The 113,710-nt window shown below is 72.3% G+C and carries 109 protein-coding genes, 1 other RNA gene and 1 pseudogene (2 of these 111 only partly in view); 56 read left to right on the plus strand and 55 right to left on the minus strand.

What is annotated here, in order from left to right; genetic code table 11:
* Positions 1-358: the 5' portion of a MerR family transcriptional regulator gene (locus tag ABT369_RS23590; protein ID WP_350614940.1), read on the minus strand. 281 nt of this gene lie to the left of the window's left edge; 358 of the gene's 639 nt are visible here — the first part of the coding sequence; it begins with the start codon at positions 356-358; its stop codon lies beyond the left edge, outside the window.
* A gap of 86 nt (positions 359-444) precedes the next feature.
* Between ABT369_RS23590 and ABT369_RS23595 the strand changes: the two genes are divergently transcribed.
* Together ABT369_RS23595 and ABT369_RS23600 are read left to right on the plus strand one after the other, a co-directional pair.
* On the plus strand, positions 445-1,371 hold the full coding sequence (locus ABT369_RS23595) for a hypothetical protein (protein ID WP_350614942.1): 927 nt from the start codon (positions 445-447) through the stop codon (positions 1,369-1,371).
* A complete protein-coding gene (locus ABT369_RS23600) occupies positions 1,368-1,835 on the plus strand; it encodes an ABA4-like family protein (RefSeq protein WP_350614944.1) in 468 nt (155 codons plus the stop codon). Before ABT369_RS23595 ends, ABT369_RS23600 begins: the two co-directional genes overlap by 4 nt.
* On the opposite strand, the gene ABT369_RS23605 is transcribed toward ABT369_RS23600, so the two are convergent.
* On the minus strand, positions 1,785-2,279 hold the full coding sequence (locus ABT369_RS23605) for a polyadenylate-specific 3'-exoribonuclease AS (protein WP_350614945.1): 495 nt from the start codon (positions 2,277-2,279) through the stop codon (positions 1,785-1,787). The genes ABT369_RS23600 and ABT369_RS23605 overlap by 51 nt on opposite strands.
* Before the next feature lie 33 nt (positions 2,280-2,312).
* Positions 2,313-3,197, minus strand: a complete 885-nt coding sequence (locus ABT369_RS23610) for a phosphotransferase (protein ID WP_350614947.1) — start codon at positions 3,195-3,197, stop codon at positions 2,313-2,315.
* Between the two features lie 314 nt (positions 3,198-3,511).
* Here ABT369_RS23610 and ABT369_RS23615 point away from each other — a divergent pair, with 314 nt between their 5' ends.
* Together ABT369_RS23615 and ABT369_RS23620 are read left to right on the plus strand one after the other, a co-directional pair.
* Positions 3,512-4,204 (plus strand): Crp/Fnr family transcriptional regulator, encoded by a 693-nt coding sequence (locus ABT369_RS23615; RefSeq protein WP_350614948.1) that lies wholly within the window; start codon positions 3,512-3,514, stop codon positions 4,202-4,204.
* A 115-nt stretch (positions 4,205-4,319) separates the two neighbouring features.
* Positions 4,320-7,901, plus strand: coding sequence for an ATP-binding protein (locus ABT369_RS23620; protein ID WP_350614950.1), 3,582 nt, complete (start codon positions 4,320-4,322; stop codon positions 7,899-7,901).
* Here the strand turns inward: ABT369_RS23620 and ABT369_RS23625 are convergent.
* Positions 7,855-8,559 (minus strand): lysophospholipid acyltransferase family protein, encoded by a 705-nt coding sequence (locus ABT369_RS23625; RefSeq protein ID WP_350614952.1) that lies wholly within the window; start codon positions 8,557-8,559, stop codon positions 7,855-7,857. The two genes, ABT369_RS23620 and ABT369_RS23625, sit on opposite strands and share 47 nt — an antisense overlap.
* A gap of 178 nt (positions 8,560-8,737) precedes the next feature.
* On the opposite strand from ABT369_RS23625, the gene ABT369_RS23630 reads away from it, so the two are divergent.
* Positions 8,738-9,565, plus strand: coding sequence for a DUF308 domain-containing protein (locus tag ABT369_RS23630; RefSeq protein ID WP_350614954.1), 828 nt, complete (start codon positions 8,738-8,740; stop codon positions 9,563-9,565).
* A gap of 1 nt (position 9,566) precedes the next feature.
* Here the strand turns inward: ABT369_RS23630 and ABT369_RS23635 are convergent, their stop codons facing one another.
* The 6 genes from ABT369_RS23635 to ABT369_RS23660 are packed head-to-tail and all read right to left on the minus strand — an operon-like array spanning position 9,567 to position 14,280.
* Positions 9,567-10,361 (minus strand): alpha/beta hydrolase, encoded by a 795-nt coding sequence (locus tag ABT369_RS23635; protein WP_502891811.1) that lies wholly within the window; start codon positions 10,359-10,361, stop codon positions 9,567-9,569.
* A gap of 11 nt (positions 10,362-10,372) precedes the next feature.
* A complete protein-coding gene (locus ABT369_RS23640) occupies positions 10,373-11,785 on the minus strand; it encodes a flavin-containing monooxygenase (RefSeq protein ID WP_350614957.1) in 1,413 nt (470 codons plus the stop codon).
* Between the two features lie 18 nt (positions 11,786-11,803).
* Positions 11,804-12,490: an endonuclease/exonuclease/phosphatase family protein gene (locus ABT369_RS23645; RefSeq protein WP_350614959.1), complete on the minus strand. Its 687-nt coding sequence runs from the start codon at positions 12,488-12,490 to the stop codon at positions 11,804-11,806.
* A gap of 8 nt (positions 12,491-12,498) precedes the next feature.
* On the minus strand, positions 12,499-13,443 hold the full coding sequence (locus tag ABT369_RS23650; protein WP_350614961.1) for an ROK family glucokinase: 945 nt from the start codon (positions 13,441-13,443) through the stop codon (positions 12,499-12,501).
* 31 nt (positions 13,444-13,474) lie between these two features.
* Complete coding sequence (locus ABT369_RS58010) at positions 13,475-13,840, minus strand: hypothetical protein (RefSeq protein ID WP_502891812.1); 366 nt, start codon at positions 13,838-13,840, stop codon at positions 13,475-13,477.
* Positions 13,837-14,280 (minus strand): SRPBCC family protein, encoded by a 444-nt coding sequence (locus ABT369_RS23660; protein ID WP_350614963.1) that lies wholly within the window; start codon positions 14,278-14,280, stop codon positions 13,837-13,839. The genes ABT369_RS58010 and ABT369_RS23660 overlap by 4 nt, the downstream gene beginning before the upstream one ends.
* A 155-nt stretch (positions 14,281-14,435) precedes the next feature.
* On the opposite strand from ABT369_RS23660, the gene ABT369_RS23665 reads away from it, so the two are divergent.
* The 3 genes from ABT369_RS23665 (at position 14,436) to ABT369_RS23675 (ending at position 18,647) form a co-directional block, all read left to right on the plus strand.
* A complete protein-coding gene (locus ABT369_RS23665) occupies positions 14,436-16,226 on the plus strand; it encodes an AMP-dependent synthetase/ligase (RefSeq protein ID WP_350615151.1) in 1,791 nt (596 codons plus the stop codon).
* A 126-nt stretch (positions 16,227-16,352) separates the two neighbouring features.
* Entirely contained in the window at positions 16,353-17,945 is a 1,593-nt protein-coding gene (locus tag ABT369_RS23670) for a sensor histidine kinase (protein ID WP_350615152.1), read from the plus strand.
* Between the two features lie 33 nt (positions 17,946-17,978).
* A complete protein-coding gene (locus ABT369_RS23675) occupies positions 17,979-18,647 on the plus strand; it encodes a response regulator transcription factor (RefSeq protein ID WP_344610478.1) in 669 nt (222 codons plus the stop codon).
* 218 nt (positions 18,648-18,865) lie between these two features.
* Here ABT369_RS23675 and ABT369_RS23680 read toward each other — a convergent pair whose 3' ends face one another.
* Together ABT369_RS23680 and ABT369_RS23685 are read right to left on the minus strand one after the other, a co-directional pair.
* Positions 18,866-19,993, minus strand: coding sequence for a glycosyltransferase family 4 protein (locus ABT369_RS23680; protein WP_350614965.1), 1,128 nt, complete (start codon positions 19,991-19,993; stop codon positions 18,866-18,868).
* Between the two features lie 111 nt (positions 19,994-20,104).
* On the minus strand, positions 20,105-20,683 hold the full coding sequence (locus tag ABT369_RS23685; RefSeq protein ID WP_350614967.1) for a GDSL-type esterase/lipase family protein: 579 nt from the start codon (positions 20,681-20,683) through the stop codon (positions 20,105-20,107).
* An 89-nt stretch (positions 20,684-20,772) separates the two neighbouring features.
* Between ABT369_RS23685 and ABT369_RS23690 the strand changes: the two genes are divergently transcribed.
* On the plus strand, positions 20,773-21,462 hold the full coding sequence (locus ABT369_RS23690) for a D-alanyl-D-alanine carboxypeptidase family protein (protein ID WP_350614968.1): 690 nt from the start codon (positions 20,773-20,775) through the stop codon (positions 21,460-21,462).
* An 8-nt stretch (positions 21,463-21,470) separates the two neighbouring features.
* Positions 21,471-23,519: a MacS family sensor histidine kinase gene (gene macS / locus ABT369_RS23695; RefSeq protein WP_350614970.1), complete on the plus strand. Its 2,049-nt coding sequence runs from the start codon at positions 21,471-21,473 to the stop codon at positions 23,517-23,519.
* An 819-nt stretch (positions 23,520-24,338) separates the two neighbouring features.
* Here the strand turns inward: macS and ABT369_RS23700 are convergent.
* The 3 genes from ABT369_RS23700 to ABT369_RS23710 all read right to left on the minus strand — a co-directional run bounded on the left by ABT369_RS23700 (position 24,339) and on the right by ABT369_RS23710 (position 27,646).
* Entirely contained in the window at positions 24,339-25,595 is a 1,257-nt protein-coding gene (locus ABT369_RS23700) for a M48 family metallopeptidase (protein WP_350614971.1), read from the minus strand.
* A 203-nt stretch (positions 25,596-25,798) separates the two neighbouring features.
* Positions 25,799-26,035: a hypothetical protein gene (locus ABT369_RS23705; protein WP_350614973.1), complete on the minus strand. Its 237-nt coding sequence runs from the start codon at positions 26,033-26,035 to the stop codon at positions 25,799-25,801.
* 237 nt (positions 26,036-26,272) lie between these two features.
* Positions 26,273-27,646: an NYN domain-containing protein gene (locus ABT369_RS23710; RefSeq protein ID WP_350614974.1), complete on the minus strand. Its 1,374-nt coding sequence runs from the start codon at positions 27,644-27,646 to the stop codon at positions 26,273-26,275.
* Positions 27,647-27,774: 128 nt separating this feature from the next.
* Here ABT369_RS23710 and ABT369_RS23715 point away from each other — a divergent pair, with 128 nt between their 5' ends.
* The 7 genes from ABT369_RS23715 to ABT369_RS23745 all read left to right on the plus strand — a co-directional run bounded on the left by ABT369_RS23715 (position 27,775) and on the right by ABT369_RS23745 (position 36,282).
* The gene (locus ABT369_RS23715; protein ID WP_350614976.1) at positions 27,775-28,722 is read left to right on the plus strand and encodes a sensor histidine kinase; all 948 of its coding nucleotides are present in this window, start codon (positions 27,775-27,777) and stop codon (positions 28,720-28,722) included.
* A gap of 36 nt (positions 28,723-28,758) precedes the next feature.
* On the plus strand, positions 28,759-30,492 hold the full coding sequence (locus ABT369_RS23720; RefSeq protein WP_350614978.1) for a DEDD exonuclease domain-containing protein: 1,734 nt from the start codon (positions 28,759-28,761) through the stop codon (positions 30,490-30,492).
* A gap of 1,230 nt (positions 30,493-31,722) precedes the next feature.
* The gene (locus tag ABT369_RS23725; RefSeq protein ID WP_502891815.1) at positions 31,723-33,498 is read left to right on the plus strand and encodes a RelA/SpoT family protein; all 1,776 of its coding nucleotides are present in this window, start codon (positions 31,723-31,725) and stop codon (positions 33,496-33,498) included.
* A gap of 29 nt (positions 33,499-33,527) precedes the next feature.
* A complete protein-coding gene (locus tag ABT369_RS23730) occupies positions 33,528-34,046 on the plus strand; it encodes an NUDIX hydrolase (protein ID WP_350614980.1) in 519 nt (172 codons plus the stop codon).
* Positions 34,043-34,858 carry a nucleotidyltransferase family protein gene (locus ABT369_RS23735; protein ID WP_350614982.1) on the plus strand — a complete coding sequence of 272 codons (816 nt, stop codon included), beginning with the start codon at positions 34,043-34,045 and terminating at the stop codon, positions 34,856-34,858. Before ABT369_RS23730 ends, ABT369_RS23735 begins: the two co-directional genes overlap by 4 nt.
* A gap of 37 nt (positions 34,859-34,895) precedes the next feature.
* Positions 34,896-35,183, plus strand: coding sequence for an Lrp/AsnC family transcriptional regulator (locus ABT369_RS23740; protein WP_350614983.1), 288 nt, complete (start codon positions 34,896-34,898; stop codon positions 35,181-35,183).
* Between the two features lie 82 nt (positions 35,184-35,265).
* Positions 35,266-36,282 (plus strand): aspartate-semialdehyde dehydrogenase, encoded by a 1,017-nt coding sequence (locus ABT369_RS23745; protein ID WP_350614985.1) that lies wholly within the window; start codon positions 35,266-35,268, stop codon positions 36,280-36,282.
* Between the two features lie 155 nt (positions 36,283-36,437).
* Here ABT369_RS23745 and ABT369_RS23750 read toward each other — a convergent pair whose 3' ends face one another.
* On the minus strand, positions 36,438-38,294 hold the full coding sequence (locus tag ABT369_RS23750) for a S9 family peptidase (protein WP_350614986.1): 1,857 nt from the start codon (positions 38,292-38,294) through the stop codon (positions 36,438-36,440).
* Between the two features lie 67 nt (positions 38,295-38,361).
* On the opposite strand from ABT369_RS23750, the gene ABT369_RS23755 reads away from it, so the two are divergent.
* On the plus strand, positions 38,362-39,207 hold the full coding sequence (locus ABT369_RS23755; RefSeq protein ID WP_350614987.1) for an alpha/beta hydrolase family protein: 846 nt from the start codon (positions 38,362-38,364) through the stop codon (positions 39,205-39,207).
* A 161-nt stretch (positions 39,208-39,368) separates the two neighbouring features.
* Here ABT369_RS23755 and qcrB read toward each other — a convergent pair whose 3' ends face one another.
* From qcrB to ctaE, 4 genes are all read right to left on the minus strand, one after another.
* On the minus strand, positions 39,369-41,000 hold the full coding sequence (gene qcrB / locus ABT369_RS23760; protein WP_350614988.1) for a cytochrome bc1 complex cytochrome b subunit: 1,632 nt from the start codon (positions 40,998-41,000) through the stop codon (positions 39,369-39,371).
* Complete coding sequence (gene qcrA, locus ABT369_RS23765) at positions 40,997-42,094, minus strand: cytochrome bc1 complex Rieske iron-sulfur subunit (protein WP_350614989.1); 1,098 nt, start codon at positions 42,092-42,094, stop codon at positions 40,997-40,999. The genes qcrB and qcrA overlap by 4 nt, the downstream gene beginning before the upstream one ends.
* Positions 42,091-42,957 carry a cytochrome bc1 complex diheme cytochrome c subunit gene (gene qcrC / locus ABT369_RS23770; protein WP_350614990.1) on the minus strand — a complete coding sequence of 289 codons (867 nt, stop codon included), beginning with the start codon at positions 42,955-42,957 and terminating at the stop codon, positions 42,091-42,093. Before qcrC ends, qcrA begins: the two co-directional genes overlap by 4 nt.
* 104 nt (positions 42,958-43,061) lie before the next feature.
* Positions 43,062-43,661 (minus strand): aa3-type cytochrome oxidase subunit III, encoded by a 600-nt coding sequence (gene ctaE, locus ABT369_RS23775; protein ID WP_350614992.1) that lies wholly within the window; start codon positions 43,659-43,661, stop codon positions 43,062-43,064.
* A gap of 86 nt (positions 43,662-43,747) precedes the next feature.
* On the opposite strand from ctaE, the gene ABT369_RS23780 reads away from it, so the two are divergent.
* The 6 genes from ABT369_RS23780 (at position 43,748) to ABT369_RS23805 (ending at position 47,947) form a co-directional block, all read left to right on the plus strand.
* On the plus strand, positions 43,748-44,743 hold the full coding sequence (locus tag ABT369_RS23780) for a cytochrome c oxidase assembly protein (RefSeq protein WP_350614994.1): 996 nt from the start codon (positions 43,748-43,750) through the stop codon (positions 44,741-44,743).
* On the plus strand, positions 44,740-45,135 hold the full coding sequence (locus ABT369_RS23785; RefSeq protein WP_350614995.1) for a response regulator: 396 nt from the start codon (positions 44,740-44,742) through the stop codon (positions 45,133-45,135). The genes ABT369_RS23780 and ABT369_RS23785 overlap by 4 nt, the downstream gene beginning before the upstream one ends.
* 70 nt (positions 45,136-45,205) lie before the next feature.
* Positions 45,206-46,267: an anthranilate phosphoribosyltransferase gene (gene trpD, locus ABT369_RS23790; protein WP_350614997.1), complete on the plus strand. Its 1,062-nt coding sequence runs from the start codon at positions 45,206-45,208 to the stop codon at positions 46,265-46,267.
* A 47-nt stretch (positions 46,268-46,314) separates the two neighbouring features.
* Complete coding sequence (locus ABT369_RS23795) at positions 46,315-47,070, plus strand: hypothetical protein (RefSeq protein ID WP_350614998.1); 756 nt, start codon at positions 46,315-46,317, stop codon at positions 47,068-47,070.
* Positions 47,071-47,127: 57 nt separating this feature from the next.
* Entirely contained in the window at positions 47,128-47,310 is a 183-nt protein-coding gene (locus ABT369_RS23800) for a hypothetical protein (protein WP_350615000.1), read from the plus strand.
* Between the two features lie 79 nt (positions 47,311-47,389).
* Positions 47,390-47,947: a phospholipase gene (locus ABT369_RS23805; RefSeq protein ID WP_350615001.1), complete on the plus strand. Its 558-nt coding sequence runs from the start codon at positions 47,390-47,392 to the stop codon at positions 47,945-47,947.
* A 49-nt stretch (positions 47,948-47,996) separates the two neighbouring features.
* On the opposite strand, the gene ABT369_RS23810 is transcribed toward ABT369_RS23805, so the two are convergent.
* Positions 47,997-48,440: a cytochrome c oxidase subunit 4 gene (locus tag ABT369_RS23810; RefSeq protein WP_350615003.1), complete on the minus strand. Its 444-nt coding sequence runs from the start codon at positions 48,438-48,440 to the stop codon at positions 47,997-47,999.
* A gap of 13 nt (positions 48,441-48,453) precedes the next feature.
* Positions 48,454-49,332: an aa3-type cytochrome oxidase subunit II gene (ctaC, locus tag ABT369_RS23815; protein WP_502891813.1), complete on the minus strand. Its 879-nt coding sequence runs from the start codon at positions 49,330-49,332 to the stop codon at positions 48,454-48,456.
* A gap of 146 nt (positions 49,333-49,478) precedes the next feature.
* Here ctaC and ABT369_RS23820 point away from each other — a divergent pair, with 146 nt between their 5' ends.
* Both ABT369_RS23820 and ABT369_RS23825 read left to right on the plus strand, forming a co-directional pair.
* A complete protein-coding gene (locus ABT369_RS23820) occupies positions 49,479-50,561 on the plus strand; it encodes a cysteine desulfurase family protein (RefSeq protein WP_502891814.1) in 1,083 nt (360 codons plus the stop codon).
* Positions 50,558-50,764, plus strand: coding sequence for a sulfurtransferase TusA family protein (locus tag ABT369_RS23825; protein WP_350615005.1), 207 nt, complete (start codon positions 50,558-50,560; stop codon positions 50,762-50,764). The genes ABT369_RS23820 and ABT369_RS23825 overlap by 4 nt, the downstream gene beginning before the upstream one ends.
* Positions 50,765-50,767: 3 nt before the next feature.
* On the opposite strand, the gene ABT369_RS23830 is transcribed toward ABT369_RS23825, so the two are convergent.
* From ABT369_RS23830 to ABT369_RS23855, 6 genes are all read right to left on the minus strand, one after another.
* Positions 50,768-51,220, minus strand: coding sequence for a hypothetical protein (locus ABT369_RS23830; protein ID WP_350615007.1), 453 nt, complete (start codon positions 51,218-51,220; stop codon positions 50,768-50,770).
* Positions 51,221-51,280: 60 nt separating this feature from the next.
* Positions 51,281-51,709: a DUF4395 domain-containing protein gene (locus ABT369_RS23835; protein WP_350615008.1), complete on the minus strand. Its 429-nt coding sequence runs from the start codon at positions 51,707-51,709 to the stop codon at positions 51,281-51,283.
* Positions 51,710-51,737: 28 nt separating this feature from the next.
* Positions 51,738-52,151 (minus strand): TlpA family protein disulfide reductase, encoded by a 414-nt coding sequence (locus tag ABT369_RS23840; RefSeq protein WP_350615010.1) that lies wholly within the window; start codon positions 52,149-52,151, stop codon positions 51,738-51,740.
* A gap of 48 nt (positions 52,152-52,199) precedes the next feature.
* Positions 52,200-53,180: a carbohydrate kinase family protein gene (locus ABT369_RS23845; protein WP_350615012.1), complete on the minus strand. Its 981-nt coding sequence runs from the start codon at positions 53,178-53,180 to the stop codon at positions 52,200-52,202.
* 118 nt (positions 53,181-53,298) lie between these two features.
* Positions 53,299-53,667, minus strand: a complete 369-nt coding sequence (locus ABT369_RS23850; protein ID WP_392812907.1) for a HesB/IscA family protein — start codon at positions 53,665-53,667, stop codon at positions 53,299-53,301.
* 227 nt (positions 53,668-53,894) lie between these two features.
* Positions 53,895-55,013: a glycerate kinase family protein gene (locus tag ABT369_RS23855; RefSeq protein WP_350615013.1), complete on the minus strand. Its 1,119-nt coding sequence runs from the start codon at positions 55,011-55,013 to the stop codon at positions 53,895-53,897.
* Positions 55,014-55,069: 56 nt separating this feature from the next.
* Here ABT369_RS23855 and nadA point away from each other — a divergent pair, with 56 nt between their 5' ends.
* The 4 genes from nadA (at position 55,070) to ABT369_RS23875 (ending at position 59,886) form a co-directional block, all read left to right on the plus strand.
* Complete coding sequence (gene nadA, locus ABT369_RS23860) at positions 55,070-56,233, plus strand: quinolinate synthase NadA (protein WP_350615015.1); 1,164 nt, start codon at positions 55,070-55,072, stop codon at positions 56,231-56,233.
* Between the two features lie 194 nt (positions 56,234-56,427).
* A complete protein-coding gene (gene murA / locus ABT369_RS23865; protein ID WP_350615016.1) occupies positions 56,428-57,771 on the plus strand; it encodes a UDP-N-acetylglucosamine 1-carboxyvinyltransferase in 1,344 nt (447 codons plus the stop codon).
* A gap of 191 nt (positions 57,772-57,962) precedes the next feature.
* Positions 57,963-58,583 (plus strand): DUF3043 domain-containing protein, encoded by a 621-nt coding sequence (locus ABT369_RS23870; RefSeq protein WP_350615017.1) that lies wholly within the window; start codon positions 57,963-57,965, stop codon positions 58,581-58,583.
* Between the two features lie 382 nt (positions 58,584-58,965).
* Complete coding sequence (locus ABT369_RS23875; protein WP_350615019.1) at positions 58,966-59,886, plus strand: hypothetical protein; 921 nt, start codon at positions 58,966-58,968, stop codon at positions 59,884-59,886.
* 571 nt (positions 59,887-60,457) lie between these two features.
* Here ABT369_RS23875 and ABT369_RS23880 read toward each other — a convergent pair.
* Positions 60,458-61,165, minus strand: coding sequence for a hypothetical protein (locus ABT369_RS23880; protein WP_350615020.1), 708 nt, complete (start codon positions 61,163-61,165; stop codon positions 60,458-60,460).
* Between the two features lie 274 nt (positions 61,166-61,439).
* Between ABT369_RS23880 and ABT369_RS23885 the strand changes: the two genes are divergently transcribed.
* Complete coding sequence (locus tag ABT369_RS23885; protein WP_350615021.1) at positions 61,440-62,981, plus strand: WG repeat-containing protein; 1,542 nt, start codon at positions 61,440-61,442, stop codon at positions 62,979-62,981.
* Positions 62,982-63,007: 26 nt separating this feature from the next.
* On the plus strand, positions 63,008-64,006 hold the full coding sequence (locus tag ABT369_RS23890; protein WP_350615022.1) for an aldo/keto reductase family protein: 999 nt from the start codon (positions 63,008-63,010) through the stop codon (positions 64,004-64,006).
* A gap of 3 nt (positions 64,007-64,009) precedes the next feature.
* Here the strand turns inward: ABT369_RS23890 and ABT369_RS23895 are convergent, their stop codons facing one another.
* Together ABT369_RS23895 and ABT369_RS23900 are read right to left on the minus strand one after the other, a co-directional pair.
* On the minus strand, positions 64,010-64,804 hold the full coding sequence (locus ABT369_RS23895) for a site-2 protease family protein (protein ID WP_350615024.1): 795 nt from the start codon (positions 64,802-64,804) through the stop codon (positions 64,010-64,012).
* A gap of 2 nt (positions 64,805-64,806) precedes the next feature.
* Entirely contained in the window at positions 64,807-65,007 is a 201-nt protein-coding gene (locus ABT369_RS23900) for a hypothetical protein (RefSeq protein WP_350615025.1), read from the minus strand.
* 95 nt (positions 65,008-65,102) lie between these two features.
* Here ABT369_RS23900 and ABT369_RS23905 point away from each other — a divergent pair, with 95 nt between their 5' ends.
* The gene (locus ABT369_RS23905; protein WP_350615027.1) at positions 65,103-66,899 is read left to right on the plus strand and encodes a bifunctional adenosylcobinamide kinase/adenosylcobinamide-phosphate guanylyltransferase; all 1,797 of its coding nucleotides are present in this window, start codon (positions 65,103-65,105) and stop codon (positions 66,897-66,899) included.
* On the plus strand, positions 66,887-67,615 hold the full coding sequence (locus ABT369_RS23910; RefSeq protein ID WP_350615028.1) for an adenosylcobinamide-GDP ribazoletransferase: 729 nt from the start codon (positions 66,887-66,889) through the stop codon (positions 67,613-67,615). The genes ABT369_RS23905 and ABT369_RS23910 overlap by 13 nt, the downstream gene beginning before the upstream one ends.
* A gap of 31 nt (positions 67,616-67,646) precedes the next feature.
* On the opposite strand, the gene gcvT is transcribed toward ABT369_RS23910, so the two are convergent.
* Positions 67,647-68,741 (minus strand): glycine cleavage system aminomethyltransferase GcvT, encoded by a 1,095-nt coding sequence (gene gcvT, locus ABT369_RS23915; protein ID WP_350615030.1) that lies wholly within the window; start codon positions 68,739-68,741, stop codon positions 67,647-67,649.
* 128 nt (positions 68,742-68,869) lie between these two features.
* On the opposite strand from gcvT, the gene ABT369_RS23920 reads away from it, so the two are divergent.
* Complete coding sequence (locus ABT369_RS23920; RefSeq protein ID WP_350615032.1) at positions 68,870-70,438, plus strand: leucyl aminopeptidase; 1,569 nt, start codon at positions 68,870-68,872, stop codon at positions 70,436-70,438.
* 28 nt (positions 70,439-70,466) lie between these two features.
* On the opposite strand, the gene ABT369_RS23925 is transcribed toward ABT369_RS23920, so the two are convergent.
* Entirely contained in the window at positions 70,467-70,775 is a 309-nt protein-coding gene (locus ABT369_RS23925) for a hypothetical protein (RefSeq protein WP_350615034.1), read from the minus strand.
* Between the two features lie 203 nt (positions 70,776-70,978).
* On the opposite strand from ABT369_RS23925, the gene lpdA reads away from it, so the two are divergent.
* The 3 genes from lpdA (at position 70,979) to ABT369_RS23940 (ending at position 75,200) form a co-directional block, all read left to right on the plus strand.
* Complete coding sequence (gene lpdA, locus ABT369_RS23930; RefSeq protein WP_350615036.1) at positions 70,979-72,364, plus strand: dihydrolipoyl dehydrogenase; 1,386 nt, start codon at positions 70,979-70,981, stop codon at positions 72,362-72,364.
* Positions 72,365-72,410: 46 nt separating this feature from the next.
* The gene (sucB, locus tag ABT369_RS23935; RefSeq protein WP_350615038.1) at positions 72,411-74,225 is read left to right on the plus strand and encodes a 2-oxoglutarate dehydrogenase, E2 component, dihydrolipoamide succinyltransferase; all 1,815 of its coding nucleotides are present in this window, start codon (positions 72,411-72,413) and stop codon (positions 74,223-74,225) included.
* An 81-nt stretch (positions 74,226-74,306) separates the two neighbouring features.
* Positions 74,307-75,200 carry a TIGR01777 family oxidoreductase gene (locus tag ABT369_RS23940; protein ID WP_350615041.1) on the plus strand — a complete coding sequence of 298 codons (894 nt, stop codon included), beginning with the start codon at positions 74,307-74,309 and terminating at the stop codon, positions 75,198-75,200.
* Positions 75,201-75,264: 64 nt separating this feature from the next.
* Here the strand turns inward: ABT369_RS23940 and ABT369_RS23945 are convergent, their stop codons facing one another.
* Positions 75,265-76,494 (minus strand): extracellular catalytic domain type 1 short-chain-length polyhydroxyalkanoate depolymerase, encoded by a 1,230-nt coding sequence (locus tag ABT369_RS23945; RefSeq protein WP_350615043.1) that lies wholly within the window; start codon positions 76,492-76,494, stop codon positions 75,265-75,267.
* Positions 76,495-76,624: 130 nt separating this feature from the next.
* Between ABT369_RS23945 and lipB the strand changes: the two genes are divergently transcribed.
* Positions 76,625-77,239, plus strand: coding sequence for a lipoyl(octanoyl) transferase LipB (lipB, locus tag ABT369_RS23950; RefSeq protein ID WP_350615156.1), 615 nt, complete (start codon positions 76,625-76,627; stop codon positions 77,237-77,239).
* Here the strand turns inward: lipB and ABT369_RS23955 are convergent.
* Complete coding sequence (locus tag ABT369_RS23955) at positions 77,223-77,795, minus strand: DUF6928 family protein (RefSeq protein ID WP_350615045.1); 573 nt, start codon at positions 77,793-77,795, stop codon at positions 77,223-77,225. The two genes, lipB and ABT369_RS23955, sit on opposite strands and share 17 nt — an antisense overlap.
* 28 nt (positions 77,796-77,823) lie before the next feature.
* Between ABT369_RS23955 and lipA the strand changes: the two genes are divergently transcribed.
* Both lipA and ABT369_RS23965 read left to right on the plus strand, forming a co-directional pair.
* Complete coding sequence (lipA, locus tag ABT369_RS23960; RefSeq protein WP_502891816.1) at positions 77,824-78,834, plus strand: lipoyl synthase; 1,011 nt, start codon at positions 77,824-77,826, stop codon at positions 78,832-78,834.
* 24 nt (positions 78,835-78,858) lie between these two features.
* A complete protein-coding gene (locus ABT369_RS23965) occupies positions 78,859-79,557 on the plus strand; it encodes a DUF4191 domain-containing protein (RefSeq protein ID WP_350615049.1) in 699 nt (232 codons plus the stop codon).
* A gap of 10 nt (positions 79,558-79,567) precedes the next feature.
* On the opposite strand, the gene ABT369_RS23970 is transcribed toward ABT369_RS23965, so the two are convergent.
* Positions 79,568-79,927, minus strand: a complete 360-nt coding sequence (locus ABT369_RS23970; RefSeq protein ID WP_350615051.1) for an RDD family protein — start codon at positions 79,925-79,927, stop codon at positions 79,568-79,570.
* A gap of 178 nt (positions 79,928-80,105) precedes the next feature.
* Here ABT369_RS23970 and glnA (ABT369_RS23975) point away from each other — a divergent pair, with 178 nt between their 5' ends.
* Positions 80,106-81,530 carry a type I glutamate--ammonia ligase gene (gene glnA, locus ABT369_RS23975; protein WP_350615052.1) on the plus strand — a complete coding sequence of 475 codons (1,425 nt, stop codon included), beginning with the start codon at positions 80,106-80,108 and terminating at the stop codon, positions 81,528-81,530.
* Positions 81,531-81,587: 57 nt separating this feature from the next.
* On the opposite strand, the gene ABT369_RS23980 is transcribed toward glnA (ABT369_RS23975), so the two are convergent.
* Positions 81,588-84,515 carry a bifunctional [glutamine synthetase] adenylyltransferase/[glutamine synthetase]-adenylyl-L-tyrosine phosphorylase gene (locus tag ABT369_RS23980; RefSeq protein WP_350615054.1) on the minus strand — a complete coding sequence of 976 codons (2,928 nt, stop codon included), beginning with the start codon at positions 84,513-84,515 and terminating at the stop codon, positions 81,588-81,590.
* A complete protein-coding gene (locus ABT369_RS23985; protein ID WP_350615055.1) occupies positions 84,515-85,318 on the minus strand; it encodes a type 1 glutamine amidotransferase in 804 nt (267 codons plus the stop codon). The genes ABT369_RS23980 and ABT369_RS23985 overlap by 1 nt, the downstream gene beginning before the upstream one ends.
* Positions 85,319-85,362: 44 nt before the next feature.
* On the opposite strand from ABT369_RS23985, the gene ABT369_RS23990 reads away from it, so the two are divergent.
* Positions 85,363-85,962, plus strand: a complete 600-nt coding sequence (locus ABT369_RS23990) for a sulfite oxidase-like oxidoreductase (RefSeq protein WP_350615057.1) — start codon at positions 85,363-85,365, stop codon at positions 85,960-85,962.
* Positions 85,963-86,080: 118 nt separating this feature from the next.
* The gene (locus tag ABT369_RS23995) at positions 86,081-86,812 is read left to right on the plus strand and encodes a ferredoxin reductase (RefSeq protein ID WP_350615059.1); all 732 of its coding nucleotides are present in this window, start codon (positions 86,081-86,083) and stop codon (positions 86,810-86,812) included.
* Between the two features lie 3 nt (positions 86,813-86,815).
* Here ABT369_RS23995 and glnA (ABT369_RS24000) read toward each other — a convergent pair whose 3' ends face one another.
* The gene (gene glnA, locus ABT369_RS24000; RefSeq protein WP_350615060.1) at positions 86,816-88,168 is read right to left on the minus strand and encodes a type I glutamate--ammonia ligase; all 1,353 of its coding nucleotides are present in this window, start codon (positions 88,166-88,168) and stop codon (positions 86,816-86,818) included.
* 119 nt (positions 88,169-88,287) lie between these two features.
* On the opposite strand from glnA (ABT369_RS24000), the gene ABT369_RS24005 reads away from it, so the two are divergent.
* A complete protein-coding gene (locus ABT369_RS24005) occupies positions 88,288-88,755 on the plus strand; it encodes a hypothetical protein (protein WP_350615061.1) in 468 nt (155 codons plus the stop codon).
* Between the two features lie 108 nt (positions 88,756-88,863).
* On the plus strand, positions 88,864-89,697 hold the full coding sequence (gene panB / locus ABT369_RS24010; RefSeq protein ID WP_350615063.1) for a 3-methyl-2-oxobutanoate hydroxymethyltransferase: 834 nt from the start codon (positions 88,864-88,866) through the stop codon (positions 89,695-89,697).
* A gap of 421 nt (positions 89,698-90,118) precedes the next feature.
* Here panB and ABT369_RS24015 read toward each other — a convergent pair whose 3' ends face one another.
* The 5 genes from ABT369_RS24015 to ABT369_RS24035 form a co-directional block, all read right to left on the minus strand.
* Positions 90,119-91,702 (minus strand): methyl-accepting chemotaxis protein, encoded by a 1,584-nt coding sequence (locus ABT369_RS24015; RefSeq protein ID WP_350615065.1) that lies wholly within the window; start codon positions 91,700-91,702, stop codon positions 90,119-90,121.
* Positions 91,703-91,749: 47 nt separating this feature from the next.
* The gene (locus ABT369_RS24020; protein WP_350615067.1) at positions 91,750-92,943 is read right to left on the minus strand and encodes a cytochrome P450; all 1,194 of its coding nucleotides are present in this window, start codon (positions 92,941-92,943) and stop codon (positions 91,750-91,752) included.
* A complete protein-coding gene (npdG, locus tag ABT369_RS24025) occupies positions 92,940-93,632 on the minus strand; it encodes an NADPH-dependent F420 reductase (protein WP_350615069.1) in 693 nt (230 codons plus the stop codon). The genes ABT369_RS24020 and npdG overlap by 4 nt, the downstream gene beginning before the upstream one ends.
* A gap of 58 nt (positions 93,633-93,690) precedes the next feature.
* Positions 93,691-95,097, minus strand: coding sequence for an RNB domain-containing ribonuclease (locus ABT369_RS24030; RefSeq protein WP_350615070.1), 1,407 nt, complete (start codon positions 95,095-95,097; stop codon positions 93,691-93,693).
* Positions 95,098-95,826: 729 nt separating this feature from the next.
* Positions 95,827-96,267 carry a hypothetical protein gene (locus ABT369_RS24035; RefSeq protein WP_350615071.1) on the minus strand — a complete coding sequence of 147 codons (441 nt, stop codon included), beginning with the start codon at positions 96,265-96,267 and terminating at the stop codon, positions 95,827-95,829.
* Here ABT369_RS24035 and ABT369_RS24040 point away from each other — a divergent pair.
* Together ABT369_RS24040 and aroA are read left to right on the plus strand one after the other, a co-directional pair.
* Entirely contained in the window at positions 96,236-98,188 is a 1,953-nt protein-coding gene (locus tag ABT369_RS24040) for a hypothetical protein (protein ID WP_350615072.1), read from the plus strand. The two genes, ABT369_RS24035 and ABT369_RS24040, sit on opposite strands and share 32 nt — an antisense overlap.
* A 589-nt stretch (positions 98,189-98,777) precedes the next feature.
* Positions 98,778-100,055, plus strand: coding sequence for a 3-phosphoshikimate 1-carboxyvinyltransferase (aroA, locus tag ABT369_RS24045; RefSeq protein ID WP_350615074.1), 1,278 nt, complete (start codon positions 98,778-98,780; stop codon positions 100,053-100,055).
* Positions 100,056-100,211: 156 nt separating this feature from the next.
* Here the strand turns inward: aroA and ABT369_RS24050 are convergent, their stop codons facing one another.
* Positions 100,212-100,484, minus strand: a complete 273-nt coding sequence (locus ABT369_RS24050) for an excalibur calcium-binding domain-containing protein (protein WP_350615076.1) — start codon at positions 100,482-100,484, stop codon at positions 100,212-100,214.
* 40 nt (positions 100,485-100,524) lie between these two features.
* Positions 100,525-101,178, minus strand: coding sequence for a fascin domain-containing protein (locus tag ABT369_RS24055; protein ID WP_350615078.1), 654 nt, complete (start codon positions 101,176-101,178; stop codon positions 100,525-100,527).
* A gap of 628 nt (positions 101,179-101,806) precedes the next feature.
* Here ABT369_RS24055 and ABT369_RS24060 point away from each other — a divergent pair.
* Positions 101,807-101,913, plus strand: a pseudogene (locus ABT369_RS24060) (IS5/IS1182 family transposase); the annotation flags it as partial.
* A 26-nt stretch (positions 101,914-101,939) separates the two neighbouring features.
* Here the strand turns inward: ABT369_RS24060 and ABT369_RS24065 are convergent.
* Genes ABT369_RS24065 through ABT369_RS24075 form a run of 3 tightly spaced genes read right to left on the minus strand, consistent with a single transcriptional unit; the run spans position 101,940 to position 103,562 of the window.
* Entirely contained in the window at positions 101,940-102,500 is a 561-nt protein-coding gene (locus tag ABT369_RS24065; RefSeq protein WP_350615079.1) for an HD domain-containing protein, read from the minus strand.
* A 14-nt stretch (positions 102,501-102,514) separates the two neighbouring features.
* Positions 102,515-102,877, minus strand: coding sequence for a hypothetical protein (locus ABT369_RS24070; RefSeq protein ID WP_350615081.1), 363 nt, complete (start codon positions 102,875-102,877; stop codon positions 102,515-102,517).
* A 31-nt stretch (positions 102,878-102,908) separates the two neighbouring features.
* Entirely contained in the window at positions 102,909-103,562 is a 654-nt protein-coding gene (locus ABT369_RS24075; protein ID WP_350615083.1) for a helix-turn-helix domain-containing protein, read from the minus strand.
* Between the two features lie 345 nt (positions 103,563-103,907).
* Here ABT369_RS24075 and ABT369_RS24080 point away from each other — a divergent pair, with 345 nt between their 5' ends.
* From ABT369_RS24080 to ABT369_RS24105, 6 genes are all read left to right on the plus strand, one after another.
* Positions 103,908-104,135: a hypothetical protein gene (locus ABT369_RS24080; protein WP_350615085.1), complete on the plus strand. Its 228-nt coding sequence runs from the start codon at positions 103,908-103,910 to the stop codon at positions 104,133-104,135.
* Positions 104,136-104,184: 49 nt separating this feature from the next.
* The gene (locus tag ABT369_RS24085) at positions 104,185-104,418 is read left to right on the plus strand and encodes a hypothetical protein (RefSeq protein WP_350615087.1); all 234 of its coding nucleotides are present in this window, start codon (positions 104,185-104,187) and stop codon (positions 104,416-104,418) included.
* Between the two features lie 60 nt (positions 104,419-104,478).
* On the plus strand, positions 104,479-105,291 hold the full coding sequence (locus tag ABT369_RS24090; RefSeq protein ID WP_350615088.1) for a phytanoyl-CoA dioxygenase family protein: 813 nt from the start codon (positions 104,479-104,481) through the stop codon (positions 105,289-105,291).
* Positions 105,288-106,091: a class I SAM-dependent methyltransferase gene (locus ABT369_RS24095; RefSeq protein ID WP_350615090.1), complete on the plus strand. Its 804-nt coding sequence runs from the start codon at positions 105,288-105,290 to the stop codon at positions 106,089-106,091. Before ABT369_RS24090 ends, ABT369_RS24095 begins: the two co-directional genes overlap by 4 nt.
* Positions 106,088-107,392: a UDP-glucose dehydrogenase family protein gene (locus ABT369_RS24100; RefSeq protein ID WP_350615091.1), complete on the plus strand. Its 1,305-nt coding sequence runs from the start codon at positions 106,088-106,090 to the stop codon at positions 107,390-107,392. The genes ABT369_RS24095 and ABT369_RS24100 overlap by 4 nt, the downstream gene beginning before the upstream one ends.
* A 65-nt stretch (positions 107,393-107,457) precedes the next feature.
* Positions 107,458-108,774, plus strand: coding sequence for a UDP-glucose dehydrogenase family protein (locus ABT369_RS24105; protein WP_350615094.1), 1,317 nt, complete (start codon positions 107,458-107,460; stop codon positions 108,772-108,774).
* Positions 108,775-108,839: 65 nt separating this feature from the next.
* Here ABT369_RS24105 and ABT369_RS24110 read toward each other — a convergent pair whose 3' ends face one another.
* On the minus strand, positions 108,840-109,601 hold the full coding sequence (locus tag ABT369_RS24110; RefSeq protein WP_350615096.1) for a hypothetical protein: 762 nt from the start codon (positions 109,599-109,601) through the stop codon (positions 108,840-108,842).
* A gap of 163 nt (positions 109,602-109,764) precedes the next feature.
* An RNA gene (rnpB, locus tag ABT369_RS24115) (RNase P RNA component class A) lies at positions 109,765-110,158 on the minus strand.
* A gap of 29 nt (positions 110,159-110,187) precedes the next feature.
* Between rnpB and ABT369_RS24120 the strand changes: the two genes are divergently transcribed.
* Positions 110,188-110,946, plus strand: a complete 759-nt coding sequence (locus ABT369_RS24120) for a sulfite exporter TauE/SafE family protein (RefSeq protein ID WP_350615098.1) — start codon at positions 110,188-110,190, stop codon at positions 110,944-110,946.
* Between the two features lie 8 nt (positions 110,947-110,954).
* On the opposite strand, the gene ABT369_RS24125 is transcribed toward ABT369_RS24120, so the two are convergent.
* The 4 genes in view from ABT369_RS24125 to ABT369_RS24140 are tightly spaced (at most 9 nt apart) and all read right to left on the minus strand, a layout consistent with a single transcriptional unit that may run on beyond the window.
* Positions 110,955-112,010, minus strand: coding sequence for a histidine phosphatase family protein (locus ABT369_RS24125; RefSeq protein ID WP_350615100.1), 1,056 nt, complete (start codon positions 112,008-112,010; stop codon positions 110,955-110,957).
* A gap of 4 nt (positions 112,011-112,014) precedes the next feature.
* A complete protein-coding gene (locus ABT369_RS24130; protein WP_350615101.1) occupies positions 112,015-112,755 on the minus strand; it encodes a zinc ribbon domain-containing protein in 741 nt (246 codons plus the stop codon).
* Positions 112,752-113,558, minus strand: a complete 807-nt coding sequence (locus ABT369_RS24135; protein ID WP_350615103.1) for a Nif3-like dinuclear metal center hexameric protein — start codon at positions 113,556-113,558, stop codon at positions 112,752-112,754. The genes ABT369_RS24130 and ABT369_RS24135 overlap by 4 nt, the downstream gene beginning before the upstream one ends.
* Positions 113,559-113,567: 9 nt before the next feature.
* A protein-coding gene (locus ABT369_RS24140; RefSeq protein ID WP_350615104.1) for a flavoprotein crosses the window boundary here: on the minus strand, positions 113,568-113,710 show its end. The gene runs 433 nt beyond the window's last position; 143 of the gene's 576 nt are visible here — the last part of the coding sequence; its start codon lies beyond the right edge, outside the window — the gene reads right to left on this strand; the stop codon is at positions 113,568-113,570.

Genomic DNA, 113,710 nt, shown 5'->3' on the forward strand with positions numbered 1-113,710 from the left:
CGACCAGCCAGCCCCGCTCCTCGGTGAGCCGGTCGATGCGCCTGCGGGCCGCCGCGACCGACTCGGGATCGATGGACTCCTTGCCGTTCACGGACGAGGGCAGGGCGTGGCCGAGCACGTGGTGCACGTCCGGGTCCGGCTCGTCGAGCGCCTCGAGGAGCTGACGGATCGTGGCGATCGGCAGGCGGCCGATGTCCAGCAGCACCCGGACGAGGCGCAGCCGCTGGACGTGGCGATCGTCATACCGCGCCTGGTTCGGGCTGGTCAGCTCCCCGGCCGGGAGCAGCCCCTCGCGCAGGTAGTACTTGATCGTCGGCACCGGGACACCGGTCTGACGGCTCAGTTCCGCAATGCGCACAGGACTCCTTCCGACCTTGGAATGGATAGTGTACCTTTCCGCTTATGGAGAGCACAGCTATCCACTATCCAAACAAGGGAGCGGACATGCACCGGCCCCTCATCGCCGTCGCCGGCCTGATGGCCGCTCTGGCCCTCGCCACCCTCATCGGCGTCTTCGCCGACGACCGCACCCTGCTCGGCGCGCCGATCTGGCTCAAGCCGCTCAAGTTCTCGGTGTCGATCGCGATCTACGCCACCACGATCGCGTGGCTGCTGCCGCGGCTCGAGCGGCGGCCGCGGCTGGGCTGGTGGCTCGGCACCGTCATCGCGGGCACGATGCTCATCGAGATGGTGATCATCGCCGGGCAGGCGGCCCGCGGCCACCAGAGCCACTTCAACAACCGGACGCCCCTCGACGCGACGCTGTACAGCGTCATGGGCGCCACCATCGCGATCGCCTGGGTCGCCACACTGATCATCGCCGTCCTGCTGCTCATGCAGCGGATGCCCGGCCGGGCCGACGCCCTCGCGGTGCGCCTCGGCATCATCGTCGCGCTGGCCGGCATGGGCGTCGGCTTCCTCATGACCATCCCGAGCTCCGCCCAGCTCGCGACCGGCAACCCCACGATCATCGGCGCGCACGCGGTCGGCGTCGCCGACGGCGGACCCGGCGTGCCGCTGGTCGGCTGGAGCACCACCGGCGGCGACCTGCGCGCCGGGCACTTCATCGGCATGCACGCCCTGCAGGCGCTGCCGCTGTTCGCGTTCGCCCTGGCCCTGGCCGGGCGCCGGATCGCCCGGCTGCGCGACGAGCGGGTCCGCGTCCGGCTGATCGGCGTCTTCGGGTTCCTCTACGCCGGGCTCACGGTGCTGGTCACCTGGCAGGCGCTGCGCGGGCAGCCGCTCGTGCACCCCGACGCGGTGACCCTGTCCGCCGCGGCCGGCCTGCTCGCGCTCGCGGTGGCCGGCGCGGCGTGGGCCGGGTCCGGACACTCGAAGGCGACCGCCGCGCCCGCGGAGGCACTCGCATGAACGAGACGCTGTTCGAGCTGGCGTTTCTGGCGACGGTACCGTTCTGGGCCCTCATGATCCTGGCCCCCGCCTGGCGCTGGACCCACCGGATCGTCTCCTCGCCGCTCATCGTCCTGCCCACGCTGCTCGTCTGGGCGGTGGCGATCGCGCCGGGCTTCGGGGACTTCGCGCGCGAGATGCTCGGCCCCGACCTGGCCGGGGTCAAGGCGCTGTTCGCCCGCGACGACGTGGTGGCCGCGGTGTGGGCCCAGGTCATCGCGTGGGACCTGTTCATCGGCCGCTGGATCTACCTCGACAGCCGGGTGCGCGGCCTGCACCCGCTGCTCATGGCCCCGCTGCTCGTGCTCACGATCCTGCTCTCGCCGGTCGGGCTGCCGCTGTACTTCGTGATCCGGCAGTTCAAACGGCCCGGGTCAGCCGTGCATGACGCGCCAGCGGGCGAGGTTGTGGCGCGCGTCGACTAGGGCGTCGTGGCGGCCCTCCGCGACCGGCAGCGGGGGGCGCCCGGCGTCGTCCCACAGCTGGCGGAGGTCCTTGGTGAAGCGCGGGATCTCCCGGGGCAGGGCCGGCATCGAGCCCCACAGCTGGGCCAGGGCGACGTGGTCGTAGGCGGCGTACCAGGCCCACAGCTCGATCTCGCCCGCGTCACCGGCCTTGAGCGGCTCGGTGAGGAAGTCCAGCAGCTCCTCGCGGATGCGCTCCCGCGACCGCCACGCCTTGTCGGCCGGCGACGGCAGCTTGTCCAGCACGTTGCGGCGCACCCACGAGACCGCGCGCGAGTCGTCGAACTCGGTCGAGACCGCGTAGTACTCGCGGCCGTGCTCGTCGACCACGCCGATCGACACGAGGTCGATCAGCTTGCCGTCCTCGATGAACTCGCAGTCGTAGAAGTACCGATAGGGGGCCACCGGCCCCATCCAACACCATCCGGTCCCGGGTGATCACAGGGCGTCGGACAGTTGCGAGTACAGCCCGGCGAGCCGCGCCAGCTCGGCCCGGTCCTCGCCCCGGCCGCCACCGGCGTGGACGCGCGCCGCCGCGCCGGCCGCGGCCAGGGCCGTGGCCAGGCACAACAGGGCCGGCAGGACGGCCTCGCACTCGTCGCGGGGCACGCGGGACGAGTGCAGGTAGGCGTCCACGAGCCCGTCGGCCGCGTCCGGCCCGCCCGCCGCGAGCACCGCGGCGGCCAGGTCCGCCAGCAGCGGCCCGGTGCCGGCCGCGGACCAGCCGACCAGGCCGACCGCGCCCGTCGCCGGGTCGAGGCGGAAGTGCGCGGCCCGCGGGTCGTTGTGCAGCACGCCGTAGGTGAGCTGGTCGGTCACCATGATCCGGCGCACCGCCGCGGCCGCGTCCCGGACCGCCGGCCCGAGCCAGGGGTCCACGCCGAGGTGGGGGCCCTGGGCAAGTACCGCGGCCGGATCGAACTTCGCCAGGTGCCGGTGCGTGAACCGGCGCAGGGTGTGGTGCGCGGACCCGAGGGTGTCGCCCCACCACTGCCGGTCGAGCGGGTCGGCCGCGCGCAGGGAGCGCCCCGGCACCAGGTGGAGCAGGGCCACCACGCCGTCGCCGTCGGCCACCGTCAGGGCGCCGTCGGCGGCGCGCACCGCGGTCCCGGCCCCGACGCCGGACGCGTCCACGTGCCCGGCCGCGGCGAGCCCGGCCTCGAAACCGGACCGGCCGCGCATCGACACCCATTTACCGACGAATTGGCCACCGTTGATCTCGACCCGCCATGCGCACCGGTCCAGCGGAATGCACGGACCGGGATTGCACTGCCAGCTTCGGCGCAACGTCGCGCGCACCTGCTCGGCGGCGGGGGCAGCCACGCAGCGCATTATCCGCCTCCCCGGCGGCCCGCACCCGGAAATCGGCGGAAATGCTCCGAGATCACCCCCGGGCCGGGAGTGCGCGCACCACCCCCGGCCCGCCCGGCACGGTGCCGCGCCCCCCGCCACCCGGCCGCTTGCGCGGTGGCACTAGCCTGCGTGCGGACTCATGCGCGGCGCTGTCAGTGAGCCGATGCGGGGGATGTACAGACTCCGACACGCGCGTCATGATCTGGTAGAAGTTCCGTACTGTCTTCGTGATCACCTACCGTGATCATGAGTCCGATCAACGCCGAACCGGGAGGGGTTTGACCGTGGAGGGTCGGCTGCCAGATCCCGGCGACGCACTGACCGGTGTGGAAATGTTCAGTGGTCTGGAGCCCGATGTGCGTCAGCGGGTCATCCAGGCGGCGGTCCCACGGACATACCGCAAAGGCCAGCTGCTGTTCGTCGAAAACGATCCGGGAGAGTCGCTCATCGTGCTCAAGCGCGGTGCCGTGATGGTGTTCCGGACCGCTCCGACCGGCGAACGCGCGGTCCTTTCCGTCGTGCGGCCCCCCGACACGCTGGGCGAGGTGGCGCTGCTCGACGGCGCGGCGCGCTCGGCGTCGGCCGAGGCGATCGAGGACTGCCAGGCGCTGGCCCTGTCCCGGCACGCGTTCATCGAGCTGGTCCACGCCAACCCGCGGATTCTCGACGCCGTGATGCGCTCGCTGGGCATGCTCATCCGGCGGCTCACCGAGCAGAACGCCGATCACGTCTTCCTCGACCTGCCGGGCCGGGTGGCCAAGACGCTGGTCCGGCTGGCCGGCGAGACCACCGCGCCGATGGTGACCATCGAGCTCAACCAGAGCCAGCTCGCCGAGATGGCCGGCGGCTCGCGGCAGAGCGTCAACCAGGCGATCGGATCGTTCGCCAGCCGCGGCTGGCTGCGCACCGAGGGCCGCCGGATCGTCGTCACGGACCTGACCGCGCTGCGCCGGCGTGCCGGAATGACCGACCGGTAAGTACCGTTTCGGGCCAGGATCGTAGGGCTGGACGGCCGGGGTAGCGGGTGGCATTTCGGACACCTGGTCGCCCCGGCCGCCGCCGTGTGAGGATGGGATCTCACAGGGCAAGGGAGTGTCGGCGATTTCCAGTCAGTGCGCACGCTGCGGCCGCCAGGCGGGCGAGGGCGACCGTTTCTGCGGTGGATGCGGCGCCGAGCTGAGCCCACCCTGCCCCACGTGCGGGCGCACGCTCGCCCCCGACGCCGCGTTCTGCACCGGCTGCGGCACCCCGCGGGCGGACACGACGGCGGCCCGCAACCTGATCCGCGCCGAGCGGGCGACCGGCCGGGCCCAGGTGCCCGCGATCCCGCCCGCCCGCAGCGAGGACCGGCGCCGCATCAGCGTGCTGTTCGTGGACCTGATCGACTTCACGCCCTACGTCGAGCGCGCCGACCCCGAGCTCGTGCGCGAGCTGCAGAAGAGCTTCTTCTCCACCGCCCGCGAGGTCATCGGGCAATACGGCGGGGTCGTGGAGAAGTACATCGGCGACGCGGTCATGGCGCTCTTCGGCGCGCCCGTGGCCACCGAGACCGACGCGGTGCGCTGTGTGCGGGCCGGCCTGGAGCTGCAGCGGGTGCTCGCCCGCTACGCCAGCACCGGCGAGGGCGAGCGCGAGCTGCGCTTCCGCGTCGGCGTGGCCACCGGCGAGGCGCTCGTCGACGTGGCCGCGGCCCGCGACGGCGGCCAGGCGATCGTGGCCGGCGACGTGGTCAACACCGCCTCCCGGCTGCAGTCGCTGGCCCCGCCCGGCGGGGTGCTGGTCTGCGGCACGACCTACGCGCTGACCAAGTCCTCCATCCGCTTCGAGCAGCAGCCGCCGGCCACGCTGCGCGGGCGCTCGACCCCGACCGAGGTCTGGCTGGCCCTGGCCCCGCTGCGGCGCAACCACCCCGACCGCGAGGCGGGCTCCACGCCGCTGGTCAACCGCACCCACGAGCTGAGCCTGCTGGTCAACGCCCTGCACCGGGGGCTGCGCGAGCGCACGCCGCAGCTGGTGACCGTGCTCGGGCACGCCGGGATCGGCAAGAGCCGGCTGGTGCACGAGCTGTTCCTGCACGCCGAGCGGCTCTTCGACGCGCCGGTGGCCTGGCGGACCGGGCGCTGCCCGCCCTTCGGGGAGAACGTCACCTACGCGGCGCTGGCCGACGTCGTCAAGGCGCAGGCCGGCATCCTCGACACCGACTCGGCCGAGACGACCCGGGAGCGGCTGGACGCGGCCCTGGCCGCGATCGTCGGCCCGGCGGTCTCCTCCTCGGAGGCCGAGCGGCTCGCCGACGCGCTCAGCCCGCTGGTGGGCCTGCCCGGGCCGAAGCTCGCGCCGGACGAGACCGAGTCGGCCTGGCGGCGCTTCGTCGTCGCGCTGGCCGCGCACCGCCCGACCGTCCTGGTCTTCGAGGACCTGCACTGGGCCGACGAGTCGATGGTCCGGTTCGTCGAGCGGCTCGGCGCCTCGGTGCGCGACGTGCCGCTGCTGCTGCTGTGCACGGCGCGCCCGGAGCTGCTGGAGCGCAACCCGAGCTGGGCCGGGGCCGTCGCCGGGGCGGTGACGATCACGCTGCCGCCGCTGCGCGATGCCGAGATCGCCACGATGTACGCGCACCTGCTCGGGGCGGCCACGTTCCCGTCGCAGTCGCTGAGCTCCCTGGTGGAGCTGGCCGACGGGAATCCGCTGTACGCGCTGGAGTACACCCGCATGCTCGCCGAGCAGGGCAGCGTGCGGGCGACCGACGCGCTCGGCCGCACGCTGCCGATGCCCGACAGCGTGCACGCGGTCATCGCCAACCGGGTCGACCTGCTCGACGCCGCCGACCGCGCGGTGCTGCAGGCCGCGGCCGTGGTCGGGATGAACTTCTGGCCGGGCGCCGTGGGCGCGGCGATGAGCCGGCCCGCCGACGGGATCGAGCGCTCGCTGCGCCGGCTGGAGCAGCGCGACCTCATCCACGAGCAGGCCGCCTCGACGATGGAGGGGCAGACGGAGTACCGCTTCGGCCACGTCCTCGTCCGGGACGTCTGCTACCAGCGCCTGCCCCGCACCGAGCGGGTGGCCCGGCACGAGCTGACCGCCGAGTGGCTCGACGGCCTGGCCGCGGGCCGGGACACCGATCTCGCCGAGGTCGTGGCGAACCACCGCTTCACGGCCTTCGAGATCGCCCGCTCGCTGGGCCTGGACGCCTCGCGCTACAGCGTGCCGGCCCGCGACGCGATGCACCGGGCGGCCCAGCGGGCCTACGCCCTGCACGCGCTGGAGGCCGCGGCCGCGCACGCCAACAAGGCGCTCGCGCTGTGCGACGCCGGCACCGACCCGCTCGAGCGGCTGCGCATCGAGCAGCTCAGCACCGAGATCCTGTTCTACGGCAACCCGGAGGCGTTCCTGAGCGGCGGCGGCGCCGACCGGCTGGTCGGGCTGGCCGAGCGGCTCTACGCGGCCGGCGACCAGGCCGGCGCGGCGCGCGCGTGGACCGTGCGGGGCCAGGCCGCGTGGCTGCGCGCCGACCGCCTCGACGCGCTGTCCTGCCTGGACCGCGCGGTCGAGCTCTTCGACGAGCTGCCCGACGGGCCGCCGAAGGCGGATGCGTACGCCGAGCTGGGCCGCCTGCACATGCTGAACTTCGAGGTCGACCCGGCGGTCGCGGCGGCCAGCGCGGCCGCGGAGATCGCCGACCGGCTGGGCCTGGTCGAGGTCGCCACCGGCGCCCGGATCACCATCGGCACCGCGCTGTTCCAGGCCGGCGACCGCAGCGGGCTGGTCGAGCTGCAGACGGCGCTGGACGTCAGCCGCGAGCGGCGGCTGCCCTCGGAGCACCGGGCGCTGCGTAACGTGTCCTGGGCGCTGCTGGAGGACGGCGACTGGACCGCGGCCTCGGCCCTGCTCGGCGACAGCCGCAACGCGGTGCCGGGCAGCCACACCCTCGCCACCGGCTACTCCGACGTGGCCCAGTCGGCGTACTTCACCGGCGACTGGCCCGCCTACGTGGCCGCGGCCGAGGCGATGGCCGAGACCGGCGCCGAGTGGGACCTGCAGGTGCGCGGGGTGCGCGCCTGGATCCGCACGCTGCGGGGCGACGACGGCGACGACGACGTCGAGGAGCTGGTCGCGGCCGGCCGCCGCTCCGGCTTCTACCGCCTGCAGTGGGTCGTGCTCGGCCACGGCGCCCTGTGCCGTGCGCTGCAGGGCCGCGACCGCGAGGCCGAGGCGCTGATCGTGGAGCTGGCCAAGACGTGGCGCGAGGTGCGGGCGATCGCCAGCGGCGAGTGGATCGACGCGACCGCGCACGCGGCGGTGCTGTCGGGCCGGGTGGCGATGATGGCGATCCGGGACATGCTCGCCGACGTGCCGCACCGCACCCCGTGGGTGGAGGCGGCGCTGCGCACGATCACCGGGGCGATCGCGTCCGTCGACGGCGATCACGCCCGGGCCGCGGACATGCACCTCGCGGCCGCGGAGATCTACGGCGAGATCCCGAACAACTCCGCGCGCATCCTGTCGGTGACCTGGGCGGTGCGGGCGCTCGGGCTGGCCGGGGACGAGCGCATCGAGCCGTGGCGGGCCGAGCTGGTCGCCTTCGCGGAGCAGGCGGGCACCCCCCACCTGCTCACGCTGGCGGGCCTCAGGCCGCCACCGGCTCTTGCGGGGTCGGCTGAGCCGCGTTCTTGACCTTCTGGGCGTACATGTCGATGTACTCCCGGCCGCTCAGGGTCATGAGCTCGTACATGATCTCGTCCGTGACCGCGCGCTCGATGAACCGGTCCCCCGACATTCCGGCATATCGGGAGAAGTCGAGCGCGGGGCCGAACTTGATGTGCACGCGCCGGAGGTTCGGCAGCTTCTGCCCGATCGGCTGTACTTTGTCCATGTTCATCATGGCCACGGGCACCACCGGGGCGCCGGACTCGAGGGCCAGGCGGGCGACGCCGGTCTTGCCGCGGTACAGCCGCCCGTCCGGCGACCGCGTGCCCTCGGGGTAGATGCCGAAGATCCCGCCCGCGCGCAGGATGCTGAGCCCGACCTCGAGCGCGGCCCGGGCCGCCTTGCCGCCGGAGCGGTCGATGGGGACCTGGCCGGTGCCCGCGAAGAACAGCTTCGTGAGCCAGCCCTTGATCCCCTTACCGGTGAAGTACTCCGCTTTCGCCGGGAACGTGACCCGGCGCCGGACGCTCAGCGGCATGAAGATCGAGTCGGCGAAGGAGAGATGATTGCTGGCGATGATCACCGGGCCGGTGGCGGGCACGTGCTCAAGCCCCTCCACCTTGGGTCGGAAGACCAGCTTCAGCCAAGGTCCGAGGACGATGTACTTGAGGAGCCAGTAGAGCACGGCCGACCTTTCGGGATCGCGCGACAATCGGTGATGACCGTCGCAAAGAGCCTACGAACCAGTACGGCACACCACAACGCACTCCCGGAACGACGGCCGGGCATGTCAGGATTTCGGTCAGCGGTTTTTTCGCGGCGCACCCGGTCGTCGCGACGTCGGCCGCGGGGAGGGGCGAGCTGTGCCAGGGGGTGGGGCGCGGCGCGGCCGGCGGGACAACGGCCTGGTGGCGCAGGAATACGCGGTGGTGGGCGACGTCGACCCGCGGGTCGGCGAGCATCTGCTGGAGATGCTGGCGGAGGGCGGGATCGCCGCCTATCTCCAGCCGGCCTCCGACCTGCATCCGCTGACCCGCACCACGACGCTGCCCGCGCGGCCGACCGACCGGCTCTACGCCGATCGGGAGCACCTGTCCACCGCGCAGGACTATCTCGCCCAGCTCACGTCGGCCGTGCCCGAGCAGAAGACCCCGGCCGGGGAGTCGGCGGCGCCGGTGCCGCTGGAGGGCACGGCCCCGCCGACCCAGTCCGACGAGGACGCGTTCGCGGCGATCGTGGCCGGCTTCCACACCACCGTCGACCCGACGGTCGCGGTGCCCTGGCCGGCCGCCGAGGACCTGGACTCCTCAAGCACCGCCGCGCCGGACATGGACACCGAGCCGGCCCCGCGCACGTCGCTGCGCCGGCCCTCCGACGCCGTGGACCGCTCGCTGCTGGACAGCCTCGACACCTTCGGCACCAACCTGCCGGACGACGAGGAGGAGGACGAGGGCTACACGCCGCCGCCCCCTCCCCCGCTGCCCCGGGTCGCGCCGGTCACGATCGTGGCCGTGCTCGCCCTGGCCGCCGGGCTCGTCCTGCTGTTCTGGCCCGACCTGCTGCCGCTGGGCTCGCAGACCACGCTCTTCCTGGGCTTCGCGGGCGTGCTGGCCGGCTTCGTGACCCTCGTGCTGCGGCTGCGCCCCGGCGACGAGGAGGACGACGACCCGGACAACGGCGCCCGGGTCTGAGCTACCCGCCGGCCTTGCCTAGCCAGTCCGCGATCGCATCGATCGGCTCCTGCCAGCGCGCGTCGAGCATGAGGTCGTGGCCCATGCCGGGGAAGAGCAGCGGGGAGCCGCCGTAGCGCCGGGCCACCCACTCCAGGGCGGAGCCGGCGACCACGCGGTCGTCGGGGCTGCCCACGACCAGCACCGGCGGGGCGCCGACCGGGGCCTCGGGCTGGTGGCGGGTGATGAGCTGGCGCTGGGCGGCGCCGGGGACCCGCTGGAGGCGCTGGGCGTAGGCCTGGCCCGCGTTGGCCGGCAGCGCCCGGCTGAACAGCTGCTCGCGGCCGAGCGTGACCCGGCCGCCGAAGATCCCCGGCAGGGTGCCGACCGGGTTGCGCCCGAGCAGGCCGAACGCGGTGCCGAGGCCGCCGAAGACCGGGGCGACCAGCACGCCGGCCCGCACCGGGTAGCGCGCCATCGCCATGGCCACCACCAGCGCGCCGGCGCCGTGGCCGACCAGGACCGCCTGGCGCGGCAGCCCGGCCGCGACCTGGGTCACGTCGTGCACGTAGTCGCGCAGGCGGGCCTGGGGCGCCGGGCCCGAGCCGCCGTGGCCGCGCAGGCTCATGGCGTACGCCGGGAAACCCCGCTGCGCCGTGTGCTCCAGCCAGTGCTCGGCGAAGGCCCAGGCGCCGTGGCCGTAGCCCGGCACGAACAGCACCGGGGTCGCGGCGGGGTCGGCCGGGCCCGGGGGCTGCGCGTCGAGGACCTCGCGGCGCACCGGCTTGGGCGGGTCCGCCCACTCGTCCGACCTCATGACGCGCGTGGTCATCGGACCGCCTCCAGCTCATGGAGCGACTTCTCGAGCTCCTTGAGGTACACGAAATGGCTCACCTCGAACCAGTGGCGCGTCGAGTCCGTGACCTTGGCCTGGGTGTACCGCCGATCGCCCTCGACCCGCAGGCGCGCCCAGACGGCCTGCGCGCGGTCGGGCGCGGCGTCGAGGACCCGCAGCCACTGCGCGATGAACACGGCCTGCCAGTGCGAGAGCGTGAACAGCGCCGAGTCCGGCTGCAGCAGCCCGGCGACGGCGAGCGTGGGGTGGGTGCGGGAGAGCATCTGCAGGGCCAGGCGGGGCCGGCCGGACGCGTCGGACGAGAGCAGCTCCGGGGCCAGGAACTCGAACTTCGGCACGTAGCCGGTGGCCATGACGACCAGGTCGGGGTCGATCGAGCGGCCGTCGGCGAGCACCACCTCGTAGCCGTCGAAGTGCTTCACGTCGGGGACCGCGAGCACGTCGCCGTGGCCGAGGTAGTACGGCAGCTGGCTGTTGACCAGCGGGTGCATCTCGAGGATGCCGTGCTCGGGCTTCGGCAGGCCGAAGCGGGTCAGGTCGCCGACGGTCATGTTGATGGTGCGGTGCAGCAGCCACTGGCGCACCCGGGCGGGCAGCCGCATCGCCAGGATCCGGTCGTTGACCTGGTCCGCGGGGCGGCCGAGGGCGAACTTGGGGGCGTACCAGTAGCCGCGCCGCGTCGAGTGCCAGCACTTGGCCGCCTGCTGGGCCGCCTCGACGGCGATGTCGCAGCCGGAGTTGCCGGCCCCGATCACGAGCACCTTGCGGCCGCGCAGCTGGGCGGCGTCCTTGTACTGGCTGGCGTGGATGACCTTGCCGCGGAACTCGGCGAGCCCCTCGTAGTCGGGCATCTTCGGCGCCCAGTTGTGCCCGTTGGCGGCGACGACGGCGGCGTACCGCATGGTGCGCGGCGCCCCGCCCCGGGAGCCCTTCACGGTCACGTCCCAGCGCGGGGGCCCGCCGCCGGGGTCGTCGACGGGCTCGGCCCGGGCGACCTCGGTGCCGAACCAGATGTGCTCGCGCAGGCCGAAGTGGTCGGCGTAGCGCTCGAAGTACTGCAGCATCTGCGAGTGATGCGGGTAGTCCGGCCAGTCGTCCGGCATCGGGAAGTCGGGGAACTGCGTGAACGGCTTCGACGAGATCAGGTGCGTGCTGGCGTAGACCGGGCTGCGGTCGTGCCGCCAGTTCCAGCCCCCGCCGACGCCGGTCTCGCGCTCGTAGCAGTCCACCCCGAACCCGGCCTCGCGGAGGTTCTTGATCGCGGTGAGGCCGGTGCCGCCGGCGCCGATGACGCAGACGGTGTCGCCGCGGTCGTAGACGGGCTCGCCGTCACGCCAGTGGGTCGCGTTCCCGGCGAGATCATCGAACCGACCGTCAGCGCTCACCGCGGCATCATCCCGGATTTATGCGTCAATTTCCAGGTCGGCGATCACCGGGAAATGGTCGCTGGCGGCGCGGGACTGCGGCGTGTCGATCACGTCGTACTGCAGGACCGTGATCCGCGGATCGGCGAAGATCACGTCGAGGCGCTCGCGGGCCGCCGTGGCCGGGAAGGTCGGCCGTTCGTCGAACCCGTCCGCCGTCGCGGCCGCGTCGGTGAGCCCGTCGCCGATCATGCGCCAGGCCGCCCCGCCGGAGTTCTCGTTGAGGTCGCCGGCGAACACCAGCGGCTCGGCGACCTCCGCCATCTGCGCCTTGAGCAGCTCGGCCTGGGCCGGGCGCTCGGCCGAGTCGGTCGACAGGTGCGAGCCGGCCGCGACGAACGTGGACCGGCCGACGCGGCACCGCACGAAGGCGGCGCCGCGCATGTGCCGGCCGGGCGTCAGCGGGTAGCGCAGGTTCCACGACTCCACGGCGCGCACCCGCAGGTTGGTGAGGATCAGGTTGCCCAGCGCCGGCAGCCCGCCGCCGCCGATGACGAGCTCCAGCTCGCGGCTCAGGGCCGCGCACTTCTGCCGCCAGCGGAAGCGCCGCGGCGCCTCCTGGAGGATCGCGATGTCCGGCGCGGCCTCGCGCACCACCGACGCGAGCGCGCGCCGGTCGTCCTTGAGGCCGTGCAGGTTGTACGACAGCACCCTGATCTTCGTCACCGATCCACCTACATACGTGCCAGATCCGCTGCGCCGACCACGCCGGCCAGGTTGCCCATCAGTGCCGGGCGGACGTCCGCGACCGGGAGCCGGCCGCGCTGGGCCAGTTGCTCCTCGTAGCTGGCCCGGGCCGGCTTGAGCAGCAGGTCACCGGCGTCGATCACGCCGCCGCCGACCACGATGACCTGCGGGTCCAGCGTCTGCACCAGGTCCGCGAAGGCGACCCCGAGCCAGCGCCCGACCTGCTCGAACGCGCCGATGGCGACCGGGTCGCCGAGCCGCGCGGCGGCGGTGACCGCCGGGCCCTGGATCGCGTCCGGGTCGCCGCCGGCCTCGCGCAGCAGCGCCGCGGCCGCCTCGGGGCGGGCCTTGGCGTCCGCGCGGGCGAAGCGGACCAGGGCGTTGCCGCTGGCGTACTGCTCCAGGCAGCCCCTGCGCCCGCAGCCGCACGGGTGGCCGTCCGGGACCATCGTGGTGTGCCCGACCTCGCCGGCGACGCCGTTCGCGCCGCGGATGAGCCGGCCCCCGAGCACGATGCCGCTGCCGATGCCGGTTCCCACCGTGTACAGCACCATCGAGTCGTCGGCGTCGTGCGCGGCGCCGAAGCGGAACTCGGCCCAGGCCGCCACGTTGCCGTCGTTCTCCACGACGGTGGGCAGGCCGACCGCCTGCTGGATCTTGTCGCGCAGCGGCTCGTCGCGCCAGGCGAGGTTCGGCGCGAACTGCACGATCGAGCGGGTCGCGTCGACCCACCCGGCCGCGCCGATGCCGACGGCGTCCACCCGGTGCGCGGCCGAGAGCTCCTTGATCACGTCGATGATGCGCTCGGCGGTCTCGCCCGGGTCCTGCGCGGGCGTGTCGCGCCGCGTCTGGACGAGCACGTCGCCCGCGGTGTCGACGACACCGCCGAGCACCTTGGTTCCGCCGATGTCGACGCCGATGGTCAGACCCACTGCGGCTGGCTCCTCTCGTTGCTGCTGGGGGTCAATCCGGTTCGACGTCACTGTCGGTGGTTGACGTTTCGTGCGTAGCCCTGTGCCAGGCGTCAGTGTCGGCGCCGGTGTCGGCGCCGCCCCGCTCCGGCTGCTCCGGCTGCTTCGGCGCCGCCGGGGGCGGGGTGAACTGCCGCAGGAACGACGCCACGCCGGCGGCCACGTCGCCGGCTCCCGTCGCCAGGCGCTCGGCGAAGTCCGGATCCGGGTCGCGGGCGGCCGCGATGGCCTTGCACAGCGGGCACACGCAGCACTCGGCGGAGCCGGTGGCGAAGCCGGTCGTGCTGTTGGCGGCCATGGACACGGCCGCGAGCGCGGCGGCGACCAGGCGCTCGGCCTCCTCGCGGGGATCCCTCATGAGCCCTCGACCCGCCGCTTGAGCTCCTTGAGCGCGGTGTCCATGATCATCTTCTCGGCCTTGCGCTTGAACATCCCGAGCATCCCGATCGCCAGCTCCACCGACAAGGAGTAGGTCACCGTGGAGGTGCCGTCCGCGTTGGCGCCGATGTCGTAGGAGCCGTTCTGCTGCTTCTGCACCTTCGACGGGGCGGTGAGGCTCCACTCGATGCGGCTCAGATCCTCGGCGTAGGCATACTGCAAGGTGTACTCATCGGACACCGGGCCCGAGTCGAGCACGAAGTGGACCTGGCTGGCGTAGCCGTCCTCGTACTCCTCGACCACCTCGGCCGACTTCACCGCCGCCACCCAGTCCGGATAGCGGGCGAAATCGGCGATGACCGCGGCGACCCGCTCCGGGGGCGCGTCAATGACGATCGACTGAGTCGAAGTGTCGGCCATGCGTGGCAGGCTACCTCTGCCGCGGCACGCACGGGGCGTCGGCTCGCCTGCTGGCAGGCACCTCCGTGTAATTGGGGTGTGGGCGCCCTGTGCGTGGTGTTACGCGGAACGGTAGGTTCCCGATACAGAAGTACAGCGTCGAAATGGAGCCGGACGTGCGCGAGTTCTCCGTCCCCGCCGCGGTCACCGTCGCCGAGACGGCCACACTGACCGACCCGGTCTGGGACAACGCCGCCGTGGCCCCCGCCACGGTGCAGTTCCAGCGCCTGGTGGACGGCACCTGGCAGGACGTGACCTGTGCGGATTTCCTCGACCAGGTCGTGGCGCTGGCCCGGGGCCTGCTGGCGGCCGGCATCGAGCCGGGCGAGCGCGTCGCGCTCATGAGCAAGACCCGCTACGAGTGGACCCTCATCGACTACGCGATCTGGACCTGCGGCGCGGTCACTGTCCCGATCTACGAGACCTCCAGCCCCGAGCAGGTGGCCTGGATCCTCGAGGACTCCGGCGCGGTCGCCTGCTTCGTGGAGACCGACGCGCACCGCGACGCCGTGGCCCAGGTGCGCGAGCGGGCGACCACGCTGGCCCACGTGTGGCAGATCGACGGCTCGCCGGGCGCGGTCGAGCAGCTCGTCGGCGACGGGGCGGCCGTGGCCCGCGAGGACGTCGACCGGCGGCGCACCGCGACCAAGGCCGGCGACCTGGCGACGATCATCTACACCAGCGGCACGACCGGCCGCCCCAAGGGCTGCATGATCACGCACCGCAACATGCTCTCCGACATCGTCAACGCGATCCCCGAGCTGCGCTCGCTGTTCAACGAGGGCGCCCGCACGCTGCTGTTCCTGCCCCTCGCCCACTCGTTCGCCCGGCTCATCCAGATCGGCGTGGTCCAGGCCCGGGCCACCATGGGGCACACGGCCGACACGAAGAACCTGGCCGACGCGCTGAAGAGCTTCCGGCCCACATTCGTACTGTCCGTGCCGCGCGTGTTCGAGAAGGTCTACAACACCGCGAAGCAGCGGGCCCAGGCCGACGGCAAGGGCGCGATCTTCGACCGGGCCGAGCGGGTGGCGATCGACTACAGCGCGTCGCCGTCGCCGGGGCTGCTGCTCAAGGCCCAGCACGCGCTGTTCGACCGGCTCGTCTACGGCAAGCTGCGGGCCGCGCTCGGCGGCCAGTGCACCCGGGCCATCTCCGGCGGCGCCCCGCTCGGCGAGCGGCTCGCGCACTTCTACCGCGGCATCGGGGTGACGATCTACGAGGGCTACGGGCTCACCGAGACCTCGCCCGCGACCAACGCCAACCGCGACAACGGCGTGAAGATCGGCACCGTCGGGCGCCCGCTGCCGGGCGTGACGATCCGCATCGACGACGACGGCGAGATCCTCGTGCAGGGCGACATCGTGTTCAAGGGCTACTGGAACAAGCCCGAGGCCACCGCCGAGGTGATCGACGAGGACGGCTGGTTCCACACCGGCGACCTCGGCGAGCTCGACGACGACGGGTTCCTGCGCATCACCGGGCGCAAGAAGGAAATCATCGTCACCGCCGGCGGCAAGAACGTCGCGCCGGCCGTGCTCGAGGACCGGGTCCGGGCCCACGCGCTGGTCAGCCAGTGCATGGTCGTCGGTGACCGGCAGCCGTTCATCGCCGCGCTGGTGACCATCGACCCCGATGCGCTGCCGGCCTGGAAGCGCGACAACGGCAAGCCCGAGGACTCCTCGATGGAGAGCCTGGCCGGCGACGAGCAGCTGCGCGCGGAGATCCAGAAGGCGATCGACGAGGCCAACCAGGCGGTGTCGAAGGCGGAGGCCATCAAGGTCTTCCGGATCCTGCCCCGCGACTTCACCGAGGCGACCGGGGAGCTCACTCCGTCGTTGAAGGTGAAGCGCAACGTCGTGATGCAGGAGTACGCCGGCGAGATCGCCGCCATCTACGAGCGCTGAGCACCACCCGACCGCAGTGTTGACAACCCCGGCCGCCTGGAGGGAACGCAGTTGACGGACCTGTCCGCTACCCGCACGGCCGCGCCGGCTCGCAGCACGCCGGCCGGTGAGCGCGCCGGGGCGACCGTGGCGCAGGCGCGCTCGGCGATCGTCGTCGTGCGGGTGCTGCTGCTGGCCCTCGTCGCCGTGCTGCTGCTCTCCGACGACGTGCGCGGATCCGAGCTGCTCTGGCTGGCGCTGCTGCTCGCCGCCGCGGTCGTCGCGACCGTCGCGCCCGACTCGCACGAGGTCGGCCGGCTCGGCCGGACCGCCGAGGTCCTCATCACCGCCTTCGCCGCGTCCACGCTCATCCACGACGCCGAGGCGCTGCTGCTCTACCTGCCGGTGCCGATCGTCGCGGCCGCGCTGTCCGAGGGGCGCCGCCTCGCCGGGGCCTACCTGGCCGCGGCGGCCGCGCTGCTCGTCATCGGCGGCGCGGTCGAGGGGCGGCTCAACGAGCGGGACTATCTCACCGCGGGCGGCACCTGGCTGGTCGTCGCCGGGGTCGCCGCGTTCCAGGCCACGATGCTGCAGCGGGTGCTGCTGGCCCGCCGGCCCGAGGCCACGCCGCAGCCCTACGCCGAGGCCACGCGCCTGCTGACCCAGCTGCGCAGCGTCGCCCGGCAGCTGCCCGGGGCCACGCTCGACCCGGGCGGGCTGGCCGAGCACCTGCTCGACGAGGTCCGCGCGCTGGTGCCCTCCACTCGCGGGGCCGTGCTGTCCGGCAGCGGCGGCGGGCGGCTGGTCGTGCTGGCCCAGGCCGGCGTCGAGCGGCTCGACTGGGAGACGGCGCTGGACACCGAGAGCGCCGTCGCCGACGCGTGGGCCACCCAGCAGCCGGTCGTCTCCGGGCGCTCGCAGGCCCGCTCGGTCGCCCGCGGGCAGAGCATCTCCTCGATGGCCGTGCCGCTCATCGCCGGGGTGCGCACCGTCGGGCTGATCGTGCTGGAGTCCGACTCCCCCGGCTCCTACCCGGCCGCGCTGGTCAGCAAGGTCCAGTCGGTGACCGGGGCGGCGGCGCTGCGGCTCGAGGCGGCCCTGCTCTTCGACGAGGTCCGCTCCCTGGCGACGACCGAGGAGCGGCAGCGGCTCGCCCGCGAGATCCACGACGGGGTGGCGCAGGAGCTGGTCATGGTCGGTTACGGCATCGACAACGCGGTCGCCGCGCTGCCCGACGCCGAGGCGGCCGAGGAGGAGCTGCGAATCCTGCGGGCCGAGGTCACGCGGGTCATCACGGAGCTGCGGCTGTCGCTGTTCGAGCTGCGCAGCGAGGTGGACCGCTACGGCGGGCTCACCGCGGCGATCTCCGACTACGCACGGACCGTCGGCGCGTCGGCCGGCCTGCGGGTGCATCTCTCGCTCGACGAGACCACCGCCCGGCTGCCGGCCGCCGTCGAGGCAGAACTGCTGCGCATTGCCCAGGAAGCCATCACCAACGCGCGGAAACACGCCGGCGCGGAGAATCTTTGGGTAACGTGCGCGGTCGATCCACCGTTCGCACAGGTAGAAATATCCGACGATGGCAGCGGCATCGGCGAGAACCGCCCGGACGGCCACTATGGTCTTGCGATCATGGCCGAGAGGGCGGAACGTATCCGGGGCCGGTTGGAGATCACGCCACGCGTGCCGAATGGGACCACAGTGGCGGTTGTGCTCGGAACCGCACCGCGTGCGCGGTAGCGTGAAGGCACCCAGAGGGAGAGAGCACCGGGAATGTCTACTACCGCGACGCCGACGACTCGCACCAAAGTTCTGCTCGTCGACGACCACGATCTGATTCGCCGAGGGCTGCGGCACGCGTTCGAGCGCGACCGCCAGTTCGAGGTGGTGGGCGAGGCCGCGACCGCCGCCGAGGCGATCCGCCAGGCCGGCGCGCTGCAGCCCGACGTCGTGATCATGGACCTCCGGCTGCCCGACGGCAGCGGGCTGGAGGCCACCCGCGCCCTGCGCAAGACCAGCAACAGCATGGGCATCGTGGTGCTGACCATGTATGCGGGCGACGACCAGCTCTTCGGCGCGCTCGAGGCCGGCGCCTCCGCGTTCGTGCCCAAGACCGCCCCGGCCGACGAGGTCGTGGCCGCGGCCCGGCACGCCGCCTCGGCGCCCAGCGCGTTCACCGCGGCCGACCTGGCCGAGGCGATGAAGCGCCGGCTGGCCCCGAGCGGCCCGCAGCTGTCGCCCCGCGAGGGCCAGGTGCTGCGCCTGCTCGCGGACGGCATGAGCGTGGCCGGCATCGCCAAGCAGCTGTTCGTCTCCGAGTCCACCGCGAAGACGCACATCTCGAAGCTCTACGAGAAGCTGGGCGCGGCCAACCGGGCCCAGGCCCTCATGACGGCATTGCGCCTCGGTCTGCTCGAAGCCCCCGACGCCCCCAGTTTCTGACGCGTTCTCCCCGACCCCCGCCAATCGCGCTGACGGCCGGCTCCCGATACCCCCGGGCAGCCGGCCGCGCCATTCCCGGAATGCGCCGGCGCGGATACGCCTGCCGTTTCCGGCCGCGTTTCCCGTCGCTTTCGATTCCGGCACGCGGCGCGTTTCCCCGTCACCGATTTCCGCGCCGCTGCCGTCCGGCGCCGTTTCCGAGCGACTTCGCCCCGGCCCTATCGCGGGGCGAGGAGGGACTGAAGGCGGGCGGCCTGCGTTTCCCAGCGCCATTCGGACTCGACCCAGGCGCGGCCGGCCGCGCCCATGCGCTTGGCCAGGTCGCGGTCCTGGAGCAGGGTGATGAGCCGGTCGGCCACCGCCCGCACGTCGCGGCCGGGGACCACGAAGCCCGTCTCGCCCTCCCGGACCGCGTTGGGGGCGCCGCCCGAGTCGCCCGCGAGGACGGGCAGGCCGGTGGCGGAGGCCTCGAGGTACACGATCCCGAGCCCTTCGACGTCGAGACCGCGGCGCCTCGTGCGGCAGGGCATCGCGAACACGTCCCCGGCCGCGTAGTGCGCGGGCAGCTCGGCCCACTCGACGGGGCCGGTGAAGACCACGTCGCCGCTCACGCCCTGCTCGCGGGCGAGGCGTTCGAGGGTCGCGCGGTACGGGCCGCCGCTCACCACCAGCAGCGCCGCGTCCGGCACCGCCCGGCGGATCCGCGGGAGGGCCCGGATGAGCACGTCCTGGCCCTTGCGCGGCACCAGCCGGGAGACGCACACGATGACCGGGCGGCCGCCCAGCCCGTGACGCTCCCGCACCCCCGAGCCGTCGACCCGCGGCGAGTAGGCGTCCACGTCCACGCCCGGCGCGAGCTGCTGCAGGTCCGTCAGGCCGCCGATGGCGCGGGCGAGGCGCACCCGGAAGTACTCCCCCAGGTACGTGACCACGTCCGTCCCCCGCGCGATGCGCCGCAGCAGGCTCCGCGCGCCCGGCAGCGCCGCCCAGCCGGCCTCGTGGCCGTGCGTGATCGCCACCGCGCGCTCGATCCCGGCGCGGCGGCGCAGGCCCTCGGCGAGCAGCCCGAGCGGGGCCGCGGCGCCGAACCAGACCCTGTCGCAGCCGTGGGCCCGGGCGATCTCGGCGGCCCGCCGGGCCACGCGCGGGGTCGGCAGCAGCATGCCGGTGCTCTCGCGGACGACCTCGAACGGCTGCTCGGCGTCGAACTGCTCGGCGCCCGCGAAGGTCGACGCGTAGACGACGACCTCGTCGCGGGGCTGGCGGACGGCGAGGTTGTGCACGAACTGCTGAATCCCGCCCGGCCGGGGCGGGAAGTCGTTGGTGATCAGCAGTGAGGTCGCCACCGGGAGACTGTACCGGCGCGGTCCGCCGGGCCCGGCCACGAGGCGCCGCGGGCCAGGCTCAGGGGCTCAGGGGCTCAGGGGGTCAGGGGCTCAGGGGGTCAGGTCAGGGGCTCAGGCGTCGAGCCACCTGGTCCAGGCCGGGGCGACCAGGCGGGTCAGGGCCTCGTAGCCGGCCGCGCCCGGGTGGGCACCGTCGCCGTCGCGGACCTCGCGCATCCAGACCGGGTCGCGCACCAGGTCGGGCAGCGTGCTCACGTACGGCACCCGCAGCTCCCGGCAGGCCTCCGCGAAGGTCTCGTCGAGGGCGGCGAGCGCGCGGTTGACCGGCTCGTCGTCGACCGGTGGCGGCCCGACCACGAGCCGCGGCCACGCGGCGGCGCCGGTCAGCAGGGTGCGCAGACGGCCGGCGGACTCGGCCGCGGGCAGGCCCTGCACGGTGTCGTTGACCCCGAAGGAGAGCACGATCCGCGCGTCGCAGCCGTCCGGCAGGCGCGGGGTGCACTCGGCGCGCCAGCGGGCCAGCACGTCGGCCGACGTGTCGCGGCGGATGCCCAGGTTGTAGGCGGTCAGCGGGGTGCCGCGGCGATGGGCCAGCGCGGCGAGCCGGCCCGCCCAGCCGAGGCACTGGGGATCGCCGACGCCGGCGACGAAGGAGTCCCCGAGGAAGCAGACGCGCACATCCGACGACATGGGTCCATTGCATCTGAGTGGCGGTACCCAGCGCGAATTGGGTACCCCGACTCAGGCCCGCGCCCCGGCCCGACCGGCAGATTCTTGGCATGCCGTACACGCTCGCTGACGGGGGCGCCGCGACCGCGCGGCGACGGGACGTGGTGTACCGGCGGGTCACGCGCGCGCTGGCGGTCGCGCTCGTGCCCGTCGCCTGGCTCGCGGCACCGCACCGGTGCGCGGGGACCGCCCGGGAACGGGCACCGCTCGGCTCGCGCGCGCAGACGCTCGGCTCGCGCGCCCGGACGCTCGGGCCCGCGCGGCACCGGGCCTGCCAGTGGGCGCTCGCGGCGCGGTTCCCGGCCGAGGAGCTGGCCGGGCTGACGGGGGCGACGCGGGCCGCGTTCGAGGCGGCCCGCGCCGAGGCCCTGTGGCGCCACGGCGAGCTGATCGGCCTCACGTCCGGCTATCGCGACCCGCGGGAGCAGGCCCGGCTCTTCGCCGCGGCGGTCGCCCGCGACGGGTCGGTCGCCGCGGCCTGGCGCCGGGTGCTGCCGCCGCACGCGTCGCGGCACGTCGCCGGGACCGCGCTGGACGTGCGGCCGACCGAGGGCGCCCGCTGGCTCGAGCGCCACGGCGACCGGCACGGGCTCTACCGGACCTACGACAACGAGTGGTGGCACTTCGAGTACCGGCCGGACGGGCGGCCGGTGCGCCTGCCGCACCCCGGGGTCCCCGAGCCGTGCCCGCCGCGGCGCCCCGATTCACGCACGTGCATGAGCGCGGCGAGTCGGCGATGATCGCTGCGATGTCCACGCCGATCCCGCCCACCCCGATCCCACCCACCCCGATCCCGTCGACCCGGATCCCGCCCGTCGCCACGCCGCGGCAGCGGACCGCGGCCCTCGCCGGTGCGCTCAGCGGCGCGCTGCTGCTCGTGGCCACGTCCTCGGCGCACTCGCCCGACGGCGGGCCGGGCAACCCGGTCCTCAACCTCGCGCTGCAGGCCAGCCCGCGCGGCGCGTTCGACGCCGCGTACGAGCTGGGGCCGATCGTCGTCATCGTGGCCGCGCTCGTGCTGCTGCGCCGGTGGCCGGTGCTGATGGCGGGGGCGGGGCTGCTGGCGGTACCGATGCTGCTGCCGATGGAACTGGCACGGCACCTGCCGCTGTCGGTGTCGCTGCTGACCCGCTGCGCCCAGCCGCTCGCGCTCGTCGCCGTGCTCGCGGCCGCCCAGGCGATGCTCCGGCGCGGCGAGACCGGCCGGGGCACGCTGGTCGCGGGGCTCGGCGTCGGGACCCCCCTGCTCGGCATGGCCATCGCGGACGCCTGGTGGCAGCGGCCGTACAGCGCCGTCTACGACTGGCAGCGCACGCTCGTCGTGCTCGGGATCGCCGGCGCGGCCACGGCGGCGTGGCTGCTGCGCGGGCACGACCCCGCGGCCCGCCCGGACGGCCCCGAGCACCAGGGCTGGCCCCGGCTGCGGCTGGTCCTGGCCGGCGGCCTCGCACTGGCGCTCGCCTTCCCGCTCGGCCTGCTCACGCCGGACCGCCTCGCGCTGCTGCTCGGGGTCTCGCAGAGCGCGATGTACCGGCACGCGTACGTGGCCGGGGCCGTCATCGGCACCATCACGCTCATCGTGGTCGCCGCGCTCGCGGCGATGGCCGGCCCCTGGTCCCTCGGCGGGGCCCTCACCGCCGCGACGGCCCAGGTCGGCATGGTCGCGCCGCTCATCCTGGCGATGGGGGCGCTGCGGTACACCACCCTGCCCTTCTTCTCCGTGCTCGGCGGGCTGGCCGTCGGCGCGGGCCTGGCCTGGACCCGGCTGCGGGTGCCGCTCACCGCCGGCGTGACCGTGGCCGCCGCGACCGCGCTGTTCATCGCGTACGCGGCCACGACCGGCCACCCGGAGAAGCTCGCCAACCAGGGCAGCGTCGTGCCGGGCGTCCTCATCGCGGTGCTCGTCACCGCGGCGGCCACGGCGATCGTCGGCACCATCGCGCCGACCCTCGCCCCGTCGGGCGCCGCACCCGCGACCCTCGGCCCGCTCGCGGTCGTGCTCGCCCTCGGCGGGCGGCAGGCGATCGAGGCCACGTACCTGCAGGACGGCCTGCCCGCCTCCTCGTACTTCAACCCGGTCTTCCACCTCACCACGTCGGCCGTCCTGCTCCTCGTCGCCGCGGCGGGCGTCGGCGGGCTCGGCTTCGCCCAGCAGTGGGCGTCGCGCCGCGCGGACCGCCTGCGCGCGGAGCAGATCCGCCGCGAGGCCGCCGAGGCCGAACGCAACCGGCTCGCCCGCCCCATCCACGACGGGGTCCTGCAGGTGCTCGCCCTCATGCAACGCCACGGCAACGAGCTCGGCGGGGCCGGCCCCCAACTCGCCACCCTCGCCGGCGAGCAGGAGCAGGCGCTGCGCAACCTGCTCTCCGGCGGCCCCATCACGCCCGCGGCCAACCGCCTCGACGTGCGCGCCACCCTCACGGCCCTCGCCTCCCCGACGGTCGAGGTCGCGGCGCCCGCGGATCCGGTACTCCTGCCGGCCGCCGCATCCACCGAGCTCACCTCCGCCGTCCAGGCCGCCCTCGACAACGTCCGCCGCCACGCGGGCCCGACGGCGCGCGCGTGGGTCCTCGTGGAGGACGAGGGCGATGCCGTACGCGTGACCGTCCGCGACGACGGCGTGGGCTTCGCACCGGAGCGCCTCGCGCAGGCCGCGGACGCCGGGCGGTTGGGCGTGGCCCAGTCGATGCGGGGGCGCATCGCGGACCTGGGCGGGACGACGGAGATCTACAGCCGCCCCGGCAAGGGCACCGAGGTGGAGTTCTACGTCCCCCGCCGCCGCGACTCCCCCACCTGACGCGGCCGCCCCCTTTGCGCGACGGCAGCACCGCCGGCCAGGAAGGGCTCGTGCTCATGCTCCTGCTCGGCGCGGCGGACGTGCGGGCTGGCGCAATGGCCCCCGGGCGCGCGAAGCCGGGACGGTCGCGGCTGGTCAGGGCGGATGCGGGCTCGTTCCCGTGTCGGCGTGTGGGCGGCGAGACGGTTCGCGGGATTGCGGAATCCCGGACCGCTCCGCCCGGTCGAGGGCACGGACGTGGCCGGACTCGGCCGGGGCAACGTGCGCCCGGCGTGACGGATCGCGGGTCTGCCGAGCTGCAGACGGTCGCGGCTGGTCAGAACGGGCGCGGGCTCGCTCGCACGGGACGGGAGGTGGACGGCGAGACGGTTCGCAGGATTGCGGAATCCCGGACCGCTCCGCCCGGTCGAGGGCACGGACGTGGCCAGACTCGGCCGAGCGGCGTGCGCCTGGCGAGACGGATCGCGGGTCTGCCGAGTTGCAGACGGCCGCAGCGGATCGGGCGGACACACGCGGGCTCGGCTGGGGCGCGGAGTTGCGGACGGTCGCGGCTGGCCGGGGCGGGCGGGCGGGCGCGGGCTCGGCTGGGGCGCGGAGTTGCGGACGGTCGCGGCTGGCCGGGGCGGGCGGGCGCGGGCTCGGCTGGGGCGGCGGGCGCCGGCTCGGCTGGGGCGTGGAGTTGCGGACGGTCGGGCGGCACGCGCGGGCTCGGTTGGGCTGTGCGGGCGGCGAGACGGGTTGCGGGTCGGCGGGATTGCGGGTCCGGCGGGATTGCGGGCGGTTGCGGCAGGGCGGGCGTGCGGGCTGGCCGGGTGCGGGCTAGGGGTGGGCGCGGGCCCAGGCTCGGGAGGCGGCCATCCGTTCGACCGCTGTCGGGTGGCTGCCGAAGAGGAACTGCTCCAGGGGGTTGGGGTCCGGGTCGCCCAGGTTGACCAGGGCCAAGCGGCCCTGCATGGCCTCGAACTCCTTCGGGTTCGAGGTCAGCCGCAGGGCATGTTCGTCGGCTCGGGCCTCGACTCGGCGGGAGACAAAAGCCTGGGCCGGGCCGGCGAACAGGCTCGCGATCGTGGCCAACGCCAGGAGCAGGGCCAGGGCTCGGGGTTCGGCGATCGAGTCGACGCGGGCGAGGCGGAGCAGGGCCGACCAGGAGCCGATCAGGTAGAGGGCACAGACCGCCGCCGCGGCGCCCAACGCGCCCAGCAGGGTGCCCGTCAGGACGTCGCCGTCCTTGGCGTGGCCGAGCTCGTGGGCCACCACGGACTCGACCTCGGCCGGTGGGGCCTTCTCCAGCAGGGTGTCGTAGACGACGATGCGGCGGGTCGGGCCCAGGCCGGAGACGTAGGCGTTCACGGCCCGGGTGCGCCGCGACGCGTCGGCGACGAGCACGTCGCGGACCGGGACGCCGTCACGGGCGGCCAGGGTCATGAGGTTCGTGCGCAGCTCGCCGTCGGGCATCGGGGTGAACTTGTTGAAGACCGGCTCGACGAGGACGGGCAGGATGAACGAGAACAGGATCGTGAGCACCGCGGCGCCGGCCGCGCCCCAGGCCCACCACCAGCGCGGGGCGAAGTGGGTGACCGTGTAGAAGCCGACGAGCACGATCGCGCCGATGACGGCGCCGACGGCGTAGCTCTTGAGCAGGTCGACGGTCCAGCCGCCCCAGCCCTGGGTGGACAGGCCGTAGCGGCGCAGGATCGACTGGCGCCACACGGACAGGGGCAGCGCGACGACCTCGCCGACGAGGGTGACGAGGAAGCCGCCGAGCAGGGCGCGGGCCAGCCAGTGGCCGCCGAACGGGCGACCGGCCTGCTCCACGAGCCAGGCGCCGGCCGGGGTGAGGCCGAGCACGAGGGCGACGAGGAGGCCGAGGACGATCGAGAGGTACATCCCCGGGCGCAACGCCGCGTGGAAGGCGCGCCCCTGGGCGACCGCGTCGTGCGGCAGGGTGTCGAGCGCGGCGAGCTGATCGGCGCGCGGCGCGGGCGGCGCCGACCACGGCACCCGCAGCAGCGCGACGACGGCCGCGGCGACGAGCAGCACGACGAGCGTGATCGTGGCCCAGAGACGGGGAGTCATCGTGTCAGCCTATGCGGCTCGCCGCCGGCCGCGCCCGGCACGAGGAGCGTGATCGCGGGACGGAAGCGGGTGGTCATCGCGCCGCCGGCCGGGCCCGCACGCCGAGCCTGATCGCGGGATCGAGGGTGGGTCATCGCGCCGCCGGCCGGGCCCGGCACGACGAGCGTGACCGCGGGACGGAAGCGGGTGGTCATCGCGGCGGCCTATGCGGCGCGCCCGCGGCGACGGCGGGGTGAGGGCACGGGGGTCACGGGGATGGCCTCGAAGTGGGTGGGCTCCAGGACGGTGACGTCGAACCCGGCTAGCTCGAACACCTCGATGGCGCGCACCTCCTCGGCGCCGAGCTGGTGGAACGCGGGCGGGGTGTCGAGCAGCAGGGTCACCACGCAACTCCTGCAGGCGTTGCCCCGCACCGAACAGCTTTCGCAGTCGACGAGCATCGCTCCTCCAATACCGACGATCCGCCGGAGCCGGGATCCGCCCGGCATATGGCGTATCGGTGAACCCGATAGCACGAACGGTAGCGAGGGGGTACGACAAAAAATGCAAACGCCCAGTTCAGGGCACTGATCACGGAGCGTGCAGAGGCGTCGGACCCGCCGCGTGCGGCAGTGGCGGGGAACAAAGGCGGCGGACGAGCCCGCGCAGGAAGCGGCGTCGCGCAAGCAGGGCAGTAGTCAGGAGCGGGACAGGCGGCGCAGGAGGGTGTCGGAGGAGAGGGGGTAGGCGCCGTGGCGGCGTACGCCGTCGATGACCTCCTTGTCGGAGGAGATCACCACGATCGGGCGCCCCGCGGGTTCGGCTCGGACCAGGCGCCGGATCAGCTCGTCGGCCGTCTCGCCCTTGCGGGAGAACAGCACGCGCACGCCCCGCGGCGCCGGTGGCAGGCCGTGCACCCGCTCGGCGCCGTCGAACACGACGGTGACCTCGGCGCGGGTCTGCGCCGCGAGGCCGCCGACCCCGGCGATGAGGCGGTTGCGCTGCTGCTCGAGGGAGATCTCCGCGTACCCCTTCTTCGTGACGTTGTAGCCGTCGACGATCATGTGCGCCTTGGGCAGGCTCAGCAGCTGGTCGAGGCGGGCCGGGTCGTCGGCGTCGAGGGCGCGCGCGGCGGCGGTGACGCCCTCGGGGCGCTCGGCGGCGACGTCGGCGACGAAGTCGGCCGGGAGCTTGTCGGTCGGGTCGAGGGCGAGCTCGCGGCGCAGGCCGACGGCGGCCTGGCCGATGGTCTCGAGCAACAGCCAGAGGCGGGCGTCGTCGACGGCGCGGGCGTCCTTGGCGCTCTGCCGCTGGGCGCCCGCGGCGGTCTCGGCCTCGGCCAGGCGGGCCCGCAGGCGGCGCAGCTCGGCGTCGTGGTCGGCGTTGACCTTGGCGGCGCGGCCCTTCTCGGCCGCGAGCATGTCGGTGGCCTTGCGCTCCTTGGCCTGCGACTCGCGCAGCGACTTGCCGAGCGCACGGGCCTCCTCGCGCAGGCCGGCCGTCTCGTCGCGGAGCCGGGCGAGCTCGTCGCGCAGCTTCTCGGCCTCGACGCGGGCGACGGCGCGGTCGTGCTCGGCGCGCGCGAGGCGCTGCTCGACGTCGCGGAGGCGCTCGGAGGCGACGGCCCCCTCGGCCTCGGCGCGAACAGTCTCGGTCGCGTCGGTGACGAGCCGGCGCCAGCCGTCGGGGCGGGCGAGGTACGCCAGCGCCGCCACCTCGACCGGGTCCGCCGCCGCCGGGGCGACCCCCTCGATCACGGCCGCGCCCAGGTCACCGGCGTCGTTGACCACCCGGGTGGCCAGGCGCTGACGCAGCAACGGGTCGCCGGAGAGCTGCATGGCGATGACGGGGCCGCCGAGGCGGGCGCGGCGGTTCGGGGCGAACTTGGCCACCCGGCGCAGCGGCATGGGCAGCTCTTCCAGCGGGAGCCCGGTCATGGCGCCCGCGGCGAGGGCGATCACTCGCTGCCGAACGACCTCGGGAAGCACCGGCTCGAGTTCGTCTTCTGTGGCCTGCGCAGCCTCCACCGCGGCCTCGACCTCGAGGTCGTCGGGAGCGTCGTGCGCAGACATCACTCCAGTGTCGCATTGTCGACCACATTCGCCCGGGATGGTGTCCAGGACGGCCGCCTTACCTCCGACGGCTAAAAGCTGACATATCCTTGTTTCACCCGATTAGGTGTACGGCTTGGGAGGCGGGGATGGCGGTACCAGTACCCAGCAACGAGGCGGACCGCGTCTCCGAGCTGCATGCGATGGCTGTCCTGGACACGCCGCCGGAGACCGATTTCGACGACATCGTCCGAATCGCCAGCGAGGTCTGCGGCGCGCCGATCTCGCTCGTCACGCTCGTGGACACCGAGCGGCAGTGGTTCAAGGCCAAGGTCGGCGACATGGATCTGGAGGAGACGCCCCGCGAGGTGGCGTTCTGCGCCCACGCGATCATGGGCCGCGACCTCATGGTGGTGCCCGACGCCACCGCGGACGTGCGCTTCGCCGACAACCCGTACGTCACCCAGGACGACGGCATCCGCTTCTACGCCGGCGCCCCGCTGCTCACGGCCGGGGGCGCGGCCCTGGGCACCCTGTGCGTCGTCGACCACAGCCCGCACCGGCTCAACCTCGACCAGATGAGGGCGCTGCGGGCCCTCGCCAGGCAGGTCACCGAGCTGCTCGAGCTGCGCCGGCTGGTGGTGTCCGACGACCTGCGGGCCCGGCCCGAGCCCCGGGCGGTGGACCTCGCCTACCTGACCGAGGCCCGCATCCTGGAGCTGCGCGGGATCGCGGACGCCCGCAACATCGCCATCACGCTCGGGCTGACCGACCCGGCAACCATCCACGCGGACCCGGCGCGGCTGTCCCGCGCGCTCGACTACGTCATCTTCGGCGCCCTCAAGCTGGCCCCGGCCGGCGGCCGGGTCGCGGTGCGGGTGCTGGGCACCCCGGTGCCGACGATCGAGATCGGCCACGCCGGCGGCAGCATCCGGCCCGAGTGGCAGGCCGACCTCGCCGGCCTGCGACCCGCCGACGAGCCCGTGCCCCGGGCCGTCGCCGACATCCTGCGCGCCCACGGGGCCACCGTCATGGACACCTCGGCCATGATCGGCTCCCCCGACGTGCGCATCGAGCTGCGGTTCCCGCCGCACTAGGAATTTTTTGTCACACCCTGGTCGTAGTGTGCGCCCGTGCCCCACTACCACCAGGAATCGCTCGACGCCCTGTTCGACGACCCGCGCGCCGCCACCCTGTTCTCCACCACGTTCGTCGTGGTCGACCTGGAGACCACCGGCGGCGCGCCGGACGGCGGCGGCATCACGGAGATCGGCGCGGTGAAGGTCCGCGGCGGCGAGATCCTGGGCGAGTTCGGCACCCTGGTCAACCCGGAGGAGCGGGTGCCGGCGTTCATCACGGTGCTCACCGGCATCACCGAGATGATGCTGCTGGAGGCGCCGCGGCTGGAGACGGTGCTGCCGAGCTTCCTCGAGTTCGCCCAGGGCGCGGTGTGGGTCGCGCACAACGCGCCCTACGACACCGGGTTCCTCAAGGCGGCCTGCGCCAAGCACGGCTACGCGTGGCCGAAGCCGATCGTGCTCGACACCGCCGCGATCGCCCGGCGCGCGATGGTCGCCGACGAGGTGCCCAACCATCGCCTGTCGACCCTCGCGCGGCACTTCCGGGCCTCGACCCAGCCCGTCCACCGGGCGCTGGACGACGCCCGGGCCACCGTGGACGTGCTGCACGGGCTCTTCTCCCGGCTCGGCAGCCTCAAGGTGCACACCGTCGGCGACGTGATCGAGTTCGTCAAGGCGGTCAGCCCGGCCCAGCGGCGCAAGAAGCACCTGGCCGAGGGGCTGCCCGACGCCCCCGGGGTCTACATCTTCCGGGGGCACAAGGACCGGCCGCTCTACATCGGCACCAGCTCCTCCATCGCGACCCGGGTGCGCAGCTACTTCACGGCGGCGGAGAAGCGCGCGCGGATCAGCGAGATGATCAACGCGGCCGAGCGCGTCGAGGCCATCCCGTGCGCGCACTCGCTGGAGGCCGAGGTGCGCGAGCTGCGCCTGATCGCGGCGCACAAACCGCCGTACAACCGCCGCTCGAAGTTCCCGGAGCGCGTGGTCTGGCTCAAGCTCACCGCGGAGGCCTACCCGCGGCTGTCGATCGTGCGGGAGGTGCAGGGCGACGGCGCGGCCTACCTCGGGCCGTTCGGCTCGCGGCGCTTCGCCGACCTCGCGGCGGCCGGGCTCTACGACGCGCTGCCGATCCGCCAGTGCACCCACAAGCTGTCGCTGCGCACCCAGACCCCGGCGTGCGCGCTCGCCGAGCTGGGCCGCTGCCCGGCCCCGTGCGAGCACCGGATCTCGGCCGAGGACTACGAGACGGCGGCCGCGGCGCCGTTCCGGGCGGCGACGGTCGGCGACCCCGGGCCGGTCGTGCGGGGGCTCATGGCGCGGATCGAGGCCCTGGCCGAGGCCGAGCGCTACGAGGACGCGGCGACGATCCGTGGCCGGCTCGTCGCGTTCCTGCGCACCGCGATCCGCCAGCAGCGGCTCGCCGGGCTGAGCGGGCTGCCCGAGGTGGTGGCCGCGCGTCCCTCGGCCTCCGGGGGCTGGGAGATCGCGGTGGTGCGGCACGGGCGACTCGCCGCCGCAGGCGTTTCACCCCCGAGGGTGCATCCACAGCCGACGCTGGATGTGGTGTTGGCCACAGCGGAAACCGTCCAGCCCGGGCCGGGACCGACGCCGCGGGCCTCCCCGGAGGAGACCGAGCGCATTCTGGCGTGGCTCGAGCGGCCCGAGACGCGGCTGGTCAAGACCGATATCGGCTGGTCGTCGCCGGTGGACGGGGCCGCGCGGTGGCGGCCGTTCCTCGTGCGGGCCGAGGCGGCCGCCTCGGTTCAGACCGACTTGGACGGGTAGGTACATCGGACGAACGACCATACTCAAATGACCGATCGGATGCCCGGTGGGAAACTAGGCTGGAACCTACCCAAACCCAGGCCCGTGCAGGCCCGTCGGTGAGGAGGTGCCGCTATGGAGCCCGGAATGCAACCCGGCGCGTCTTTTGGTGCGGGCTCCTCCCCGGCACCGGGCGCCCTTCCAAGTTCGGCACTGCCGAGTGTTGAGTCCCACGAGCCGGGGGCTTCAAACATCTCGGGTGTAGCGGATGTCGCGGGCCCCAATGCGACGCACAGCGAGTACATGGTGGACCCAGCGGCGTCGGACGGCAACCCCATGGAGTTTCCGAATTTCCGCGGCGCCGGGACGAATCCGCTCGCAGGCCCGATGACCAGCCAGGACGCGCACCGGCTCGTCGACGAGGCGGTCGCGACAATGGACGACTCCGGCGTGTCGCCGCCGGGCCGCCTCTCCCCCGACGACGGAGCGGGCGGAGCCCTCGGGCCGGTCGGGGCGCGGACGATACGCGTCGAGAACCTCGGGTCCGGCGGATTCCTGACCCCGGGCGAGCGGGCCCGGCCGGCGGAGATGTTCCTCGGGCCCAAAGGACTCCCCACCGCGACCATCGCGACGCCCGAGCGGCGGCGGGTCGCGCCGCCAGGCGAGCGGGCCGGGACCGAGCGGTCGCCGAACGACCGGGGCGGCGACGGCACCGAGCACCCACACGAACAGCAGCACGCGGACCGAGTGCCCGCGGATCGGATGAGCCTGGATCGAGCCCGACGGCCCGACCACGCGCCGGCCGACCGCGGGCATCAGCATGACCGGGCAGTGAACGACCGCGCCCCCTCCGCCGAGCGGCCCACGAACGAGCACGGCGGGCGGGCCGAGCGCGGGGGCAACGAGCACGAGTCACGAGCCGGTGGACCCGACTGGCCCGCCAACGACCGGACGATCGAGAACCGGCCGCGACGCGCAGAGGCAGAGACCGAGGCTGAGAACGCCCCGGCCGACGAGCCGGAGACCCCCGGCGAGGCGGCCGAGACCGCCGAGGGTGGGAAACCGCGCAACACGCACGAGCCGGACGAGAGCCGCGCGGGCCGCAAGAATGCGTTGCCCCGGCCGAGCCGGCGGGAGCCGATGCTCGACGACCGGTACGCGGCGCCCCGCAAGAAGCTGATCGCGCCGGCGGCCGACGACTCGCCCGAGGTACCGCCGCCGCCGAGCTATCAGGCGCTCGCCGGGGGTGCGGTGCCGGGCGATCCGACCGCCACGTACACGGCGATCATCGGGGCCCGGCTGCGGGCGATGCTGCCGTGGCAGTCGGGCGACGATCCGATGGCGGGCATTCTTCGGGTACATCGGCAGATCCATCCGTCCGCGGACATCGCGCTGCTGCGCCGGGCGTATGCGACCGCCGAGCAGATGCACCGCGGGCAGATGCGCAAGAGCGGCGAGGCCTTCATCTCGCACCCGCTGGAGGTCACCGAGATCCTCGCGGACCTCGGGATGGACACGACGACGCTGGTCGCGGCCCTGCTGCACGACACCGTCGAGGACACCGACTACACCCTCGGGGCGCTGGAGCGAGACTTCGGCGGCGAGGTCGCGCTGCTCGTCGACGGCGTCACGAAGTTCGACAAGATGTTCTACGGCGCCGACGCCGAGGCCGAGACGATCCGCAAGATGATCGTCGCCGCCGGGCGGGACGTGCGGGTGCTCGTCATCAAGCTCGCCGACCGGCTGCACAACATGCGCACCATCGACGCGCGGTCGGTCAAGAGCCGGGTCCGCATCGCCACCGCGACGCGGGAGGTGCTGATCCCGCTGTGCGAGCGGCTCGGCATCCAGGCGCTGAAACGGGAGCTCGAGGACTGGGTGCTGCGGGCGGTGTCGCCCAGCGGCTACGCGGTCGTCGCCGACTACGTGGAGCAGCGGGTCGGCTGGGACGGCTACCTCGAGAAGATCATCTCCGCCGTGAACAGCGACCTCAAGCGCTTCGGCCTCGACGCCACCGTCTCCCCCCGGCCGCGGCACCTGCACTCCATCTGGAAGGACACCGTCGACGGCAACCACGCCGAACCGCACGACCTGCCCCGGGTCGTGATCGTGGTCGACGGGCCCGACACCGACTGCTACGCGGCGCTGGGCGCCGTCCACGGCAAGTGGCGGCCGGTCCCCGGGCGGTTCAAGGACTTCATCGCGACGCCGAAGAACAACAACTACAAGTCGCTGCACACCACGGTGCTCGGGCCCGAGGGCCGCTCGGTCGAGGTGCTGATCCGCACCGTCGAGATGCACCAGGCGGCGGAGTACGGCATCGTCGCGAACTTCCGCTACCCGAGCACCGCCGCGCGCTTCGGCCCCGCGTCCAAGGCCGAGCAGCTCAACTGGCTGCGCCGGCTGCTCGACTGGGAGGCGTCCGCCTCCGACCCGTCGCAGTTCATCGCCTCGCTGCGCTGCGACCTCGCCGAGGACCAGATCCTCGTGCTCACGGCGGGCGGCGGGCGCCCGGTGCTGCTGCCCGCGGACGCGACGCCGGTCGACCTCGCGTACATCCTCGGCGCCGACGTCGGCAACCGATGTATCGGCGCCCGGGTCAACGGCCGCCTCACCGCGGTCTCCTCCCCCCTCGCCGACGGCGACACGGTCGAGATCATCACCCGCGCCGGCCAGCGCGACGAGTTCGACTTCGACGCGGACGCCCCGGCGCGCGGACCGTCTCCGGAATGGCTGGACTTCGTGCGTACCCCGCACGCCCGCCTCCACATCAGCCGCTGGTTCGAGGCCCACGAGGCCCCGGCGATCACCGTCGCCAACAAGGTCCGCCTGGGCCGGCTCGCCATCGGGCTCGCGCTGCGCCAGCAGGGCCGCGGCCTCGCCAGTGACCTGCCGCTCGTGCGCCTCGCGCCCCGCCTCGGCTTCCCCGACCTCGAGACCCTCCTCGTCGCCGTCGCCGACCACGCCCGCACCGCCGACGAGGTCGTGGCCGAGCTGATCGCTCTGGTCGACCACTCGCCGCATTAGCCCCGCGCGCGATTCACTAGCCTTACCGGATGACCGACATGCGTGGGCGCGTGCGCGCGCTGGCGTACCGCACGTTCTACCGGCTCCCCGGACGCTGGAAGCGGCGAATCGTGCGCACGTTCCAGCCGACGTACACCATCGGCGCCGTCGCGATCGTCCGCGACCCCGCGCTCACGCAGATCCTGCTGCTGCGCCAGCCGCCCGGCGCCGGCTGGTCGCTGCCGGCCGGGCTGATGGACCGCGGCGAGACCCCGGCCCAGACCGCCGCCCGCGAGCTGCACGAGGAGACCGGCGTCAAGCTCCCGCCGGAGCGGATGCGCCCGGCCGCCCCCAACGCGATCGTGCACACCCGCGGCCAGTGGGTCGACATGGTCTTCGAGGCCGAGATCGAGCCCGGCGACGAGCTCGTCGTCGACCACGCCGAGATCCTCGAGGCGGCCTGGCACCGGGTCGACAACCTGCCGCCGCTGACCGTGTCCACGTCCCGGCTGCTCGCGCACTACGGCATCGGGCCGTACAAGGACTACCCGGAGGTCCTGGAGGCATGAGCGCCGACGTCTGCGCCGTGGTCCTCGCGGCCGGTGAGGGCCGGCGGCTGCGGCCGCTGACCGAGCACCTGCCCAAGGCGCTGTGCCCGGTGGGCAACGTCGCGCTGCTGGACCGGGCGCTGGAGCGGGTGCAGCACCTCGGGCTGGACCCCGCCGTCAACGCCTGCTACCTCGGGCACCTCGTCGCCGAGCACGTCGGTTCGCGCGCCCACCTGTCCGTCGAGCCCGGCGACCCGCTCGGCACCGCCGGCGGGATCGGGCTGCTGCGGGACTGGATCGGTGGGCGGGGGGTGCTGGTGGGCAACGCCGACGCGTACCTGGCCTCGGAGCTGGCCCCCGGCGCGGACATCGCCGCGCTGCTGGACGGGTGGGACGGGGACACGGTGCGGCTGCTCGGGGTGCCGGGCCCGCCGTACGAGTTCGGCTCCCACCGCTTCGCCGGGTTCTCGCTGCTGCCGTGGGACCTGGTGAAGGGCCTCGAGCCGGAGCCGTCGGACCTCGTCCGGCTCGCGTGGCGGCCCGCGGAACGCCAGGGGCGGCTGGAGGTCGTCGAATACCCGGGCACCTACCTGGACACCGGCACTCCCGCGGATTATCTGGCGGCGAACCTGCATGCGGTACACGGGGAAAATCTCGTGGCCGCGGACGCCGTCGTGACCGGAACACTCGACGGGGCCGTCGTCGGCAGCGGGGCCCACGTCGCCGGACGGGTCAGCGGCGGGGTGGTGTGGCCGGGCGGGGTCGTCGCGGCGGGCGAGACCCTGCGGCAGGCGATCCGGGTCGGCCGGTCGCTCACCGTCCCCGCCAACTAGCATGGCTCTTGTCCACAGGCCGGAAGGAGCTCCGCAGGTGATCACCGCGATCGTCCTCATCGACTGCGCCACCGACTCGATCCCGGAGGTGGCCGAGAACATCGCCAACCTCGAGGGCGTCAGCGAGGTGTACTCCGTCGCCGGCAACGTGGACCTCATCGCCATGGTGCGGGTGCAGCAGTTCGACGAGATCGCCGAGGTCATCGCGAACCGCATCTCCAAGGTTCCCGGGGTTGTGGAGACGGACACCCACATCGCATTTCGTGCGTATTCTCGCCACGATCTTGAAGAAGCTTTCGCGATCGGGCTCCCCGACGCCGACTAATTCCTGTTTGCCCTGCTGAGGCCCCTTTGCAGTGGTTCAAATCGCATCGAATGCGGGCTCCGGAGGCGGTACCCTCGCCGCCATGAGGATCGGCATCGTAGGAGCCACCGGGCAGGTCGGCAGCGTCATGCGCCACATCCTGGCCGAGCGGCAGTTCCCGGTAGACGAGTTGCGCCTGTTCGCCTCCGCCCGCTCGGCGGGGCGGACCATCGACTGGCAGGACAAGCAGATCACGGTGGAGGACGCGGAGACCGCGGACTATGCCGGGCTGGACGTCGTGCTGTTCTCCGCGGGCAAGGGCACGTCGAAGGAGCTCGCCCCGAAGGTGGCCGCCGCGGGCGCCGTCGTGATCGACAACTCCTCCGCGTGGCGGATGGACCCCGAGGTGCCGCTCGTCGTCGCCGAGGTCAACCCGCACGCCGCCGCCGACCGGCCCAAGGGGATCATCGCCAACCCGAACTGCACCACGATGGCCGCGATGCCCGTGCTGCGCCCCCTGCACGACGAGGCCGGGCTGGTGGCCCTGGTCGCCTCGACGTACCAGGCCGTCTCCGGCGCGGGGCTGGCCGGCGTCGCCGAGCTCGACGAGCAGGTCCGCAAGGTCGCCGACGGCGCCGCGGCGCTCGCCTTCGACGGCTCCGCCGTGGCGTTCCCGGCCCCGGCGAAGTTCGCGCGGCCGATCGCCTTCAACGTGCTCCCCCTCGCCGGCGGCCTCGTCGACGACGGCTCCTTCGAGACCGACGAGGAGCAGAAGCTGCGCAACGAGAGCCGGAAGATCCTCGAGATCCCGGACCTGCGCGTCTCCGGCACGTGCGTCCGCGTGCCCGTCTACACCGGGCACTCCCTGCAGATCAACGCCCGCTTCGCCCGGCCCATCTCGGTCGCGCGCGCGACGGAGCTGCTGGCGTCGGCGCCGGGCGTGGCGCTGAGCGACATCCCGACGCCGCTGCAGGCCGCCGGCGCCGACCCGTCGTTCGTCGGCCGCATCCGCGTGGACGAGACCGTGGACAACGGCATCGCCCTGTTCATCTCGAACGACAACCTGCGCAAGGGTGCGGCGCTGAACGCGGTGCAGGTGGCGGAGCTGCTCATCGCGTAGTGTTTCGGTTACACCGCGCCTACCTTCAATGTGATCAACTTGAATGGCCGTGCTAGGCTAGGTGTATATCGGAATGCGGCACCTCGAGGGTCTCTGCATTGTCTGAACTCCCCCGGGTCGGACGTGTGCGATGGTTTCGCGTCCGGCCCGGGCCCTCAGAGGTGGCGGCCGAACCAGTCGAGGATCGCGTCGAAGCGCTGGATGCGGTGCGACGGCCGGCCCGTCCTCGACAGCTCGTGCCCCTCCCCCGGGAAGAGCAGCAGCTCGGCCGGGGCGCCGTTGCGCTTGAGCGCCACGAAGAGGCGGTAGGCCTGCTCGACGGGGCAGCGCCAGTCCTGCTCGGAGTGGATGATGAGCATCGGCAGCGAGATGCGGTCCGCGTAGGACAGCGGGCTCTGGCGGGCGACCTCCCCGCCGTACAAGGCGTCGGCGAAGAACCAGCCGATGTCGGACGAGCCCGTGAAGCTGTCGATCGCGTTGACGGCCCGCTCGGAGACGGCCGCGCGGAAGCGGTCGCCGTGGTGGGCGGCGAGCCAGGTGGTCATGAAGCCGCCGTGGGAGCCGCCGAGCACGCCGACGCGGGACGCGTCCAGGCCGGGGTCCCGCAGGGCCTCGTCGAGCAGCGCCAGCAGGTCGGTCGCGCTCACCTCGCCCACGTTGCCGCGGATGGGCTCGCCGTGGGCCTCGCCGTAGCCGGACGAGCCGCGCGGGTTGCCGTAGACGACCGCGTAGCCGGCGTCCGCGTAGACCTGGGGCTCGTCGAAGAGGCGCCAGCCGTACTGGCTGTAGGGGCCGCCGTGGATCATGAGGAGCGCCGGGTGGGGGCCCTCGCCGGCGGGGCGGACGATCCAGCCGTGGACCGGGTAGCCGTCCGGGGCCGTGGCCGTCAGCTCGACCTGCTCCAGCGCCTCGAAGCCCTCGTTGAACGCCGTCAGCCGGCGGCCACCGGCGTAGAGCTCGCCCCAGTTCGACGGATTCGCCTCATTTGTCACGAGAACACCGTTTTGACAGGCGAACGCGGCCACCTGGCGGGCGCCGGTCACGAGGGGCGTCGGCTCCTCGCCGGTGTGGGGGACGAGCAGGAGCTCCACCGCGCCCCGGTTCTCGGTCGTGAACAGGGCGCCCTCCGGCGTCACGTCCATGTCACCGCCCGGCATGGCCAGATGGTGGCGCGCCGGGTCCAGCAGCGGGGCCGCCTCGCCCCCGTCCAGCGGAATTGACCAGAGGGACTCGTTTCGCAGTACCGCCGCCGCCGGAGACGCCGTGAAGAGGACCGCGCGGCCGTCCGGGCGGAAGCGGGGCCGCGCGGCCGCGAACGTGCCGCTGGTCAGGACCCGCTGGTCCGAGCCGTCCGCGCGGCAGACGCACACGTCCGCGGCCCAGTCGTCGCCGGGCGGGGCGAGGTAGGTCAGCCACTCGCCGTCCGGGGAGAAGCGCGGGTCGCCCTGGCCCTCGGTCAGCCGGGTGAGCTCGCCGGCCGGGGTCACCGTGAAGATGTGGGACGGGCGGTCGCGGAAGAAGCCCAGGCCGTCCAGGCGGTTGAAGACCTGGGTGAGCCGCCTCGGGGGTTCGCCGTCGGGGCCGATCCGCTCGCCGTCGTCCGTGTTGGCGGTGCCGTAGCGGGACTCCTGCGGTACCCGGGCGGAGAATGCCAGCCGGGCACCGTCGGGCGACCAGTCGGGCACGCCCGCGCCCAGGGGGCAGTCGGTCAGCGGCCACGCGTCGCCGCCGGTCAGCGGCAGGAGCCACAGCTGGGGCTTGGCGGCCTTGTCGGCGCGGCGCAGGAAGGCGAGGTGCCGGCCGTCGGGCGAGAAGCGCGGGGCGCTGTCGTGCCAGCCGCGGGTGAGCTGCTCCGCGGGGCGCGAGCCGTCGGCCGGCACGAGCCAGAGCTGCGAGGTGTACGAGTCGGTGGCGAGATCGGCGCGCGCGACGGCGACGACGGCGATGCGGCCGTCGGGGCTGAGGGCCGGCGTCCCGGGTGTGCGGATTTGCGGCAGATCGGCGGGTTTCACGAGCAGCACAGTAACCGCGAGGGGGCCGCATTACTTGCGGGTAACCTCCTACCCCTACCCTACGAGCATGGAGCCGACGCTGGAGACCGTGGTTCGCGGGTCCGACTCGATCGCCCTGCACGTGTATCCGGCGCCCGATGACGCGCCCACGCTCGCGGTGCTCTGGCCGGCCATGGGCGTGCCCGCCCGGTACTACCGCAAGTTCGCGGGCGAGCTGGCCGCGGCCGGCGTCGCCGTGGTGGTCGCGGATCTGCGCGGGACGGGGGCGAGCTCGCCGCGGCCCGGGCGGGGGTCGCGGTACGGGCTGGGCGATCTCACGGCCGATGTCGACGCGGTGCTGACGCATCTCAAGCCCCGGCGGGCGGGGCGGCGGACGATCCTGGTGGGGCACTCGCTGGGCGGGCAGGCGTGCGCGCTGCACCTGGCCTTCGAGGCGGCGGGCGCGTACGGGGCCGCGAGCGATGTAGCCGGGCTGGCGCTGATCGCGGTCGGGCTGCCGTACTGGCGCAGCTACCCCGGCGGGCAGCGGCTGCCGATCCTGCTGCAGACCCAGGCGCTCGGGGTGGCCTCGGCGGCGCTGCGGGTCTGGCCCGGCTGGGGGTTCGGCGGGCGGCAGGCCCGCGGGGTCATCCGGGACTGGGCGTACACGGCTCGCGCGGGGCGGTATCCGCGCCTCGGCGGCGTCGATGTCGAGGCCGCGTTCGCGAACGTCAGGACGCCCGTGCTCGCGGTCGACGTGGCCGGGGACCGGTACACGCCGCCCGGGACCGTGTCCCGGCTGCTCGACAAGCTCTCGGGGGCGCCGGTCACGCGTGAGCGCTATGCGCCCGAGGCGGCCGTCGACCACTTCCGCTGGGCCAAGCACGGCGAGGAGCTGGCCGGTCGGGTCGCCGCGTGGGCACAGGGCCTGTAGATCGGGGTGCCGGGGGTGCCGTTCCTCTTGTAGCACCATAACATGCCGAGACAATTTCACATTTTTTCCGTCACCGCGTGGTCACCCAACGCGATGCCAGAGAACGAATCGGCCCCCGGGTTCATAGGAACCCGGGGGCCGCCTCGTGTTGGATCAGGGGCTCAGTGGCCCGAGGTGATCTCCTCGCGGTTGGCGTCCTCCACCTTGCGCTGCGACGGCTTCGCCGGAGGGGCGGCCTTCTCGATCGGGTAGAAGAAGCCCTTCACCGTCGGGGCGAGCGCGCCGAGGCGGTTCATCTTCTTCGGCACGACCCAGCCACCGTATTCGAGGCCGTGGTGGCCATCGCCGTCCGCGTGGCCGTTCGCCGTCGGCAGCGGCTGGTGCACCTCGATGAAGCGGCCGTCCGGCAGGCGCCGGATGATGCCCGTCTCCACGCCGTGCGACAGGACCTCGCGGTCGTGCTGCTGCAGGCCCAGGGCCAGGCGGTACGCCACGTAGTAGGCCAGTGGCGGCAGGACCAGGATGCCGATGCGGCCGGCCCAGGTCATCGCGTTGAGGCTGATGTGGAACTTGTCGGCCAGCACGTCGTTGCCGCCGGAGATGAGCAGCACGACGTAGAACGCGATCGCCATGGCGCCGAGGGCCGTGCGGAGCGGGTTGTCCCGCGGGCGCTCGAGCAGGTTGTGCACGGACTTGTCCTTGCTGAACCGCGCCTCGATGAACGGATAGAAGATCGGCAGCATGGTCAGGATGCCGGGCAGCACCACCGTGGGCCAGAAGATCGGCGGCAGGGTGTAGCCGTCACCCCATCCGAACAGGTCGAAGCGGATCTCCCACGCGGGGAACAGACGCGTCGAGCCGTCCAGGAACATGACGTACCAGTCGGGCTGGCTCGCCGCCGAGACCACCGCGGCCTTGTAGGGGCCGAACAGCCAGATCGGGTTGATCTGGAAGAGACCCGCGAGCGCGGCGATCATGGCGAACACGATCATGAAGAAGCCGCCGGCCTTGGCCGCGAAGCCGGGGAACATCCGCACGCCGACCACGTTCTCGTTGGTCCGGCCGGGGCCGGGCCACTGGGTGTGCTTCTGCTTCACCAGCAGGCCCATGTGGACGCTGATGAGCGCGAGCAGCGCACCCGGGATGAGCAGCACGTGGACGATGTACAGGCGGTCGAGGATGACCTCGCCCGGGAACTCCCCGCCGAAGAGCGAGGTGCTGATCCAGGTGCCGATGATCGGGATGGACAGGATGATCGCGGAGGCGATGCGCAGGCCGGTGCCGGACAGCGCGTCGTCCGGCAGCGAGTAGCCGCCGAAGCCCTCCAGGAAGCCCATCCAGAACAGCAGCACGCCGACGATCCAGTTGGCCTCGCGCGGCTTGCGGAACGCGCCGGTGAAGAAGACCCGGAACATGTGCACCACGATCGCGGCCATGAACAGCAGCGCGCCCCAGTGGTGCATCTGGCGCATGAACAGGCCGCCGCGCACGTCGAACGACAGGTGCAGGGCGGTGTTGTACGCCTGCGACATCTCCACGCCCCGCAGCGGGGTGTAGCTGCCGTTGTAGACGGTCTCGGCCATCGACGGGTCGAAGAACAGCGCCAGGAAGATGCCGCTGAGCAGCAGCACCACGAACGAGTAGAGCGCGATCTCACCCAGCAGGAACGACCAGTGGTCGGGGAAGACCTTGTTCAGCAGGCGGCGCAGCGGGGTGGCCGCTTGGAACCGCTCGTCGAGCGCCCCCGCCGACTTGGCCGGCAGGGCGCGGAGGTCGATCTTGCGCCGTTTCATGGCCGCTCCCAGAAGGCGGGTCCGATGGCAATCTTGTAGTCGGACGTCGCGACGAAGTATCCCTCATCGTCCACCGTGATCGGCAGCTGCGGCAGCGCCCGGCTGGCGGGGCCGAAGACCGGCCGCGCGTTGTCGGTGATCTGGAACTGCGACTGGTGGCACGGGCACAACAGACGGTTGGTCTGCTGCTCGTAGAGGCTGGCGGGGCAGCCCGCGTGCGTGCAGATCTTCGAGTAGGCCACGAAGTTCTGCCACTGCGAGCCCTTGTTGATTTCCTTGGCGTTCTTCAGCGTCTCCAGGGCGTCCCCCTCACGCAGGTGCATGAGCAGGGTCGGCGAGTCCGCGTACTTGTTGCTCGCGCCGCCGGGGATGCCCGGGAAGACGGTGATCTGGCCGCCGACGCTGACATCGGCCGGGCGGATCGGGGTGCCGTCCTCGTGGGTGAGGCGCACCGGCTTGCCGCCGTTCTTCTTCGGGTCCCAGCCGGTGGTGAAGAAGACGTTCTCGCCGTTCTGCGTCGGCGCCTTGATCATCGAGCCGACGAGCAGTGCGCCGGCGACCGCGCCGAGCGGGGCCGCGCCGGCCGCGAACGCCAGGCCGACGAACTTGCGGCGCTTGAGGCCGAGCTCGTCGCCCATGTTCAGGATCGTGGCCGCGGTGAGCTTCTGCTCGGTGCTGTCCGACGCCCCGTCGTGGCGCTCCTGGATCGAGACCTCCTCGGGAAGGAGCTTCTTCGACCAGGTGATGATGCCCAGGCCCAGGGTCAGCAGGGCCAGGCCGAGCGTCGCGCCGAGGATCGGCGTGTAGTACGGGTACAGCTTCTGGTAGGTCTCGTCGCCGTGCCCGTAGTGCCAGGGCCACGCGATGAAGGCGACCACGAACACGGTCCCCATGAGCCCGGTGAGCAGGAACAGGAAGGCCAGCACGCGCTCGACGCGCTTCTCGGCCTTGGTGCCCGGCACCGGGAAGCGCGGCGCGTAGTGCACGATCTCGACGCCGTCGCGGCGCGCGCCCTCCTTGACGAGGTCGAACCGGGTGAGGCTCGGGTCGCTCGCGTCGAACTGCTCCTCCGTGGGAGCGGTGTGGGTGGTCATGACTTCCCTGCAATCCACAGCGTGGCGAACACGAGCGCCGCGATACCGACGAGGAAGATGACAAGCCCCTCGGGGACCGGGCCGTAGCGGCCGATGTTCCAGCCACCGGGGTCCGTCGACGACGACTTGTTCAGGGTCTGGATGTAGGCGATGATCGCGGCCTTGTCGTCCGGGCTCAGCTGGTTGTTGCCGAACACGGGCATGTTCTGCGGGCCGGTCAGCATGGCGCCGTAGATGTCACGGTTGGTGGAGTGCTCCAGCGTCGGGGCGAACTTGCCCGAGGACAGCGCGCCGCCGCCGGTGCTGAACGCGTGGCAGGACGAGCAGTTGACGCGGTAGAGCTCGCCGCCGTGCGCGACGGTCTTCGGGTCGGCCTGCGCCTTCTTGACGTCCTCATCCAGGCTCTGCGCGCTGGGCAGCTGCGGCCCGCCGCCGAGTTCCTGGATGTAGGCGCCGATGTCGGCGGCGTCCTTCTCGCTGTACATCGGCGCCTTGCGCTGGGCCTGCGCCTCCTGGCGGGCCAGCGGCATGCGGCCGGTGTTGACCTGGAACTCGACCGCCGCGGAGCCCACGCCGATCAGGCTCGGGCCGCGGTCCTGCACGCCCTGCCCGTTCGTGCCGTGGCAGGTGATGCAGCTGGTCTCGTACAGTTCCTTGCCGTGCTTGGCGGCGTCCGAGAGGGCCGGCACGTCCTCGGCGCGGCCGACGCCCGGGGCGTATGCGCTGTAAAGGCCGCCGACAATCGTGAGCGCGGCGATCAGGCGCACGGCCGCCTCCAGCCGACGGCGCAGCTTGCCCCGCGCCGCGCGCGCGCCTCCCGGCACCAGCCGGGCAAGCGGCCGCTTGCTCTGTTCGGAAGTCATGGCCTCACCTTTGTCGTCATCACCTATGTCGTCTCGGTGGTTGTTCGGTGGTGGTGGTCCCTGCGGGGGTGGTCCAGAGCGTGACGGGGCCCGGATGCGACGACCTACTGCAGGAAGTAGATCATCGCGAACAGCGCGATCCAGACCACGTCGACGAAGTGCCAGTAGTACGACACGACGATCGCCGCCGTCGCCTGGGCCGGCGTGAAGCGCCCCATCGTCGTGCGGATGAGGTAGATGACGAATGCGATGAGGCCGCCCGTGACATGGAGGCCGTGGAAGCCGGTCGTCAGGTAGAACATCGAGCCGTACCCGTCGCCGTTGATCTTCACACCCTCGCCCACGAGGTTGCGGTACTCGTTCACCTGGCCGAGCACGAAGATCAGACCCATGATGAACGTCAGCGCGAACCACCGGCGCAGGCCGTGCACGTCACCGCGCTCGGCGCGGAACACGCCGATCTGGCAGGTGATGGACGACAGCACGAGGATGACGGTGAACGTCAGGGCGTAGGGAATGTTCAGCGCCTCGGTGTGCTTCTCCCAGAGCTCCGGCACAGCCGCGCGGATCGAGAAGTACATCGCGAAGAGCGCCGCGAAGAACATCAGTTCGCTGGAGAGCCACACGATCGTCCCGACACTGACCATGTTGGGCCTGGTCAGTGAGTGGATCTGGCTCTTGGCAATCGCTGGGGCCGCAGTCACAGCGCCATTATTGCCCCCGATCATCACCGAGTTTGCGCGGGGTCCACCAGACACGGACGATTCGTGCGGCGGCATAGTGTGGACACGTGCTCCAAGCTGCCGAATCAGGCCCTCCGACCGCCACGTCGATCCTCGGGTCGTTCCACGTCTCGTGGCTGACGCTGGCGCTGCTCGCCGCCGCCGGGCTCTATCTGGCGGGGGTCGTGAAGCTGCGCCGGCGCGGCGATCGCTGGCCGCTCGCGCGGACCCTGTTGTTCCTGTTCCCGGGTCTCGGCGCCATCGCGTCTGTCACGATGAGCGGAGTCGAGGAGTACGACACGACGCTGCTCAGCGTCCACATGGTGCAGCACATGGTGCTGTCCATGATCGCGCCGATCTTCCTGGCGCTGGGCGCTCCGGTGACGCTGGCACTGCGCACGCTGCCCGGTGGCGGGCGCCGGACCCTGCTCGCGGTCGTGCACTCGCGAGCGGCGCGCATCCTGGCGTTTCCGTTGGTGGCGTTCGGCTTCTTCGTCGTGACGCCGTTCGTGCTCTATTTCACGAATCTGTACGAGCTCACGATGCGCCACGAGTGGTTCCACGAGCTCACGCACGCGCATTTCATCGCGGTGGGCTGCCTGTTCTTCTGGCCGCTGATCGGGCTGGACCCGCTGCCGGGGCGGTGGCCCTATCCCGCCCGCGCGCTGCTGATGTTCCTGTCCACGCCGTTCCACACGGTGCTCGGGCTCACGATCATGCAGAGCAAGACGCTGCTGGGCGGGGACTGGTATCCGTCGCTGCACCTGAGCTGGGCCGATCCCGTCGCCGACCAGGTCCTCGCGGGCGGGATCCTGTGGGCGGGCGGCGAGTTCGTCTCGGTGACGATGCTCGCGGTGCTGGTCGTGCAGTGGATGCGCCAGTCGGACCGGGAGGCCAAGCGCATCGACCGGCGCCTCGACCGGGAGGAGCGGCTGTCGCAGGAAGAGGCGGAGTGGTCCGCCCGCACGGGAATTTCCATAGCCCATGACGGGGCACCGACCGCGAAACTCGAGGACGGTACGATCCCGGAGGCAGACGCCACACGAGGAGCAGCGCGCACATGAGCGAGCACATTGTCCTGCTGTACAGCGACGACGCCGAGGTCCGCGACCGCATGCGGCTGGCCATCGGCACCCGCCCCGCGGCCGACCTGACGGTGAAGTTCGTCGACGCGTCGACGTACGCCGAGGTCGTCAAGCTGGTCGACGACACCGACGTCGACCTGCTGGTGCTCGACGGCGAGGCCACGCCCGGCGGCGGCCTGGGCATCGCCCGGCAGCTCAAGGACGAGGTCAACGACGCGCCGCCGGTGGTGCTGGCCATCGCCCGCGCCGCCGATCGCTGGCTGGCGTCCTACGCGAAGGTCGAGGGCACGATCATGTACCCGCTCGACCCCGTGACCACCGGGGAGACCGTCTCCGGCCTGCTCCGCCAATACCCCGCCATCCGCCGGTAGAGCGCTGCGGCGCACCGGCAGGGCCGCCGGTGCAGCACGCGGGCGCCCAGTTCCCCCTCTGGAGGCCGCCATGGGCGACCGCACCTGGCCGACGCTGCTCACCGCCCTGCTCCGCGGGGAGGACCTGTCCACCGAGGACACCCGGTGGGCGATGGGCGAGATCTTCTCCGGCTCCGCCACGCAAGTGCAGACCGCGGCCTTCGTGATCGCGCTGCGGGCCAAGGGCGAGACCCCGGCCGAGGTGGCCGGGTGCGCGGAGATGATGCTGGAGTTCGGTGCGAAGGTGCCGGTCTCCGACGCGCTGCGCAACGCGGCCGTGGACATCGTCGGCACCGGCGGCGACCGGGCGAACACCGTGAACATCTCGACGATGGCCGCGGTCGTGACCGCCGCCGCCGGGGTGCCCGTGGTGAAGCACGGCAACCGGGCCGCGTCGTCGTCGACCGGCGCCGCGGACCTGCTCGAGCGGCTCGGGGTGACCATCGACATGGGCCCGCAGGACGTGGCGCGCTGCGTGGACGAGGTCGGCATCGGCTTCTGCTTCGCCGCCCGGTTCCACCCGGGGATGCGTCACGCGGGTGTACCGCGCCGCGAGATGGGCGTGCCGACGGTGTTCAACTTCCTCGGCCCGCTCACGAACCCGGCCCAGCCGACGGCGGCCACGATCGGCTGCTTCGACCTGCGCATGGCCCCGGTGATGGCCGACGTGCTGGCCGGGCGCGGATACTCGGTGCTGGTCGTGCGCGGCGAGGACGGCCTGGACGAGTTCACGACCGCGGCCCCGACCCGCGTGTGGGTGGTCGGCGGCGGCACGGTCACCGAGACCCTGTTCGACAGCACCGGCCTCGGCCTGGCCCGCTCCGCCCCCGGCGACCTGCGCGGCGGTGACTCGGAGCACAACGCGGACGTGGCCCGGCGGATGTTCGCCGGCGAGCCGGGCCCGGTGCGCGACGCGGTGCTGCTCAACGCGGCCGCGGCGATCGCGGCGCGGGCCGGCGGGCTGACCGTGGCGGACCTGGGCGCGCAGCTCAAGGCGGGTCTGGACCGGGCGGCCGCGGCGGTGGACTCGGGCGCGGCGACGGCCCTGGTGCAGCGCTGGACGGCGTTCCAGGCGAATCCGTCCGAGGGGTAGTACGAACTCGGACATAACCAGCGGTGTATCTCCACCGTTGTTGAGGCATGGCCGAACTGCCGCGTAACAATCCCAAGAAGGCGATGCTCTCCGCGGTCGTGGCGGGCGCGCTGACCATCGGCTTCGCCGGCATGATGGCGAAGTCGTGCGGCGCGCCGGTCAAGCAGCAGGCGGAGGCCGCCAACCAGGCGCTGGAGATGGTCGACTCGCTGGCCTCGCGGCTGGTGCTGGGCCTGGACACGGACGCGACGCTGCAGTACGCGACGCCCTCCGGCGCCATCGTGACCGTCTCGCAGTCCTCGCCCCGGCGGGCGTACCGCAGCGGCGGCGTGACCTACATCTCCAGCCCCGACGGCACGTACCTGTGCACGACCGGGGTCGCCCCGTCGCCCGCCAAGGGCAAGAAGCCGCTCAGCCCGCCCGTGACGTGCCAGGAGGGGCCGGGGGCGGACACCATGTCCCCCACCGAGGCCAAGGCCATCAGCGCGGCGTTCGGGGGCGATTTCCTGGCCCCCGAGGCGGCCCTGGGGCGCCTGGCCACCATCGCGCAGGGGCAGGCGGCCCGCGCCGGGGCCTCCAAGCGCGGCGACGCGCAGTGCGTGTCGGTCACCGCGACCGGCATCCGCACGGAGACGGCCTGCGTGAATCCGGGTGGGCTGCTGGCGTACTTCCAGGGCACGTCCGACGCCGGGAAGACGACCGAGCTCGTGTTGCAGTACACCACCCCCAGCGTGAGCGAAGAGGCCTTCCTGCCGCCGAAGACGACCGCGGCCCCCAAGGCGTCGGCTGCGGCCAAAAAGTGACCTGACACGCGGGCGGGCATCCACGGCGCGAGGCGGCCGCGGTGGGACGGTGGCGGCATGGAGCTGCACTGCGACACCTGCGGCCGGGTGCGGATGTTCGAGAAGCCGGCCTGCGCCGACCACCCGCGCTCGTCCTGCCCGGACTGGGCCTGCACGGCCTGCGACGGCGCGATCGTGATCGCCCCGGTGATCCTGCTGATGGATCGCCGGCCGCGCGTGTTGCTCCGCAAGGCCGCCTGAACTCCCGTTCAGCTCTCGGCAAGGACCGCTTGGCGCAGGAAGCCGCCGCGCGTCACATCGACGCGGAACAATCCCGGCCATGAAGCTCCGCCGCCTCACGGCGCGCCTGGGCACCCTGTCCCTCGCCGCGCTGCTCCTCGCGGTGGGTGTCGCCACCGATGCCCACGCCGCCGTTCCCGCCGACAAACCGGCCGTCATGGCCTCCTGGTCCCAGCCGAACGCCGGCAGCTACGGCGCCTGGAACACGGCCCGTCAGCACCAGTCCCAGTGGGCCGCCTACGGCTTCGACTGGACCACCGACTACTGCTCGTCGAGCCCGGACCAGCCGCTGGGCTTCGACTTCCGGCTGCCGTGCCAGCGCCACGACTTCGGCTACCGCAACTACAAGGCCATCGGGGCGTTCCCGGCCAACAAGGGCCGCATCGACGACGCGTTCTACTTCGACCTCAAGGCCAAGTGCGCCACCTACAACGCGTTCGTGCGCCCGGCCTGCACCAGCCTCGCGTGGACGTACTACCAGGCCGTCTCCGCCTTCGGCAGCGTGCGGCTGTCCGACGCGGCCCTGGACAAGGCCTCCGACCTGCTCGCCAAGGGCCAGCGCGCCCAGGCTCAGGCCGAGGCCGCGGCCCGCGCGTGAACGACGAAGGCCCCCGGGGTGACCGGGGGCCTTCGTCTCGTGCTTGTGCTTAGTGCTCGGCGCCGCGGCGGGTGCCGGTGTAGTACTCGAACATCAGCCCGCACGTCGCGACCAGCACCGAGATCAGCCCGACGGCCACGAGCCACCACTGGTCGAACGCCAGGCCGAGGCACGCGATCATCGCCGAGAGGGCCAGACCGAAGGGCCAGTAGCTGCCCGGGCTGAAGAAGCCCAGGTCACCGGCGCCCTCGGCGATCTCCGCCTCCGGACGGTCCTCCGGGCGCGGGGCGATACGCCGCGAGATGATCCACAGTGCGCCGCCGATCATGGTCAGCAGCAGGCCCGACAGGATCAGCGCGACGACGCCGATCCACTCGACACCGTGGTGCCCGGACTGCTCCTGCGGGGCCGCGCTGGTCCACCAGCCGTAGAGGCCGGCCATCGCGAACACGAACAGGGCCAGCACGAAGAAGAGACGATTCTCCGCCTTCATCGCCGTTCGCCTCTCAGCTCGAGGACCGCTTGGTGCGGTCGGTGTCGAACGGGTGGGTCGTCGTCGCGTAGCCGTGGTTCGGGAAGCCCAGCGAGTCCAGCGCCTCGGGGGTGCTCTTGCCACCGGTCCGCAGCGCGAGGTACTGCGAGTACTGATCCGGGCTCACGACGCGCAGCTCGAAGTTCATCATCGAGTGGTACGTGCCGCAGAGCTCGGCGCAGCGGCCGACGTAGGCGCCCTGGGAGTTGTCCTTGAGGTTGATCTCGAAGCGGTTCTCCACGCCCGGGATGACGTCGCGCTTGAACAGCACGTCCGGCACCCAGAACGAGTGGATGACGTCCTTCGAGGTCTCCTTGAACTGGACGCTCTTGCCCGCCGGCAGCACCAGGACCGGGATGTAGTCGTCCGAGCCGACCGTCGTGATCGGCTTGCCGTCCGGGCCCTTGGAGTCCGTGTAGACGAACTGCCAGTTCCACTTCGAGGCGATGACCTCGACGTTGACGTCCGGGTTCTTGGAGAGCCGGTCGACGTCGGTCTGGATGACCGCGGTGTAGAAGAACAACACGGCGATGACCACGAAGGGCGCCACCGAGTAGAGAATCTCGAACGGCATGTTGTAGCGCGTCTGCGGGGGCAGCTCGTCGCCCCGCTTGCGGTACCGCACCACGCACCAGAAGATCAGGCCCCAGACGAACACGCCGACGGCGAGCGCCGCGACGACCGACCCGATCCACAGGTCGTACATCCGGTCACCCTGCTCGGTGATGCCCTTGGGCCACCCGAAGCCGTGGAACGTGTCCTCGACGGAGCAACCGGCGAGCAGTGTCGTCGCCCCGATGGCCGAGACGGCGAGCCCGATGGCGCGCGCGGGGCTCAAACCTCTTGAGACCACCTGCTCCTGCCTCCTTAGCAGCGCCGGGAAAGTCCTCTTCAGGAGCTTCGCACGGCAAGCCTCACCAACGCTGGCGAGAGTACTCGACCATGTGCGGTCCGCCCGGCTTGGGGTGGCCGTGTCCGGGTCGGGATACCGTTGCGCGGGTGGGCGTCTACTTGGACTCGGCGACCGCCGCTCCCCCGAATCCCGTTGCGCGGCAAGCATTTCTGGCCGCGATCGAGGACGGCTGGGCCGATCCCGGCCGGCTCTACACACCGGCGCGGCGGGCCCGCCGGCTGCTCGACGCCGCCCGGGAGACCGCGGCCGGGGTCCTGGGCGTGCGCCCCGACGAGCTGCGGTTCACGGCGGGCGGCACGGACGCGATCCGCCGCGCGGTGGCGGGCGTGCGCCGCTCCCGGGGCCGGCGGCTGGTGGTGCACAGCGCGGTCGAGCACTCCGCGGTCATCAAGGCGGCCGGCGACGACGCGGTCCCGGTGCCCGTCTCCCGCACCGGCGTGGTCGACCTCGAATCGCTGCGAGCTGCGGTTTTTTCCCCGGAAGTGGCCCTGGCGGCCGTCCAGAGCGCGAATCATGAGGTGGGGACGGTGCAGCCGGTCGCCGCGGCGGCGCAATTGTGCGCCGAGGCCGGGGTCCCGCTGCTGGTCGACGCCGCGCAGTCGATCGGCCGGACTCCCCTGCCCACGGGCTGGTCGCTGCTGACGGGCAGCGCCCGCAAGTGGGGCGGGCCGGCCGGGGTCGGCCTGCTCGCGGTGCGCAAGGGCACCCGGTGGGAGTCGCCCTGGGACGACGCGGAGGCGGACGTGCCCGCGGTGGTCGCGGCCGCGGCCTCGCTGCGGGCCGTCGCCGAGGCGGCCCAGGAGGAGTCGGTACGGCAACGAGCCCTCGTCGAGGAGATCCGCCGCACGGTCGCGGCGAGCGTGCCCGACGTGGAGGTCGTCGGCGAGCCGGACGAGCGGCTGCCGCACATCGTCACGTTCTCCTGCCTGTACGTCGACGGCGAGGTGCTGCTCACGGCGCTGGACCGGGCCGGGTTCGCGGTCTCGTCGGGCTCCGCGTGCACGTCGGACACCCTGCTGCCCTCGCACGTGCTGGCCGCGATGGGGGTGCTCACCCACGGCAACGTGCGCGTCTCGCTCCATAGTGGAGTGTCCGCCGAGGACGTCCGCGCGTTCCTGGCGGTGCTCCCAGGCGTGGTCGCCGAGGCCCGAGCGGAGGCCGGGCTGTGAAGTTGGTCATCGACGCGTTGGGTAAGCGGTGCCCGCTCCCGGTGATCATGCTCGCGAAGCTGGCCGCGGGACAGGAGCCGGGGACCGAGATCGCGGTGCTGGCCGACGACCCGGCCGCGGCGGTCGACATCCCCGCCTGGTGCCGGATGAAGGGCCACACGTTCGTGTCCACCGAGGGCGACCGGCACACGGTGCGCCTCTAGGGCCTAGAGGCTGACCGCCACCCGGTCCCCCGCGACGACCAGCCACTCGTAGGCCGCGACCCGGTCCACGTCGCGCAGCACGACCCGGCCGCCGGAGACGACCGGGAACTGCCGCGGGCGCCGGGCACCGGCCGCGGCCGCCAGGATGCCCGCGAAGAGCACCACGGGCGCGGTGAACAGCACGACGGGCAGGACGCCGAGGCCGAGGCCGGGCAGGAAGAACAGGTTGGCGAGGGCGAGCGCGGCGGCGGCGGCGACCGGGAAGCCCCAGTGGCGGGCCTGCTCGTAGCGGCGGAAGTGGGCCGCCTGCTCCGCGGTGAGCGGGAGCGGCACGGCCCGGCGGCGCCAGGGGGCGCCGGCGTCGACCGTCGCGGCGGCGGCCCCGGGGCGCCCGTTGACGATGGAGCGGCCGGGCAGGGGCAGATCGGTGGCGCGAACATCCCACGACACGTTCACGCGGACATCATGCGGCACAACGGCCCCGTCCGCTACCCCGTGTCACGGGGTGATCACGGGCTACGCGGCGGGGGTGCCCGCGCGCAGGCGGCGGATGAACAGGTAGGCCTCGCAGCCCAGGCACAGCCCGAAGAAGCCGTTGAGGAACGCGGCGACCAGGGCGAACGCGGCGAAGACGATGCCGAGGACGGTCACGCCGCCCAGGTAGCCGGCGACGGCGACCACGGTGAAGACCAGCCCGACGGCCTGGGCGAAGCGGACCGGGGCCGGGTCCTCGCGCTCGGCCGGCGGGCCCAGCCGCGGGGCGACGAGGTGGCGGTAGAGCAGCGCGTACGGGGTCCGCCGCGGGTCGTAGGCGCCGATGGCGAAGACCACGGCCTGGGCGAGCGCCAGCCAGCCGGAGCCGGTGAGCAGGACGGCCACGAAGACGACCGTGGTGATCACGGCGGCGAAGCGCGGGCCGCGGGGGTCGAGTCCGGCATTGCTCATGCCGTCACCTCCGCAAACTCCGGACCACTCATGCGGCCAGCACCTCCGTGACGGTCCGGCGCAGGTCGGCGCGGTCGGGCACGCCGACGGTGCGGCGGGCGACGCGGCCGTGGCGGTCCACGACGAGCAGGGTCGGCAGCCGCCAGATGTCCAGGGACTTCACGGCGTCGAGGTGGGCGTCGGCGTCGACCTCGACGTGCCGTACCGCGGCCAGGTCCTGCGCAAGATCGGCGCAGACGGCCCGGACCTGCCGGCAGGGGGCGCAGGTGGCCGAGGTGAAGTGCAGCAGGGTGACACCGGGCGGGCCGCCGGCCGGATCGGTGTCGGGCAGCAGGCCGGCCGGCAACTCGCCGCCGGAGACGCGGAGGCGACCGTAGCGGGCCCGGTAGACCAGGCCGGCCACGGTCGCCGCGGCGAGCACCGCCAGGACCACGTACGTCACGGCGGCAACGATACTCCGATCCCTACCTAGCCGATAGGGATAGCAAGGTCACGCGGGAAGGAAGGGGCGGATCTCGTCGGCGGCGGGGTCGCCGTAGGTGTCCGCGATGCGCTTGGTGAACTCGTCGCGCTGGATCGTGTACTCCTGCGGGCCGACGGTCTCGAGGACCAGGGCCGCGACCATCGAGCCGACCTGGGCGGCGCGCTCGAGGCTCAGCCCCCACGACAGGGCGGCGAAGAAGCCGGAGCGCCAGCCGTCGCCGACGCCGGTCGGGTCGACGGTCTGCACGCCGCGGATCGCCGGCACCCGGACCTCCTCGTCCAGCGTGCGGCTGCGGATCACGGCGCCGTCCTTGCCGAGCGTGGTGATCAGGAAGCCGACCTTGTCCAGGAGCACGTCCGTGGTCAGGCCGGTCTTGCTCTCCAGGAGCTCCTTCTCGTACTCGTTCGTGAGCAGGTAGGCCGCCCCGTCGACGAGCTTGCGGATCTCCTCCCCCGGCATGATCGCCAGCTGCTGGGAGATGTCCGCGGCGAAGGCGATGCCCTGCTCACGGCACTCCTCGGTGTGCCGGATCATGCCCATCGGGTCGTTCGCGCCGATGATCACCAGGTCGAGGCCGCCGGAGCGGTCCGCGACCGGCCCGAGCTCGATGTTGCGCGCCTCGGACATCGCGCCCGCGTAGAAGGAGGCGATCTGGTTCATGTCGTCGTCGGTGGTGCACACGAAGCGCGCGGTGTGCGCGACCTCACTGACCAGGATCGAGTCGCAGTCGACCCCGTGGCGGGTCAGCCAGCTGCGGTAGTCGGCGAAGTCGGCGCCGACCGCGCCCACCAGGAGCGGGCGCAGGCCGAGCAGGCCCATGCCGAAGGCAATGTTGGCGGCGATCCCGCCACGCCGCACCGTCAGGTCGTCGACGAGGAACGACAGCGACACCTTGTGCAACTGGTCGGCCAGGAGCTGCTCCGCGAAGCGGCCCGGGAAGTGCATCAGATGGTCGGTCGCGATCGAGCCGGTGACGGCGATCTTCATAGGAGATCCTCGATGGGTCGGGCGGGTGAGAGCCACGACAGCCTACCCCGCAGACACCGAACGGCCGCCCGGGCGCTGCCCGCGGCGGCCGTTCGAGGAAGTCGGATGGAGCGTCGGATCAGTGGAAAGAGTCGCCGCAGGCGCACGAGCCCTGGGCGTTGGGGTTGTCGATGGTGAAGCCCTGGGCGTCGATGCGGTCGGCGAAGTCGATCGTCGCGCCGGTCAGGTAGGGCACGCTCATCCGGTCGACGACGACCTCGAAGCCGTCGTAGGTGCTGACCTTGTCCCCGTCGAGCGAGCGCTCGTCGAAGAAGAGCTGGTAGCGCAGGCCGGAACAGCCACCGGGCTGCACCGCGACCCGCAGCCGCAGGTCGTCGCGGCCTTCCTGCTCGAGCAGGCCCTTCACCTTGAGAGCGGCATCCGCGGTGAGGCCGATGCCGGCCGGGTTGTCCGTCTGAACGGGCTCGGCAAGCTGCGAAGCGGTCACGATCAAAGCTCCCTGCGGTGATGTCTACAGTTCCTCAGAGGTCAACGCCGCGGCCTCCGGGGGCATTCCCCTCTCATACTGACACGGTTTCTGCTAACGGCTCCACTGGCCGACCTCGCATTCTGCGGGTTCATCCTGGTCGCCGCAGCGCAGCACAGGGCTGACAGCCCCACTGGCCGACCTCGCATTCTGCGGGTTCATCCTGGTCGCCGCAGCGCGGCACAGGGCTAACGGCTCCACTGCCGAGCAAGACGTTGTCCGAGTTCACGCAGGCCGTCCCCCGGTCGCTCGAGGGCCGTCGCCACGCTGCCGAAGTGCTCGACCAGCGAATGCGCCTCGGTGACCCCGATGGACGCGGCCTCCCGGCGGCCGGCGTCGACCCGCCCGGCGAGCACCACACAGGGCACGCCCAGATCACGTGCCCCGTTGGCCACACCCGCCACGACCTTCCCGCGCAGCGACTGCTCGTCGAAGGAGCCCTCACCCGTCACGACCAGGGAGACGTTCTCCAGCTCGTCGTCGAGGCGGGTGAGCCGCCGCACGAGCCCGATGCCCGACTCGACCCGCCCGCCCAGGGCCAGGATCGCCGCGCCGAGGCCGCCCGCCGCACCGGCGCCGGGAAGGTCCGCCAGGCCTTCGGGACAGGTCGGGAGCGTCTGCAGTACGGCGCTGAAGCGCGTCAGCGCCCCGTCCAGCACGAACACGTCTTCCCTGCTCGCGCCCTTCTGCGGGCCGTAGACCGCGCTCGCGCCGTGCAGCCCGAGCAGCGGGCTGTCGACGTCGGTGGCGGCCACGAGCCGCGCCTCGCGCAGCCGGGGCGTGTCGCTCAGCGCGGTGCACGCCGCCAGGGCCGCGCCGCCGTACGGCAGCGCATAGCCGGCCGCGTCGAGCGGGGCGGCCCCGAGGGCGGCGAGCAGGCCGGCCCCGGCGTCGTTGGTCGCGCTGCCGCCGAGGCCGATCACGACCTCGCGGGCGCCCGCCTCGACCGCGGCGAGCACGAGCGGGCCGAGCCCGAAGCTCGTGGTGTGGGCGGGATCACGCTCGTCGCCGGCGAGCAGGTGCAGGCCGCAGGCCTCGGCACTCTCGACGTACGCCACCTCGCCGTCGAGCAGCACGTGCCCCTCGACGGCCCGGCCGAGCGGGTCGGTGGTCGGCACCGCGAGCCGCTTGGCCCCGGGCAGCGCCGCGGCGAGGACCGCGGTGAAGCCCGGCCCGCCGTCCGACAGCGGCAGCAGGACCAGCTCGTCGCCGGGCTTCTCGGCGCGCCAACCGGCGGCGAAGGCTTCGGCGGCGTCGGGGGCCGAGATCGTGCCGGCGAACTTGTCCGGGCACACGAGCACGCGCATCCGGTCATTGTGCACGTCACAGTTGCCGGGGTGACACAGCGTGGGACGATCGGGGGGTGACCTGGGCTGAACCATCGTCAACCGCCACCGCACTGCTGCTGCTGGGCCGCGGCACCGACCCCGACACCGAGAAGGGTGTCGAGTGCCCCGGCGATCTGCCCGCACCGAGCGACCCCGGCCTGGTCGAGCGCGCCCGCGCCGCCAAGGCCGCCCTCGGCGACCGCGTCTTCGTGCTCGGCCACCACTACCAGCGCGACGAGGTGATCCAGTTCGCCGACGTGACCGGCGACTCCTTCAAGCTCGCGCGCGAGGCCGCCGCCCGGCCCGACGCGGAGTACATCGTGTTCTGCGGCGTGCACTTCATGGCCGAGAGCGCCGACATCCTGACCTCGGACGCGCAGAAGGTCGTGCTGCCGGACCTCGCCGCGGGCTGCTCGATGGCCGACATGGCCGTCCTCTCGCAGGTCGAGCAGGCCTGGGACCGCTTCGTGGACCTCGGCATCGCCGGTGACGTGGTGCCCGTCACGTACATGAACTCCTCGGCCGACATCAAGGGCTTCGTCGGGCGCAACGACGGCGTGGTCTGCACCTCCTCGAACGCCGAGACCGCCCTGCGCTGGTCGTTCGAGCAGGGCAGCAAGGTGTTCTTCCTGCCCGACCAGCACCTCGGGCGCAACACCGCGGTGCTGAAGATGGGCTTCGAGCTGGCCGACTGCGTGCTCTACGACCCGCACAAGCCGGGCGGCGGGCTGAGCGACGAGCAGCTGCGCGGGGCGAAGATGATCCTCTGGCGCGGGCACTGCTCGGTGCACGGGCGCTTCTCGCTCGACGCCGTGGAGGACGTGCGGGCCCGGGTGCCCGGCGTCAACGTGCTCGTGCACCCCGAGTGCCGGCACGAAGTGGTGAACGCGGCGGATTTCGTGGGCTCGACCGAGTACATCATCCGGATGATCGACGAGGCTCCGGCCGGGTCGTCGTGGGCGGTCGGCACCGAGCTGAACCTGGTCCGGCGCCTGGCGCTGGCGCACCCGGACAAGAAGATCATGTTCCTGGAGCGCAACGTCTGCTACTGCTCGACGATGAACCGCATCGACCTGCCGCACCTGGTGTGGGCGCTCGAGGAGCTCGTCGCCGGCCGCGTGCCGAACCAGATCACCGTCGATCCCTCCACCGCGCACTTCGCGCGGGTGGCCCTCGATCGGATGCTGGCGCTGCCGTAGTGCTCATCCCTTGATCACTCTCTGTGGTGATCCGTGTCGGAGTCCCGTCTTCGTGCCACGCCTGACGTGCGGCCGACTTTTGCATGCAGTAGATGTGGATATGCTGCGCGGGCGACGCGGTGCGCGTTCCCGCGCTTCCGTCACGCTGCGTGTCAGCGCCAAGCATCTTCGTTCCTGCCTGCAGGAGGGGTTCCGTGACCAACTACGACGCCGGTGACGTCCTCACCGTGCACGGCGGCACGCCGCTCAACGGCGAGCTCCGTGTGCGCGGCGCCAAGAACCTCGTCTCCAAGGCGATGGTCGCCGCACTGCTCGGTGAGACCCCGAGCCGGCTGTACGACGTCCCCGCGATCCGCGACGTCGAGGTGGTCACGGGCCTGCTCGAGCTGCACGGCGTGAAGGTCACGCGGGGCGCGCTCGACGGCGAGTTCGTCTTCGACACCTCCGACGTCGAGTCGGCCAACGTCGACGAGATCAACGTGCACGCCGGCTCGAGCCGCATCCCGATCCTGTTCTGCGGCCCGCTGCTGCACCGCCTCGGCCACGCCTTCATCCCCGACCTCGGCGGCTGCAACATCGGCGGCCGTCCCATCGACTTCCACATCCAGGCGCTGCGCGAGTTCGGCGCGGTCGTCGACAAGTCCGAGAAGGGCATGGACATCACCGCCCCCGACGGGCTGCACGGGGCGAAGCTGCACCTGCCCTACCCGTCGGTCGGCGCCACCGAGCAGATCCTGCTCACCGCGGTGCGCGCCGAGGGCGTCACCGAGCTGCGCAACGCGGCCGTCGAGCCGGAGATCATCGACCTCATCTGCGTGCTGCAGAAGATGGGCGCGATCATCAAGGTGCACACCGACCGGGTCATCGAGATCCAGGGCGTGCCGCGCCTGACCGGCTACAGCCACCGGCCGATCCCCGACCGCATCGAGGCCGCCAGCTGGGGCGCGGCCGCGCTGGCCACCCGCGGCGACGTGTTCGTCAAGGGCGCCCGGCAGTCCGACATGATGACCTTCCTGAATCTGTACACCTCCGTCGGCGGCGCGTTCGAGATCGACGACACTCCCGGCGAGGGCGGCATCCGCTTCTGGCACCCGGGCGGCGAGCTCAAGGCCGTGGCCATGGAGACCGACGTCCACCCCGGGTTCATGACGGACTGGCAGCAGCCGATGGTCGTGGCGCTGACCCAGGCCCGCGGGCTGTCGATCGTGCACGAGACCGTGTACGAGCGGCGCCTCGGCTACACCGCCGCCCTCAACCAGATGGGGGCGACGATCCAGACGTACCGCGAGTGCCTGGGCGGCACCCCGTGCCGCTTCGGCCGGCGCAACTTCATGCACTCGGCGGTCATCGCCGGGCCGTCCAAGCTGCACGCGGCCGACCTGGTGATTCCCGACCTGCGCGCCGGGTTCAGCCACTTGATCGCGGCGCTGGCGGCCGAGGGGACCTCCCGCGTGTACGGCGTGAAGCTCATCCAGCGCGGCTACGAGGACTTCGAGGGCAAGCTGAACGCTCTCGGGGCGCACGTCGAGCTCGGCTGAGCTCCTGTCCTGCTGTTTTCTCTCCGTCTTCCGTTTCTTCTCTCCGCCGCCGTCCGGGCCTGGCCCGGACGGCGGCGTTGTGTCGTCGTGCCACCTCGCGAACCTCGCGTTGCTGAAGGATTTCGGCCGAGATTTCGCTGAGAGGAAGCCGACGGTGCTGATCTCCGGCGGCTTCGGCTACCCTTCGTGTCGTGCCGTCGCTGTTTCGCCGCAAGCCAGAAGAGCCCGCCGCTTCCGTCGTCGTGTCGGAGCCCGAGTCGGAGGTGGGTCCCAAGGGCCACACCCCGAGCAAGCGCGACCTCGGCCAGAAGACGCCCAAGCGCGTGATCGCGGGGCGCCGGCTGCCCGAGCCGCCCGCCGCCGACCGCAAGGAGGCGGCCAAGCGGCTGCGCGAGAAGCAGCGGCAGGAGCGCCTCGAGGCACGCGAGGGCATGGCCAACGGCGACGATCGCTACCTGCTCAAGCGCGACAAGGGCCCCGTGCGCAAGCTCGTGCGCGACATCGTCGACTCGCGGCGCACGATCGGCACCTTCTTCTTCGGCACCACGTTCCTGGTCATGCTCGTCGGCTTCAACCGCAACCTGAACCAGAGCATCTACCTCGCGGCCAACGCGCTGTTCTTCGTGATGCTGCTGGCCACCGCGGTCGACGGCTTCATGATCTCGCGCACCGTGAAGAAGCTCGTCAAGCAGCGTTTCCCGGACACCGACGAGCGCCTCGGATCGCTCTACCTCTACGCGATCATGCGCTCGATCTCGTTCCGCTTCATCCGCAACCCGAAGCCGCAGGTCAAGATCGGCCAGGCCATCTGACCCACCGCAGCTCGCGGACACGTTTCGGCGGCGACGGTGGCGGTGGGAGGGTGCGAGGCCGTACCCTCCCTTCGCGACCGGCCCACGATTTTCACCGGGTAGCGCGCGGCGGACGCCGACGCGTGCGGTGTGCCGGAGTGTGGCGAGGAGAGCGAAGCTGTGAGCGACGAGTACCCGGGGGAAGAGCCGGGAACCGCCGCGCCCACTTGGGCGGCCGTGCCGACGATGCCGTGGGGCCGGGTGCCGGAACAGCGCCGCGACGAGCCTGGCTCTCGCCGTCGCGGGCCTCGCGAGCAGGGCTCTGACCAGCCCGGATACGGCCAGCAGGCTTCCGATCAGCGCAGCTATGACGACCGGCATAGCCAGGACCCGCGCAACGGCCATGACGACCGGCATGGCTCGGATGCGCGCAACGGCTATGACGACCGGCCGACCCGCGACGGCGGTTATGACGATCGGCATAGCCGCGATGCCCGCGGCCGCGATGCCACCAGCGAGCCCGGCCGCGGACCCGGTCGCAATCCCAGCCGCGAGCCTGGGCGCGAGCAGGCTCACGAGCGCGGCTATGACGACCGTCATGGCCAGGAGGATCGTGACCGTGCGTATGGCGGCCACGGGTACGACGAGCGCCGGGACCGGGACGACTACCGCCGGCGCGAGGACGCCCGGGGCCAGGACGCCCGGAGCCAGGACGCCCGGAGCCGCGACGTCCGGGGCTATGACGACCGGGGCCAGGACACCCGGAGCCAGGACGCCCGGGGCCACGACGACCGCGGCTATGACGACCGGGATAGCCGCCGACGCGAGTATGACGACCGGCAGAATCCCCGTGACCGCGACCCGCGCGACCGCAACGCTCAGGAACGTGATCCGCGCGACCACGATGCCCGGGACGCCGATCCGCGTGACCGTGACGTCCGCGACGCCAGGGATCGCGATGCGCGCGACCGCGACATCCGCGACCGGGGTGACCACGGCGGCCGAGATCGTGATGGGCGGGATCGCGAGCCGCGGGGTTATGACGAGCGTGCTAGCCGGGGGTACGACGACCGGGAGCAGCGCGAATTCGACCGCGGGCGGCGTGATTCCCGCGACTATGACGACCGCGAACGGCGTGATCCGCGAGACTTTGACGATCGGGGCCGCCGTCAGGTGCGGGGCCGTGATGACCGGGGATACGACGGCCGGGGCTTTGACGACCGTGGTTCTGACGACCGTGGGCCTGACGGCCGTGGTTCCGACGGCCGTGGTTCTGACGGCCGCGGCTTCGACGGCCGGGGGTATGACGACTCGGGCTATGTAGACCGGGGCTATGACGACCGGCGGGACCCCCGTGGCTTTGAGCGCGGGGGCCGGGAGTTTGACCGTGATGCCCGTGATCGGGATCCGCGCGGTTATGACGATCGGCATAGGCGCGCCGAGCAAGGTGGTTACCGGGAGTCGCGGGACCCTCGGGAGTTGGGGCGGGCTCCAGGGACGGCGTACGGGCGGCCTCGTAGCCGGGCGCTCGATGAGCCGACCGATGAGGTTCCGCGCGTGCGGCGGGACGCTCCTGGGCATCCTCGGAATCCGCAGGGTGGGCCGGTGGCTCCAGGGCGCTCGTCCGGGCGGGCCAGTGTCGGGGGCGAGCGCGGCGGGATGTACGGGGCGCCGGCGGCCGAGCGTGGGCAAGGTGTCTACGGGGCGCCTCGCAACGCGCCGATCAGCGGAGCGCCGATCAGTGGGGCGCCCGTCAGTGGGATGCCCCTCAGCAATGAGCCGTTGAGCAACGCGCCGGTCAGCAGTGCACCGATGCACGGTGCGAGACCGAGTGACGCGCCGGTCAGTGGTGGTGCGCCGATGCATGGTGCGCCGGCCAGTGGCGGGCCGCCCCGTCACGCGCCGGTCAGCAGTGCGCCGATGCACGGTGCGAGGACTAGTGACGCGCCGGTCAGTGGTGCGCCCATGCATGGTGCGCCCACCAGTGGCGGGCCGCCCCGGCATGCACCGGTCAGCGGCGCACCGGCCCGCGCGCCGATGCATGGTGCCCCGGCCGGTGGCGGGCCGCGCCATGCGCCGGTCGGCGGCGATTCGGACCGTAATGCGCCGGTCAGTGGTGGGCCGTTGAGCAATGCGCCGGTCAGTAGTGGGCCGCTCTCCAACGCGCCTGTGCGCAGCGTGCCGATGCATGGCGCTCCGATGAGTGACGCGCCCGTGAGTGGTGGGCCGCTCTCCAACGCGCCGGTCAGCAGTGGGCCGCTCTCGAACGCGCCCGTCAGCAGTGGGCCGCTCTCGAACGCGCCCGTCAGTAGTGGACCGCTCAGCAATGCTCCCGTCAGCAGCGGGCCGATCGGCGGTGGACCGATCGACCTTGGACCGGCCGCATCCGGGCATTCCGTAGATCTGCCGCTGACGAACTCGTTCTTCGGGCCTCCAGCGGTACGGGACGAAGCGGCCGGGCCGGCGATGCGGAACGCGCCGGTCAGTGCCGCGCCCGTGAGCGGGGGGCCGTTGAGCAACGCGCCCGTCAGCAGTGCGCCGATGCACGGTGCCAGGACGAGTGACGCGCCGGTCAGCGGTGGACCGGTGTACGGCGCACCCATGGGCAACGCCCCCGTGAGCGGTGGACCAGCGCATGGCACGCCCGTGAGCAACACGCCCGTGAGTGGTGGGCCGCTGAACAACGCGCCCGTCAGTAGTGGGCCGCTGAACAACGCGCCCGTGAGTGGTGGGCCGCTCTCCGACGCGCCCGTCAGCGGTGCGCCGATGCAGGGTGGGCGCTCGAGTGACGCGCCCGTGGACAGTGGGCGGCCGGGGTACCAGGACGGGCCCGGCAGTGGGGACTTGGGTGGTTCGGTGGGCTCGTCTGGTATTCGGGTGGAGTTCGTGGAAGTGGGCGACGCTCCCCCGCCCGCGGTTGCCTCCGGCACGTCCATGGGGACCTATCAGTCCGGCCGGGTCACCGGGGCCGGCGTCGACGGGCTGCAGGCCACCGGGTATCTGCCGATCGTGCGGCCCGGGGCCGAAGGGTTTCCGCCCGAGCTCGCGGCCATCGCGCCCACCTCGCCGCCCGGGCCTCGGGCCGAGGCCGCCGACGAGCGGGGGCCCGATCCCGAGCAGGTGCTCGCGACCTTCGTGTGGAGGTTCGACCCCGACACGCTGCGGGAGCAGATCGAGGGCGATGAGGTGACGCAGCTCACCGACATTCGCGATCAGCTCACGGCCAAGCTCAACCGGGTCGAGGACAACCCGACGCGGGCGCGGCTGCTCAGCCTTCGTGCCGTTGTGTCGCGGATTCTCGGGGATCTGCCCAAGGCGTTCGCCGACGGCAAGCTCGCGCTCGCGCACGCCGAGGCGACCGGGGAGTTGCGGCGCATCGCGATCGCGCAGGCCCGGCTCGCGCACGTGCTGCAGTGGCGGGAGGAGTTCGAGGAGGCCGACCGGCTGTTCACGCTGGCGAACTCCTCGGAGCTGCCCGACCGGCTGCGGGCCACGATGCACCAGCACTCGGGTCGGTGCGCGTACGACCAGGGGCGGTACATGGAGGCCTGCAACCACTTCGAGCGGGCCCTCGACCTGCGCAAGGAGGAGGACCCGGAGCTCATCGCGCAGACCGAGCTCGCGCTCGACGCGGTGTTCCGGCGGGTCGCGGAGAAGGGCTGGGGGCCGTACCCGCGCAGCCGCGAGGAGATCCTGCAGATCCGCCGCGCCCCCTCCCCCGCGTTCGACGAGCAGACCCAGCGGTGGGGATACATCGAGCCCGACGGCAACTTCGTGATCGGCCCCGGATACCTCGACGTGCAGCCGTTCCGCGACGGGGTGGCCTGGGTCCAGCGGCAGGGCGCGCAGACCTGGGAGCTCATCGACGACTCGGGCCGGGTGCTGATCGAGCCGACGGCCGGGTACATCGGGGTCGGCAGCTTCTCCGACGGGGTCGCCTGGGTGTCCAGTGACGGTACGACCGGCTGGATCGCGATCGACAAGAACAACACGGTGCTCATCTCCACCGGCTTCGACGACGTGCGGCCGTTCCGGCGGGGCGTGGCCGCGGTGCGCCGCGGGCCCTACTGGGGGGCCGTGGACTCCGTCGGGCGGGTCGTGGTGCAGTTCCAGTACGACGGCTTCGCCACGGCGCTGCTCGACGGGCGCTACATCGACGGCTTCAGCGACGAGGGCCTCGCCGTCGTGTCGCTGGACGGGCGCAAGGGCGTCGTCGACCGCTCGGGCCGGGTGCTGGTGCCGCCCGTGCACCACACCATCATGATCCACCCGGTGGCGTTCCTGATCCTCGACGACTCGCAGCGCTGGGGCGCGCTCGACCGGCGCGGGCGGATCATCATCCAGGCCACGTTCGCGAGCCGGACCGGGGTCACCGACGAGATCGACCGGCTGCTCGCCGACACCCGCCCCGTCATGTAGCGACACCCGGGGCATAGGGTCGGAGCATGGAGTTTCGACACCTCGGCCGTTCCGGGCTGCTCGTCAGCGAGATCTCATACGGCAACTGGATCACCCACGGCTCGCAGGTCGAGGCCGAGCAGGCCACGGCCTGCGTGCACGCCGCCCTCGACCTCGGGATCACGACCTTCGACACCGCCGACGTCTACGCCGGCACCCGCGCCGAGGTGGTGCTGGGCGACGCGCTCAAGGGCCAGGACCGCGACGGGCTGGAGATCTTCACCAAGGTCTTCTGGCGCACCGGGCAGGGGCGCAACGACAGCGGCCTGTCGCGCAAGCACATCATGAAGTCGATCGACGGGTCGCTGCGCCGGCTGCAGACCGACCACGTGGACCTGTACCAGGCGCACCGGTACGACTACCACACCCCGCTCGAGGAGACCATGGAGGCGTTCGCCGACGTGGTGCACTCGGGCAAGGCGCTCTACATCGGGGTGTCGGAGTGGCGGGCCGAGCAGATCCGCGCGGCGGCCGCGCTCGCCAAGGAGCTGCGCATCCAGCTGGTGTCCAACCAGCCGCAGTACTCGGCCGTCTACCGGGTCATCGAGGCCGAGGTCGTCCCGGCCTGTGAGGAGCTCGGGATCGGCCAGGTCGTCTTCTCGCCGCTGGCGCAGGGCGTGCTCACCGGCAAGTACAAGCCGGGTCAGCCGCCGCCGGCGGGCTCGCGGGCGACGGACGAGAAGTCGGGGGCCGCGTTCATCTCGCGCCTCATGCACGACGACGTGCTGTCCGCGGTCCAGCAGCTGCGCCCGCTGGCCGAGCAGGCCGGGCTGTCGATGGCCCAGCTCGGGCTGGCCTGGGTGCTGCAGAACCCCAACGTGTCGTCGGCGATCGTCGGCGCGACCCGGCCCGAGCAGCTCGAGGACAACGTCAAGGCGTCCGGCGTGAAGCTCGACGCCGAGCTGCTCAAGCGCATCGACGAGGCGCTGGAGCCGATCGTGCAGCGGGACCCCGCGATGACGCAGAGCCCCGCCGAGCGACCGTAGCCGTCAGTAGCGGTTCCAGAAGCGGAACAGCTGGGCACCCTGGGAGGCCTGGTAGGACGGGAGTCCTATCAGGTCGCCCAGCCAGTACACGAACTCGAAGAAGTAATGGTTGATCTGCGGCGACCACAGCAGCGCGATCAGGATGAGCATGCCCCAGGGCGCCACGTGGTTGAAGCCGCGCTGCCATTGCGGGGACAGCCACGGGTAGATCAGGTTGCCGCCGTCGACGCCCGGCATCGGCACGAAGTTGAGCACGCAGGCGGTCAGCTGCAGCAGGGCCAGGAACGCCAGCCCCGCGAAGAACACCGGGTGCTCGCCGGTGTCCAGGCCGAAGCTGAACGGCAGCACCAGCAGGATCGCCAGCACGAGGTTCATCGCCGGGCCGGCGAAGCTGATCAGGCTGTCGACGAACCGGCTGCGGATGGCGCCGTGGTTGACCCAGACCGCGCCGCCGGGCAGGCCGATGCCGCCGAGGATCACGAACACCAGCGGCAGCACGATCGACAGCAGCGGGTGGGAGTACTTCAGCGGGTTGAGCGTCAGGTAGCCGCGGTGCGCGATGTCGTCGTCGCCGCCCTTGAACGCGACCAGGGCGTGCGAATACTCGTGCAGGCAGAGCGAGACCGCCCAGCCCGCCGCGACGAAGAGGAACACGTTGAACTGTGCGTCGCCGAAGTCGGCCCAGGCCATCCAGCCGCTCACGGCCAGCAGGGCGATGAGGCCCAGGAAGATCGCACTGGGCCGGAACGCCTCCCGCGGCAGCCGGCCGACCCGGCTGCCGTAGTGCCCGTACGACACCGTCAACCCCCAGCCGGCAGCAGGCTCATCCGATACTCCGTGCGGTCGTCCTCGGTGAGGATCGCCGTCGCCGCGCCCTTGGCCACCAGGTCACGCCAGGCCTGCCCGAGCCACGACTCCGCGTCGGACTGGCTGGAAAACGCCTCGTTGGGGCCATCGACGGGCCCTCGCTCCGCGTCTTCGAACTGCCATGTCCACGCCATGGTCACACTCCTGTCCCAGGTAGAAGACTTCGAGCGTATCGGCCGCGTGGCCCTGAGCCGAGTCCGGCCACCGGTGTCCCTCTAAAGTACGGGGCATGCGGTTGCTGGTGCTCGGAGGAATCCGGTCCGGGAAGTCGGAAGTGGCGGAGGCGCTCGTCGCCGGGGCCGGTGCGGTGCGCTATGTCGCGACCGCGCAAGAGCGCACGTCGGACGGCGGTTGGGCGGCTCGTATCGCCGCGCACCGGCAGCGACGCCCGGAGTCCTGGGTCACCGAGGAGGTCGGCGACTCCCCCGACCGCCTGGCCGAGCTGCTGACCGGGGCGAAGAGCGAGGAGACGATCCTCGTCGACGATCTCGGCAACTGGCTCTCCGTGGTGTACGACACCGCCGGCGACTGGTCGGACCCGGCGGCCGCCGAAGAGCCGATCGCGGCGCTGGCCGGCGCGGTGCGCTCGTGCGGCGCGGGGCTGCTGGTGCTCGTGGGGCCCGAGGTCGGGCTCGGCGTGCTGCCGGCGACCGACGCCGGGCGGACCTTCGCCGACGCGAGCGGCCTGCTCAACCAGCGCGTGGCGGCCGCGTGCGACGGCGTCGCCCTGGTGGTGGCGGGCGAGGTCTCGTGGCTGCGCGGCGGCGAGCTGGTGCAGCACGCCGGGGCGCGCGAGACCCCGAAGCCGCAGGAGCCGGCGGCGGCCCCCGTTGAGCCCTTCGTCTTCTCCTCGACCGGGGCCGGCTCGGTGCTGTCCACCGCCGACGGCGGCGACACGCTCTCGTTCTCCCCCGGCATGGAACTTCCGCTGCCCGACGAGTCGACCGCCCACGAGGCGGCCGAGCGGCTGCTCACGCTGCGGCTCAACGGCGCCGGCCTGGGCGGGCTCGTGCCCGTCGTGCGCTTCGCCGGCGGCGTGCAGGGCCGGCCCGACCCTCGCCCGTTCCAGCAGCCCCGGGTGCTCGTCCTGCGCGGCGACCGCACGGGCGGCTTCGCGGCCGGGGACTCCGCCGAGGCCGCCGACCGGCGCCTGAACGAGGTCGTGGAGGGCAACGGCACCCTGGCCATGCTCGCCGCCGGCGCGGGCGCGAGCGTCCAGGCCATCGACTGCCCGTCCGCGGGCCCGGCCGAGCTGCACGACGCGCTGGACGACACCGGCGTCGACGCGGCGCTGACCCTGGGCTGGCGGCTGGCCGACGCGGCCGCCAACGAGGGCGTGGACCTGCTGGTCCTGGGCGCCTGCGGGGCCGGGTCGGACGCCGCCGCGGCCGCGATCGTGGCGGTGCTCACCGGCGCCGAGCCGGCCGCCCTGCTGGGCCGGGTCGTGGACTCCTCCGGCTTCGTCGACGACGCCGCCTGGATCCGCAAGGTCGGCGCCATTCGCGACGCCCGTCATCGCATTCGTACGCGCAGCCGCGAACCGCACGTGATGCTCTCGATGCTGGGCGGCGGCGACATCGCGGTCGCCACCGGCGTCGTGCTCGGGGCCGCCTCCCGCCGGCTGCCGCTGCTGGTCGACGGGCCCGTCGCGATCGCGGCCGCGCTGGTGGCCCGCGACTACGGCGCCCAGACGCGGCACTGGATGATGATGCCCGACCACGGCGACAACCCGACCGTGAAGCTGGCCGCGGACGTGCTCGGCGCGGCGCCGTTCCTCGCGCTGCGGCTCGGCCTCGGCGAGGGCGCCACCGCGCTCGCGGCGCTGCCGCTGATCAACACGGCCCTGACGATCGCGGCCGCGACGCCCCTGCGCTCGGCCGGAAACGAGGCCGGGGCCGACGCCGGGGACGGGGACGGGGCCGACGGGCTCAGCGAGCAGGAGCACATCGAGGCGGAGATCCAGCGGGTGGTGGCGGACTCGCCGACGGCGGAGATGCCGTACGTGAAGCCGTCGTGGGAGGACTGAGGCTCGCCCTGAGCCTGTTCACGGTCGCGCCGGTGCGCGCGGACCGGGTCGACCGGCCGACCGCGCGGGTCGCGATGCTCCTGGCCCCGCTGGCCGGGGCGCTGCTCGGGCTGGTGCTGGCGCTGCTCGCGGGCGGGCTGGTGCGGCTCGGGGCGGCGCCGCTGCTCGGCGGGGCCGTGCTCGTCGCGCTGGGGCTGCTGCTCACCCGCGGGCTGCACATCGACGGGCTGGCCGACACGGCCGACGGGCTCGGCTCCTACGCCGGGCCCGAGCGGGCCCTGGAGATCATGAAGAAGTCCGACATCGGGCCGTTCGGGGTCGCCGCCATCGCCGCCGTCCTGCTCGTGGACGCCGCGGCCGCCACCTCGCTGCTGGACCGGATGCCGATCGCCGTCGTGCTCGCGTTCGCGGCGGGGCGCCTGGGCGCGACCGTGGCCTGCCGCCGGGGCCTGCCGGCCGCCCGGCCCGGGGGGCTCGGGGCGCTGGTCGCGCAGACGGTGCCGGGGTGGCTGCTGGGGCTGGTGATCCTCGTCACGGGCGGGCTCGGCGTGCTGGTCGACCCCTGGCGCGGGCCCGGGGCCGTGCTGGCCGCGGTGCTCGTCGCGGGGGCGCTCACGGCCCACGCCCGGCGGCGGCTGGGCGGCATCACCGGGGACGTGATCGGGGCGGCCATCGAGCTGTCGACGGCCGCCGCGCTCGTCGTGCTGGCTACCTGACCGAGCTTCCGGACTGCGCCACCGGACGGAGCTACCTGACCGAGGACTTCACGAACGGGGGCTTCACGACCCGGACCGCGCAGCGGCGGCCACGCACGTCCAGCGCCACCTCGTCGCCCTCGCGCACGCCCGACGCGGTGTCGATCAGCGCCAGGGCGATGCCGACCTTGCGGGTGGGCGAGAACGTGCCGCTGGTCACCTCGCCGACCTGGGTGCCGTCCGCGGCCAGCACCGCCATGTGCGCGCGCGGGATGCCGCGGTCGAGCGCCTCCAGGCCCCAGAGCACCCGGCGCGGGCCCGCGGCCTTCTCGGCCAGCAGCGCCTCGCGGCCCCAGAACGCCGGCTTGTTCCAGCCCACGGCCCAGCCCGAGCGCGCCTGCACCGGGGTGATGTCGAGGGAGAGGTCCTGGCCGTGCAGCGGGTAGCCCATCTCCGTGCGCAGCGTGTCGCGCGCCGCGAGGCCGCAGGGGCGGGCGCCGGCCGCGACGATCGCGTCCCACAGGGTGTGCGCGTCGTGGGACGGCACGACGAGCTCGTAGCCGTGCTCGCCGGTGTAGCCGGTGCGGCAGACCACGACGTCGGTGCCCTCGTAGGACGCGACCGTGAAGCTCATGTACTCGTGGTCCGTGGGCAGGCCGAGGCCGGCCAGCACCTCGGCCGAGCGCGGGCCCTGCACGGCGAGCACGGCGAAGATCTCGTGCTGCTCGACCACGCCGATGCCGGCCGGCGCCTCGGCGGTCAGGCGGCGGACCACCTCGGCGGTGTTGGCCGCGTTCGGGATGAGGAAGACGTCGTCGTCGCCGAACCGGTACGCGATGAGGTCGTCCACCACGCCCCCGGTCTCGTCCAGGCAGAGGGTGTACTGCGCCTGGCCCGCGCTGACGCGGTCGAGGTCGTTGCTGAGGCAGGCGTTGACGAACGCGGCCGCGCCGCGACCCCGCACCCGGGCCTTACCCAGGTGGGACACGTCGAACACGCCCACGTTCTCGCGGACGGCCGTGTGCTCCTTGAGCACGCCGCCGTCGGCGTATTCGAGGGGCATCTCCCAGCCGCCGAACGCCGCGAACTTGGCACCGAGCGCCGCATGGCGGTGATACAACGCGGGGTGCCGCAAGGGTTGGGTCATGCCCGCAACCTATCGCGTTGGTTATCGTGTCCTGCACCCGATTCGGCGGCATGCTGAAGTTGCGGCGACCCCGCAGTGAACGGTCCGGCCGCCGAAGCGCAGCGAACCATCAGTGATGTGGAGCACCAGTGACCTCCCTGACCCTGGTCGACACCGACCCAGCGACCCTTGCCGCCGACGCCGTCGTCATCGGTGTGTACGCCGATGACAGCCCCGACGCGAAGCTCGTGCTCGCGCCGGGCGCGCAGAGCGTCGCGGCGGCGTTCAGCGACCGGCCGGGCGGCGGGCTCGCCGAGACCCTGCGGGTGCTCGGTGCGACCGGCGCGCTCGGCGAGGTGACCAAGCTCGCCGCGTTCGGCGCGGTGAGCGCCCCGCTCGTGGTGGCGGTCGGCCTCGGCGCCCCCACCGGCGGCGACGCGAGCCGGGCGCCCTCGGCCGAGTCGCTGCGCCGCGCGGCCGGGGCCGCGGCCCGGGCCCTGGCCGGATCGGCCTCGGCGGCCCTGGTGCTGCCGCTGGCCGACGACGGCGAGACGGGCCCCGCGGCGCTGAGCGCCGGGCTGCGGGCCGTGTCCGAGGGCGCGCTGCTGGGCGCGTACCGGTTCGCCGGCTACAAGTCCAAGCCCGCCGCCGGTCGCCGGGACCCGCTGCGCAAGGTGCTCGTGCACGTGCCGGACGCGGGCGCCCGGGCGGCCAAGGCCGCGCTCAAGCGCTCCGGGGTGCTCGGCGCCGCGGTGGCCCGCACCCGGGACTGGATCAACACGGCGCCGAACGAGCTGCGGCCCCCCGCGTTCGCCGAGCAGGTCGCGGCGGCGGCGCGTGAGGTGTCGCTGGAGGTGTCCGTACTGGACGAGAAGGCCCTGGCCAAGCAGGGCTACGGCGGCATCCTGGCGGTCGGCCTCGGCTCGGCGGCCGCGCCGCGCCTGGTGCGCCTGGCCTACGAGCCGGCCGGTGCCACCCGGCGGGTCGCGCTCGTCGGCAAGGGCATCACGTTCGACACCGGCGGCGTGTCGATCAAGCCGAGCGCGGGCATGTGGGAGATGAAGTCGGACATGTCCGGCGCCGCCGCGGTGGTCGCCACCATGCTCGCGATCGCCCAGCTCAAGCCGAAGGTGGCGGTCGTGGCGTACGCGCCGATGGCCGAGAACATGGTCTCCGGCAGCGCGTACCGGCCGGGCGACGTCGTGCGGATGTACAGCGGCGCCCAGGTCGAGGTGCTCAACACCGACGCCGAGGGCCGCATGATCCTCGGCGACGCGATCGCCCGGGCCTGCGAGGACGACCCCGACTACCTGTTCGAGGTGTCGACCCTCACCGGCGGGCAGGTGATCGCGCTCGGCAAGCGCATCGCGGGCGTCATGGGCACGCCGGAGCTGTGCGAGCGGGTCCGGGACGCGGGCGAGCGGACCGGCGAGCCGGCCTGGCCGATGCCGCTGCCGGAGGACGTGCGCAAGGGCATGGACTCCGACGTGGCGGACATCTCACAGGTCAACGCCGGGATGGACCGCGCCGGGCACATGCTGCAGGGCGGCGTGTTCCTGTCCGAGTTCGTGACCGAGGGCGTGCAGTGGGCCCACATCGACATCGCGGGCCCCAGCTACCACACCGGCGAGCCCTTCGGCTACTGGACCAAGGGCGGCACCGGCGTCCCGGTCCGCACCCTGGTCGAGCTGGTGGAAGAGATCGCGTCCGAGCAGTAAGCCGGTGTCGTCAGCCCAGCCGGTGTAGTCAGGCGTTCTTGTTGCGGGCGTTGTAGTCCCGCCAGCGCTGGGGGTATCCCACCAGCGCAATGTCGTAGACGGGCATGCTCAGGCGGTGCGCGAACTGGCGCGCCGCCTGCGGGCTCTCCATCCGCCGGCGGGTCCACTCGCCGTCGTGGGCGATGAGCAGCAGTGTCGTCTCCGTCACGGTCGTGCGCGGCTCGATGAAGCCCTCCACGCCCCGCCGGGATCGGACGAACTCCTCCAGATAAGCCAGGTCCTCGCGGCTGGCGGCACGCCCTCCCGCTGCCGGCTTGCGTCGGCGGAACCAAGCCACGATCGCTCCTCTTCGTCGAGTCGGTGCACAGCTCGTGCACAGGGTACGACGTCACGACCGGTCCCCGGGACCCTACGAAGCCGCCCCTTTGTCGCAGGCGAGCAGGGCAAGTGACAAGATGGCCAAGGATCGTCATGCGAAGGGCGAACCCCCGATTCGCACCGTCACGAGCCGATGGGCCCGTGCATCACCTGGGAGAATTCGTGAGCGACCCACACGCCAACTCCTTCGACGTTCTCGTCCTGGGCGGCGGCAGCGGCGGTTACGCGACCGCGTTCCGCGCGACCCAGCTCGGCCTGTCCGTCGCGCTGGTGGAGAAGGACAAGCTCGGCGGCACGTGTCTGCACCGCGGCTGCATCCCGACCAAGGCGCTGCTGCACGCGGGCGAGGTCGCCGACGCCGCCCGCGAGGCGGACCAGTTCGGCATCCAGGCCGTGTTCAACGGCGTCGACATGAAGGCCGTGAACGCCTACAAGGACGGCGTGGTCACCAAGCTGTACAAGGGGCTGCAGGGCCTGGCCAAGGCGCGCAAGGTGACGCTCATCGAGGGCGAGGGGCGCCTGGTCGCGCCGGACGCCGTCGAGGTCGCGGGCACGCGGTACACGGCGAAGAACATCGTGCTGGCCACCGGCTCCTACTCCAAGACCCTGCCCGGCCTCGTCGTGGACGGCGAGCGGGTCATCACCAGCGAGCACGCGCTCGGGCTGGACCACGTGCCGGCCTCCGCGATCATCCTCGGCGGCGGCGTCATCGGCTGCGAGTTCGCCAGCGCCTGGAAGTCCTTCGGCGTCGACGTCACGATCGTCGAGGCGCTCCCCCGGCTGCTCGCGGTCGAGGACGAGGCGAGCTCGAAGGCGCTCGAGCGGGCGTTCCGCAAGCGGGGCATCAAGTTCAAGGTGGGCAAGCCCTTCGAGGGCGTCGAGCGCACCGACGGCGGCGTGAAGGTGTCGATCCAGGGCGGCGACACGATCGAGGCCGAGCTGCTGCTCGTGGCCGTCGGTCGCGGGCCGACCACCGCCAACCTCGGCTACGAGGAGCAGGGCGTGAAGATGGAGCGCGGGTTCGTCATCACCGACGAGCGGCTGCGCACCTCCGTGCCGGGCATCTACGCCGTCGGCGACATCGTGCCGGGCGTCCAGCTCGCGCACCGCGGCTTCCAGCAGGGCATCTTCGTGGCCGAGGAGATCGCGGGCCAGCAGCCGCAGGTCTTCGACGAGTCGGGCATCCCACGCGTGACGTACTCCGAGCCCGAGGTCGCCTCCGTCGGGCTCAACGAGGGCAAGGCCCGCGAGCTGCACGGCGACGACAAGATCGAGACGGTCCAGTACGACCTGACCGGCAACGGCAAGAGCCAGATCCTGCGGACCGCGGGCTTCGTGAAGCTGATCCGGGTCAAGGACGGCCCCGTCGTCGGGGTCCACATGGTGGGCGCGCGGGTGAGCGAACTCATCGGCGAGGCTCAACTGATCTACAACTGGGAGGCGTTCCCCGGGGACGTCGCCCCGCTGGTGCACATGCACCCCACGCAGAACGAGGCTCTCGGCGAGGCGCACCTGGCGCTGGCCGGCAAGCCGCTGCACGTCCACTGATCAGGCATCCGACCGCCACCAAGCACAGTACGAGGAGTCGTTTCACATGCCGGTATCGGTCACCATGCCCCGGCTGGGCGAGAGCGTCACCGAGGGCACCGTCACCCGCTGGTTGAAGCAGGAGGGCGACCACGTCGAGGCCGACGAGCCGCTGCTCGAGGTCTCGACCGACAAGGTCGACACGGAGATCCCCTCCCCGGCGGCCGGGGTGCTGACCCGGATCGTCGTGCAGGAGGACGAGACCGCCGAGGTCGGCGCCGAGCTCGCCGTCATCGGCGGCGACGCCGCGGAGGCCTCCGGGGGCGCCGAGCCCGCGCAGGAGCCGGCGGAGGAGCAGGAAGAGCCCGCCGCGCAGGAGGAGCCCGCCGCGCAGGAGCCGCAGGAGGAGCCGGCCCCGGCCGCCGCGACCTCGTCCGGCGGTGGCGAGGGCACGTCGGTGAAGATGCCCGCGCTCGGCGAGAGCGTCACCGAGGGCACCGTCACCCGCTGGCTCAAGCAGGTCGGCGACAGCGTCGAGGCCGACGAGCCGCTGCTCGAGGTCTCCACCGACAAGGTCGACACCGAGATCCCGTCGCCGGTCGCCGGCACGCTGCTGGAGATCAAGGTTCCCGAGGACGAGACGGTCGAGGTCGGCGCGGAGCTGGCCGTGATCGGCGCCGCCGGGGCCGCGCCCGCGAAGGCCGAGCCCGCCCCGCAGCCCAAGGCGGAGGCCAAGCCCGAGCCGAAGCCCGAGCCGAAGCCGAAGCCGGAGCCCAAGGCCGAGCCGAAGCCCGAGCCCAAGCCGCAGCCGAAGGCCGCCGCGCCCGAGCCGCAGCCGGCCGCGAGCGCGCCGGTGCAGGCCGGGCCGGCCACCAACGTCACCGCGGCCGGCGCCGCGCCGGCGAGCGGCAACGGCAAGGTCTCGGCCGAGGAGGCCGGCTACGTCACGCCGCTGGTCCGCAAGCTCGCCGCCGAGCACGGGGTGAACCTCGCCCAGCTCTCCGGCACCGGCGTCGGCGGGCGCATCCGCAAGCAGGACGTGCTCGACGCGGCCGCCAAGGCGAAGGAGGCCGCCGCCCAGCCGGCGCCCGCCGCCGCCCCGGCCGCCGCGAGCACCGGCGGCTCGACCGCCGCGGCGGCGAAGGCGGCCCCGAGCCCGCTGCGCGGCCAGACGCAGAAGCTCAGCCGGATGCGGGCGCTCATCGCGCGGCGGATGGTCGAGTCGCTGCAGGTCTCGGCCCAGCTCACCACCGTCGTCGAGGTCGACGTGACGAAGGTGGCGAAGCTGCGCGACAAGGCCAAGGCGCAGTTCCAGGCCACGCACGGCGTGAAGCTGTCGTTCCTGCCGTTCTTCGCCCTGGCGGCGGTCGAGGCGCTGCGGGTGCACCCCGGCGTGAACTCCTCGATCGACCTCGAGGCGGGCACGGTCACCTACCACGACGCCGAGCACCTCGGCATGGCGGTCGACAGCGAGAAGGGCCTGATCGTCCCGGTCATCAAGAACGCGGGCGACCTCAACCTGGCCGGGCTGGCCAAGCGCATCGCCGACGTGGCCGAGCGGACCCGCGGCAACAAGCTCAGCCCGGACGACATCGCGGGCGGCACGTTCACGCTGACCAACACCGGCAGCCGGGGCGCGCTGTTCGACACGCCGATCATCAACCAGCCGCAGGTGGCGATCCTGGGCACCGGCGCCGTGGTCAAGCGGGCCGTCGTGGTGAGCGACCCGGAGCTCGGCGAGATCATCGCGCCGCGCTCGATGGTCTACCTGGCCCTGTCCTACGACCACCGGATCGTCGACGGCGCCGACGCCGCGCGCTTCCTGGGCACGATCAAGGAGCGCCTGGAGGCCGGGCACTTCGAGGCCGACCTGGGCCTGTAGCACCTGACGATCAAGGGGCGTCCCGGCGGGCCGGGGCGCCCCTTGATGTTCTCCGGGGACGGATCCGGGCAAGATGACCTCATGCAGATCCTGATCGCGGGGGCGTCCGGCTTTCTCGGCCAGCGGCTCATCCCGCACCTGCGCGAAGCCGGGCACCAGGTCACGCCGCTCGTTCGGCGCCCGCCCCGGCCCGGCGAGGTGCGCTGGGACCCGACCGCCGGGGTGCTGGACGGCACGGTCGTGGCGGCCGCGGACGCGGTGATCAACCTGGCCGGCGCGGGCGTCGGGGACAAGCGCTGGACGGCGCAGTACAAGAAGACGATCGTGGACAGCCGCGTGGACACCACGCGCACCCTCGCGCGGGCGATCGCCGCGGCCCCGAAGCGGCCGAAGGTGCTGCTCAACTCCTCCGCCGTCGGGTTCTACGGGGACACCGGCGACCGGGTCGTCGACGAGTCCTCCCCCGCGGGCGAGGGCTTCCTGGCCGACGTGTGCAAGGTGTGGGAGGCGGCGACCCGGCCGGCCGAGGACGCCGGGACGCGGGTGGCGCTGCTGCGCACCGGGTTTCCGCTGGACCCGGCGGGCGGCCTGCTCAAGCCGCTCTACCTGCAGTTCAAGCTCTTCGCGGGCGGGCGGATGGGCGATGGCCGGCAGTACCTGCCCTGGATCTCCGTCCCCGACTGGCTCGCCGCGGTCGTGTTCGTGCTCGAGCGCGAGCTGTCCGGGCCGGTGAACCTCACCGGGCCCGAGCCGGTCACCAACGCCGAGTTCTCCGAGACCCTCGCGCGGGTCATGCACCGGCCCAACCTGCTGCCGGTGCCGGGCTTCGCGCTGAAGGTGGCCGTCGGCGAGTTCGGCGGCGAGGCCCTGGCCAGCCAGCGGGTGCTCCCCGCGGTGCTGATGCGGGAGGGCTTCCCCTTCGCGCACCGCACCGTCGAGGAGGCCCTTCAGCAGGCCGTGTCGTCGGCCGGATAGCCGCCGGCGAAGGGCGAGGGCGGCGGCGCGCAAGGCTCGCGCGCCGCGCCGTCGAGGAGGCCCTTCAGCAGGCCGTGTCGTCGATCACGTAATAGTTGGCGGCGGTCTGACGCAGGCCGTGGGTGGTGAACACGTTGTAGAGGCCCATCGCCTGGTTCGACCCGTTTGCGTAGGTGTAGCCGCCGGTCTGGTGCGCCCGCCCGGCGGTCACGTGCGCGTAGTTCGACGCGCGCACGCACGGGCCGGAGCCCTGCGTCGGGGTCGGGCTCGGCGTCGGCGAGGACGTCGGTGAGGACGTCGGTGAGGCGGTCGTCGGGCCGGTGGTCGGGCCGCCGGTCGACAGGCCCCAGTCGAGCGCCTGGTAGTACGACGAGCAGATGGTGTCCTTGTAGTACGTGCCCGCGGTGCCGCACTGCTCCGTCGCCGAGCCGGGGTCGACCGGCGTCGCGTGGGTCATGCCCGACACGAGGTACACCTTGACCTTGTCCCCGTAGTTCGACAGCGACGTGCCGCCGGGCAGCGAGGCCGTCGACGTCGGGGTCTGGCCGACGCCGAGCACGTTCGTCCACTGGTCGCGCAGCTCCGTCGCGTTGGCCGGGGCCACGGTGGTGTCGGCGGTGCCGTGCCAGATCGCGACCCGGGGCCGCGCGCCGGAGTAGCCGGAGTACGCGCCCCGCACCAGGTCGCCCCAGGCCGCCGGGGTCTTGTCGACGCCGGGGTTCATGCAGCTGTACGCGGCCGTCATCGACGTGGCGCAGCGGTACGGCAGGCCGGCCATGATCGCGCCACCGGCGAACACGTCCGGGTAGGTGGCCAGCATCACGGCCGTCATCGCGCCGCCGGCCGAGAGCCCGGTGACGTACACCTTCGCCGGGTTCGTGCCGTAGTTCGCCACCGCGTAGTCGACCATCTGCTTGATCGACAGCGGCTCGCCCGAGCCCCGGGCGGTGTCGCCGGTCTCGAACCAGTTGAAGCAGCTCGTGCTGTTGTTGGCGGACTTCTGCTCCGGCAGGACCAGGGCGAACTTCCACAGGTCGGCGTACTTGCGCCAGCCGGAGTTGGTGAAGTAGTCGGTCGCGTTCTGGGTGCAGCCGTGCATCGCGACGACGACGGGCGCTCCCGAGCGGAGGCCGTCGGGGCGGTACGAGTACATCGTGAGGTTGCCGGGATTCGACCCGAAGCTGCCGACCGTCGTGAGCGTGGCGGCGTAGGCGGGCGTCGAGACGGTGGTGAGCGCGATCGCGGCGACCAGCGCGGCGGCCGCGGGCAGGATCCAGCGCAATGGCCTGGGCATGGCGGTGCCCTTTCTGCTGTGGGGAGCACCACGCTATGTGTGACCTTCGACGCACCACTATGTCCGCTTCCCACACAAAGCTCCGCGGTGGAGTGCGGCGTACGCTGGGCCCGTGACCAGCGTGGTGGGTATGCGAATCGTCCGGGCCGGGCTCGTGGACTACGAGGCGGCACTCGCCGAGCAGCGGCGGGTCCACGCGGAGGTCGCCGACGGCGCGGCGCCCGACACGGTGCTGCTGCTGGAGCACCCGAGCGTCTACACGGCCGGCAAGCGCACCGAGCCCGCCGACCGGCCCTTCGACGGCACGCCGGTGATCGACGTCGACCGCGGCGGGAAGATCACCTGGCACGGGCCGGGGCAGCTGGTGGGCTACCCGATCGTGAAGCTGCCCGATCCCGTCGACGTGGTGGCGTACGTGCGGCGCATGGAGCAGCTGCTCATGGACGTCTGCGCGGAGCTCGGCGTCGCCACGGTCCGGGTCGAGGGCCGCAGCGGGGTCTGGGTGCCGGCCGACGAGCGGGGCCCCGATCGCAAGGTCGCGGCGATCGGCATCCGGGTCGCCCGCGGGGTCACGCTGCACGGGTTCGCGCTCAACGCGGACTGCGACCTCTCGCGGTACGACATCTTCGTGCCCTGTGGCATTCGCGACGCGGGCGTGACGTCGCTCTCGGCCGAGCTGGGCCGGGACGTGACCGTCGACGAGCTGCTGCCGATCGTCGAGCGGCACCTCACGACGCTGTTCTGATCCGGTAGGCGACGACCGGGATCAGCTCGGGGTCGACGTCGTCGAGGCGTTCGTGGTCGTCGCAGGCGAAGCCGAACAGGCCCTGCATCGACGAGCAGCTCAGCTCGCGGGGGTCGGTGTCCGGCCGCTCGAAGCCGAGCCGCTCCCCCTCGTCCTCGACGACGGCGGGGTCGGCGCACACGCTCAGCGCGCGCACGCGGGAGCCGTCGCGCCAGACGCCGTAGCTGCACCAGCCGGCGTCGCTGTGGGCGGCGTGCAGGTAGACGTTGCGGCGCTCGCTCGCGGCCAGCACCACGGGGTCGAGCTCGGACGGGCGGCGCGGGGTCAGGCCCCAGCTGCACACCAGGTCGAGGCCGCTGAAGCAGCCGACGCAGACCACGTCGGCCGGCGGGTTGAGGGCGTCGACGAGCAGCTCGTCGCCGATCTCCTCGACCGCGGCCCCGGGGAAGAGGCGTTCGACGAGTGCACGGGTGGCCGGTTTGTCCAGCACGGGGTAGGACCGCAGGACATCGATAGGGTTTCCGTCGGCGAAGGCCACCAGCGTGTCGTTGAGCACCACTGTTCGCCTATTGCCGGACCGGGTGATTTGGAAACGTGGAAGACGTGACGTCAATCGCGTTCCCGGTTCTTGGGCAGTCGCCGGGCGTAGTCTTCGAGCTGTGACCGCCGTTGTTCCCGAAGGCCGTCGTCTGCTGCGCATCGAAGCGCGTAACGCGGAGACGCCGATTGAGCGCAAACCGTCGTGGATCAAGGTCTCGGCCAAGATGGGCCCCGAGTACACGCATCTGCGGGGGCTCGTCCAGCGCGAGGGCCTGCACACGGTCTGCCAGGAAGCCGGCTGCCCCAACATCTACGAGTGCTGGGAAGATCGCGAGGCGACCTTCCTCATCGGCGGCGACCAATGCACCCGCCGCTGCGACTTCTGTCAGATCGACACCGGCAAGCCGGCCGAGTTCGACGCGGACGAGCCGCGCCGGGTCGCCGAGTCGACGGCGACGATGGGGCTGAAGTACGCGACCGTCACCGGTGTGGCCCGCGACGACCTTCCCGACGGCGGCGCCTGGCTCTACGCCGAGACCGTCCGGCAGATCCACGCCCTGGTTGAGGGGTGCGGCGTCGAGCTGCTCATCCCCGACTTCAACGGCGAGCCGGAGCTGCTCAAGGAGGTCTTCGAGGCCCGGCCCGAGGTGCTCGCGCACAACGTCGAGACCGTGCCGCGGATCTTCAAGCGCATCCGGCCCGCGTTCCGCTACGAGCGGTCGCTGGGCGTGCTGACCAAGGCGCGCGAGGCCGGCCTGGTCACCAAGTCGAACCTGATCCTCGGCATGGGCGAGGAGCGGGCCGAGGTGACGCAGGCGCTCAAGGACCTCTACGAGGCCGGGTGCGAGCTGGTGACGATCACGCAGTACCTGCGGCCGACCCCGCGCCACCACCCCGTCGAGCGGTGGGTCAAGCCCGAGGAGTTCGTCGAGCTGCGCGAGGAGGCCGAGCAGATCGGCTTCGCGGGGGTCCTCTCCGGGCCGCTGGTGCGCTCCTCGTACCGCGCCGGACGCCTCTACCGGCAGGCGCTGGAGAACCGGGCTCTCAACTCCTGAGCGTGTCCCTCTAGACTCGGAGGCATGGCAAAGGCCCAGGAGCCGGAGAAGGTCTCCTTCTTCACTCGGCTCAAGCAGATCGGCATGGTCTTCTCGTTCACCGCGAAGCGCGACAAGGCGTTCGTGCCCCTCGTGGTGACGGTCGTCCTCGTGCCGCTGATCGCGGTCGGCGTCGCCATCGCGCTGGGCGTGTCCTGGATCTGGGCCCCGCTCGGCGTGCTGCTGGCGCTGCTCGGCACCGTCATCGTGCTCAACCTGCGCTCGCAGAAGGCGATGATGAAGGAGGCCGAGGGGCAGCCGGGCGCGGCGGCCTCGATCATCGAGAACATGCGTGGCGACTGGCGGGTCAGCCCGGCCATCGCCTCCACGACCCAGTTCGACATGGTGCACCTGGTCATCGGGCGCCCCGGCGTGATCCTGATCGGCGAGGGCAACCCGGGCCGGGTCAAGGGCCTCATCAGCCAGGAGCGCCGCCGGCTGGTCAAGGTCATCGGCAACGCGGAGCTGCGCGACTACATGGTCGGCAACGAGGAGGGCCAGATCCCCCTCCCGAAGCTGCGCAACATGCTGATCCGGCTGCCGCGCACGATCACGGCCAAGGACGTGAACTCCCTCGACAAGCGGCTCAAGGCGCTCTCGGCCCGGCCGCAGATGCCGCGGGGGGCTCTGCCCAAGAACATGAAGCCCCCGAAGGGGCAGTTCAAGGCGATGCGCGGGCGCTGAGCCCGCTCAGCTAGACGGCCTGCACGACCGAGCCCGCGGCCCGGTCGTGCAGGCCTCGCTGGTTCTGGTCCATGATCAGCGCCGTGACCAGCGGAAGCATCACGATCGCCCGCAGGAGCGCCCGCGGTACACCGAGCGGCCCCCCTGTGTTCATGGACACACAGCGGATGCGAAAGAGCCGCATGCCAAGTGTCTGGCCGAAGAACCCGAGAAACAGCGCGTAGACGACCACGAAGACCCCCGGCGCGAGCCAGGGCTCATCGACGGGCTTCGCGAACGCACCCGCGATGAGCAGGCACGATATCCAGTCGATCAACAGCGCGCCGAAACGGCGGGCCAGGGTTGCCGGCGCGGGCCGCACATTCTCCACGACGCGTCAGCCTATCGAACGACGCTCGCCGCTGATCGGCCGAGCCACGGGCGGCGAAACACAGCGGAAACAGTCGAGACATGCCGGGGCAATCGCACAGTTCTACGGTCGCGACCAACCAGACACCTTCACACTGAAGTGATCACCAGACTGGTCTTGCCTGCGACCTGGAGGACGAGTGTTCGCCAATTCTGAAGAGCTGTTGCGATACCTGAAGGATGAGGGCGTCCGCTTCGTCGACGTTCGCTTCTGCGACCTGCCGGGCGTGATGCAGCACTTCAACGTTCCGGTCGAGTCCTTCGACGAGAAGGTGTTCGACGAGGGCCTCGCCTTCGACGGTTCGTCCATCCGTGGGTTCCAGGCGATCCACGAGTCGGACATGCTGCTGCTGCCGGACGCGACCTCGGCGTTCATCGACCCGTTCCGCGTCGAGAAGACCCTCGCGCTCAACTTCTTCATCCACGACCCGTTCACGCGGGAGGCCTACTCGCGCGACCCGCGCAACGTGGCGAAGAAGGCGGAGGCGTACCTCAAGTCGAGCGGGATCGCCGACACGGCGTACTTCGGCCCCGAGGCGGAGTTCTACATCTTCGACTCGATCCGGCACGAGACGTCGGCGAACCAGGCGTACTACTACATCGACTCGATCGAGGGTTGGTGGAACTCCGGCAAGGACGAGCCGGGCGGCAACCGGGGCTACAAGACCGCCTACAAGGGCGGCTACTTCCCCGTCCCGCCGGTCGACCACTACGCCGACCTGCGTGACCAGATCGTGCAGCGGCTGCTGGCCGCCGGCTTCGTCGTCGAGCGCTCGCACCACGAGGTGGGCACCGCCGGCCAGGCCGAGATCAACTACAAGTTCGGCACGCTGCTGCAGGCGGGCGACCAGCTCCAGCTGTTCAAGTACATCGTGAAGAACACGGCGTGGGCCGCGGGCAAGACCGCGACCTTCATGCCGAAGCCGCTCTTCGGGGACAACGGCTCGGGCATGCACACCCACCAGTCGCTGTGGCTGGGCGGCGAGCCGCTGTTCTACGACGAGGCCGGGTACGGCGGCCTGTCGGACACCGCGCGCTGGTACATCGGCGGCCTGCTGCACCACGCGCCGTCGCTGCTGGCGTTCACGAACCCGACGGTCAACTCGTACCGCCGCCTGGTGCCGGGCTACGAGGCGCCGGTCAACCTGGTGTACTCGCAGCGCAACCGCTCGGCCTGCACGCGTATCCCGGTGACGGGCACGAACGCGAAGGCCAAGCGCGTCGAGTTCCGCGTGCCGGACCCGTCGGCGAACGTGTACCTCGCGTTCGCGGCGATGCTGATGGCCGGCCTCGACGGCATCAAGAACAAGATCGAGCCGCCGGCGCCGATCGACAAGGACCTGTACGACCTTCCGCCGGAGGAGGTCGCGAACGTCAAGCAGGTGCCCGGCTCCCTGGACGAGGTGCTCACCACGCTCGAGGGCGACCACGGCTTCCTGCTCGAGGGCGGCGTGTTCACGCAGGACCTGGTGGACACCTGGATCTCCTACAAGCGGGCCAACGAGGTCGACCCGGTGCGTCTGCGCCCGACCCCGCACGAGTTCGCCATGTACTACGACGTGTGATCTCGGCTTCGGCCAGGAAGTGGCCCGTCCCCGGCTGGGGGCGGGCCACTTCCGCGTTCAGGCGCCGTCGAAGATGCGCTCCACCGCCGCCCGCGCGCGGCGGGCCACGCGCAGGTACTCGTCCAGGAACTCCTGCGGCTCCGCCCCCGGGTCCAGGGCCGAGGCGGCCGCGGCCAGGTCGGGGCCCTGGCGCGGGAGCTGGTCCGTCGCGCGGCCGCGGACCAGGGTCAGCAGGTTGCGCACGCGGGAGGCCTGGCGCCAGGCGGCCTCGAGCTCGGCGGCGTCGGTCTTGGACAGCAGGCCGGCCTCGGTGGCGGCGGTCAGCGCCTCCAGCGTTCGCGGGGTGCGCAGGGCCGGGACGGCGTGGCCGTGCTGCAGCTGCAGCAGCTGGACGGTCCACTCGACGTCCGCGAGGCCGCCGCGGCCAAGTTTCGTGTGGGTCGCGGGGTCGGCGCCGCGCGGGAGGCGCTCGCTGTCCACGCGGGCCTTCAGGCGGCGGATCTCGTGGATCTGCTCGCGGGTCAGGCCGCCGTCGGGGTAGCGCTTGGTGTCGGCCAGCTCCAGGAACCGGGCGCCCAGCGACGCCGAGCCGGCCACCAGTCGCGCGCGCAGGAGGGCCTGGGCCTCCCAGACCTTCGACCAGCGGGTGTAGTACTGCTGAAACGCCCCGAGACTGCGCACTAGGGGGCCCTGGCGGCCCTCCGGGCGCAGGTCGGCGTCCACGCCCAGCGGCGGGTCGTGGGCCGGGCGGGCGAGCAGGCGGCGCAGCTCCTCGGCGATCGTGAGGGCGGCCTTGGCCGCGGCGTCGTCGGCCCGGCCGGGTGGGGCCTCGTAGACGAACAGCACGTCGGCGTCGGACGGGTAGCTCGTCTCGGCGCCGCCCAGCCGGCCCATGCCGATGATCGCGAACGGCAGGTCCGGGGCGGACGCGGCCGTGACGCCCAGGGTCGCGCGCAGGGTCGCGTCGATCACGGCGGACAGGGCGTCGCCGACGGCGGTCACGTCGAGCAGGCCGAGCAGGTCGGCGCAGGCGATGCGGAACAGCTCGCGGCGGCGCAGGGCGCGCACGGCGTTGATGGCCGCCTCCGGGTCGCCGTGGCGGGCCGCGGCGGCCGCGAAGCCCTCGGTGAGCACCTCGGCGCTGCGCGGCACCAGCTCGGCGTCGTCGGCCAGCAGGCGCAGCGCCTCCGGGTCGTGGACGAGCAGGTCGGTCACGTACCGCGACAGCGCCAGCAGCCGCGCCAGCCGCAGCGCGACCGGGCCCTCGTCGCGCAGCAGGCGCAGATACCAGGGCGTGTTGCCGATCTTCTCCGAGATCTGGCGGTAGGCCAGCAGGCCGCGGTCGGGCTCGGGGGCGTCCGCGAACTCGTTCAGCAGCGCCGGGAGCAGCTGGCGCTGGATGGCCGCGGTGCGGGACACGCCGCCGGTGAGGGCCTCGATGTGCCGCAGGGCGCCGGCCGGGTCGGCGAAGCCGAGCAGGTCGAGCCGGGCCCGGGCGGCGTCGGGGGTGAGCCGCAGCTGCTCGGACGGGACCCGGGCGACCGCCTCCAGCAGCGGGCGGTAGAAGAGCTTGGCGTGCAGGCGGCGCACCTCGCCGGCGTGGCGGACCCACTCGGTGCGGAAGGACTCCACGGCGTCGCGGGCCGCGTTGGGGCGGTAGCCGAGCGCGTGGGCGAGCCAGCGCAGCCCGTCCGCGTCGTCCGGGACCGTGTGCGTGCGGCGCAGGCGCTGCAGCTGGAGGCGGTGCTCGACGACCCGCAGGAAGCGGTACGCCCGCAGCAGCGCCTCGCCGTCGGCCAGCCCGACGTAGCCGCCCTCGATGAGCGCCCGCAGGCCGGCCAGGGTCGTCGGGGTGCGCAGGGACTCGTCGGCCCGGCCGTGCACGAGCTGCAGCAGCTGGACCGCGAACTCGATGTCGCGCAGCCCGCCCGGGCCGCGCTTGATCTCCCGGTCGACCTCGGCCCGCGGGATCGCCTCGATGATCCGCCGGCGCATCGCGCGCACCTCGTCGACGGCCTCCGGGCGCTCGGCGGCGGACCAGATGAGCGGCTGGAGCTCGGCCAGCCACCGCTCGCCGAGCGCGTGGTCCCCGGCGGCCGGGCGGGCCTTGAGCAGCGCCTGGAACTCCCAGGTCTTGGCCCACTTCTTGTAGTACGCCAGGTGCGAGGCGACGGTCCGCACGAGCGCGCCGCGGCTGCCCTCGGGGCGCAGGGCGGCGTCGACCGGCCAGGCGACGAAGCCGCAGATCTCCATCATCCGGGCCGCCAGCGCGCTACCCGCGCGCATCGCCGTCTCGGTGTCGGTGTCGCCCGCGGGCTCGGCCACGAAGACCACGTCGACGTCGCTGACGTAGTTGAGCTCGCGGCCGCCGCACTTGCCCATCGCGATGACGGCGAGCCGGACCTCGTCCGCGCCGGGCTCCTTGGCCCGGCGCTCGGCGACCGCGATGGCCAGGGCCGCCTCCAGGGTCGCGTCGGCGAGCTCGGTCAGGCGCCGCATCGTGACCTCGACGTCGGCGGCCGCGGTGAGGTCGGCGGCCACGATGCGCAGCAGCTCGCGGCGGTACCCACCGCGCAGCAACGGCACCGTGGACACGTCCCGGGTCTCGTAGCCGGCCGCGCGCTTGTTCTGCTCCCCGACGAGCTCGCGCCACTCGTCGGGGTTGGCCACGAGCAGGTCGCCGAGGGTCGCGGAGACGCCGAGCACGCCGATGAGCCGCCGCCGCAGCGCCCTGTCGGCCAGGACGGCGTCGCGCACCTCCTCCCCCGCGGCCTCGACGAGCCGCTGGAGCTGGAAGAGGGCGAGGTCGGGGTCGGCGGCGAAGTACAGCTGCTCGAGCACCGCCGCGGTGTCGTCGTCGGCGGCGCGGCGCGCGACCGGGTCCCACAGCCGCAGCCCGTCGGGGCCGGCCATCACCTCGGTGCGTTCGTTGTCGGTGAACCCGAACCGGGCCAGGTGGGCGGGGCTGACCTTGATCGGGTCCATCAGCGCGGCCCGAGCAGCGGCAGGGAGCGCAGCCCGCCCTCGCCGGCGTGGGGCGTGCGGCCCAGCGCCACGGCCGCGAACCGCTCCGCGAACGGCTTCCAGACCTCCTCGACGTCGGGCAGGGCCGCCTCGACCTGCTCGAGCATCTCGACCGGGTCGATGCCCAGCTCGATGAGGGTGTTCACGCCCTCCATGGCCCAGGTGGCGAACATCGGCAGGTCGCACTCGATGTGGAACTGCAGGCCCCAGGCCGCGGTGCCGAGCCGGTACGCCTGGATCGGGTAGTGCGTCGAGGCGGCCAGCAGGGTCGCGTGCATCGGCAGCTCGACGATCTCGTCCCGGTGCCAATGGAACACGTCCGGGGCGAACGGGACCGCGGCGAAGATCGGGTCGTTGTCGGCGACGTCGCGGCGCGCGACCAGCTTGACGCCGATCTCGGGCCCGGCCGAGCTGCGCTCCACGGTGCCGCCGTGGGCGTGGGCGAGCAGCTGGGCGCCGAGGCAGACGGCCAGGGTCGGGACCTTGTGCCGGACCGCCTTGCGCAGCAGCCCGTCGAGCTGGTCGAACCAGGGGGCGTCGCGCTCGCCCTCGGCGTCGGCGAACGCGTCCTGCTCGCCGCCGAGCACGACGAGCGCGGCGAAGCCGTCGAGGGTCTCGGGCAGCTCGTCGCCGGCGTGCGGCCGGACGACCTGGAGCTGCAGGCCGCCGGCGATCAGCCAGTCGGCGAGACGGCCGGGGCCGTCGGAGGGGTCGTTCTCGACCACGAGGGCCAGGGTTCCCCGGGGGGCGCCGTCGATCGTCACGTACTGACAATATCCACCGCCACGAGAGGGGGGAGGATGGGCGCATGAGCATCATCACGCCGGGCTTCCACGGGCTGCGCCGCGGGGGCGGGCCGGCCCTGCCGCCCGGGCAGTACCTGGCCCACGACTTCCCGGTGCTGTCCGCCGGGCCGACGCCGAAGATCCGCACGGAGCGGTGGGAGTTCGTGATCACCACCGAGACGGGCGAGGAGCGCAGCTGGAACTGGGCCGAGTTCACCGCGCTGCCGCACGAGGACGTCACGGTCGACATCCACTGCGTCACGAAGTGGTCGAAGCTGGGCACCGGCTGGCGGGGCGTGGCGGTCGACACCCTGCTCGCGGACGTCGAGACCGCGGCCGACTTCGTCATGGCACACTCCTACGACGGGTACACCACCAACCTGCCGCTCGAGGATCTGGTCGACGGGCAGGCGTGGGTGGCGTACCGGTACGAGGGCCGGGCGCTCAGCCCCGAGCACGGCGGGCCGGCGCGGCTGCTGGTGCCGCACCTGTACCTCTGGAAGTCCGCGAAGTGGGTGCACGGGCTGCGGATGATGCCGGCGGACGAGCCGGGCTTCTGGGAGGGGGCCGGGTATCACAACTACGGAGATCCATGGCGCGAGCAGCGGTACCAGGGCGACTGAGCGGTCCGGAGCGAAGCGGAGGGGCCGCTCAGTATGAAGCACAGCTCTGAGGTCGGTCGGCCGGAGCGAAGCGGAGGGCGACTGAGCGGTCCGGAGCGAAGCGGAGGGGCCGCTCAGCATGAAGCACAGCTCTGAGGTCGGTCGGCCGGAGCGAAGCGGAGGCCGACTGACCTGGCGTCGGGCCGAGTTGGCGGCGATTCGGCAGGAGACGGCCACCGCCCGGACATTGATCTTCGACGTTCCCGATTGGCCGGGGCACCTGCCGGGGCAGCATGTCGATGTGCGGCTCACCGCCGCCGATGGCTACCAGGCGCAGCGCAGCTACTCGATCGCGTCGGCGGCGGGGCTGGAGATCACGGTGCAGCGCCTCGACGGTGGTGAGGTTTCGCCGTACCTGACCGATATGTACGACATTTCGTGGCCGGTGGAGGTTCGGGGGCCCGTCGGCGGGTGGTTCGTCTGGCGGCAGTCGGACCCGGCGCCCGTGCAGCTCATCGCGGGCGGGTCGGGGATCGTGCCGCTGATGGCGATGATCCGGGCGCGGGCCGCCTCGGGCTCCAGGACGCCGTTCAGGCTGCTCTATTCGGTCAGAACGCCCGAAGATGCGATTTATGCCGACGAACTGCGGCGGCGGGTGCGGGACGACGGGGGGCTGGACGTGCAGTACATCCACACGCGCGTGCGCGGCAAACGGATCGGCCTCGTGGACGTCAACACCCACGCGTGGCCGAAGGACTTCGCGCCGAACGTCTTCGTGTGCGGCCCGACCGGGTTCGTGGAGACGGTCGCCGACATCCTCGTCGCGCTCGGCCACGAACCCTCGCGGGTCCGGACCGAGCGCTTCGGATGAGCGTCACATCATGCCGAGGTACCGCTCCCGCTCGAACGGCGTGACGACCCGGCGGTACTCCTCCCACTCCGTCCGCTTGTTCTTGAGGAAGAAGTCGAAGACGTGCTCGCCGAGCACCTCGGCGACGAGCTCGGAGCCGGCCATGACGTCGATCGCCTCGGAGAGGTTCTCCGGCAGCGCCTCGTAGCCGGCCGCGCGACGCTCGCCGTCGGTGAGGGCCCACACGTCGTCCTCGGCGCCGGGCGGCAGCTCGTAGCCCTGCTCGATGCCGCGCAGGCCCGCGCCGAGCATCACCGCGTACGCGAGATACGGGTTGCAGGCCGCGTCGAGCGAGCGGACCTCGACGCGGGCCGAGTTCGGCTTGCCGTAGGCCGGGACCCGCACGAGCGCCGAGCGGTTCTTGTGGCCCCAGCAGACGTAGGCGGGCGACTCGGTGATCCGGTTCGGCAGCGTCTGCGGGAACAGCCGCTTGTAGGAGTTCACCCACTGGTTCGTGATGGCCGTGTACTCCCGGGCGTGCACGAGCAGCCCGGCGATGAACGCCTGCCCGACCTTCGACAGCTTCATCGGGTCGCTGGCGTCGTGGAACGCGTTGCGCTCGCCCTCGAACAGCGACAGGTGGGTGTGCATGCCGCTGCCCGGCTGCTCGGTGAACGGCTTGGGCATGAAGGTCGCGTGCACGCCGTGCGACAGCGCGACCTCCTTGATCACGTGCCGGAACGTCATGATGTTGTCGGCCGTGGTGAGCGCGTCGGCGTAGCGCAGGTCGATCTCCTGCTGCCCGGGCGCGACCTCGTGGTGGCTGAACTCGACCGAGATGCCGATCCGCTCCAGCGCGAGCACGGCCTGGCGGCGGAAGTCGCGGGCGACGGAGTGGGTGGTGTGGTCGAAGTAGCCGCCGGTGTCGACCGGCCGCGGCACCGAGCCGTTCTCGCCGAGGTTCTCCAGCAGGAAGAACTCGATCTCGGGGTGGGTGTAGAAGGTGAAGCCCTTCTCGGCCGCCTTCGACAGGGCCCGGCGCAGCACGTGGCGCGGGTCGGCCCAGGAGGGCGAGCCGTCGGGGAGCGTGATGTCGCAGAACATGCGCGCGCTCTCGCCGGACATGCCGCCCTCGAACGGGAACACCTGGAAGGTCGTCGGGTCGGGCATGGCGACCATGTCCGACTCGTAGACCCGGGCGAAGCCCTCGATCGCGGACCCGTCGAAGCCGATGCCCTCCTCGAAGGCGGACTCGAGCTCCGCCGGGGCGACCGAGACGCTCTTCAGCGTGCCCAGCACGTCGGTGAACCACAGCCGGACGAACCGGATGTCCCGCTCTTCGAGCGTGCGGAGCACGAACTCCTGCTGACGGTCCACGTGATGCCCCCACGAGCTGTCTACGGCCAATTCGGGCAAGTCTCGCCCGACGGTATTACACACAAGTTACCGGACCACGGTATGTGACCAGGCACGGGCGTGAACGGGCCGGAGTGGGTATGAGACCGGGCATGATCTGCGACCTGTGGCCCTCGCTCGTGGACCGGTTCCGTGACCGTGCGCGGTCGCGCCCGGTCGCCCTGGAGCTCTCCGGCGACCTCGGCTCGTCCGTCGCGGCGGTCGTGGCCTGCGACGCGCTCGGCCCGTCCCAGGTCACGGGGCTCGCGCTGTGCGACACCGTCCCGCCGCAGGTGCGTGAGCTGGTGCTGCGCACCGGCCTGGACTTCCGGCTCGAGCCGGTGCAGCCGATCCTCGACGCGTTCCTGGCCGAGCTCACGCTGGATGCGCCGGTCGCGGCGAACCTGCAGGCCAGGGTGCGACGGGTGGTGCTCCTGGCGCTGGCCGAGCAGGAGGGCCGGGTCGTCCTCAATCCCCTCCAGGACGTGCCGGCCGACGTACTGCCCGAGCTCGCCCGGTGGCGCAACGCACAGGACGACGAAGTGCTCATTCCGGTTTCGGCGATGTGAAAAACCGCATCGTCCCGGTAACAATCGCCGCCGCCGGTGCGACCATCGGGGTGTTGAGCCCGGGGACCCCGGATTGGGGCCTCGAGGAGTGAAACGAGGAGGACGCTGATGTCCGAGATCCCGTCCTTGTACGGCGGCGCCGTCAATCGCCGGGTCCGCACCCGTGACCTGATCGCCGCCAAGGAGCGCGGCGAGCGATGGCCGATGCTCACGTCGTACGACCAGTACACCGCCGGCATCTTCGACGAGGCCGGCATCCCGGTCCTGCTCGTCGGGGACTCGGCGGCCAACAATGTCTACGGGTACGAGTCCACGGTCTCCGTATCCGAGGACGAGCTGCTGCCGCTCGTGCGCGCGGTGGTCCGCTCGACCCGGCGCGCGCTCGTCGTCGGGGACCTGCCGTTCGGCTCCTACGAGGAGGGCCCGGCGCAGGCGCTGCGCACGGGGGTCCGCTTCATGAAGGAGGGCGGCTGCCACGCGGTGAAGCTCGAGGGCGGCCGGCGGGTCGCGCCGCAGATCGCCGCGCTGGTGAGCGCGGGCATCCCGGTCATGGCGCACATCGGGTTCACGCCGCAGAGCGAGCACGCGCTCGGCGGGTTCCGCGTGCAGGGCCGCGGGGACGCCGCCGAGGACGTGGTCGAGGACGCGCACGCGGTCGCCGAGGCGGGCGCGTTCGCCGTGGTCCTCGAGATGGTGCCGGGCGAGGTCGCCAAGCGCATCACGCACGAGCTGCACATTCCGACGGTCGGCATCGGGGCCGGCGCGGACACGGACGCGCAGGTGCTCGTGTGGCAGGACATGGCGGGGCTGCGCACGGGGCGGACGCCGCGGTTCGTGAAGCGCTACGCCGACCTCGCGGGGGCGTTGTCGGACGCGACCCGGACCTTCGCCGACGAGGTGCGCACGGGCGTGTTCCCCGCGCAGGAGCACACCTTCGACTGACGGCTCTCTCTCGGCGGCGGCCGGGTCCGTGATGTCCCCGGGCTCGGGCGCCGCCGCGGTGTCGGCTGGGAGTCGCTTGCTTTCGACTGACGGCTCTCTCTCGGCGGCGGCCGGGCCCGTGATGCCCCGGGCTCGTTCCCCGCTGTGGTGTCGGCTGGGAGTCGCCCGCTGAGCTCGATATGTCGGGCGCTTCGCGCCGCGACATATCGGATTTATACCCCGCCGCCGTATACGTCCGATATTTGCGATTGGGGCGGCCGCCGGTCGGGGTTCGTTGGACTGACAGTCGGTTGGGGTGACCAGCCGCGGGCCTGGCAGCGACGGCGCGCCAGCGCCGAGCGGTGTCTGGCGGGAGCGACGGTCCGCACCACCGCGGACCCGAGTCATGGCCTTGACGGAACGTCGCGGGTTCGGTCCTCGGTCAGAACTTGAAGTACGAGACGAGCTGGCGCAGGTCCTGGGACATCCGGGCCAGCTCGCCGGCCGCGCCCTTCGCCGCGCCGACGCCCTGGGTCGTGGCGGCGGTCGCGTCGGCCACGCCGGCGATGTTCGCCGCGATCTTCTCCGCGCCGGTGGCCGCCTCGGCGACCGAGCGGCTCATCTCCGCGGTCGTGGCCGACTGCTCCTCGACCGCCGAGGCGATCGTCGCCTGGTACTGGTTGATCTCCTCCACGACCTCCCCCATGCGCCGGATCGCCTCGGCCGCGGCGCCGGTGTCGGACTGGATCGCGGTCACGCGCAGGCGGATGTCCTCGGTCGCCTTCGCCGTCTCCTGCGCGAGGTCCTTGACCTCGTTGGCGACGACCGCGAAGCCCTTGCCGGCCTCCCCCGCGCGGGCGGCCTCGATGGTCGCGTTCAGCGCGAGCAGGTTCGTCTGCTCGGCGATGGAGGTGATGAGCTTGAGCACGTTGCCGATCTCCGTCGAGGACACCGCGAGCCGCTCGACCTTCTCGTTGGCCGCGCCCGCCTCGCGCACCGCGCCCGAGGCCACGCCGGCCGCGTCGGCGGCGTTGCGCGCGATCTCGTGGATCGACGCGCCCATCTCCTCGGCGCCGGTCGCGACCGTGCTGACGTGCCGGGAGACCTCGTGCGAGGACATCGAGGCGTCCGACATCTGCTGGTTCGTCGAGCCGGCGGCCCCGGCGATCTCCTCGCTGACCCGGGACAGCTGGCGGGAGGCGTCGGCGAGGCTGTCCGAGCTGGTACTGACGGCCGAGATCGAGCTGCGGATGCTCCCCATCGCCGCGTCCAGGCTCGCGGCCATCTGGCCGATCTCGTCCCGCCCGGTCATGCCGGCCCGCTGGGTGAGGTCGCCGCGGGCGAGCGCCTCGAGCACCCCGCGGACCTTGCGCACGGGCCGGATGATGGCGCGCGCCACCGGGATCGCGATCGCCAGGAACACCAGCACGCCGATGAGCAGCGCGGCCGCCGTCGCCCAGTTCGCCCGGCTCTGGGTGTCGGTCATCTCGCCGCGCTCCTGCGCGATGCGCGCGTCGAGCTTGTCCTCGAGCGCGCCGATCTTGTCGTCGACCGCGTGGTTGCGCTCGGCGATGTCGCCCTCGCGCGCCCGCACGGACGCCTGATCGGCCTGGGCTCCCCTGATGAAGGTGCCGATGAAATCGTTGAACGCCAGCGCGTCGGTCTTGATGGCGGCCAGGTCCGCGTCGACGTCGGCGGGCAGCTCCAGCGCGTCGATCTTGTCGAGGGTCTCGGTGACGGAGCTCTGGTCGTCGGGCAGGTCGCCGAGGATCGCCGCGATGTCGGCCTCGGCGATGGCGCGGTACGCGTCGACCTTCAGCTCCGACTCGCGCGTGTCGAGGTGGTGCAGCAGGCTGCTGGCGATGTCGAGGGTGTGGACGGTGTCGGCCTGCCGGCTCAGTTCACGCTGGGACAGCAGGCCGACCGTGCCCGCGGCCGCCGAGACCAGGACACCGGCGGCGCAGAGGATGCCGATCTTCGGAACAATGCCCAAATTGGCGAAGACCGCCATCAAGACCCCAATCACGCGGTTTCCGGAGCTGTACCGGTGATATCGGCCATCGGCCGGCACTCCTACATGGAAACCTCGAGACTTTCCAGGCCCCGGATGACGTAGCCGGGCTTGTAGACCGGGTCCCGCACCAGCTCCATCGCCGGCGCCTTCGTCAGCAGCGCCCCGAACGAGGCGGTCAGCTCGATGCGCGCCAAGGGCGCCCCGAGGCAGTAGTGGATGCCCGCCCCGAACGAGATGTGCGGGTTGTCGCGCCGGGTCACGTCGAGCGCCTCGGGCTCGGCGAACGCGGCCGGGTCGTGGTTGGCCGAGCCGAACAGCAGCGCGACCTCGCTCCCGCGCGGGATCGTCACCCCATGCACCTCGATGTCCTCGAACACCCAGCGCTCGAACATCTGCAGCGGGGTGTCGAAGCGCATCAGCTCCTCGATCGCCGGGCCGAGCAGCTCCGGGTCCGCCCTGACCTTCGCCAGCTGCTCCGGGTGCTGCAGCAGCGCCCGCCAGCCGTTGCCGGTCACGTTGACGGTGGCCTCGTGCCCGGCGTTGAGCAGCAGCACGCACGTGCCGATCAGCTCGTCCTCGCTGAGCCCCTCGACCGCGGCCAGCGCGCTGACCAGGTCGTCGCGCGGGTCCTCCTTGCGCCGGCGGGCGAGCGCGCGCAGGTACTCCGTGAACTCCTCCGACGCCCGCACCGCCGCCTCGGCCGTCTCCCGGGCGGGATTCAGCTCGTACATCCCGCAGATCGCCGCCGACCAGGGCCGCAGCAGATGCCGGTCGGCCTCGGGCACGCCGAGCAGCTCCGCGATCACGGTCACCGGCAGCGGCTCGGCGACCTGCGCGATGAGGTCGCCGCCGCCCTGCGCCACGAACGCGTCGACCAGCTCGTCGGCCAGGCGCTGCACGTACGGCCGCAAAGCCTCGACCCGCCGCGGCGTGAACGCCTGCGAGACCAGCCGCCGCAGCCGCGTGTGGTCGGGCGGCTCGCGGTCGAGCATGCCGTTGTTGTTGAGGGTCCAGAACGGCTCCTGGTAGTCCGGCGGCGCCGTGCGGCCCATCTCCTCGTGCGTGGCGACGTGCAGGTAGCTGCGGCCGAGGCGCCGGTCGCGCAGCAGCGCGTTGACGTCCTCGTGGCGGCTGATGAGGTATTGCCGGCTGGGCTCGAACCACAGCACCGGCGACTCCTCGCGCAGCCGCGCGTAAGCCGGATACGGCCGCGCGACGAACTCCGCGGACCACGGGTCGAATGCGACGGTCACAGATCCGTCACCCGAATCCCCGCGTGCGCCTTGTACCGCTTGTTGATGGCGATGAGGTTCGCGGTGAGCGCCTCGACCTGCCCCGCATTGCGCAGCCGCCCCGCGAACACGCCCCGCATGCCGTTGATCCGCCCCGCGAGCGCCTGCACCTGCAGCGCGGCCTCCCGGTCGTCGCCGAGCACGAGCACGTCGAGGTCCACGGCGTCCACCTCGGGATCCGCCAGCAGTACCGCACTCACGTGGTGGAACGCCGCGCACACCCGGGCCTCAGGCAGCAGCGCCGCGGCCTGCTCGGCCGCGCTGCCCTCCTCGACGCGCAGCGGATACGGCCCCTGCTTGTCGAACCCGAGCGGGTTCACGCAGTCGACCACGATCCGCCCGCCGCTCAGCAGCGGCGCCAGCTCGGCGACGGTGGCCCCGTGCCCCTCCCACGGCACCGCGATGACGACGACGTCGGCCCCCGCGGCGAACGCGTTGTCCCCGCCCTCGACCACGCCGTGCACGCCCGGCATCTCGCGCAGTTCCTGGGCCGCGTGCTCGCCGCGCTCGGTGGAGCGCGAGCCGACGAGGACCCGCTGGCCGGCGCGGGCAAAACGGTACGCGAGGCCGCGCCCCTGAGGTCCCGTCCCGCCGATGATGCCGACGGACAGGCCCGAGACGTCGGGCAGCTCGATCTGGTCGTAGCTCATGCCTTCTGTTGTACCTCCCACCGATCGTTTCCCCCGACGAAGCCCACACGCACCTTTGTCACACCTCGTGGAACGTCACCTTGCGCTTGGCCGGGTCCGCCTCCGTGAGCCGCACCGAGATCCGCTCCCCCAGCGGCAGCGAGTCGCCCTCACAGCGCGCCCGCACCGGCGGCTCGTCGATCGCGATGTCGGCCCGGTGCTTGGCCCGGTCCACGTCGAGCACCGCGGCCTCGAACGTCTCCCCGACCCGCCCCTGCAGCAGCGTCGCCTCCACCAGGTCGACCGCCCCGCGCTCGGCCGAGCCCGCGACCCGGTCGGTGCGGGTCATGACCTCAGGCAGCTTCGGCAGAGCCTCCCGCGCCCACGAGGGGACCGCTGCACCTGCGTGGAGCGCGAGGCACACCTCGGTGACGTACCGGTCGGCCAGACGCCGCAGCGGGGCTGTCACGTGGGCGTACGGCGCGGCCACCGCGGCGTGCAGCGGCTGCTCCGGCGGCGCCCCGTCGAACGGCGTGTAGCCGGCCCCGCGCATCATTTCCGCGGCCTGGTCGAGCAGCGCCGCCGCCCTCGGCTGAGCGGGGTCCAGGGCCGCGATCATCTGCCCCGGAGTCGCGTCATCCGGCCACGGTACGTCCAGTGCCTTCGCCGCCAGCCGAAGCGCCTCGACGGTCTCCTGCGCCGCCGGTGGCATGGTCCGCAGCAGCCCGACGCCGCCGTCGAGCATGATCCGCGCCGCCGACATCCCGGTGAGCAGCGAGATCTGCGCGTTGTACTCCTCGACCGCGACCGGCGCCCGCAGCGTCAGCCGCCACCCGTCTCCGTCGGGCTCGATCTCCTGCTCGGGCATCGGCAGGTTCACGGCCCCGCGCTCCAGCCCGCGGGCCACGAGCAGCTTGCCGATCTCGGGCAGCAGCGCGATCGACGGGTGCAGCCGGCCCGCGTCCGCGTCCCGCTGCACCGACTCGTAGTCGAGCTTGGCCCGGCTGCGCACCCGCGCCCGCCGCACGTCGATCCCGACGGCGTTGCCCTCGCCGTCCACGTCGATCGACCAGAGCACCGCCGGGCGCACCTGGTCCGGCAAGAGGCTCGCCGCGGCCTCACTGAGCACCGGGGGGTGCAGCGGCACCTTGCCGTCGGGCAGGTACGCGGTCTGCCCCCGCTGCCACGTGTCGTGCTCCAGGGCGCCGCCGGGCTCGACGAACGCCGCGACGTCGGCGATCGCGTAGTGCACGCGGTAGCCGTCGTCGCGCCGCTCGATGAGCAGCGCCTGGTCGAGGTCCTTGGACGTGGGCGGGTCGATGGTGACGAACTCGAGCTCGGTCCGGTCGGGCCGGTCCTCGAACGTCTTGTGCGCGGCGGCCTCGGCCTCCTGCTGCGCGGGCGCGGTGAACGCGTCGGGCAGCTCGAGCTCGTGGCGCAGCGCACTGAAGTCGATGCGGGGTGCGAAGGTTCGGCGGACGGTCACGAGGTCAGTCTTACCAGCAACGGTCACCCCGGAAATCACGCGAACGGCCGGTCCCGTTCTCGGTCCACGGACCGAGGCGCTCGTCGGTCCGGGGACCGGTGAGGCGCTCATGCTTTTGGCCGATCCGTCCGGCGTCGCCGGGCGCGAGACTGGTCCCAGATTCCCCGGCCGTCAGGCGCAAGTCGGTGGGGGTGCGACCGGGGCGGTTGCGCGGCTTCGGCAGCGGCGCCGATGGCGCTTGTACGGACCGAAGGCTGGGAGCGGCCTGTGCCTCAGCTCGCCGCGCGCTGGCCGGGCTTGTCGAGGCTGTGGCACGGCGGGAAGTGGGCAGCGCGGCCGGGCTCGTCGGGGGTGTGGCGCCGGCGGGCGCGGGAGGTTAGCGGGGCGGCCGGGCTTGTCGGGGATGCGGCGCGGCCGGCGCGGAGGCGGCGGCACGGCGGGCGCGGGAGGCGGGCGGCGCGGCCGGGCTCGTCGGGGGTGCGGCGCGGTGGGCGCGGGAGGTTAACGGGGTGGCCGGGCTCGTCGGGGATGTGGCGCGGCCGGCGCGGAGGTGGGAGGGGCGGCCGGGCTTGTCGGGGGGTTCGATGCGGCTGGGGCGGAGGCGAGCGCGGGGCCGGGCTTGTCGGGGATGCAGCACGGCCGGCGTGCTGGTGGGCGCGCCGGCCGGGTTTGCTCGGTATGCGAACGGCCGGTCCCCGCCGAGGCGTTGGACCGGCCGTTCCTCGGCACTTACGGGCGGGCCAGGGTGGCCCAGTCCTCCGCGGTCATGCTCGCGGCCTCTTCCGGGTTGTTGCCGTTCTCGCGGCCCGGGATCGACTCCGACGCGGCGGTCTCCTCGGCCGGGGCCGACTCTGCCGCCAGGCCGCCCTCGGCGACCGCGGCCGGCTGGGTCGCCGGGTCGGCCGGGGTCGTCGCGGCGGCCGTCGTCTCCGGGGCCGTGGTCGCGGCGGCCTTCTTGGCCGGGGCCTTGCGCGGGGCGGCCGTCTTCTTCGCGGCCGTCGACTTCGCGGCGGTCGCCTTGGTCGCGGTCGTCTTCGCGGCCGTGGCCTTGGTGCCCGTCGTCTTCGTCGCGGCGGTCTTGGCCGGGGTCGCCTTCGCGGTGGCCGTCGTCGCCGTCGCCTTCGTGGCGGCGGCCTTCGTGGCCTTCGCCGTCGTCGACTTGGCCGCCACCGACTTCGCCGGGGCCGCCTTCGCCGCGGACTTGGCCGGGGTGGCCTTCGCCGCGGTGGACTTGGCCGCGGTGGACTTGGCCGCCGTGGACTTGGCGGGCGTGGACTTGGCGGCCGTGGTCTTCGTCGCGGTCGCCTTCGCCGGGGCCGCCTTCGACGCCGTCGTCTTCTTGGCCGCCGTCGACTTCGCGGCGGTCGACTTGGCGGCGGTCGTGGACTTGGCCGCGGCCTTGGTCGCCGTCGACTTGGCGGCCGTCGACTTGGTGGCGGCCTTCGCCGGGGCCGCCTTCGCCGTGGCCGTCTTCTTGGCGGCGGTCGCGGACTTGGCGGCGGTGGCCTTCGTCGCGGTGGCCTTCGTCGCGGTCGCCTTCGCGGCCTTTGCCGGGGCCGCCTTCGGCGCGGCGGTCTTCTTGGCCGCCGTCGACTTGGCCGCGGTGGCCTTCGTCGCGGTCGCCTTCGCCGGGGCCGCCTTCGACGCCGTCGTCTTCTTGGCCGCCGTGGACTTCGCGGCGGTCGTGGACTTGGCGGCGGCCTTCGTCGCGGTGGCCTTGGTCGCGGTGGCCTTCGCCGCCGTCGACTTCGCGGCCTTCGCCGGGGCTGCCTTCGACGCCGCGGTCTTCTTCGCCGCCGTCGTCTTGGCCGGGGCCGCCTTCGACGCCGCCGTCTTCGCGGCGGTCGTCTTGGTGGCGGCCTTCGCCGGGGTCGCCTTGGCCGTGGTCGTCTTCTTCGCCGCCGTCGACTTGGCAGCCGTCGACTTGGCCGCGGTGGCCTTCGTCGCGGTCGCCTTCGCCGGGGCCGCCTTCGACGCCGTCGTCTTCTTGGCCGCCGTGGACTTCGCGGCGGTGGACTTGGCGGCGGTGGACTTGGCGGTGGTGGACTTCGCGGCCGCCTTGGCCGGGGTCGCCTTCGCCGTGGTCGTCTTCTTGGCCGCCGTCGACTTGGTCGCCGCGGTGGTCTTCTTCGCCGCCGTGGTCGCCTTCGCCGCCGGGGCCGCCGCCTTCGACGCCGCCGTCTTGCGGGCGGCCGGGGTCGCCGACTTCGCGGCCGTGGTCGCCTTCGCCGCCGGGGCTGCCGCCTTCGACGCCGCGGTCTTGCGGGCCGCGGGGGTCGCCGGCTTCGCCGCCGTCGACTTCGCGGCCGCGGTGGACTTCGCCGCCGGGGTCGCCGACTTCGCCGCCGTGGTCTTGCGGGCGGCCGGGGTCGCCGTGCTCGACGCGGCCGCCTTGCGGGCCGCGGGAGTCGTGGTCGCCGACTTCGCCGCGGTCGTCTTGCGGGCCGCGGGGGTCGCCGACTTCGCCGCCGTGGTCTTCGCGGCGGCGGGCGTGGTGCTCGTCTTGCTCGCCGTGGATCGGGTCGCACGCGGCTTGGCGGCGGTCGCCGCCGTTGCGTCAGCGGCGGACGGCGTCACGGCCGCGGTCGTGGCACGGCGGGGGGAGCCGGCCGCGACCGTCTTGCGGGCCCTGGCGGGAGCCTGCTCGGTCGTCGCGGGGGCCGAGGCCGCCGCGGTCGTCGCGGCCGCGCGCGCTGCGGCCGATCTCGTGGTGGCCTTCTTAGCTGCGGCCATCGTGGTCCTCCTGGAGGAGTTCTCCCGCATCCTGCGGGATGTTCGCGGTTGGGTTGTGCGGGTGGTCGGGTGGTCGGGTGTTTCGGGGAGCCGGCTGTCCGGGCGGTTCGCGGTCGCCACGGGCTCCGGCGCTTTGCTAGTGCTTGCCTTCCCACCGTTCGTCTTCGGCGTCCCACGCCTCGTTGCGTTCATGGACTGTAGCGAGGGCCTGTTCCGCTGCCGCCGCCGAGTCGTACGGTCCGAGGCGATCCCTTCCGGGGCACATGTTGTCCTCGGACTCGACCCGTTGGTGAGAAAGGCACCAGTAGTACCGCTCAGCACCGCTGCTGCTCATGACATCACTGTGCACCGCAAATGAAACATGCGCCACCGAAACCGGCAAATAGCTTGTTGAGATTCCACAGTAGACGCAACCGCCTGACAAGGGTCCGGGTCACGCTCGTGTGGCCGGGCGGAGTCGCGGGGTGGATCCGAATGCGGACGGAATGCGTTGCCGCGCAAGGAATCCGCGATCATGGCGGCCTTGTGAAATCCCGGAAGATTGTGGGAGTTGCACCGTCTTCGTGTGGCAACTCTCACCCGCGGGTGAGCCGAACGGAGGAAACACATTCGAGTCGGAAGGTCGACCCGGCGATCCTCGTTTGGAGACGAACGAGGGTGGTGCCGGAGGCCGCCGCGGGGATCGTCCACCGTGGACGGGTGCCGCTGCGAGGCGGGTCGGGGCGGGCATGCCGCGGCGGGCCGATGGGCGTTGCCGGGACCCGGGAAGCAGCACCGTGGACGCGAAAGACGCGGCGATGCGAAACGACGCGGTGGGTGCGAAAAGGCGGCGCCGGCCAAGACGCGGTGGGTGCGAAAAAGGGGTGCCGGCGAGACGCGGTGGGTGCGGTGGTGCCCGGGGCGGGGTGCCGGGTCGGACTCCGAGCCCGTTGCGGGACAATCGAAGGGTGAGCCTCCATGCCGATGACCTGCCGGACGTCCTCGCCGTCACGCCGCTGACCGCGCCGCCCGACGTCGCCCTGCGCCCGCCCGGCTCGAAGAGCATCACCAACCGCGCGCTCATCTGTGCCGCCCTCGCGCCCGGGCGCAGCACGCTGACGGGGATGCTCTTCGCGAACGACACCTACGCGATGCTCGGCGCCGTGGGGGCGCTGGGCGCGACCATCGCCGTCGACGAGGCCGCGAAGACGGTGCTCGTCGACGGCATCGACCCGCGCTCCGCGACCGGCGAGGTTCGCATCGACGCGCGCCAGTCCGGCACCACCGGGCGCTTCATCCTGCCCGCCGCGGCGCTGCGCCCGGCGCGCGGCGTCGTCGACGGCGACCCGCAGCTGCGGGCGCGCCCGTTCGGCCCGCTCGTGGACGCGCTGCGCGAGCTCGGCGCGAGCATCGAGGACCTCGGGCGGCCCGGATACCTGCCCGTCGCCGCGACCGGACCGGTGGCCGGCGGGAAGGTGGCGGTGCCGGGGCACATCTCCAGCCAGTACCTCTCCGGGCTGCTGATGGCCGGGCCCCTGATGGCCGACGGGCTCACCGTCGAGCTCACCTCGCCGTTGGTCTCCGTGCCCTACGTCGAGTCGACCACCGCCGTCATGGCCGCGTTCGGCGTTCCGGTGGAGGGTCTCACGGTGCGGCCGGGGGCGTACCGGCCCGCCGACTACGCCATCGAGCCCGACGCCAGCGCCGCCTCCTACCTGCTCGCCGCGGCCGCGATCACCGGCGGCCGGGTGAGCGTCGAGGGCCTCGGCACCGGCAGCCTGCAGGGCGACGTGCGCTTCGCGGACCTGCTGGAGCGGATGGGCGCGCGGGTCGAGCGGACGGCCGACCGCATCACGGTCACGGGCACCGGCGAGCTGCACGGCATCGAGGTCGACATGGCCGACATCTCCGACACCGCGCAGACCCTCGCGGCCGTGGCGGCGTTCGCGGACTCCCCCACCGTCGTCACCGGCATCGACTTCATCCGGCGCAAGGAGACCGACCGGATCGCGGCCATCGTGACCGAGCTGCGCCGCGCGGGCCTGGACGCGACCGAGGACGCCGACGGGTTCACGGTGCGGCCGGGGGCGATCGCGCCGACGGATTTCGAGACGTACGACGACCACCGCATGGCGATGAGCCTGGCGCTGCTCGGGCTGCGGGTGCCCGGCATCCGCATCAAGCACCCGCGGTGCGTTTCCAAGACCTACCCGACGTACTTCGAGGACCTCGCCCGCCTCGGATGAAGCCGCGGCGCACGCCGGGTCGTCGACGAGCGGTTCTCGACGGCCCGGCTCGGGTTCGACCGACCGCGGACCTGGCAGAGAGGCCCGCCAGGGCCGAACGGTGTCTGGCGGGAGCGACGGTCCGCACCACCGCGGACCCGAGTCATGGCTCTGCTCTCAGCGTCTTTCGCAGGCGATCCCGTCCGCGTCGGCGTCGAGGCGCTTGTTGGCGTTGTAGGCGGCCGGGTTCACCGTGAAGTTCGTGACGGGCTTGGCTTTGCCCTTCACCTTGTCCGTCGCGCCGGCGCGGGCGACGCCGTGCGCGAAGTCGTGCTGGAGAGCGGCGCAGCTGACGTACCGCTTCGGCGCCGCCGCGTACGCCTGCGACGACGGCAGCGCCGCCGCGACCCCCAGCAGCAGGACCATCAGCACCCTCGGGCTCGTCCTCATGCGGGTGTCGTCGGCGGCGCGGGGCCGGACCTGAGGGGTTCTACAGCGGGTCGAACCAGAGCGCCTCCCAGCTGCCCGGCGCGGCGCCCGTCGCCTTCATCTCCTCGTAGTACTGGCCCGTGTAGTCGAGGCGGCAGGTGAAGTACGTGCCGCGCTGGGCGTTGCGCAGGTAGTACTTGCCCGCGTCCGTCCACACGTCGAAGGTCTCCCAGACGTCGGTCCATTCACCGCGGCCGCGCAGCATGCCGAAGTTCTTGCCGGTGTACCCGTACTCCGCCGTCACCAGGTACCCGGACGGCGCCTGCAGGAACACCGTGTGCCCGCCGTCGTCGGAGCAGATCTTGAAGATCTCCCAGCTGCCGGTCGAGCCGGGCGCGGTGCGCGCGCGGAGCATGTTGTGGCTAGCGCCGCCGAATCCCTGCTCCTCCGCGATGTACCGGTTCGCGGCCAGGTTCAGAATTTTGTACTCCCGGCAGCTCGCGAGCCCCGGCACGCTCACGCCCTCGAAGCCCAGCTGCTGCTCGCCGTCGCGGGTCAGCGGGGTCGCGCCCGTCATGTCGATGCGCCCGGGCGCGAGCCCGGGCGGCGGCGCGGCGCTGCCGCGGGCGCTCGGGTGCCCGGCGTCGCCGTCGCCTTCGCCGGCCCGGGCGAGCGCGAGCGGGGTCACGACCAGAGCCGCGACCGCGGTGGCCACCAACACGACAATGCTTTTGCGCCGCACCGGGCACTCCGTTCACGCCGACGGCCGCTTCGTCCGGCCGTACCGCGCAAATGCTCGGCCACCCCATCGAAAGGGGTCAAGGAGCCAAAGCCGATCTTAAAGTTCCTTTCAGCGCCCTTTCTCCGTCCTCACGCTGCGCATCCGGAAGCGGTGTTCTGCGCCATGAAAGACGATGAAAACGGGCTGAAACATTCAGCGGCCCCGGCACGGAAGGCGACGGACGAGTCGACCTGTACGCGGGGGTACTAACGATAGGTGACCGGACCACCACGATTAGTTGGTCTTGCTTTGTGGGCGCAACCGTGAACACGGGGGGCACAGATGCGTCCCTGGTAGCCGATGCCGACCAGTCCGTCATCCGGGTACGATCCGGCGGAAGGGTCTGCATCCCGCCAGCATCGATCCCGGTGGCGCCGCCCCAACCCAGACCGGCAGGCGCTGCCCACCCTGACGATACGTGCAGGCAGCGACCGCCCTGCTCGCCACGGCTACCGGCGACCTGGCCGCCGCGATGCTGAGCAGCGCCGGCGGGACCCTGCACACACCGTTCAAGCGTCACCGTCGCAAAGACCCGCGCCTGCGGCGAACGCACGATCGCCAGCCCAAGACCTGGAAGATCCCGACGAAGCTCCGCTGCTGCCCACGCCAAGCCACGTGCAAGTCGTCCTCGCCCTACACCGCGTCGCGACCAGCCGCTACACACGATGAACATGGCTCAGTGAGGCGAGATGACCTCACCGATCCCGCCAAGACAGCGGCGAGATGCCGATCGCCGCCTCGGCAATCCGCCGGCCAGTCTCGGTCTTCAGGTCTTGGCGGGCCGAGGCGATCCACCCGTCGACCCGGTGGACCCCCGTGTCGCGGTACTCGACGGCTTGCAGCAGCATTTCGAGCTTGTCGGCGTCCTTGGCACACAACGCCTCAAGAGACTGCCGCGACTCGTACTCATCCACAGCCTCCCGGATGAGGTCACGGCTCCGCTCGGGCAGCTGTTCGGTCTGATCGGCAGTGATCCGGCGCGGCGCAGGTTTGCCCACGTAGACGGTGGCCGTATGGGGTAGGTCGCCGGTCCGCGTCTCCTGGCTGTCGTGCCACAAACCCAGGAACGATGCCCGGACAGGGTCCGCCTCCTCCTCGGCGGCGATCAGCGCGGCCAACTGCGCGACCCTCATGGTGTGCTCGGCGACCGACTCGGGGTCACGCACCCCGGCGTGCCACCAGCCAGATCTCCGGATGCGCTTCAACAACCCCAGCTCAAATCCGAATGCGGCGAGCGCGTCCGCGTCATCCGGCACGTGATGTCCCTTTCCTAGCAATCGGCGATGCGTACCGCGTACTGGAGTCCTGCGAGCCGATCACGTTCAGCGCGGCTCCGGCCATCGGTTGAGGCGAGCTTACTGAGCACCTCGGCGAGCGACGCACGGACGGCGGGGCGACCGCTGAGGAGCGATGGGCGGGAAGCGACGAGCGAGTGGAGAGTAGCGACATTGAGCGGCAGGTGGGCTGAGTCAGGGTCGAGGCGACCCATGAGGTGCTGCAACAGGCGTACACCCGTCCACGAGCGCGTGTCGGCATCCAGCATGAAAGCGTCGCTTGTCTGCTCCTCGCTTATCTCACCGATCCAGTACGCCCAATAGTTCAGATTTGCGACCTCCCTCGCCCCGTCAGTCATGTGATCAACGAAGTCATGAACATAATCGCTGTCACCAGCTGCGGCAAGAGCAACCGACGCAGAGCGTGTCCAATAGGCCGGTAATGTCCTCATGTTTCCATCTATTGCGGCCAGCTCTATTCCATTCGGCGCGAAGCCATTCGACTGTTGCCGGCCTGCCGTCGAAACCGAGTAGATAGACCGCCTGCCTGCGCAGGAGAGCCTCATCGCCACCTCCTGCTCGCGTCGCCACGGTGAACAGATGATCAAAGAACCGCACCCGCTCCTCGCCGCCGAGCATCGGCCGAAGAGGCGTTGGCCCACGCCGTGGAGTTTGAAGCACGAAATCGCGGAGGTGCTGCGGCATTTTCCCAAGGATCGGCCAGAGAATCAGATTCGTAACCGTCCATCTATGGACGCTTACGGCAAGCGGGTGGCTGTCGGGTTCGACCCAGGCGCCGGCCGCCACGATGCCGGTAGACAAGACTTGATCAGCCTCGATCGCCTCGCGAAGGTTACGTCCCGTTGACGCCGGGGCGCCAAGCCGCGAGAGCCGGCCGCATAGGCGGAGGAATTCACCCGCGCTGACCGCAGCGAGCGGCCGGCGGCCGGACTCCCACCCCTGAAGGGTGGTGACGTCGACCCCGACGGCCTCAGCAAGCCTTTCCTGCGTGAGCGCCGCAGACTGCCGGGCCAGCTTCAGCACGAATCCCGACACGACGCCGTTTACTCGCGAACCCTGACCACCAGTCAGACTTACCGGTCCGCGCACCACGATTTCTTTCCCCCTCGTCTTGTCGCCATCGTTCTACCTGCACTCGCAGTCAGTTCCGGGTGCCGCCATTCGATCGTAGCCTCATTCATCGACGGGCGAGAACGCGTCACGCAGGCAGAACGACTCTTTTGTCACGTCGACACGAACGGCGGACTGCGTTGGCATCTCATCGTCGACTGCGCTAAGCGCCACTGCGTGAGCAATCTTCCGAGCGCGTTGTGGAGCTGCACGTCCAGCCCCCGAGGATTGGAGGAATACATGAACAGGTACCAGGGCGTGGGCTCGATCGACCATGCACAGGCCGATCTTGACCGTCACGTGGTGTCACGCGCCGACGGGCTGTGCGTGGCCTGCGGCGTTCCGGGGCCGTGTGAGGTGAACGAGCGGGCGGCACGGCTGTTCCGGTCTTCGTTGAAGCTGCCGCAACGGCGGGCCGATGTGTCACGGCCCGAGCTGTTCGGTGCTCGGCGGGTCGGCGCGACCGGCCTGCTGCTGGCGAGCTGAGGCGCCTGCTGTGGCGGGCCGGACTGGTGCCGGTCGGACGGAAACCGGGATGCCACCGGGAGACATGGTGCACGTCGGCCCGGTGGCGAGTCCGCGGTTCGGCGCGGGCAACGGGTTCGGCTTCCGCGTGATCCGGGCTCATGACTGGCGAACGTCGTGGGACGGCCGGGCGTGGCTGGACGGCTACCAGCTCAACGCCGCCGGCGACGCGATCGAGCGGCGGTCGATCTACGTGGACTTGGCGGGTCTGCACCCGTCTGAGGCAACGTCGCGACGGCGGTAGAGCTCGCTGTTCAGCGCTCGACCGGCGCGTATCAGGGATGCGACGAAGTGGAGGAGAACGATGAAACGGAAGGCATTCGGCGAGCCGCTGGCAGCTGGTGCTGCCTACACACAGGCCGGCTGGTACGCAATGCCGCAGCGCCTGCCCGAGCCGGTGATCGATCGGCTGCGCGAGAGCGTAGCCCGGATCAGCGTGCAGGACCGGCCCGAGGTCGTGTTCGAGGACGGCACCCAGGTAGTGCGAGCGCTGCACGGCTGCCATCGTTTCGATGAGGCGTGTGCGGCGTTGACGCGGCTGCCGGTGTTCGTGGCATTGGCCGAGTCGCTCGTCGGCGGGCCAGCGTACGTCTACCAGTTCAAGGTGAACCTCAAGCAGCCGTTCCAGGGCCGAGCCTGGCCGTGGCATCAGGACTTCGCGTTCTGGCTGCGTGAGGACGGGATGCCGACGCCGAACGCGGTCAACATCGCGGTGTTTCTCGACGACGTACACGCGGGAAACGGCCCGCTGACGGTGATCCCTGGCAGCCATCGGCTGGGTCTGCTCGACATCGACACCGCACACCGGTCGGCCAACTCCCAGGACTGGCGGCGGCATGTGTCGGCCGATCTGGAGTACACGATCGACGAGAACCGGGTGGCGGAGCTCGCCGCGGACCTGGGCCGTCACGTGGCGGTCGGTGAACGCGGCTCGTGCTTCGCGTTCCACCCGTGCATCGTGCACACATCGTCGAACAACGAGTCTCCGGATCGGCGGGCCATGCTGCTGATCACCTACAACGCGACCAACAACGCCCCGCCGTCGCCGTCGCGTCCGGAGTTCCTCGTAGACCGGATTACCACGCCGCTCGTCGCAGATGACGGCTTTCCGTGGTGAGCCGTTACCCGAATCCGGCGGCACTGTTCGCCGGCACAGAACAGCAGTACCTGCGATTCCGCCCAGCCCATCCCGGCCTGCTCGTGGATCTCATCGCCGACCAAGATCCGGCCGGAACGCTCCTGGACCTGGGCTGCGGGCCGGGCAGCATCGCGCTCGCCCTGGCCGACCGGGGTCGTGACGTGATCGCCGTCGACGTCAACCCACGGATGATCGATGCCGCCCGTGACGCTGCGGCGCGCAGCATGGCCCGCGGCAAGATCCGATGGCAGGTCGGCGATGCACACCACCTGACCGACATCGACCCGGTTGCCGGGGTGACGATCGGCGACGCGTTTCACTGGTTCGACCGGGCGCAGGTGCTGGCCGAACTGAATCGGATCGTCGTCGCCGGCGGGTTCATCGCGCTGGTGATGTCGTTCGCTGCCGGAACCCAGAAGCCGTGGTGGTACACCGTGGCCGACCAGGTGCTCCGCCGCCACCTCGGCACGGCCCGCCACGCCGGACCCGAAGCAATGTATGAGCCGCCACAGGGCGGCGACCACGAATCGGTCCTCCGAGCCTCAGCGTTCAACCGGCTCACCGTCATCCGCACCGACCAGCCGCTACAGCTCGACCTAACAGCGGTACTGGGCAACCAGTACACGCAGGCGTACTCCTCGCCGCCGCTGTTCGGTGAGCGCTTCGACGACTTCGACCGGGAGCTGCGCGCCGCGTTCTGCGCGGCCGAGCCGTCCGGCGTCTTCGCCGCCACCGTGCAACCAGCCTTGATCATCGCTCGACGGGGGAAGGACACATGAACATCACGATCATCGGCTGCGGCCGACTCGGCGCCCCGTACGCGGCCGGGATGGCCAGCCTCGGCCACCACGTGCTCGGCCTGGACACCGACCCGGACACCATCGCGGCCCTGCGGGCCGGTAAGGCACCGTTCGCCGAACCGGGCCTGGCCGAGGCCATCACCGACGGCGCGACCTCCGGTCGGCTGACCTTCACCGACTCCTACGCGGATGCTGCCGGCCACGCCACCGTCCATTTCCTCGCCGTGCCAACCCCGCAGTCCGCCGACAGCGACCATCACGACCTGAGCATCCTGTTCACCGCCGCCGATTCCCTCGCCCAGCACCTGCGCCAGGACAGCCTGGTCGTGGTCAAGTCGTCGGTACCCGCCGGCACCTGCGCCCGCATCGCCGCCCGGATGGCCGAGATCGCCCCACCTGGCATCACGATCGAGGTCGCCGCCTCACCGGACTTCATGCGGGAAGGCTGCTCCATCGCGGATGTCCGTCGCCCGACCCGAATCGTGCTGGGCGTGCAGCTCGGCGGCACGGCGGAGACGACCCTGCGCGAGCTGTGGGCGCTGTCCCTGGCGGCCGGGGTGTCGCTGGTGGTCACCGACTGGGCGACCGCGGAACTGTGCAAGCTCGCCGCGAACGCATTCCTGGCCACCCGGATCTCCTACGTCAACGCCCTCTCCGCGTTCTGCGGCGCGGCCGGCGCCAACGTCACCGACCTTGCCGCCGCGGTCGGGCACGACCCGCGGATCGGCTCCGACTACCTCACCCCCGGCCTCGGCTTCGGCGGCTCCTGCCTCAGCAAGGACCTGCGCGGCTTCGTCGCCCTGGCGGAAGCCCTGGGCGTCGGCGACTCGTTCCGGCTCCTCACCGCCGTCGACAACATCAACCAGCAGCGCCGCCATCGCGCCGTGACGCTCACCGTGGAAGCCCTCGGCGGCGACGCAACCGGTCAGTCGGTCGCCGTGTGGGGCGCGGCGTTCAAACCCGGCATCGACGACGTACGCGACTCCCCGGCCCTCGACGTCGCCAAGCGCCTGCACCAGGCCGGAGCCGCAGTCACCGTCTACGACCCGCAGGCCATGGACCTTGCCCGCGCCGAGCGCCCGGAGCTGATCTATGCCGCAGACCCGGTCACCGCCGTCGAACACGCCAGGGTCCTGCTGCACCTCACCGCCTGGCCGCAGTTCGCCACCATCGACCCGGCCACCCTGCGGCCCGCGCCGCATCCGGTGGTCATCGACGGGCGCGGCGGCCTCAGCCGTACCCGCTGGACCGCAGCAGGCTGGAGCGTCCGCCCGCTCTGACCTCCGCTCACCCAGCAACGAACCGACCCGTCCACAACGCACCCATCGACAGCGAGGATTCCCCGTTGCGTATCACTGTCATCGGCGCCGGTCACCTGGGCGCCACCCACGCGGCCGGCATGGCCGAGATCGGCCACGACGTCATCGGCGTGGACATCGACCCGGCCAAGGCCGACACCCTCAACGAGGGCCGGAGCTGGTTCCATGAACCGGAACTCGACGAACTACTCGCCCGCAACCTCCAGACCGGCAGGCTCCGGTTCACCACCGACTTCAAGCACGCCGCCGGTCACGGCCAGGTCCACTTCCTCGCTGTCGGCACGCCTTCCGGACCGGACGGCGCCTACGACCTCGACCAGCTCCATGGCGCGGTCAACGAACTCGCCCCCTACTTGGAACAGCCCTGCCTGATCGTCGGCAAGTCGACCGTCAGTCCCGGCACCGCTGAAAGCCTGGAGCGGCTGGCCCGCGCCATCGCACCAGCGGGTGACGGGGTCGACGTGGCGTGGAACCCGGAGTTCCTGCGCGAAGGGACCGCCGTCGCCGACACCCTCACCCCGGACCGGATCGTCATCGGCACAACCACTGCGGAGGCCGAGCGGCTGCTACGGGAGCTGTACTCGCCGATCATCCGCAGCCACGGCTGCCCGCTCGTGGTCACCGACCGGATCACCGCCGAGATGGTCAAGGCCACCGCGAACGCCTACCTCGCCACCCGCATCTCCTTCGTCAACGCCGTCGCGGAGATGTGCGCCGCCGTGGGCGCCAATGTCACCGACCTGGGCGGCGCGATCGGGCACGACATCCGCATCGGGCCCCACTACCTCGCACCTGGGCTCGGGTTCGGCGGCGGCTGCCTGCCCAAGGACCTGCACGCCTTCACCCGCCAGGCCGACACCGGCGGCATCACCCCCGCCGCAACCCTCTTCCGTGCAGTCGACACGATCAACCAGCACATGCGCCGCCGCGCCGTCGAGCTGGCCCGCGCCGCCGTGGGCGGGACACTGACCGGACGCGCGATCGCCGTCTGGGGCGCGGCGTTCAAGGCCGGCATCGACGACGTCCGCGACTCCCCGGCCCTCGACGTCGCCGAGCAACTGCACCGGGCCGGCGCCCAGGTCGCCATTTACGATCCGCAGGCCCTCACCGAAGCGCGCAAGGCGGCACCGCACCTCGCTTACGCGTCGTCGGCGGTCGCTGCCGCCAACCGAGCGCATCTCGTCGTCGTCGCCACCGGCTGGCCGGAGTTCGCCGCGATCGACCCGGACGCCCTCACCTCCACCGTCGCCACGCCGACAATCCTCGACACCCGTGGCGTCATCGACGGTGCCCGCTGGGCCGCCGCTGGCTGGAGTGTCCACGGGCTCGGCAGCCGGCCGTAACTCGATCATGACGGGTGGTGAGACCACCACGGGTCTCGCCCCCGGGCCGCGGCTGGGCCACGGTGCTATCGGGCGTGCTGCCCGACCGCGGACCCTTCCACCGGGACACCGCCAAACGACGCCTGCGCCAGTGCCAACCGGACCGGCTGGCGGCCGTTGTACCGGAACGTCAACAACTCCGCACCGTCCAACTCGACGACGCCAAGCTGCATTGACCGTCGCTGCGACACCCACTCCACCAGCTCCGCCGGATCGCTCACCTCGGCAGCGAAATGCAGCAGCGTCGCGTACCAGATGTCCCGCCTGTACGCCGCCTCGAACCAGCCATCCTCGCCCAGCTCCAACCCGAGCCGATCGGCGAAATCGTCCGCAGCGTCGTCAAGCGGGTAGGCACACGCCATCACGCCGGACGGGGTCAGCGTCACCCCGTCCAGTCGGAACCGCACCCGACGGGCCCCCGCCGCCGCGCGAGCCAGCGCCGCCGCACACCGAGCCACCAGCGGATCGGCACCAGACAACTCGGGCCGGTGCACCTCGATCGCCCGGACAGTCAGATGGATCGCATCCTGTGCCCCGGTCGGCCAATGCCCCGGACCGGCCAGCTGCGCCAACTCCGCTGCGACATGCGCTAATCGGTCAGCCACAGGACCATCTGGCACGAGCGCCGCTGACATCCCCCAACGCCCGCCCTCGACCGGACAGACGTCTGCAAAATGTGCACCGTTCGTCACGGCGTCCCGGCCTCGGCTGAACAGCCGATCGAATCGCATGCGGTGCTGCGAACCGCTTGATCGCCGGCCGTTCAAGGCATCACCATCGCCTGTCATCGGACGCAGCGTACGGGACCGTCCACAGATCGGCCCGAAACAGCAACCAACGAAATCGGTGGCAAGCCGACCCGTACCGCAGGCGCGCCGCCGAGGAGCGGAAGCCGCACGGCAGCTGGTCCCTCAACTCCCACTGAGCTGCGAGAACGTTAGGTCGGTGCGACGGACGAGTCGACCTGTACGCCGGGTTCTGTCCCCGCCTCGCGGCAGGGGGCGGCCATCCATCTCGGCCTGCCGTCGCCGGCAGGCTCCAGCGGTCCACCCGCAGGCTCGGGCGGGCCGCCCTCGAACGCCTGCGCAGGCCGGGCCCGTGGGCGCCGGCCCTTTTGACCTTGCTCCGGGTGGGGTTTACCTAGCCGCCCCGGTCACCCGGGGCGCTGGTGGGCTCTTACCCCACCGTTTCACCCTTACCCGGCTCATCCGAGCCGGGCGGTCTGCTCTCTGTGGCACTGTCCCGCGGGTCGCCCCGGGTTGCCGTTAACAACCACCCTGCCCTGTGGAGCCCGGACGTTCCTCGGCGATGCCAGTGGCATCGACGCGGCCGCCCGGTCGACTCGTCCGTCGTGCTGACTATGGTAGTCAGACCATGGAACCGGCCCACATCGCCTTGCTCGGTGTCGCGGGGCTCGCGGCCGGGACGGTCAATGCGATCGCGGGCGGCGGGTCGCTCATCACGTTCCCGGCGCTGATCGCGACCGGGCTGCCGCCCGTGGCCGCGAATGTGACGAACACCACATCAGTGTTTCCGGGGTACGTCTCGTCCGTCTACGGCAGCCGCGCGGATCTCCCCCGCGCGCAGGTGCCGCGGCTCGTGCCGACGGCGGTGGCCGGGGCCGCGCTCGGGTGCGCGTTGCTGCTGCTCACCCCGGCCGCGGCGTTCGACTACGTGGTGCCGTTCCTGGTGCTCGGGGCGGCCGCGGTGCTCGCGCTGCAGGACCGGCTGCGGCGGCTCGTCGGGCACCCGCGGGAGCTGGCCGGACGCCACCGGGCGCTCGGCCTGCACGCGATGGTGTTCTTCGGGTCGCTGTACGGCGGGTACTTCGGCGCCGCCCTCGGCGTCATGCTCGTCGCGGCCCTCGGGCTGGTGCTGGACGAGCCGATGGCCCGCGTGAGCGCGCTCAAGAACGTCATCTCGGCCGTCGGCGGGCTCGTCGGGGTGCTCGCGTTCGCGCTGTTCGGGCCGGTCGACTGGGCCGACGTGGCGGTGGTCGCGCCGGCCGCGCTCGCCGGGGGCTACGCCGGCGCCCGGCTCGCCCGGAGGCTGCCGAGCGCCGTGCTCAAGGCGCTCATCGTCGTGTTCGGCACCGTGGTCGGGTGCGTGCTGCTGTACCGCGCCTTCTTCTAGGCAGCCTTCTAGGACAGGTGCGCGGTCTCGTTCACCGAGCGCACCGCGACCCCGCCGTCGGGCCAGGAGTCCAGCAGCGAGACGCCGGCCGGGTCGAGGTACAGCCGGAACAGGAACGAGTCGCTCGCGGCCAGCGCGTCGCGCAGCATCAGCTTGATCGGGGTCACGTGGCTCACGACCGCGATCTGCCGGCCGTCGAAGCGGTCCTGCAGGCTGCGCACCGCCCGCCGCACGCGCATGGCGACCTGCTGGAACGACTCGCCCCCGGGCGGCGGGACGGCGGTGGAGGCGAGCCAGCGCTCCTGCTCGGCCGCGTAGCGCTCGTGGACCTCGGCGTAGGTGAGGCCCTCCCACTCGCCGAAGTCGCACTCGATGAGGTCGTCCTCGACGATCAGCGGCACGTCGCCGAGCGCGGCCGCGGTCTCCAGGCAGCGCTTCAGCGGCGAGGTGATGACCGCGGCCAGGTCCGGTGCCAGCTCCCGGGCCCGGGCCGCGGCCCGGGCGGCCTGCTCGTGGCCGAGATCCGAGAGCGGGACGTCGCCGCGGCCCGAGTACCGCTTCTGCGCCGTGTAGGGGGTCTCGCCGTGGCGGATGACCACCATGCGCAGCGGGGAGCCGGTCGCGGGCGGCGACCACGAGCGGCGGGCGGGCTCGGTGACCTCCTTGGCCTCGCCGTCCATCGCGGCGTTGGCCAGGCGGTCGGCGTCCTTGTTGCGCTCGCGGGGGATCCAGCCGTACCGCACCAGGGCGAAGCCCTGCGCGATGCCGCGCGCCTCCTCGGCCAGGGGACGCAGGCCCGGATGCTTGATCTGCCAGCGCCCGGCCATCTGCTCGATGACGAGCTTGGAGTCCATGCGCACGTCGACCTCGTCGGCGCCCAGCTCGCGGGCGGCCTTCAGCCCCGCGATGAGGCCGCTGTACTCCGCGACGTTGTTCGTCGTCACCCCGAGCGCCCCGAGCCGCTCGGCGAGCACCGCGCCGGCCTCGTCGCGCACGACCGCGCCGTAGCCGGCCGGCCCCGGGTTGCCGCGCGATCCCCCGTCCGCCTCGACGGTCACCCGCATGCGGCTACAGCCCCGACTCGGCGGTGCGCACCAGGATGCGCCGGCACTCCTCGCACCGCACGACCTCGTCGGTCGGGGCGGCCTTCACGCGGGCCTTGTCGCCGCCGGAGAGCTCGATGCGGCAGCCCTCGCAGCGGCCCTGGCGCAGCATCGCCGCGCCGATCCCGCCGCTGGACTCGCGGATCTTGTCGTAGAGCCCGACGAGGTCGGCGGGCAGGTCGGCGGCGAGCGGGCGCCGCCCGGACCGGCGGAACTCCTCGTCCTTGGCGATCGCGGCGAGGGCCTCGTCGCGGCGCTGCTCGGCCGCGGCGCGGGTGGCCCGGGCCGCCTCCAGCTTGCCGACGATCTCGTCGAGGACGCCCTGCGCGGACTCGCGCTGCTCCATGAGCTCCAGCTCGGCGTCCTCGAGCTCGGACTGGCGCCGGTTCAGCGTGGCGATCTCGTGCTGCAGGGCCTCCAGCTCGCGCGACGGGCCGGTGCCGGCGTCGAGGCGGGACTGGTCCTTGTCCTTGCGCGAGCGGACCTGCTCCACGTCCTTCTCGAGCCGCTCGATGTCGCGGTCGAGATCGTCGACGGCCACCTGGGCGCGGACCCGCTGATCCTCCAACGTGGACAGCTCGCGGGCCAGCGAGCCGAGCTCGGCGTGCTCGGGCAGGGCCTTGCGCTTGTGCGCGAGCTGGGTCAGCGCGATGTCGATCGCTTGGAGATCGAGCAGGCGGCGCTGGTCTTCCGGATCGGCCTTCACGAGTCGTCTTCCTCCAACAGGGCCCAGGGTGAGGTGTCCACATCGGACACGATGGTCTGCACGCCGGCCTCCGCGCGCAGGAACGCCGCGACGTCGTCCAGCCACGGGCGCTCGGACGCCCAGTGCGTGACGTCGACGAGGGCCGGCCCGCCGTTCGCGAGGTGCTCCTGCGCCGGGTGGTGGCGCAGATCCGCGGTCAAGTATGCGTCAACGCCGGCGCGGGTGGCGTCGGCCAGGAACGCGTCGCCCGCCCCGCCGGACACCGCGACCGTCTCGACCCGGGCGTCCGGGTCGCCGGCCGCCCGTACCGAAGCCGCCGCTCCTGGCAGTCGATCCGCCGCGAGCCGGGCGAACCGCGCCAGGGTCATCGGCTCGGGGAGCCGGCCGATGCGCCCGTGACCGCGTTCGGGCGCCCGGGGATCCGGCCGCAGCGGGTGTACGTCCAGCAGCCCGAGCCTCGCCGCCAGCGCATCGGACACCCCCGGGTTCGCGACGTCGCCGTTCGTGTGGGCGGTGAACAGCGCGATCCCCTCGCGGATCATCCGGTGCACGATGCGGCCCTTGTACGTCGTCGGCGCCAGGCTGGAGACGCCGCGCAGCAGCAGCGGGTGATGGGTGAAGACGAACTGCGCCCCGGCCCGCGCGGCCTCCTCGACGACGGCGGGGTCGCAGTCGACGGCGAGCAGCACGCGGGTCACGGTCGCGTCCGGCTCGCCCAGGACGAACCCGACGCGGTCCCAGTCCTCGGCCCACTCCGGCGGGTACCGCTGCTCGAGCAGCTTCACGAGTTCGGCGACAAGCACGGCGTAACGTTAGTCCACTCCCCCGCCCCCCGTGATGCGCTGGGCCTGCACGGACGGGTGCGCCTCCAGCGCGTCCAGCGGCAGGCGCCACGGGAAGTCGGTGCGCGTCTCGCCGATGCCGGGCTGGTGCAGCTCGAGCACGTCGTCGCCGT

It is taken from the genome of Dactylosporangium sp. NPDC000244, from assembly GCF_040300725.1.
Taxonomy (GTDB): Bacteria; Actinomycetota; Actinomycetes; order Mycobacteriales; family Micromonosporaceae; genus Dactylosporangium.

Bases quoted from the DNA above. Each gene is read 5' to 3' on its own strand.
- ABT369_RS24120 (WP_350615098.1), top strand. From the start codon at position 110,188: ATGGAACCGGCCCACATCGCCTTGCTCGGTGTCGCGGGGCTCGCGGCC.
- ABT369_RS23735 (WP_350614982.1), top strand. From the start codon at position 34,043: ATGAGCGCCGACGTCTGCGCCGTGGTCCTCGCGGCCGGTGAGGGCCGG.
- qcrA (WP_350614989.1), bottom strand. From the start codon at position 42,094: ATGACCACCCACACCGCTCCCACGGAGGAGCAGTTCGACGCGAGCGAC.
- ABT369_RS23875 (WP_350615019.1), top strand. From the start codon at position 58,966: ATGACGACCGGCATGGCTCGGATGCGCGCAACGGCTATGACGACCGGC.
- ABT369_RS24090 (WP_350615088.1), top strand. From the start codon at position 104,479: ATGAAACGGAAGGCATTCGGCGAGCCGCTGGCAGCTGGTGCTGCCTAC.
- ABT369_RS23805 (WP_350615001.1), top strand. From the start codon at position 47,390: ATGAAGCTCCGCCGCCTCACGGCGCGCCTGGGCACCCTGTCCCTCGCC.
- ABT369_RS23785 (WP_350614995.1), top strand. From the start codon at position 44,740: ATGAGCGAGCACATTGTCCTGCTGTACAGCGACGACGCCGAGGTCCGC.
- ABT369_RS23685 (WP_350614967.1), bottom strand. From the start codon at position 20,683: ATGTCGTCGGATGTGCGCGTCTGCTTCCTCGGGGACTCCTTCGTCGCC.
- panB (WP_350615063.1), top strand. From the start codon at position 88,864: ATGTCCGAGATCCCGTCCTTGTACGGCGGCGCCGTCAATCGCCGGGTC.
- ABT369_RS24005 (WP_350615061.1), top strand. From the start codon at position 88,288: ATGAGACCGGGCATGATCTGCGACCTGTGGCCCTCGCTCGTGGACCGG.
- ABT369_RS23710 (WP_350614974.1), bottom strand. From the start codon at position 27,646: ATGTCTGCGCACGACGCTCCCGACGACCTCGAGGTCGAGGCCGCGGTG.
- ABT369_RS23965 (WP_350615049.1), top strand. From the start codon at position 78,859: ATGGCAAAGGCCCAGGAGCCGGAGAAGGTCTCCTTCTTCACTCGGCTC.
- ABT369_RS23890 (WP_350615022.1), top strand. From the start codon at position 63,008: ATGGAGTTTCGACACCTCGGCCGTTCCGGGCTGCTCGTCAGCGAGATC.
- ABT369_RS23940 (WP_350615041.1), top strand. From the start codon at position 74,307: ATGCAGATCCTGATCGCGGGGGCGTCCGGCTTTCTCGGCCAGCGGCTC.
- ABT369_RS23990 (WP_350615057.1), top strand. From the start codon at position 85,363: ATGAGCATCATCACGCCGGGCTTCCACGGGCTGCGCCGCGGGGGCGGG.
- ABT369_RS23795 (WP_350614998.1), top strand. From the start codon at position 46,315: ATGGCCGAACTGCCGCGTAACAATCCCAAGAAGGCGATGCTCTCCGCG.
- ABT369_RS23810 (WP_350615003.1), bottom strand. From the start codon at position 48,440: ATGAAGGCGGAGAATCGTCTCTTCTTCGTGCTGGCCCTGTTCGTGTTC.
- ABT369_RS23880 (WP_350615020.1), bottom strand. From the start codon at position 61,165: ATGGGTGCGCCGTACACCGGTCCACCGCTGACCGGCGCGTCACTCGTC.
- ABT369_RS24125 (WP_350615100.1), bottom strand. From the start codon at position 112,010: ATGCGGGTGACCGTCGAGGCGGACGGGGGATCGCGCGGCAACCCGGGG.
- ABT369_RS24110 (WP_350615096.1), bottom strand. From the start codon at position 109,601: ATGACAGGCGATGGTGATGCCTTGAACGGCCGGCGATCAAGCGGTTCG.
- ABT369_RS23635 (WP_502891811.1), bottom strand. From the start codon at position 10,361: ATGAGGTCGGACGAGTGGGCGGACCCGCCCAAGCCGGTGCGCCGCGAG.
- ABT369_RS23980 (WP_350615054.1), bottom strand. From the start codon at position 84,515: ATGGACCCGATCAAGGTCAGCCCCGCCCACCTGGCCCGGTTCGGGTTC.
- ABT369_RS23855 (WP_350615013.1), bottom strand. From the start codon at position 55,013: ATGCGCGTGCTCGTGTGCCCGGACAAGTTCGCCGGCACGATCTCGGCC.
- qcrB (WP_350614988.1), bottom strand. From the start codon at position 41,000: ATGAAACGGCGCAAGATCGACCTCCGCGCCCTGCCGGCCAAGTCGGCG.
- ABT369_RS23715 (WP_350614976.1), top strand. From the start codon at position 27,775: ATGGCGGTACCAGTACCCAGCAACGAGGCGGACCGCGTCTCCGAGCTG.
- ABT369_RS23730 (WP_350614980.1), top strand. From the start codon at position 33,528: ATGACCGACATGCGTGGGCGCGTGCGCGCGCTGGCGTACCGCACGTTC.
- ABT369_RS23995 (WP_350615059.1), top strand. From the start codon at position 86,081: ATGAAGCACAGCTCTGAGGTCGGTCGGCCGGAGCGAAGCGGAGGCCGA.
- lipB (WP_350615156.1), top strand. From the start codon at position 76,625: ATGCGAATCGTCCGGGCCGGGCTCGTGGACTACGAGGCGGCACTCGCC.
- trpD (WP_350614997.1), top strand. From the start codon at position 45,206: ATGGGCGACCGCACCTGGCCGACGCTGCTCACCGCCCTGCTCCGCGGG.
- ABT369_RS58010 (WP_502891812.1), bottom strand. From the start codon at position 13,840: ATGAGGGATCCCCGCGAGGAGGCCGAGCGCCTGGTCGCCGCCGCGCTC.
- ABT369_RS23690 (WP_350614968.1), top strand. From the start codon at position 20,773: ATGCCGTACACGCTCGCTGACGGGGGCGCCGCGACCGCGCGGCGACGG.
- ABT369_RS24050 (WP_350615076.1), bottom strand. From the start codon at position 100,484: ATGAGGACGAGCCCGAGGGTGCTGATGGTCCTGCTGCTGGGGGTCGCG.
- ABT369_RS23745 (WP_350614985.1), top strand. From the start codon at position 35,266: ATGAGGATCGGCATCGTAGGAGCCACCGGGCAGGTCGGCAGCGTCATG.
- ABT369_RS23900 (WP_350615025.1), bottom strand. From the start codon at position 65,007: ATGGCGTGGACATGGCAGTTCGAAGACGCGGAGCGAGGGCCCGTCGAT.
- ABT369_RS24085 (WP_350615087.1), top strand. From the start codon at position 104,185: ATGCCACCGGGAGACATGGTGCACGTCGGCCCGGTGGCGAGTCCGCGG.
- macS (WP_350614970.1), top strand. From the start codon at position 21,471: ATGTCCACGCCGATCCCGCCCACCCCGATCCCACCCACCCCGATCCCG.
- ABT369_RS23705 (WP_350614973.1), bottom strand. From the start codon at position 26,035: ATGCTCGTCGACTGCGAAAGCTGTTCGGTGCGGGGCAACGCCTGCAGG.
- ABT369_RS24100 (WP_350615091.1), top strand. From the start codon at position 106,088: ATGAACATCACGATCATCGGCTGCGGCCGACTCGGCGCCCCGTACGCG.
- ABT369_RS23845 (WP_350615012.1), bottom strand. From the start codon at position 53,180: ATGAAGATCGCCGTCACCGGCTCGATCGCGACCGACCATCTGATGCAC.
- ABT369_RS23800 (WP_350615000.1), top strand. From the start codon at position 47,128: ATGGAGCTGCACTGCGACACCTGCGGCCGGGTGCGGATGTTCGAGAAG.
- ABT369_RS23600 (WP_350614944.1), top strand. From the start codon at position 1,368: ATGAACGAGACGCTGTTCGAGCTGGCGTTTCTGGCGACGGTACCGTTC.
- ABT369_RS23675 (WP_344610478.1), top strand. From the start codon at position 17,979: ATGTCTACTACCGCGACGCCGACGACTCGCACCAAAGTTCTGCTCGTC.
- ABT369_RS23905 (WP_350615027.1), top strand. From the start codon at position 65,103: ATGCGGTTGCTGGTGCTCGGAGGAATCCGGTCCGGGAAGTCGGAAGTG.
- ABT369_RS23945 (WP_350615043.1), bottom strand. From the start codon at position 76,494: ATGCCCAGGCCATTGCGCTGGATCCTGCCCGCGGCCGCCGCGCTGGTC.
- ABT369_RS24070 (WP_350615081.1), bottom strand. From the start codon at position 102,877: ATGACTGACGGGGCGAGGGAGGTCGCAAATCTGAACTATTGGGCGTAC.
- ABT369_RS23700 (WP_350614971.1), bottom strand. From the start codon at position 25,595: ATGACTCCCCGTCTCTGGGCCACGATCACGCTCGTCGTGCTGCTCGTC.
- qcrC (WP_350614990.1), bottom strand. From the start codon at position 42,957: ATGACTTCCGAACAGAGCAAGCGGCCGCTTGCCCGGCTGGTGCCGGGA.
- ABT369_RS23595 (WP_350614942.1), top strand. From the start codon at position 445: ATGCACCGGCCCCTCATCGCCGTCGCCGGCCTGATGGCCGCTCTGGCC.
- npdG (WP_350615069.1), bottom strand. From the start codon at position 93,632: ATGAGCTACGACCAGATCGAGCTGCCCGACGTCTCGGGCCTGTCCGTC.
- gcvT (WP_350615030.1), bottom strand. From the start codon at position 68,741: ATGACCCAACCCTTGCGGCACCCCGCGTTGTATCACCGCCATGCGGCG.
- ABT369_RS23660 (WP_350614963.1), bottom strand. From the start codon at position 14,280: ATGGCCGACACTTCGACTCAGTCGATCGTCATTGACGCGCCCCCGGAG.
- sucB (WP_350615038.1), top strand. From the start codon at position 72,411: ATGCCGGTATCGGTCACCATGCCCCGGCTGGGCGAGAGCGTCACCGAG.
- ABT369_RS23835 (WP_350615008.1), bottom strand. From the start codon at position 51,709: ATGAGCAATGCCGGACTCGACCCCCGCGGCCCGCGCTTCGCCGCCGTG.
- ABT369_RS23755 (WP_350614987.1), top strand. From the start codon at position 38,362: ATGGAGCCGACGCTGGAGACCGTGGTTCGCGGGTCCGACTCGATCGCC.